At 73.0% G+C, this 115343-nt stretch carries 101 protein-coding genes, 1 tRNA gene and 1 pseudogene (2 of these 103 running past the window's edge); 67 read left to right on the plus strand and 36 right to left on the minus strand.

Annotation, left to right across the window (positions count from 1 at the left end; genetic code table 11):
- Nucleotides 1-1938 carry the 5' portion of a S8 family serine peptidase gene (locus AB0B20_RS11845; RefSeq protein WP_357470129.1) on the minus strand. It extends 1353 nt beyond the left edge of the window, so the window shows 1938 of its 3291 coding nt (coding positions 1-1938); its start codon is at nt 1936-1938; its stop codon lies off the left edge, out of view.
- Nucleotides 1939-2086: 148 nt separating this feature from the next.
- On the minus strand, nt 2087-3265 hold the full coding sequence (locus tag AB0B20_RS11850; protein ID WP_357470134.1) for a DNA recombination protein RmuC: 1179 nt from the start codon (nt 3263-3265) through the stop codon (nt 2087-2089).
- Between the two features lie 54 nt (nt 3266-3319).
- Between AB0B20_RS11850 and AB0B20_RS11855 the strand changes: the two genes are divergently transcribed.
- The gene (locus tag AB0B20_RS11855; protein WP_357470137.1) at nt 3320-4117 is read left to right on the plus strand and encodes a hypothetical protein; all 798 of its coding nucleotides are present in this window, start codon (nt 3320-3322) and stop codon (nt 4115-4117) included.
- Between the two features lie 128 nt (nt 4118-4245).
- Here the strand turns inward: AB0B20_RS11855 and ppc are convergent, their stop codons facing one another.
- The gene (ppc, locus tag AB0B20_RS11860; protein ID WP_357381643.1) at nt 4246-7032 is read right to left on the minus strand and encodes a phosphoenolpyruvate carboxylase; all 2787 of its coding nucleotides are present in this window, start codon (nt 7030-7032) and stop codon (nt 4246-4248) included.
- A 123-nt stretch (nt 7033-7155) separates the two neighbouring features.
- Nucleotides 7156-8184, minus strand: coding sequence for a hypothetical protein (locus tag AB0B20_RS11865; protein WP_357470140.1), 1029 nt, complete (start codon nt 8182-8184; stop codon nt 7156-7158).
- Nucleotides 8185-8268: 84 nt separating this feature from the next.
- Between AB0B20_RS11865 and AB0B20_RS11870 the strand changes: the two genes are divergently transcribed.
- Nucleotides 8269-9309 carry a S66 peptidase family protein gene (locus AB0B20_RS11870; protein WP_357381647.1) on the plus strand — a complete coding sequence of 347 codons (1041 nt, stop codon included), beginning with the start codon at nt 8269-8271 and terminating at the stop codon, nt 9307-9309.
- An 82-nt stretch (nt 9310-9391) separates the two neighbouring features.
- On the opposite strand, the gene AB0B20_RS11875 is transcribed toward AB0B20_RS11870, so the two are convergent.
- Nucleotides 9392-10300 (minus strand): cyclase family protein, encoded by a 909-nt coding sequence (locus AB0B20_RS11875; RefSeq protein WP_357470143.1) that lies wholly within the window; start codon nt 10298-10300, stop codon nt 9392-9394.
- A 156-nt stretch (nt 10301-10456) separates the two neighbouring features.
- On the opposite strand from AB0B20_RS11875, the gene mfd reads away from it, so the two are divergent.
- From mfd to AB0B20_RS11895, 4 genes are all read left to right on the plus strand, one after another.
- A complete protein-coding gene (gene mfd, locus AB0B20_RS11880) occupies nt 10457-14113 on the plus strand; it encodes a transcription-repair coupling factor (protein ID WP_357470146.1) in 3657 nt (1218 codons plus the stop codon).
- Between the two features lie 164 nt (nt 14114-14277).
- A complete protein-coding gene (locus AB0B20_RS11885) occupies nt 14278-15048 on the plus strand; it encodes a hypothetical protein (protein WP_357381654.1) in 771 nt (256 codons plus the stop codon).
- Nucleotides 15045-16034, plus strand: coding sequence for a nucleoside triphosphate pyrophosphohydrolase (locus AB0B20_RS11890; RefSeq protein ID WP_357470150.1), 990 nt, complete (start codon nt 15045-15047; stop codon nt 16032-16034). The genes AB0B20_RS11885 and AB0B20_RS11890 overlap by 4 nt, the downstream gene beginning before the upstream one ends.
- A 451-nt stretch (nt 16035-16485) precedes the next feature.
- Nucleotides 16486-18105 carry a DUF885 domain-containing protein gene (locus tag AB0B20_RS11895; protein WP_357470153.1) on the plus strand — a complete coding sequence of 540 codons (1620 nt, stop codon included), beginning with the start codon at nt 16486-16488 and terminating at the stop codon, nt 18103-18105.
- A gap of 4 nt (nt 18106-18109) precedes the next feature.
- Here AB0B20_RS11895 and AB0B20_RS11900 read toward each other — a convergent pair whose 3' ends face one another.
- Nucleotides 18110-18994 carry an NUDIX domain-containing protein gene (locus AB0B20_RS11900; protein WP_357470156.1) on the minus strand — a complete coding sequence of 295 codons (885 nt, stop codon included), beginning with the start codon at nt 18992-18994 and terminating at the stop codon, nt 18110-18112.
- Nucleotides 18991-19683 (minus strand): hypothetical protein, encoded by a 693-nt coding sequence (locus tag AB0B20_RS11905; protein ID WP_357381663.1) that lies wholly within the window; start codon nt 19681-19683, stop codon nt 18991-18993. The genes AB0B20_RS11900 and AB0B20_RS11905 overlap by 4 nt, the downstream gene beginning before the upstream one ends.
- Before the next feature lie 212 nt (nt 19684-19895).
- Here AB0B20_RS11905 and eno point away from each other — a divergent pair, with 212 nt between their 5' ends.
- The 17 genes from eno (at nt 19896) to AB0B20_RS11990 (ending at nt 33332) form a co-directional block, all read left to right on the plus strand.
- Nucleotides 19896-21179, plus strand: a complete 1284-nt coding sequence (gene eno / locus AB0B20_RS11910) for a phosphopyruvate hydratase (RefSeq protein ID WP_357470159.1) — start codon at nt 19896-19898, stop codon at nt 21177-21179.
- 28 nt (nt 21180-21207) lie between these two features.
- Nucleotides 21208-21843, plus strand: a complete 636-nt coding sequence (locus AB0B20_RS11915) for a septum formation initiator family protein (RefSeq protein WP_174534683.1) — start codon at nt 21208-21210, stop codon at nt 21841-21843.
- 22 nt (nt 21844-21865) lie between these two features.
- Complete coding sequence (locus AB0B20_RS11920) at nt 21866-22423, plus strand: DUF501 domain-containing protein (RefSeq protein WP_357470162.1); 558 nt, start codon at nt 21866-21868, stop codon at nt 22421-22423.
- Between the two features lies 1 nt (nt 22424).
- Nucleotides 22425-22934, plus strand: a complete 510-nt coding sequence (locus AB0B20_RS11925) for an amino-acid N-acetyltransferase (protein WP_357470166.1) — start codon at nt 22425-22427, stop codon at nt 22932-22934.
- Nucleotides 22935-22976: 42 nt separating this feature from the next.
- Nucleotides 22977-23918, plus strand: coding sequence for a Ppx/GppA phosphatase family protein (locus AB0B20_RS11930; protein WP_357470352.1), 942 nt, complete (start codon nt 22977-22979; stop codon nt 23916-23918).
- 35 nt (nt 23919-23953) lie between these two features.
- Entirely contained in the window at nt 23954-24157 is a 204-nt protein-coding gene (locus tag AB0B20_RS11935) for an Arc family DNA-binding protein (RefSeq protein WP_357470169.1), read from the plus strand.
- Nucleotides 24154-24531, plus strand: coding sequence for a Fic family protein (locus AB0B20_RS11940; protein WP_116504050.1), 378 nt, complete (start codon nt 24154-24156; stop codon nt 24529-24531). Before AB0B20_RS11935 ends, AB0B20_RS11940 begins: the two co-directional genes overlap by 4 nt.
- Before the next feature lie 143 nt (nt 24532-24674).
- Complete coding sequence (locus AB0B20_RS11945; RefSeq protein ID WP_030271259.1) at nt 24675-25007, plus strand: PadR family transcriptional regulator; 333 nt, start codon at nt 24675-24677, stop codon at nt 25005-25007.
- On the plus strand, nt 25004-25951 hold the full coding sequence (locus AB0B20_RS11950) for a hypothetical protein (RefSeq protein WP_357470172.1): 948 nt from the start codon (nt 25004-25006) through the stop codon (nt 25949-25951). Before AB0B20_RS11945 ends, AB0B20_RS11950 begins: the two co-directional genes overlap by 4 nt.
- A gap of 236 nt (nt 25952-26187) precedes the next feature.
- Nucleotides 26188-26892, plus strand: coding sequence for a dienelactone hydrolase family protein (locus AB0B20_RS11955; RefSeq protein WP_357381679.1), 705 nt, complete (start codon nt 26188-26190; stop codon nt 26890-26892).
- A 19-nt stretch (nt 26893-26911) separates the two neighbouring features.
- Entirely contained in the window at nt 26912-27625 is a 714-nt protein-coding gene (locus tag AB0B20_RS11960) for a uracil-DNA glycosylase (protein ID WP_357381811.1), read from the plus strand.
- Nucleotides 27626-27645: 20 nt separating this feature from the next.
- Nucleotides 27646-28380 (plus strand): DUF4129 domain-containing protein, encoded by a 735-nt coding sequence (locus AB0B20_RS11965; RefSeq protein ID WP_357381681.1) that lies wholly within the window; start codon nt 27646-27648, stop codon nt 28378-28380.
- Nucleotides 28377-28961 carry a hypothetical protein gene (locus AB0B20_RS11970; protein ID WP_357381683.1) on the plus strand — a complete coding sequence of 195 codons (585 nt, stop codon included), beginning with the start codon at nt 28377-28379 and terminating at the stop codon, nt 28959-28961. The genes AB0B20_RS11965 and AB0B20_RS11970 overlap by 4 nt, the downstream gene beginning before the upstream one ends.
- The gene (locus tag AB0B20_RS11975; protein WP_357381685.1) at nt 28961-29959 is read left to right on the plus strand and encodes a MoxR family ATPase; all 999 of its coding nucleotides are present in this window, start codon (nt 28961-28963) and stop codon (nt 29957-29959) included. Before AB0B20_RS11970 ends, AB0B20_RS11975 begins: the two co-directional genes overlap by 1 nt.
- Entirely contained in the window at nt 29959-31320 is a 1362-nt protein-coding gene (locus AB0B20_RS11980; RefSeq protein ID WP_357381687.1) for a DUF58 domain-containing protein, read from the plus strand. Before AB0B20_RS11975 ends, AB0B20_RS11980 begins: the two co-directional genes overlap by 1 nt.
- A gap of 16 nt (nt 31321-31336) precedes the next feature.
- A complete protein-coding gene (locus AB0B20_RS11985) occupies nt 31337-31897 on the plus strand; it encodes a hypothetical protein (protein WP_357381689.1) in 561 nt (186 codons plus the stop codon).
- A 103-nt stretch (nt 31898-32000) separates the two neighbouring features.
- Nucleotides 32001-33332, plus strand: coding sequence for an NAD(P)/FAD-dependent oxidoreductase (locus tag AB0B20_RS11990; RefSeq protein WP_357470175.1), 1332 nt, complete (start codon nt 32001-32003; stop codon nt 33330-33332).
- Between the two features lie 57 nt (nt 33333-33389).
- On the opposite strand, the gene AB0B20_RS11995 is transcribed toward AB0B20_RS11990, so the two are convergent.
- Entirely contained in the window at nt 33390-35216 is a 1827-nt protein-coding gene (locus AB0B20_RS11995) for a hypothetical protein (protein WP_357470178.1), read from the minus strand.
- A gap of 90 nt (nt 35217-35306) precedes the next feature.
- Between AB0B20_RS11995 and AB0B20_RS12000 the strand changes: the two genes are divergently transcribed.
- The 4 genes from AB0B20_RS12000 to AB0B20_RS12015 all read left to right on the plus strand — a co-directional run bounded on the left by AB0B20_RS12000 (nt 35307) and on the right by AB0B20_RS12015 (nt 37596).
- Nucleotides 35307-35387 (plus strand) — tRNA-Leu (locus AB0B20_RS12000).
- Between the two features lie 111 nt (nt 35388-35498).
- Nucleotides 35499-36374, plus strand: coding sequence for a Bax inhibitor-1/YccA family protein (locus AB0B20_RS12005; RefSeq protein ID WP_357381695.1), 876 nt, complete (start codon nt 35499-35501; stop codon nt 36372-36374).
- Between the two features lie 125 nt (nt 36375-36499).
- On the plus strand, nt 36500-37258 hold the full coding sequence (locus AB0B20_RS12010) for a Bax inhibitor-1/YccA family protein (protein WP_357381697.1): 759 nt from the start codon (nt 36500-36502) through the stop codon (nt 37256-37258).
- Between the two features lie 17 nt (nt 37259-37275).
- Nucleotides 37276-37596: a hypothetical protein gene (locus AB0B20_RS12015; protein WP_357381699.1), complete on the plus strand. Its 321-nt coding sequence runs from the start codon at nt 37276-37278 to the stop codon at nt 37594-37596.
- On the opposite strand, the gene AB0B20_RS12020 is transcribed toward AB0B20_RS12015, so the two are convergent.
- From AB0B20_RS12020 to AB0B20_RS12035, 4 genes are all read right to left on the minus strand, one after another.
- A complete protein-coding gene (locus AB0B20_RS12020) occupies nt 37593-39080 on the minus strand; it encodes a CYTH and CHAD domain-containing protein (protein ID WP_357470181.1) in 1488 nt (495 codons plus the stop codon). The two genes, AB0B20_RS12015 and AB0B20_RS12020, sit on opposite strands and share 4 nt — an antisense overlap.
- 40 nt (nt 39081-39120) lie before the next feature.
- Entirely contained in the window at nt 39121-40383 is a 1263-nt protein-coding gene (locus AB0B20_RS12025) for an acetyl-CoA C-acetyltransferase (RefSeq protein WP_357381703.1), read from the minus strand.
- Between the two features lie 58 nt (nt 40384-40441).
- Nucleotides 40442-41254, minus strand: a complete 813-nt coding sequence (locus tag AB0B20_RS12030; protein WP_357470184.1) for an SGNH/GDSL hydrolase family protein — start codon at nt 41252-41254, stop codon at nt 40442-40444.
- 147 nt (nt 41255-41401) lie between these two features.
- Nucleotides 41402-42448 carry an SGNH/GDSL hydrolase family protein gene (locus AB0B20_RS12035; RefSeq protein WP_357381707.1) on the minus strand — a complete coding sequence of 349 codons (1047 nt, stop codon included), beginning with the start codon at nt 42446-42448 and terminating at the stop codon, nt 41402-41404.
- 140 nt (nt 42449-42588) lie between these two features.
- On the opposite strand from AB0B20_RS12035, the gene AB0B20_RS12040 reads away from it, so the two are divergent.
- Nucleotides 42589-42945: a YkvA family protein gene (locus AB0B20_RS12040; RefSeq protein WP_357381709.1), complete on the plus strand. Its 357-nt coding sequence runs from the start codon at nt 42589-42591 to the stop codon at nt 42943-42945.
- Nucleotides 42946-43021: 76 nt separating this feature from the next.
- Nucleotides 43022-44392: a cystathionine beta-synthase gene (locus tag AB0B20_RS12045; protein ID WP_357381711.1), complete on the plus strand. Its 1371-nt coding sequence runs from the start codon at nt 43022-43024 to the stop codon at nt 44390-44392.
- A gap of 91 nt (nt 44393-44483) precedes the next feature.
- Here the strand turns inward: AB0B20_RS12045 and AB0B20_RS12050 are convergent, their stop codons facing one another.
- The 7 genes from AB0B20_RS12050 to AB0B20_RS12080 all read right to left on the minus strand — a co-directional run bounded on the left by AB0B20_RS12050 (nt 44484) and on the right by AB0B20_RS12080 (nt 52588).
- Complete coding sequence (locus tag AB0B20_RS12050; RefSeq protein WP_357381713.1) at nt 44484-44993, minus strand: GNAT family N-acetyltransferase; 510 nt, start codon at nt 44991-44993, stop codon at nt 44484-44486.
- A complete protein-coding gene (locus AB0B20_RS12055) occupies nt 44990-45919 on the minus strand; it encodes a ribonuclease Z (protein ID WP_357381715.1) in 930 nt (309 codons plus the stop codon). The genes AB0B20_RS12050 and AB0B20_RS12055 overlap by 4 nt, the downstream gene beginning before the upstream one ends.
- A 309-nt stretch (nt 45920-46228) precedes the next feature.
- Nucleotides 46229-47413: an osmoprotectant NAGGN system M42 family peptidase gene (locus tag AB0B20_RS12060; protein WP_357381717.1), complete on the minus strand. Its 1185-nt coding sequence runs from the start codon at nt 47411-47413 to the stop codon at nt 46229-46231.
- Complete coding sequence (gene ngg / locus AB0B20_RS12065) at nt 47410-49248, minus strand: N-acetylglutaminylglutamine synthetase (protein WP_357381719.1); 1839 nt, start codon at nt 49246-49248, stop codon at nt 47410-47412. Before ngg ends, AB0B20_RS12060 begins: the two co-directional genes overlap by 4 nt.
- 2 nt (nt 49249-49250) lie before the next feature.
- Nucleotides 49251-51041 carry an N-acetylglutaminylglutamine amidotransferase gene (locus AB0B20_RS12070; protein ID WP_357381721.1) on the minus strand — a complete coding sequence of 597 codons (1791 nt, stop codon included), beginning with the start codon at nt 51039-51041 and terminating at the stop codon, nt 49251-49253.
- Between the two features lie 394 nt (nt 51042-51435).
- Nucleotides 51436-52098, minus strand: coding sequence for a peptide-methionine (S)-S-oxide reductase MsrA (gene msrA / locus AB0B20_RS12075; RefSeq protein ID WP_357381723.1), 663 nt, complete (start codon nt 52096-52098; stop codon nt 51436-51438).
- Between the two features lie 76 nt (nt 52099-52174).
- Nucleotides 52175-52588 (minus strand): HIT family protein, encoded by a 414-nt coding sequence (locus tag AB0B20_RS12080; RefSeq protein WP_357470188.1) that lies wholly within the window; start codon nt 52586-52588, stop codon nt 52175-52177.
- A gap of 256 nt (nt 52589-52844) precedes the next feature.
- On the opposite strand from AB0B20_RS12080, the gene AB0B20_RS12085 reads away from it, so the two are divergent.
- The 5 genes from AB0B20_RS12085 (at nt 52845) to ilvA (ending at nt 58739) form a co-directional block, all read left to right on the plus strand.
- The gene (locus tag AB0B20_RS12085; protein WP_357381728.1) at nt 52845-53891 is read left to right on the plus strand and encodes a hypothetical protein; all 1047 of its coding nucleotides are present in this window, start codon (nt 52845-52847) and stop codon (nt 53889-53891) included.
- Nucleotides 53892-53989: 98 nt separating this feature from the next.
- Nucleotides 53990-55132 carry a cystathionine gamma-synthase gene (locus AB0B20_RS12090; RefSeq protein ID WP_357470190.1) on the plus strand — a complete coding sequence of 381 codons (1143 nt, stop codon included), beginning with the start codon at nt 53990-53992 and terminating at the stop codon, nt 55130-55132.
- 16 nt (nt 55133-55148) lie between these two features.
- Nucleotides 55149-56561 carry an amidase gene (locus AB0B20_RS12095; protein WP_357381732.1) on the plus strand — a complete coding sequence of 471 codons (1413 nt, stop codon included), beginning with the start codon at nt 55149-55151 and terminating at the stop codon, nt 56559-56561.
- 52 nt (nt 56562-56613) lie between these two features.
- Nucleotides 56614-57522 (plus strand): DUF4328 domain-containing protein, encoded by a 909-nt coding sequence (locus tag AB0B20_RS12100; protein ID WP_357381735.1) that lies wholly within the window; start codon nt 56614-56616, stop codon nt 57520-57522.
- Entirely contained in the window at nt 57519-58739 is a 1221-nt protein-coding gene (ilvA, locus tag AB0B20_RS12105) for a threonine ammonia-lyase (protein WP_357381737.1), read from the plus strand. Before AB0B20_RS12100 ends, ilvA begins: the two co-directional genes overlap by 4 nt.
- A 134-nt stretch (nt 58740-58873) precedes the next feature.
- Here the strand turns inward: ilvA and greA are convergent, their stop codons facing one another.
- Complete coding sequence (gene greA / locus AB0B20_RS12110; protein ID WP_357381739.1) at nt 58874-59374, minus strand: transcription elongation factor GreA; 501 nt, start codon at nt 59372-59374, stop codon at nt 58874-58876.
- A 144-nt stretch (nt 59375-59518) separates the two neighbouring features.
- Nucleotides 59519-59953: a DUF4307 domain-containing protein gene (locus AB0B20_RS12115; protein WP_357381741.1), complete on the minus strand. Its 435-nt coding sequence runs from the start codon at nt 59951-59953 to the stop codon at nt 59519-59521.
- A 242-nt stretch (nt 59954-60195) separates the two neighbouring features.
- Between AB0B20_RS12115 and mca the strand changes: the two genes are divergently transcribed.
- The 9 genes from mca to purE all read left to right on the plus strand — a co-directional run bounded on the left by mca (nt 60196) and on the right by purE (nt 71137).
- The gene (gene mca, locus AB0B20_RS12120; RefSeq protein WP_357381743.1) at nt 60196-61077 is read left to right on the plus strand and encodes a mycothiol conjugate amidase Mca; all 882 of its coding nucleotides are present in this window, start codon (nt 60196-60198) and stop codon (nt 61075-61077) included.
- A 48-nt stretch (nt 61078-61125) separates the two neighbouring features.
- Nucleotides 61126-61410 (plus strand): hypothetical protein, encoded by a 285-nt coding sequence (locus AB0B20_RS12125; RefSeq protein WP_357381745.1) that lies wholly within the window; start codon nt 61126-61128, stop codon nt 61408-61410.
- A 217-nt stretch (nt 61411-61627) separates the two neighbouring features.
- Complete coding sequence (locus AB0B20_RS12130; RefSeq protein WP_357381813.1) at nt 61628-64123, plus strand: bifunctional diguanylate cyclase/phosphodiesterase; 2496 nt, start codon at nt 61628-61630, stop codon at nt 64121-64123.
- A gap of 214 nt (nt 64124-64337) precedes the next feature.
- Nucleotides 64338-65024, plus strand: a complete 687-nt coding sequence (locus tag AB0B20_RS12135) for a hypothetical protein (RefSeq protein ID WP_357381747.1) — start codon at nt 64338-64340, stop codon at nt 65022-65024.
- A gap of 8 nt (nt 65025-65032) precedes the next feature.
- Nucleotides 65033-66688 (plus strand): N-6 DNA methylase, encoded by a 1656-nt coding sequence (locus tag AB0B20_RS12140; protein ID WP_357381749.1) that lies wholly within the window; start codon nt 65033-65035, stop codon nt 66686-66688.
- A complete protein-coding gene (locus tag AB0B20_RS12145) occupies nt 66685-67308 on the plus strand; it encodes a restriction endonuclease subunit S (RefSeq protein WP_357381752.1) in 624 nt (207 codons plus the stop codon). Before AB0B20_RS12140 ends, AB0B20_RS12145 begins: the two co-directional genes overlap by 4 nt.
- Nucleotides 67309-67387: 79 nt before the next feature.
- Nucleotides 67388-69424 carry a thioredoxin domain-containing protein gene (locus tag AB0B20_RS12150; RefSeq protein WP_357381754.1) on the plus strand — a complete coding sequence of 679 codons (2037 nt, stop codon included), beginning with the start codon at nt 67388-67390 and terminating at the stop codon, nt 69422-69424.
- Between the two features lie 64 nt (nt 69425-69488).
- The gene (locus AB0B20_RS12155; RefSeq protein ID WP_357381756.1) at nt 69489-70646 is read left to right on the plus strand and encodes a 5-(carboxyamino)imidazole ribonucleotide synthase; all 1158 of its coding nucleotides are present in this window, start codon (nt 69489-69491) and stop codon (nt 70644-70646) included.
- Entirely contained in the window at nt 70646-71137 is a 492-nt protein-coding gene (purE, locus tag AB0B20_RS12160; RefSeq protein ID WP_357381758.1) for a 5-(carboxyamino)imidazole ribonucleotide mutase, read from the plus strand. Before AB0B20_RS12155 ends, purE begins: the two co-directional genes overlap by 1 nt.
- Nucleotides 71138-71497: 360 nt before the next feature.
- On the opposite strand, the gene AB0B20_RS12165 is transcribed toward purE, so the two are convergent.
- Both AB0B20_RS12165 and AB0B20_RS12170 read right to left on the minus strand, forming a co-directional pair.
- On the minus strand, nt 71498-76402 hold the full coding sequence (locus AB0B20_RS12165) for a permease (protein WP_357470193.1): 4905 nt from the start codon (nt 76400-76402) through the stop codon (nt 71498-71500).
- 163 nt (nt 76403-76565) lie between these two features.
- On the minus strand, nt 76566-77993 hold the full coding sequence (locus tag AB0B20_RS12170) for a UDP-glucose/GDP-mannose dehydrogenase family protein (protein ID WP_354865003.1): 1428 nt from the start codon (nt 77991-77993) through the stop codon (nt 76566-76568).
- Between the two features lie 247 nt (nt 77994-78240).
- Here AB0B20_RS12170 and AB0B20_RS12175 point away from each other — a divergent pair, with 247 nt between their 5' ends.
- Complete coding sequence (locus AB0B20_RS12175) at nt 78241-79404, plus strand: acyl-CoA dehydrogenase family protein (protein ID WP_357381763.1); 1164 nt, start codon at nt 78241-78243, stop codon at nt 79402-79404.
- A 49-nt stretch (nt 79405-79453) separates the two neighbouring features.
- Here the strand turns inward: AB0B20_RS12175 and AB0B20_RS12180 are convergent, their stop codons facing one another.
- Entirely contained in the window at nt 79454-80110 is a 657-nt protein-coding gene (locus AB0B20_RS12180; RefSeq protein WP_357381765.1) for a hypothetical protein, read from the minus strand.
- Nucleotides 80111-80133: 23 nt separating this feature from the next.
- Between AB0B20_RS12180 and AB0B20_RS12185 the strand changes: the two genes are divergently transcribed.
- The gene (locus AB0B20_RS12185) at nt 80134-80649 is read left to right on the plus strand and encodes a hotdog domain-containing protein (protein ID WP_357381767.1); all 516 of its coding nucleotides are present in this window, start codon (nt 80134-80136) and stop codon (nt 80647-80649) included.
- Nucleotides 80650-80966: 317 nt separating this feature from the next.
- A complete protein-coding gene (locus AB0B20_RS12190) occupies nt 80967-82958 on the plus strand; it encodes an acetoacetate--CoA ligase (protein ID WP_357470196.1) in 1992 nt (663 codons plus the stop codon).
- 112 nt (nt 82959-83070) lie between these two features.
- Here the strand turns inward: AB0B20_RS12190 and AB0B20_RS12195 are convergent, their stop codons facing one another.
- Complete coding sequence (locus AB0B20_RS12195; protein WP_357470199.1) at nt 83071-83760, minus strand: TIGR03089 family protein; 690 nt, start codon at nt 83758-83760, stop codon at nt 83071-83073.
- Nucleotides 83761-83910: 150 nt separating this feature from the next.
- Between AB0B20_RS12195 and AB0B20_RS12200 the strand changes: the two genes are divergently transcribed.
- Together AB0B20_RS12200 and AB0B20_RS12205 are read left to right on the plus strand one after the other, a co-directional pair.
- Nucleotides 83911-85056: a glycosyltransferase family 1 protein gene (locus AB0B20_RS12200; protein ID WP_357470202.1), complete on the plus strand. Its 1146-nt coding sequence runs from the start codon at nt 83911-83913 to the stop codon at nt 85054-85056.
- A gap of 51 nt (nt 85057-85107) precedes the next feature.
- Entirely contained in the window at nt 85108-86199 is a 1092-nt protein-coding gene (locus AB0B20_RS12205; protein ID WP_357470205.1) for a sugar phosphate nucleotidyltransferase, read from the plus strand.
- 63 nt (nt 86200-86262) lie between these two features.
- On the opposite strand, the gene AB0B20_RS12210 is transcribed toward AB0B20_RS12205, so the two are convergent.
- Nucleotides 86263-86832, minus strand: a complete 570-nt coding sequence (locus AB0B20_RS12210) for an NUDIX domain-containing protein (protein ID WP_357470208.1) — start codon at nt 86830-86832, stop codon at nt 86263-86265.
- A gap of 39 nt (nt 86833-86871) precedes the next feature.
- Between AB0B20_RS12210 and AB0B20_RS12215 the strand changes: the two genes are divergently transcribed.
- A complete protein-coding gene (locus AB0B20_RS12215) occupies nt 86872-87915 on the plus strand; it encodes a hypothetical protein (protein ID WP_357470212.1) in 1044 nt (347 codons plus the stop codon).
- A gap of 241 nt (nt 87916-88156) precedes the next feature.
- Nucleotides 88157-89146: a winged helix-turn-helix domain-containing protein gene (locus AB0B20_RS12220; protein WP_357381782.1), complete on the plus strand. Its 990-nt coding sequence runs from the start codon at nt 88157-88159 to the stop codon at nt 89144-89146.
- A gap of 15 nt (nt 89147-89161) precedes the next feature.
- Here the strand turns inward: AB0B20_RS12220 and AB0B20_RS12225 are convergent, their stop codons facing one another.
- On the minus strand, nt 89162-90247 hold the full coding sequence (locus tag AB0B20_RS12225) for a coenzyme F420-0:L-glutamate ligase (protein ID WP_357470215.1): 1086 nt from the start codon (nt 90245-90247) through the stop codon (nt 89162-89164).
- The gene (gene cofD / locus AB0B20_RS12230; RefSeq protein WP_357470218.1) at nt 90244-91191 is read right to left on the minus strand and encodes a 2-phospho-L-lactate transferase; all 948 of its coding nucleotides are present in this window, start codon (nt 91189-91191) and stop codon (nt 90244-90246) included. The genes AB0B20_RS12225 and cofD overlap by 4 nt, the downstream gene beginning before the upstream one ends.
- A gap of 99 nt (nt 91192-91290) precedes the next feature.
- On the opposite strand from cofD, the gene AB0B20_RS12235 reads away from it, so the two are divergent.
- The 6 genes from AB0B20_RS12235 (at nt 91291) to AB0B20_RS12260 (ending at nt 97906) form a co-directional block, all read left to right on the plus strand.
- The gene (locus tag AB0B20_RS12235) at nt 91291-92217 is read left to right on the plus strand and encodes a hypothetical protein (protein ID WP_357470221.1); all 927 of its coding nucleotides are present in this window, start codon (nt 91291-91293) and stop codon (nt 92215-92217) included.
- A 178-nt stretch (nt 92218-92395) separates the two neighbouring features.
- Entirely contained in the window at nt 92396-94921 is a 2526-nt protein-coding gene (locus tag AB0B20_RS12240; protein WP_357470224.1) for a bifunctional FO biosynthesis protein CofGH, read from the plus strand.
- A 150-nt stretch (nt 94922-95071) separates the two neighbouring features.
- A complete protein-coding gene (locus AB0B20_RS12245) occupies nt 95072-95365 on the plus strand; it encodes a hypothetical protein (RefSeq protein WP_357387980.1) in 294 nt (97 codons plus the stop codon).
- A 71-nt stretch (nt 95366-95436) separates the two neighbouring features.
- Nucleotides 95437-96834 (plus strand): DUF4331 domain-containing protein, encoded by a 1398-nt coding sequence (locus tag AB0B20_RS12250; protein WP_357470227.1) that lies wholly within the window; start codon nt 95437-95439, stop codon nt 96832-96834.
- A 13-nt stretch (nt 96835-96847) separates the two neighbouring features.
- Nucleotides 96848-97186: a phospholipase gene (locus AB0B20_RS12255; RefSeq protein WP_357470230.1), complete on the plus strand. Its 339-nt coding sequence runs from the start codon at nt 96848-96850 to the stop codon at nt 97184-97186.
- Nucleotides 97187-97645: 459 nt separating this feature from the next.
- Nucleotides 97646-97906 carry a WhiB family transcriptional regulator gene (locus AB0B20_RS12260; protein WP_013284161.1) on the plus strand — a complete coding sequence of 87 codons (261 nt, stop codon included), beginning with the start codon at nt 97646-97648 and terminating at the stop codon, nt 97904-97906.
- Nucleotides 97907-98007: 101 nt separating this feature from the next.
- Here AB0B20_RS12260 and AB0B20_RS12265 read toward each other — a convergent pair whose 3' ends face one another.
- Nucleotides 98008-98457, minus strand: coding sequence for a metallopeptidase family protein (locus tag AB0B20_RS12265; protein WP_357387974.1), 450 nt, complete (start codon nt 98455-98457; stop codon nt 98008-98010).
- Nucleotides 98458-98610: 153 nt separating this feature from the next.
- On the opposite strand from AB0B20_RS12265, the gene AB0B20_RS12270 reads away from it, so the two are divergent.
- Complete coding sequence (locus AB0B20_RS12270; protein ID WP_174528629.1) at nt 98611-98979, plus strand: DUF3499 domain-containing protein; 369 nt, start codon at nt 98611-98613, stop codon at nt 98977-98979.
- Nucleotides 98980-99105: 126 nt separating this feature from the next.
- Here the strand turns inward: AB0B20_RS12270 and AB0B20_RS12275 are convergent, their stop codons facing one another.
- The 3 genes from AB0B20_RS12275 to AB0B20_RS12285 all read right to left on the minus strand — a co-directional run bounded on the left by AB0B20_RS12275 (nt 99106) and on the right by AB0B20_RS12285 (nt 102498).
- Complete coding sequence (locus AB0B20_RS12275; protein WP_357470355.1) at nt 99106-100485, minus strand: FAD-dependent oxidoreductase; 1380 nt, start codon at nt 100483-100485, stop codon at nt 99106-99108.
- A 5-nt stretch (nt 100486-100490) separates the two neighbouring features.
- Complete coding sequence (locus AB0B20_RS12280; protein WP_116504134.1) at nt 100491-101837, minus strand: aspartate aminotransferase family protein; 1347 nt, start codon at nt 101835-101837, stop codon at nt 100491-100493.
- A gap of 148 nt (nt 101838-101985) precedes the next feature.
- On the minus strand, nt 101986-102498 hold the full coding sequence (locus AB0B20_RS12285) for an Lrp/AsnC family transcriptional regulator (protein WP_357387970.1): 513 nt from the start codon (nt 102496-102498) through the stop codon (nt 101986-101988).
- A gap of 207 nt (nt 102499-102705) precedes the next feature.
- Here AB0B20_RS12285 and AB0B20_RS12290 point away from each other — a divergent pair, with 207 nt between their 5' ends.
- The 9 genes and pseudogenes from AB0B20_RS12290 to AB0B20_RS12330 all read left to right on the plus strand — a co-directional run bounded on the left by AB0B20_RS12290 (nt 102706) and on the right by AB0B20_RS12330 (nt 111233).
- Nucleotides 102706-103890, plus strand: coding sequence for a spermidine/putrescine ABC transporter substrate-binding protein (locus tag AB0B20_RS12290; RefSeq protein WP_357470234.1), 1185 nt, complete (start codon nt 102706-102708; stop codon nt 103888-103890).
- Complete coding sequence (locus tag AB0B20_RS12295; RefSeq protein WP_357470237.1) at nt 103887-105044, plus strand: ABC transporter ATP-binding protein; 1158 nt, start codon at nt 103887-103889, stop codon at nt 105042-105044. Before AB0B20_RS12290 ends, AB0B20_RS12295 begins: the two co-directional genes overlap by 4 nt.
- Before the next feature lie 22 nt (nt 105045-105066).
- Nucleotides 105067-105975, plus strand: a complete 909-nt coding sequence (locus AB0B20_RS12300) for an ABC transporter permease (protein ID WP_357387966.1) — start codon at nt 105067-105069, stop codon at nt 105973-105975.
- 58 nt (nt 105976-106033) lie between these two features.
- The gene (locus tag AB0B20_RS12305; protein ID WP_357387964.1) at nt 106034-106864 is read left to right on the plus strand and encodes an ABC transporter permease; all 831 of its coding nucleotides are present in this window, start codon (nt 106034-106036) and stop codon (nt 106862-106864) included.
- The gene (locus tag AB0B20_RS12310) at nt 106861-108282 is read left to right on the plus strand and encodes an FAD-dependent oxidoreductase (protein ID WP_357470240.1); all 1422 of its coding nucleotides are present in this window, start codon (nt 106861-106863) and stop codon (nt 108280-108282) included. The genes AB0B20_RS12305 and AB0B20_RS12310 overlap by 4 nt, the downstream gene beginning before the upstream one ends.
- A complete protein-coding gene (locus AB0B20_RS12315; RefSeq protein ID WP_357387960.1) occupies nt 108282-109484 on the plus strand; it encodes a saccharopine dehydrogenase C-terminal domain-containing protein in 1203 nt (400 codons plus the stop codon). Before AB0B20_RS12310 ends, AB0B20_RS12315 begins: the two co-directional genes overlap by 1 nt.
- Nucleotides 109481-110494 (plus strand): agmatinase, encoded by a 1014-nt coding sequence (gene speB / locus AB0B20_RS12320; protein ID WP_357387958.1) that lies wholly within the window; start codon nt 109481-109483, stop codon nt 110492-110494. Before AB0B20_RS12315 ends, speB begins: the two co-directional genes overlap by 4 nt.
- 40 nt (nt 110495-110534) lie before the next feature.
- A pseudogene (locus AB0B20_RS12325) lies at nt 110535-110893 on the plus strand (type II toxin-antitoxin system RelE/ParE family toxin); the annotation flags it as partial.
- A 28-nt stretch (nt 110894-110921) separates the two neighbouring features.
- Nucleotides 110922-111233, plus strand: a complete 312-nt coding sequence (locus tag AB0B20_RS12330) for a helix-turn-helix domain-containing protein (RefSeq protein WP_216932161.1) — start codon at nt 110922-110924, stop codon at nt 111231-111233.
- 18 nt (nt 111234-111251) lie between these two features.
- Here the strand turns inward: AB0B20_RS12330 and AB0B20_RS12335 are convergent, their stop codons facing one another.
- From AB0B20_RS12335 to AB0B20_RS12350, 4 genes are all read right to left on the minus strand, one after another.
- Nucleotides 111252-111701 carry a hypothetical protein gene (locus AB0B20_RS12335; protein WP_357387956.1) on the minus strand — a complete coding sequence of 150 codons (450 nt, stop codon included), beginning with the start codon at nt 111699-111701 and terminating at the stop codon, nt 111252-111254.
- 101 nt (nt 111702-111802) lie between these two features.
- Nucleotides 111803-112150, minus strand: a complete 348-nt coding sequence (locus tag AB0B20_RS12340) for a DUF779 domain-containing protein (RefSeq protein ID WP_357470245.1) — start codon at nt 112148-112150, stop codon at nt 111803-111805.
- A complete protein-coding gene (adh, locus tag AB0B20_RS12345) occupies nt 112150-113655 on the minus strand; it encodes an aldehyde dehydrogenase (RefSeq protein ID WP_357470248.1) in 1506 nt (501 codons plus the stop codon). The genes AB0B20_RS12340 and adh overlap by 1 nt, the downstream gene beginning before the upstream one ends.
- A 40-nt stretch (nt 113656-113695) precedes the next feature.
- Nucleotides 113696-114979 carry a transcriptional regulator gene (locus tag AB0B20_RS12350; protein ID WP_357470251.1) on the minus strand — a complete coding sequence of 428 codons (1284 nt, stop codon included), beginning with the start codon at nt 114977-114979 and terminating at the stop codon, nt 113696-113698.
- A 187-nt stretch (nt 114980-115166) separates the two neighbouring features.
- Between AB0B20_RS12350 and AB0B20_RS12355 the strand changes: the two genes are divergently transcribed.
- Nucleotides 115167-115343, plus strand: the 5' portion of a protein-coding gene (locus tag AB0B20_RS12355; RefSeq protein ID WP_357470254.1) for a hypothetical protein. Its footprint extends 483 nt past the window's final position; the window shows 177 of its 660 coding nt (coding positions 1-177); it begins with the start codon at nt 115167-115169; its stop codon lies beyond the right edge, outside the window.

A 115343-nucleotide genomic window follows, 5' to 3' on the forward strand; every position in this document is an offset into this window, starting at 1 on the left:
GACCGGCGCCTCGGAGGTGTAGGTGCGGGTCGGCACGCCCTTGGCGAGCAGGCTCCACGCGCCCGGCACGTCGAACATGCCGTAGCCCTGCGCGTACGTCGGGACATCCGCGATCGGCTGGGCCGAGGTGTAGACGGCCCGGCGCAGCGCGGCCGGGGTGACGCCCTTGCCGGTCGCCTTGGCGGCCGACAGCAGCAGCGCGGCGGCGCCGGTGGCCTGCGGGGCGGCCATCGAGGTGCCGTTGAGCATCTGGTAGCCCGGGGGCAGCGGGTAGCCCGCCTCCGGCACCGGGTTGCCCGGCTGCCAGGTCGGCGCGGTGGAGATGGCCGAGCCCGGAGCGGCGACGTTTGGCTTGAAGCCGCCGTCCTCACGCGGGCCGCGCGAGGAGAAGTTGAACAGCGCGTTGTCCTTGCGGACCACCGAGCCGTAGTTGGCCAGCCAGGTGTCCTTGCTGATGCTCGCCGCGACGCTGACCACGTCGGTGGCGACCGACGGGTCGCCGACGGTGTTCAGACCCGGGCCGGAGTTGCCGGCCGAGATGAACAGCTGCACGCCGTAGGTGTTGATCAGGTCGTTGTAGAGGACCGCGCGGGCGTTCGAGCCGTCGTTGAGCGCGGGCAGGCCGCCGATCGACATGTTCACCACGTCGACCTTGCGGTTGATCACCAGGTCGGCCATGCCGGTGGTGAGCGCCGCCGCGGTGCAGCCGCCACCCCAGGAGCAGGCGCGGGCGGAGACCAGCTTGGCACCCGGGGCGGCGCCGTCGAAGGCGCTGTTGCCGAGCATGTCGTTGGCGGCGGTGATGCCGGCGACGTGGGTGCCGTGGGTGCTCTCGACGATGCCGATGTTGACGTAGTCGACCAGGCCGGGGCCGCCGACCGGGGCGGTGTTCACGTTGCGCCGGTACTCGACCACGAACGGGATCTGCTCCCGTACGGCGGTGGCCGGGTTGTCCGTGCCGAAGTGGCCGACCTGGAACTTCTCCTTGTACGGCCGCATCACCTCGTCGTCGGTGAAGTCGTTGTTCTGGTTCGCGTCGACGCGGACGTCACCGGTGGTGGGGCTGTAGAGCACGCCCCAGAAGTCGGTGGTGTCCCCGTCGCGGTTGAGGTCACCCCGCGCGTCGCTGTTCGCGGTGATGTTCTCGCGGAACACGTTGAACCGGTAGTTGCCGGCCGGCGCCGTCCAGGTGCCGAGCGAGGTGGTGAACGTCGGGCCGCTGACCTCGGTCAGCATCGGCCGCCAGGACGCGTCCTCCAGCGGGTCGGTGGCGGTCACCCAGTCGACGATCTTGCGCTCGCCGGTGGTGGTCTGCTGCAGCGCCGGGTGGTCGAGGTCCACACCGGAGTCCATGATGCCGATGGTGACGCCGCGGCCGTCCCACTGCGGGTTCGCGGCCTTGAAGGACTCCGCGCCGGTCTCGTTCGTCGGCATGTACGGGTTCACCGCACCGGTGTCGCCGCCCGGCCCGGCCAGCGTCTGGGCCTGCGCGGCGGTCTTGGCGCCCTTCGGGGCCGCCTCCGGGGCCGGGTCGGGGAGCTTGATGGTCTCGTCCAGGTCGACGGCGGCGACACCGGGCAGCGTGGCGGCCTTGAGCGCCTTCGCGGTCGGTACCTGGGCCAGCACGTAGCCGATCTGGTCGTACCGCTGGCTGACGGTGGCGCCCAGGGCGGTCAGGCCGTCGACGACCTTCTTGGTCGAGCCCTTCCTGGCCGCGACGATCATCGTGACGGTCGGCGCGTTCTTCGCCTCGGCCTCGTCGAGCAGCTTGGCGTCGTGTGCGCCCAGTGCCTTCGCGGCGGTCGGCTGCGAGGGTTGGGGGGCCGGGGCGGCGCTCGCGGTACCGGCGCCACCTCCGACGGTCAGAGCGCCGGCCGCGAGGACCGAGGCCAGGAGCGCGGCGGACGGTCGCCGGCTGCGCGTGCGGGGTCTACTCAACGTTCTCTTCCTCCAGAGAACAGGGCCCTCGAGGGGCAGGGCACGTGTGACGGTGATCCTGCGTGTCACGACGGCAGGTGTCACTACTCGGCCTGGGTTTGTGATCAGTCCGTGATACGGATCGGCCTACGTCATCGCGCGTGCCGTGCTAGATGTCGACGCCTGCCGACCTCTCGGACGATGTGGACGGCGTCCCCAGCAGCTCTGGTGCCTGCGGCTGCCTCGGCGCCAGCTCGACCTGCGCCGGGGTGGCCAGCTCGTCGTCGGAGACACCCAGCTCGGCCAGCTTGCGGGCGCTGACCAGCACTCGCGCCTCCAGCGACCCCACCGCCCTGTTGTACGCCGTCACCGCCCCGCTCAGCGAACTGCCGAGCTTGCCGACGTGGTCACCCAGTGTGGACAGCCGTGCGTACAGCTCGCGGGCCAGCGAGTGGACGGTGGCCGCGTTGCGCGCCAGCGCCTCCTGCCGCCACGAGTAGGCGACCGTGCGCAGCAGCGCCACCAGAGTGGCCGGGGTGGCGAGCACCACGTTGCGGGCGAACGCGTGCTCCAACAGGGACGGGTCGCGTTGCAGCGCCACGTCGAGGAACGGGTCCGCCGGCACGAACAACACCACGAACTCGGGTGTCTGGTCGAACGCCGACCAGTAGGACTTGGCGGCCAGGGCGTCCACGTGCGCGCGCAGGTGCCGGGCGTGCGCGTCCAGGTGGGTGTCGCGCCCGCGCTCGTCGCGCGCCTCCATCGCGGTCAGGTACGCGTCGAACGGCGCCTTGGCGTCCACCACCACCGTCCGGCCGCCGTGCAGGCGTACCACCAGGTCGGGGCGTACCCCCTGGTGGTCGGTCGCGGCGGTGACCTGCTCGCTGAAGTCGCAGTGCTCCAGCATGCCGGCGGCCTCGACGATCCGGCGGAGCTGGTGCTCGCCCCAGCGGCCCCGCACCTGCGGCGCGCGCAGCGCGGCGACCAGTTGCTTGGTCTCGGTGCGCAGCTCGCCGGAGACCGTGCTCATGGCGCGCACCTGCTCGCGCAGCTCGGCGTACGCGTCGACGCGGTCCCGCTCCAGCTCGGCCACCCGCTGCTCGTAGCGGCGCAGCGTCTCGTGCAGCGGCGCGACCGCGCGGGCAACCGCCTCCTGGGACTGCGCCGTCGCCTCGTAGCTGAGCGCCCGCATGGACTGCTCCAGCCGCCCCTCGCCGGCCTTGGTGGCGGCGAGCGTCGCCTCCAGGCGGGCGATGTCCGCCGCCGCGCGCGCCCGCGCGGCCAGCCAGCCCACCGCGCCGCCCGCGGCGAGGCAGAGCAGCACCACGGCCAGCGTCGCAAAGCTCATGGCCAAGAGCTTGCCAAACGGGTACGACGAGCGCCCGGTGGGTACGTTTGAGTCATGGAGTTCGCGTTGTGGCTGGTCCTGATCCTGCTGCTCGGAGGTGCGTTCGTGTTCTGGCGAAGGGGGAGCAGGTCGCGGCGGTCGAACGAGCTGGCCGACGCCCGCGCCGAGGCGCAGCGCTGGTACGAGCGGCTCGGCGGCCAGCTCATGAACCTGCACGGCGACGCCCCGGCGGTCCGGCAGGCGCTCGCCGACGCCGGTGAGCGCTACAACGCGGCCGGTTCGCAGCTGGAGCAGGCGAGCACGCCGCGCCAGTTCGGGCTGGCCCGGGAGACCGCGCTGGAAGGGCTGGCGTACATCCGGGCGGCGCGGACCGCGATGGGCATCGACCCGGGCCCGGAGCTGCCGCCGCTCGCCTCCGCCCAGGGCGCCGGCGCGCTCACCAAGGAACGCCAGGTCGACGTGCAGGGGCAGACGTTCCGGGCCGGCCCGCAGCCGGGGAACGCGACGCCCTACTACTACCCCGGTGGGCGGTTCCAGGGGCGGCCGGTGCCGGCCGGCTGGTACTCCACGCCGTGGTGGAAGACCGCGCTCGGGGCGGGCGTCGGTGTGGTCGGCGGCATGCTGATCGCGGACGCGCTGTTCTCGCCCGCGTTCGCCGACCCCGGGTACGGCTACGACGCCGGCTACCAGGAGGGCTTCGGCGACGGCCAGGACTTCGGCGACCAGGGCGGCGACATGGGCGGCGGCGACGCCGGTGGCGACTTCGGTGGTGGTGGTGGCTTCGGCGGCGGCGACTTCGGTGGCTTCGGCGGCGGCGACTTCGGCGGGGACTTCGGCGGCGGCGACTTCTAGCCGGCGCCGCGCGTCCGAGACCGCGCGTCCGAGCGCGCCACTCGCGCCACTCGGGCGCGCTCGGCGCATGCGTTAAAAAGGGCCCCCTCTTATGCACGAGGCGTTAAGAGGGGGCCCTTCCTTACACCTCAGCCGGTGTTGCGCATGCCGGCGGCGATGCCGTTGACGGTGGTCAGCAGCGCCCGCTCCAGGGCCGTGCCGTCGTTCGGGGCGCGTCGCCCACCCGGCGCGGTCGCCACCGCCCGCCCGGCCGCGCCGGACTCGCGGTACTGCCGCAGCAACGCCACCTGGAGGTGGTGCAGCGGCTCCAGGTAGGTGTCCCGCACGGCGAGCGTGCGCTGGAGCACCGGGGAGTTGTCCAGCAGCGCCGGTGAGGCGGTGACCGCCAGCACCTCCTGCTTGGTCAGCTCGTACTCCTGCTCGATCTTGTCGAAGATCGGGTGCAGCTTCTTCGGCACCAGCGTCTCCACGTACCGCCGGGCGATGGTCAGGTCGGTCTTGGTCAGCATCATCTCGACGTTCGACAGGAACGTGCGGAAGAAGTGCCAGTTCCGGTTCATCTCGGCGAGCACGTCGGCCAGCCCGGCCGCCCGCGCGGCGGCCAGCCCGGAGCCCACGCCGAACCAGCCCGGCACGATCTGCCGGGTCTGCGTCCAGCCGAACACCCACGGGATGGCCCGCAGGCCGGACAGTCCGGCACCGGTGTTCGGGCGCTTCGCCGGCCGGGAGCCGATGTTCAGCGCGCCGAGCAGCTCGGTCGGGGTGGAGGCCCAGAAGTACGCGGGCAGGTCCGGGTCCTCGACCAGCGACCGGTAGGACCGGAACGCCGACTCCGAGACGACGTCCATGGCCGCGTCCCAGCGCTCCAGCATCTCGGCCGGCTGCCGGGGCGCGGTGTGCAGCAGTGTGGCCTGGAGCACCGCCGCGACCGTCAGTTCCAGGTTCTCCCGGGCCAGCGCCGGCAACGTGTACTTGTCGGAGATGACCTCACCCTGCTCGGTCACCTTGATCGCGCCGTCGAGCGTGCCGTACGGCTGGGCCAGGATCGCGTCGTGCGTGGGGCCGCCACCCCGGCCGACGGTGCCGCCCCGGCCGTGGAACAACCGCAGGTGCACACCGTGCCGCGCGGCCACGTCCCGCAGCGCGCGCTGCGCCCGGTGGATGGACCACTGGCTGGTGGTGATGCCCGCCTCCTTGTTGGAGTCGGAGTAGCCGAGCATCACCTCCTGCACGTCGCCCCGCGCCGCGACCAGCGCCCGGTACGCGGGCAGCGACAGCAGCTCGTCCAGCAGTTCGCCACCGGCGTTCAGCTCGGCCGGGGTCTCCAGCAGCGGCACGATGCCGATGCGGGCCCGCCCGGAGTGCACGTCCACCAGGCCGGCCTCGCGGGCCAGCACCACCGCGGCGAGAACGTCGTCCACGCCGAGCGTCATCGAGATGATGTACGACTCGATGACCTCGGGGCCGAACCGGTCCTGCGCCTCGCGGATCGCCGCGAACACGTCGAACGTCTTGCGGGCCGACTCGGTGAGCGGGCTGTCCTGGGTGGAGAGCGGACGGCGGCCGGTCAGCTCGTCGGCGAGCAGCTTGGTGCGCTCCAGCCGGGACAGGGCCGGGTAGTCGGACACCTCGCCGACCGCCTCGTAGAGCTGAGCCAGCACCTCGTGGTGCTTCTCCGCGTGCTCCCGGATGTCCATGGTGGCCAGGTGCAGGCCGAACGCGGACACCGTACGGATGGTCGAGGCGAGCCGCCCCACGGCGGTGAGCTGACCGGAGTTGCGGGCCAGCGAGGCGCGCAGCAGCTCCAGGTCGGCGATCAGCTCGGCCGAGCCCCGGTAGTCGCGCCCCGGCACGTGCGGGGTGTCGGCGCGCAGCCGTTCCCGGGTGTTGGCGAGCTTCGCCTTCACGCACCGCGCCTTGAGCCGGTACGGCTCCTCCGCGTTCACCCGGCGGAACCGGGGTGCCACCTCCGGTAGCGCGTCGAGGTCCTTGGCCAGGCTGGCGGACAGGTCGAGCGACACCGCGCGCAGCCGCCGGGAGACGCTGACCTCGGTGATCAGCTCGTCCATCGCCTTCTCGGTGGCGGCGATGCCGTGCTCGTGCTGGATGCGCAGCACCTCGCGGGTGACCACCGGCGTGACGAACGGGTTGCCGTCGCGGTCGCCGCCGATCCAGGTGCCGAAGCTCAGCGGGCGGGACGTCGGTGACGTCTCCACGCCGAGCGTGCGCAGCGTGTCGGCGAGGTCGTCGAGGACCTGCGGCGCGGCCTCGGCGTACAGGTCCCGCAGGTAGTAGATGGCGTTGCGCGCCTCGTCGGTCGGGTCCGGCCGGTCCAGCCGCAGCTCGTCGGTCTGCCACATGAGATCGAGTAGTTCGGCCAGGCGGCGGTTTGCCGGGCCCTCGTCGCTGGCGCCGTAGAGGATCGCGTTCGCGGTCTCGGTGTCCAGCTCGTCGGCGACCGCGCGCAGCTTGGACAGGATGGACCGGCGGGCCGCCTCGGTCGGGTGGGCGGTGAAGACCGGGCGTACGGCAAGCCGCCGGGCCGCCGCGGCGATCTCCTCGGCCGGTACGCCCCGCTCGGCGATCATCTTGGCCGCCTGGTCCAGCCAGCCGCCGTGCGTGGCGCGGCGACGGCGCAGGTCCCGCGCGCGGTGCACCTGCTCGGTGATGTTCGCCAGGTGGAAGTAGGTGGAGAAGGCGCGGGCCAGCTTCGTGCCGGTGGTGACGTCGAGCCCGGCGAGGCGCTGGGCGGCGGCCGGCACGTCGGAGCGGACCTGGGCGCGGATCTCCTCGACCAGGTCGAGCAGCGGACGGCCCTCCTGGCGGGCGAGGGTCTGCCCGAGCAGCGTGCCGAGGCGGCGGATGTCGGCCCGGAGAGCGGCGTCGGGGCCGTCGTGGTCGTGCTGGTCGGTCACGGTTGCGCTCCTTACGCGAGGACGAAGGACAGCGCTGTCCGACTCCTCTGGATGGTATCCGCGTGCCCCCGGTGGGCAGGAGGGGGACGGCGTGATGATCTGCACTCTGGGACGGCCCGCCGGTCAGCCCCGGTCGGCGGCGTGCCGACCCGGCGGCGGCCGCCGCCGGGCGCGGAACATGGTCGCGGTGAGCAGACCGGCCAGGCCGGCGAGCACCCAGAGCAGCAACCCGGTCAGCGCCCACCCGCCGCCGCGCCAGTCGAAGTAGATGGCCGACTTGAACAGGTCGGTGGCGAGGCCTGGCACGTTCCAGCGGTGCATGCCGCGCAGGAACGGCGGCAGGAACTCGGGCGCGTAGATGCCGCCGGAGCCGGGGTTGCCGAGCACCACGAGCAGCAGGATCACGATGCCGGTGCCGAGCAGCCCGAGCCAGCCCTGCACGGCGGCGGCGACCATCCCGGCCGCGAACGCGGCGAGCGCGCCGACCACCGCCACCGTCGCCACGTGCCCGGCGAACACACCGAGCACCGGCCCGACCAGGATCGCCCCGATGACGCCGAGCAGGATCGCGTGCACCGCGAGCGTGGCGATCCGCAGCCCGGCCCGGCGCAGGCTGCGCGGGCTGGTGCCGAGCGAGATGCCGAGGGCGGTGGACGCCAGGTAGCCGCCGAGCACCACGCCGACGGCCAGGTAGAACGGCACCAGGCCGCGCGGGTCGTCGGCGGAGACCGGCACGTCGTCGGTGACCTGAAGTGGCACCCCGGCCTGCCGGGCCGCCTCGGTGAACACCCCGGTGACGAGTTCGCTGGCGGCGGGCGCTCCGGCGCTGGCGGTGGCGAGGGTCAGGCCGCCGTCCGGGGCGGAGCTGAGCACCGCGTACACCGACCTGTCGTTGAGGCCGTCGGAGGCGGCGTCGAGGCTGTCGTACCCGACGGGTTTGATCGTGTCTGTGCGGGCGCGGACGCCGGACATCACGGCCTGGGCCTGCTGGTCGTTCGTGACCACGGCGACCGGCACGTCGCGCGGGTCCGGCTTGTGCAGCGCGCCGACGTAGGCGGCAATGAACGCGCTGGCCAGCGCCAGGGTGCCGAGGATCAGCGCCGCCGTGCGCGGCAGCCAGTCCCGGGTACGCAGCTCCGGCTCGTCGTCCACGGCCACAGCCTATTGCCGGCATATGTCCGGCTCGTGGGGTTTCGTCGAGCGAAAACCGCTGGCCCGGGCCGATAGCGTCGGGCCATGAACGTGCCTGTCTACCCCGCCAAACCGCAGCCGGGCGACCGGGTCGCGGTGGTGTCGCCCTCCGCCGGCCTGCCGGGTCTCTTCCCCCACGTGTACGAGCTGGGGCTGCGCCGGCTCCGCGACGAGCTGGGGCTGGAACCGGTGGAGTATCCGACGACCCGGGTCATGGGCGCCGACCCGCGCGACCGGGCACGTGACCTGACCGCCGCGTTCGCCGACCCGACGATCACCGCCGTCCTGGCGACGGTCGGCGGGGACGACCTGATCACCGTCACCCCGTACCTGGACGACGACGTGCTGCGGGCGAACCCGAAGCCGTACTTCGGCTACTCGGACAACACCAACGTGCTCAACCACCTCTACCGGCTGGGCGTCGTCGGCTACCACGGCGGCTCGGTGCTGGTGCACCTCGGGCGCTCCGGCAAGCCGCACCCGCTCACGCTCGACTCGCTGCGCGCCGCGCTGTTCACCTCCGGCTGGTACGAGCTGACCGCCGCGCCCGAGTGGGGCGACGAGCCGTGCGACTGGCGCGACCCGGCCGCGCTGGCCGGGGAGCCGCCGATGTACCCGTCCGAGGGCTGGCGCTGGCACGGCCCGGCCGAGGTGGTGCGGGGCCGCACCTGGGGCGGCAACCTGGAGATCCTGCACTGGCTGATGGCGGCCGACCGCGTTCCGCGCGCGGCCGACCTGGCCGGCTCGGTGCTGGTGCTGGAGACGTCGGAGGAGATGCCGCCCGCGCAGGAGGTCTTCCGGATCGTGCGCAACATGGGCGAGCGGGGTCTGCTCGCCGCCGTACCGGCGATCGTGGTGGGCCGCCCCAAGGCGTGGGACTTCGACCGGCCGCATACCGTGGCGCAGCGGCTGGCCTGGAGTGAGGACCAGCGGGAGGCGATCCTGTCGGCGCTCGCCCCGTACGCCGGCGACCCGGTGGTGGTCTTCGACGTCGACCTGGGCCACACCGACCCGCAGCTGATCATCCCGTACGGCGGCGAGATCCGGGTGGACGCGGTCGAGCGCCGGATCGCCGTGCGCTACTGACGACGCCGGCCATGGGTGTCTCCGCGCTGTTTCGACACCCATGGCGTTCCACCCGGCGCTGTCCGGCCGGCGCCGGCGTGGGTCAGGCGTCGACGACGGCGAAGGCGCGGACCGGGAACGTGCCCATGCCGGCCACCCGTGGCGGGGCGGCGGTGAACCGGAAACCGGTAGGCGGCAGCGCGTCCAGACCGGTCAGGTGTTCCACGATCGGGATGCCGGCGGCCAGCAGGCCGGTGTGCGCCGGGCGCTGACCGGCTGCCGCCGGAGTCATGTCGTCGATGTTGATCGAGTCGATGCCGACGAGCGCCGCGCCCGCCTCGGCCAGCCACTGCGCGCCGTCACCGGTCAGGTAGGGCGCCTCCGGAGCGGCGTACGCGTCGGTGCCGAAGTGCGCGTCCCAGCCGGTGTGCAGCAGCACCGCGCACCCGGCCACGTCGTACGGGGCGAGCAGCAGCCGGTCCACCGCGCGCGTACCGGCCGGCACGCGTACCACCAGGCCGGGCAGGTCGGCGAGGCGGTCCAGCGGCATCCCGGTCAGGTCCGGGCCGTCGGCGAAGCGGTGCGACGGCGTGTCCACGTACGTGCCGGTGTTGGCGATCATGTTGATCCGCGCGACGTGGAACTCGACACCCGGCGCGTACCGCTCCCGGGACTCCTCCCGGGTCAGCCAGTCGGTGATCGACGGTCCGGGCCAGCCGGGCAGCGTGACCATGCCCTCGGTGATCACGTGACTCAGCTCGACGAGCTTCCGCCCACCGGAGGCCGGGACGTCGAGGCCCCGCCCGCCCTTGTGCGGCTCCTCGACGACGGTCCGGTTGGTGATCCGTACCTCGCCGACCATGAGCAGCCCGAGGTGCCGGACCAGCAGCGCGGCCACCTCGTCGTCGGTGACGTCCGGGTGCGGCACGTCCAGCCGGAACCCGTCGGTGCGCAGCCCGCCACCGTTGGAGAAAACCACCTCGGCGTCGAAGACCGTCCGATACTCGATCATCCGCCCACCGCACCACGCCCGGCCGCGGCCGGTCAAGATCCAGATTCGGGCGGCCCCGGAACGTCGGTGCGGGGGGATAGGCTCGAACGGTGCACCCCCCGTCCGGCTGGACGCGGGGTCGTCGTCGTGTGTCGAAGCCGCTGGAAGTGATCACTGATGCTCACCGGACTCTTCTCCGCCGCCCTGGCCGACCCGGGGCTGGCCCGGGCGCGTGACCTGGCGCGCTCCGGTGCCGCGCAGGTCGACGGGCTCGACCTGACCGCCCCCGCCGCGCTGCGCCCGTTCGCTGTCGCAGCCGTCGCCGCCGACGAGCCGGCCGGCGGCGCGGGCCGCCCGGTCCTCGCGGTCACCGCCACCACCCGCGAGGCCGACGACCTGGCCTCCGCGCTGGGCAGCCTGCTGCCGCCGGAGCAGGTGGCGGTCTTCCCGTCCTGGGAGACGCTGCCGCACGAGCGGCTGTCGCCCCGCTCCGACACGGTCGGGCGCCGCCTGGCCGTGCTGCGCCGCCTCGCCCACCCGGACGCCGCTGACGCGCACGGCCGTACCGGGCCGCTGCGGGTGGTCGTCGCGCCGGTCCGCTCGCTGCTCCAGCCGCAGCTCAAGGGCCTCGGCGACCTGGAGCCCGTCCAGCTCGCCGCCGGTGACGAGGCCGACCTGGAAGAGGTGGCCCGCCGGCTCACCGACATGGCGTACGCCCGGGTCGACCTGGTCACCAAGCGCGGCGAGTTCGCCGTGCGCGGCGGCATCCTGGACGTCTTCCCGCCCACCGACGAGCACCCGTCCCGGGTCGAGTTCTGGGGCGACGAGGTGGAGGAGATCCGCACCTTCGCGGTCGCCGACCAGCGCACCATCGAGGGCGTCGCGCAGCTCTGGGCGCCGCCGTGCCGGGAACTGCTGCTGACCCCGGCGGTGCGGGAGCGGGCCGCCGCGCTCGCCGCCGAGCACCCCGAGCTGGCCGAGATCCTGGACAAGCTGGCCGAGGGCATCCCGGTCGAGGGCATGGAGTCGCTGGCCCCGGCGCTGATCGGAGCCGACGCGCTCGAACTCCTCGTGGACTGCATGCCGGCCGGCACCCACGTCCTCCTCTGCGACCCGGAGCGCATCCGCACCCGCGCGCACGACCTGGTCCGTACCTCGGAGGAGTTCCTCCAGGCCAGCTGGGCCGCGGCCGCCGTCGGCGGCCAGGCCCCTGTCGACCTCGGCGCCGCCGCCTTCAAGACCCTGGCCGAGGTACGCACGGCGGCCCGCGCCCTGCGCCAGCCCTGGTGGACGCTCGCGCCGTTCGGCCTGGTCGAGGCCGACGCCGCCCCGGCCCGGCAGCCCTGGGAGGACGAGCCGGCCGCTGTCGACGTCACCCCCGACGACGCCATCGCGGTGAGTCTGGCCGCCCAGCCGGCCCCGCTCTACCACGGCGAGACCGCACGGGTGGTCGACGACCTGAAGCGGTGGGCCGGCGAGGGCTGGTCGATCGCGCTGGTGTTCGAGGGGCACGGTCCCGCCCAGCGGGCCGTCGAGGTGCTGCGCGACGCCGGTCTCGGCGCCCGCCTCACCGAGGAGGTGCCCGCCGCGCCCGCGCCCGGCGAGCTGCTCGTGTCGTGCGGCTGCCTGACCGCCGGCTTCGTCGACGAGGCGTCGAAGTTCGTGCTCCTCACCGGCAACGACGTCACCGGCGGCCGGGGCACGTCCACCCGCGACATGCGCAAGATGCCCAGCCGGCGGCGCAACACCATCGACCCGCTGGAGCTGAAGGCCGGCGACTTCGTGGTGCACGAGCAGCACGGCATCGGCCGGTACGTCGAGCTGGTGCAGCGCACGGTGAACGGCGCGAGCCGCGAATACCTGGTCATCGAGTACGCGCCGAGCAAGCGCGGCCAGCCCGGTGACCGCCTCTTCGTCCCCACCGACCAGCTCGACCAGCTCTCCCGCTACGTCGGCGGCGAGCAGCCCACGCTGCACAAGATGGGCGGCTCGGACTGGCAGAAGTCCAAGGCCCGGGCCCGCAAGGCGGTCCGTGAGATCGCCGCGCAGCTCATCCAGCTCTACGCCGCGCGCAAGGCGTCCAAGGGGCACAACTTCGCCCCCGACACCCCGTGGCAGCGGGAGCTGGAGGACGCGTTCCCCTGGCAGGAGACACCCGACCAGCTGGCCGCCATCGAGGAGGTCAAGCGGGACATGGAACAGACCGTCCCGATGGACCGGCTGATCTGCGGCGACGTCGGCTACGGCAAGACCGAGATCGCGGTACGCGCGGCGTTCAAGGCGGTGCAGGACGGCAAGCAGGTGGCCGTGCTGGTGCCGACCACGCTGCTGGTGCAGCAGCACTACAACACGTTCGCCGAGCGGATGAGCCAGTTCCCGGTGTCGATCCGGCAGCTGTCCCGGTTCCAGACGCCGAAGGAGACCGAGCAGACGCTGGAGATGGCCGCTGCCGGCACCGTCGACATCGTCATCGGCACCCACCGGCTGCTCCAGGCGTCCACCCGGTTCAAGTCTCTGGGGCTGGTCATCATCGACGAGGAGCAGCGGTTCGGCGTCGAGCACAAGGAGCACCTGAAGACGCTGCGCGCCTCGGTCGACGTGCTCGCCATGTCGGCCACCCCGATCCCGCGCACGCTGGAGATGGCGATCACCGGCATTCGGGAGATGTCCACCATCGCCACCCCGCCGGAGGAGCGGCACCCGGTGCTCACGTTCGTCGGCGCGTACGACGACCGGCAGGTGGCCGCCTCCATCCACCGTGAGCTGCTGCGCGACGGTCAGGTCTTCTACCTGCACAACCGGGTCGAGTCGATCGAGAAGACGGCGCGCAAGCTCCGGGAACTGGTGCCGGAGGCGCGGGTCGCGGTGGCGCACGGCCAGATGGGCGAGGAGGCGCTGGAGAAGGTGATGGTCGGCTTCTGGGAGAAGGAGTTCGACGTCCTGGTCTGCACCACCATCGTCGAGTCCGGCATCGACATCCCCAACGCCAACACCCTCATCGTCGAGCGGGCCGACCTGCTCGGCCTGGCCCAGCTGCACCAGATCCGCGGCCGGGTCGGCCGCGGCCGCGAACGGGCGTACGCCTACTTCCTCTACCCGCCGGAGAAGCCGCTGACCGAGAACGCGCACGAGCGGCTCGCCACCATCGCCCAGCACACCGAACTCGGCGCCGGCATGTACGTGGCGATGAAGGACCTGGAGATCCGCGGCGCCGGAAACCTGCTCGGCGGCGAGCAGTCCGGCCACATCGAGGGCGTCGGCTTCGACCTCTACGTGCGGATGGTCGGCGAGGCCGTGTCCGCCTTCAAGGGCGAGAGCACCGAGGAGGAGACCGAGGTCAAGGTCGACCTGCCGATCGACGCGCACCTGCCGCACGACTACGTCGCCGTGGAGCGGCTGCGCCTGGAGATGTACCGCAAGCTCGCCGAGGCCCGCGATGAGGAGCGCCTGCGTGAGGTGGTCGCCGAGATGACCGACCGGTACGGCGAGCCGCCCGCGCCGGTGCAGAACCTGGTCGCGGTGGCCCGGTTCCGGCTGCTGGCCCGCCGCTACGGGCTGACCGACGTGTCGATGCAGGGCAAGCACATCCGGTTCGGCCCGCTGCCGCTGCCCGACTCCAAGCAGATGCGGCTCAAGCGCTACCACCCGGACTCGGTCTACAAGCAGGCGCTCGACCAGGTCAGCGTGCCCCGGCCCAGCACCCGGCGGATCGGCGGCGAACCGCTGCGCGACCAGGCGCTGCTGGAGTGGTGCGGGCAGCTCCTGGCCGATGTGCTGGGCAAGCCCGAGGAGCTGGCCGGTTCTGCCAGCCCCGCAGTGGCGAGCGGAAGGTGACGGGGCAAGCCCCAGGAGCTGGCCGGTTCTGCCAGCCCCGCAGTGGCGAGCGGAAGGTGACGGGGCAAGCCCGAGGAGCTGGCCGGTTCTGCCGGTTCCGTGGCCGGTGCCCGATGAGGTGGGTGGAGTCACAGGCCGGTACGGGGCGTGAGAGAGTGACCCTCATGCGTGCTCGCCGTTCCCTCGTCGCCGTCAGCGTCGCGGCCCTCGCCGCGCTCTCTCTCGCCGCCTGTGGCCGCTCCGCCCCGGACGTCGCCGCATACGTCGGCGACACCCGGTACTCGGTCGACCGGGTCGACGCGATCTACGAGGACGCGCAACGGCAGTACGCGGACGCCGTCCGTAGCCAGGCGCCGCAGACGCCCTCGCCGGCGGAGCTGCGGTCCTCGGTGACCCGGCAGGACGTGCTGAACCTGCTGGTCGCGATCGACCTGGGCAAGCGCGTGGCGGCCGAGAAGGGTCTCCAGGTCGCCGACCAGATCTCCCCGGAGCAGCTCCAGCAGGAGCTGCGCATGCCGGCGACCACCGAGTACACGAAGCTGTGGGGCGAGTGGGTCGACCTCTCCGGCACGCTCCAGCAGAGCCTGCCCCCGGCCGACCTCAGCGACGAGTCCCTGATGGCCGTCTACCGGGCCATCGAGAAGACCGGGGCGATCCAGCCGGGCATGAGCGTCGACCAGGTCCGGCAGGCGTTCGGCGAGGCCGGGTTCGTGCGTACCGCCACCGCCCTCAGCAACGCGCTCCAGCAGCAGGCCGAGAAGACGGACGTCCGCGTCAACCCCCGGTTCGGCGTGACCGGCGTGCCGTCGCTCGTGAACACCGGCCAGTCGTTCGTCTTCTACTCCCTGCCGTACGTCAACGAGGAGGGCCCGGTCACCGACATCTCGACGCCCGAGGCGCCGGCCTCCGGTTCGCCGGCTCCCGGAGCCGCATGACCGCGCGCATCGTCCTGCTCGTCACCTCGCCCCGGCTGCCCGCCGGATTGCTGACCTCGGCCGCCTGGGACGCCGTACGCTCCGCTCCGGTCCTCGCCGGTGCGGAGAGCGAGCTGACCCGGGCGGTGCGGACGGCCGGCGCCGAGGTGAACGTGGTGACCGAGGGTGCGACCCCGGCGCTGCTCGACGCCGCGGCGGCGCACGGTGGGGCGGTGTGGCTGGCCGGCCCGACCGGCGACGAGGCGCTGGCCCGCGAACTCGGCCTGCGGCTGGCCCGCGAGCCCGCCCTGGCCGAACTGGAGCTGATGTACGGCTCGTGGGACCCGCCCGGCGCCCGGCTGCTCGACGCGGTCGAGGTGATGGACCGGCTGGCCTCGCCGGGCGGCGACCCGTGGAAGCGGGCACAGACCCACCGCACCCTGGCCCGGTTCCTGCTGGAGGAGTGCTACGAGGCGTACGACGCGATCAGCGCCGACGACACCGACGCGCTCCGCGAGGAACTGGGCGACGTCCTGCTCCAGGTGCTGCTGCACGCCCGGCTGGCGGAGAACCTGCCGGAGGGCAAGAGCTGGACCGTCGACGACGTGGCGGGGACCCTGGTCGACAAGATGGTGCGGCGTAACCCGCACGTCTTCTCCGGCGAGCCGGCCGGCTCGATCGAGGAGATCGAGGCGAACTGGGAGCGGATCAAGCGGGCCGAGAAGACCCGCGAATCGGTGCTCGACGGCATCGCGCTGAGCCAGCCCGCGCTCTCGCTGGCCGCGAAGATCCTGGACCGTGCCGGCCGGGTCGGCCTGGCCGTACCGCCCCCGCTTGCCGAGTCGCAGGTGGACCCGGAGGCCCGGCTGGGAGCGAGCCTGCTCGCAACTGTCGCCGCCGCACGGCAGGCCGGCATCGACCCGGAGGCCGCCCTACGGCGGGCCACCCTGGCGTACGCCGAAGCCGTCCGAGCCGCCGAACGCCCCACCCCCACCAGCCCCGCCTAGCCCCTCCGCGCCCCACCCCCCTTGCCCTTCCCTGCCCTCCCTTGGCGATCTTGCACTTTCGGCCCGAGCGGTGCCCGCAAATGCCCGATCTGCCCGGGCGCAAAGTGCAAGATCGCCGAGCCGACCGCCCCCGCCCAGCCGCGCCTCCCGGAAGGCGAGACTCGCCGTTCGTATCGCGGGATCAGCGGAGATCTTGGTACGAAAGTGCCCCTATAGGGGCCGTTTCCGTCCAAGATCTACGTCGGCCTTGGGCGCGCTCGCGCCCACCAGCCAGCGCGTCGAGGGCCGGCGGCAGCGCCGGCACGGGCCGTCCAGCTGACTCGCCGTGGTGATCAAGGAGTTTGTGTCGTCGGGGGGCGCTGAGCGGGACGCAAACTCCTTGATCAACGCGGAGGGGCGGGGGAGGGCGCGGGGAGGGCGCGGAGGGAGTGGAGGTCGGTAGGGTCGGGGGATGGAGTCGTTCGTGCCGCTGGCGGAGCGGATCGTGGAGGCGTTGCTGGAGAGCCGGCCCGGGCTGGCCACCTTCGCCGGGGACCACCGTTACGACGACCGCCTGCCCGACCTCTCCGCCGATGCCCTCGCGGCCGACCAGGCGATGCTCAAGGACGCCGCCGACGCGCTCGCGGAAATCGACCCGGACGCGCTCGACCCGGCGGAGAGCGTCGACCACGCGCTGCTCACCAGCCTCGTCGACAGGGGTCTGTTCGAGGTCGGCGAGATCCGCGGCCACGAGTGGGATCCGCTGCGCCACAACCCGGGACCGCTGCTGCACGCCCTGCTGGCCCGTCCCTTTGCCCCGGCCGAGGAGCGCCTGACCAGCCTGGTCGGGCGCCTGTCGGCCGTACCCGACGCGCTGTCGACAGCGCGCGCGACGCTGCGGGACATGCCGCGGGTCCACGCGGAGACGGCGGTCGGGCAGTTCACCGGTACGGCGGCGCTGATCCGCGACGAGGTGCCCGGGTTGCTGGCCGAGGCGCCGGCGCTGCGTGAGCGGGTCGGCGCGGCGGCCACCGACGCGATCGCCGCGCTGGAGGAGTTCGTGGCCTGGCTGCGGCAGGGCCTGGCCGCCGACGCCGGCCCGGGGCGTGACCCGCGGCTGGGCCGGCGGCGGTGGGAGGCGCGGCTGTGGCACACGCTCGACACCGAGCTGAGCGCCGCCGAGGTGCAGCGCCGCGCCTGGGCCAACCTCGACCGGGTCACCGAGGAGATCCGCGCGGCGTCGGTCGAGCTGGTCGGTGGTCCGGCCGACGACGAGACGGTACGCCGGGCGCTGGACCTGCTCGCCGCCGAGCACCCGGACGACGCCACGATCGTCGATCTCGCCTCGGTGACGCTGGACGAGGCGAGTGACTTCGTCCGCCACCACGACCTGGTCAGCATGGTCGGCGACCCGTGCGTCATCCAGGAGATGCCGGAGTTCGCGCGGGGCGTGGCGGTGGCCTACTGCGACTCGCCGGGCCCGCTGGAGACGGCCGACGTACCGACGTTCTACTGCATCTCGCCCACCCCGTCGGACTGGCCGGCGCAGCGGGTCGAGTCGTTCTACCGCGAGTACAACGACCACATGATCCGCAACCTGACCGTGCACGAGGCGATGCCCGGGCACTTCCTCCAGCTCGCGCACGCCCGCCGCTACGACGGTCCGACCCGGGTACGCGCGCTCACCGAGTCGGGCGTGTTCGTCGAGGGCTGGGCGGTCTACGCCGAGGAGCTGATGGCCGGGCTCGGCTTCGGCGGTCTGCCGGTGCGGTTGCAGCAGCTCAAGATGCAGCTCCGGATGACCATCAACGCGCTGCTCGACCAGCTCGTGCACTGCGACGACCTGCCCGAGTCCGAGGCGATGGCGTTGATGACCGGGCGTGGCTTCCAGGAGGAGGGCGAGGCGGCCGGCAAGTGGCGGCGGGCGCTGCTCACCTCGACGCAGCTGTCCACGTACTTCGTCGGCTACAGCGAGATGGCCGACATCGCCGCCGCGCGGCCGGACGGCGTGCCGCTGCGCGACTGGCACGACGCCATGCTGGCGCACGACTGCCCGCCGCCGCGCCACCTGCGGACGCTGCTGGGGGTGTGAGGGCTCACCGGCGGCCGGCGGCCGCGTCGATCAGCCAGCGCGACAGCGAGTACGCGGGCGGCAGCTCGGCGGGCAGCGCGTCGACCGGGAACCAGCGCGCCTCGGTCAGCTCGGTGCCGTCGGGGGCCGGTTCGGCGGCCGGGTCGGTCACCTCGGCGGTGAACCCGGCGAGCAGCGTGCCCGGCCCGGACAGCGCCCACGGCTGGCTGTCCACGTAGGCCGGTCGCCGCAGGGTCAGGCCGACCTCCTCGGCGACCTCGCGGTGCACCGCCGCCTCCAGCGACTCGCCCGCCTCGACGAACCCGGCAACGAGCGCCCACAGCTGCGTCGGTCCGTGCGCGTGGCGGACCAGCAGCAGCTCGTCGGCCCCACCGGCCGGGCCGGGCCGGGTGATCGCGGTCAGCACCGCGACGGACAGGGGGAGGAACGAGGTGAGTTCGCACTCCGGGCAACGCCGCGCGGTCTCGCCCGGCACGTCGGCCAGTTCGGCCCGGCACGCGCCGCACCACCTGTGCGTACGCCGCCAGTTGACCACGGCGAGCGCCCGCCCGGCCAGGTCGGCGCGGGGTGCCGGTAGTTCGGCGGCGAGGCCGCGCCAGCTGCGCCACCGGCCGGGCAGCGACTCCGGATCGGTCACCTCGGCGGCCCACGCCGGTATGCCGTCGAGCGTGCCGACCGGCGTCCAGGCGAGGTCGCCGGGCAGCGCGCCGATCCGCAGCGGCTGCTCGTCCGGGCCGGTCAGCAGCTTCCGTCCGGAGACCGGCAGCGCCAGGTCGTCGCGCCGCGGCGGCCGCCCGTGATCGGCAGCGGGCAGGAATCCGGCGCGCGCCGGGCGAGCGCCGGTGGCCCCGGCCTCGGCCTCGGACGGGGGACCGTCGGGCGGGGTCACGACGTGGTGGGGCGGCGGTCCACCACACCGGCGCCGGCCGGCACGGCGAACGCGGCGGCCTCGACGCTCTCGGTGTAGCGACTCAGCGTCACCTCGGCGGGCTTGCCGTCGAGCGTGCCGGAGAAGCTCCCCAGCACGCCTTCGGTCGTCACGCAGGCGCTGAAGCGTTCCCCGCTGTGGGTGACGTCGACGCAGGTGGCGTGGCGGCCGGCGAGCGTGGTGTCGCTCTGCTCGATGACCGCTTCCGGATCGAGCGCCGCCGCGGTGAGCAGCCGGATCACCGCGGGCGGCGTGACGAGGCCCTCCTTGCGCGCCTCGTCGTAGACGACCACCGACGGCTTGCCGGCGGTGAGCACGGGCGGCGAGACGGTGCAGGAGGTGCGGGCGGCGGTGCTCGCGCACCGGGTCACCGACTCCTGCGTCACCGTGATCTTGCCGCCCGGCCAGGTGTACGTGGAGCGCAGCGGCTTCTTCGTCTGCGCGATCGAGGCGGTCCGGCCGCCGTCGATCTGGTAGTCGGCGGCCCAGGTCTGCTCCAGCGCCCGGTCCATCCGCGCGGCGAGGTCGTTGACCAGGTCGGAGCGGCCGAGCGCGACGTTCGCGTCGTCCAGGGCCTGGCAGCCGGTGACCGAGAGCGACGCGATGACCGAGGCGGCGAGCACGCGGAGAGTCGTCGTGGCGGCAGGCATGATGCCCAGCCTTGTCGATCGGCGCAACGTCTCGCAAACCGGTTGCCGGTTGACGACCGGTAATCCGGGAATGTCCGTCTCAGCAGGCGCGTCGAGGCCTGCCCCGAGCGGCGTGCGGCGGGGCGGGGACCGATACGCTGCGTTCAACACCTGCCTCAGCCGCACCGTCGCGGCCCATATGGACCGGAACCACACAAACGAGGAGCGACTCAGTGGCAACCATCGAGGGAATCGTCGCCCGGGAGATCCTGGACTCGCGGGGCAACCCGACGGTCGAGGTCGAGGTCGGGCTCGACGACGGCACGATCGCCCGTGCCGCGGTGCCGTCCGGCGCCTCCACCGGCGCCTTCGAGGCGGTCGAGCTACGCGACGGTGACTCCGACCGCTACCTGGGCAAGGGTGTCGAGAAGGCGGTCGCCAACATCGAGGACCGGATCGTCGACCAGCTCATCGGCTACGAGGCCAGCGAGCAGCGGCTGATCGACCAGAAGATGATCGACATCGACGGCTCGGACAACAAGGGCGAGCTGGGCGCGAACGCCATCCTCGGCGTCTCCCTGGCCGTGGCGAAGGCCGCCGCCGGCAGCGCCGAGCTGAGCCTGTTCCGCTACCTGGGCGGCCCGAACGCGCACCTGCTCCCGGTGCCGATGATGAACATCCTCAACGGTGGCGCGCACGCCGACTCGAACGTCGACATCCAGGAGTTCATGATCGCGCCGATCGGCGTGCCGACGTTCCGGGACGCGCTGCGCTCGGGCGCCGAGGTCTACCACGCGCTGAAGTCGGTGCTGAAGAAGAAGGACCTGTCGACGGGCCTGGGTGACGAGGGCGGCTTCGCCCCGAACCTGCCCACGAACGCCGCCGCGCTGGACCTGATCGCCGAGGCGGTGGAGAAGGCCGGCTACCGGCTCGGCACCGACATCGTCTTCGCGCTCGACGTGGCCGCCACCGAGTTCTTCGACAACGGCACCTACACGTTCGAGGGCAGCGCCAAGAGCGCCGAGGAGATGAGCAACTACTACACCAAGCTGGCGGGCGACTACCCGATCGTGTCGATCGAGGACCCGCTGGCCGAGGACGACTGGAGCGGCTGGGCCACCCTCACCGCCGCGCTCGGCGACCGGATCCAGATCGTCGGCGACGACCTGTTCGTCACCAACCCGCAGCGCATCGCCCGGGGCATCGCGGAGCAGGCCGCCAACGCGGTGCTGGTCAAGGTCAACCAGATCGGCTCGCTCACCGAGACGCTGGACGCCGTCGACCTGGCCCACCGGGCCGGCTTCAAGTGCATGATGAGCCACCGCTCCGGCGAGACCGAGGACACCACGATCGCCGACCTGGCCGTCGCCACCGGCTGCGGGCAGATCAAGACCGGCGCGCCGGCCCGCTCGGACCGGGTGGCCAAGTACAACCAGCTCCTGCGGATCGAGGAGGAACTGGCCGACGCGGCGCGGTACGCCGGCGCCGGCGCGTTCCCGCGTTACCGTTCGGCCTGAGCGAGCGCTCCGGGGGAGGGGTGTGACGATGCAGCAGCGCCGCACACCGGGTGGCCAGCGGCCCGCCCGTCGGCCGGGTCAGCCCGGCCGGACGGGCGGCGCCCGGGTCCGGTCCACGGCTCGCGACAACGGCGTCCGCGCTGACACGCGCGCCGCCGGCCGGTCACCCGGCGCGTCCCGGGCCAGCGACGGCGTACGCTCCGCGAGCCGCCCCGCCGCGGCCCGGCGTACCGCCGCCGGTGCTCCGGTCAAGCGGCTCACCGCACCCCAACCCCGGCGCATCACCGGGCGCGCCACAGTGCTGTTCGCGGTACTGATCGCGCTCGCCCTGGCGTACACCTACCCGGTTCGGGTCTACCTGGACCAGCAGGCCGACATCGAGCGGATGGAGGCCGCGCAGGCCGCCCAGCGCGACGAGATCGAGCGGCTCACCGCCGAGGCGGCCAAGTGGAAGGACCCGGAGTACGTCAAGACGCAGGCCCGGGAGCGCTTCTTCATGGGCAAGCCGGGCGAGACGCTGCTGGTGGTGCTCTCCGACCCGGAGGGCGCGGCCAAGGACGCCGGCAAGGACGCGAAGCCGGGGGCGCCGACCGCGCCGGAGCCCTGGTACGACACCCTGTGGTCGAGCGTGCGGGCGGCGAACGCCGAGCGCGGGGACAAGTGAGCACCACACGAAAGGCACCATCTTGAGCGTCGTACCACCGTCGGAGCCGGCGGCGGACTCCGTACCCCTGCCGGAACGCCAGCCGGCCACCGAGGCCGACCTGGCCGCGGTGGCCGCGCAGCTCGGACGCCCGCCGCGCGGCACCCGCGCGGTGGCCCACAGGTGCCCGTGCGGCCTGCCCGACGTGGTGGAGACGACGCCGCGGCTGGCCGACGGCACGCCGTTCCCGACGCTGTTCTACCTGACCTGCCCGCGTGCCACGGCGGCGTGCAGCCGGCTGGAGTCGGCCGGGCTGATGAAGGAGATGGCCGAGCGGCTGGCGGAGGATCCGGAGCTGGCCGCGCGGTACCGGGCGGCCCACGAGGACTACCTGACCCGCCGGGAGGCGATCGGCGAGGTGCCGGAGATCGCCGGCATCTCGGCCGGCGGCATGCCGGGGCGGGTGAAGTGCCTGCACGTGCACCTCGGGCACGCGCTCGCCGCCGGGCCGGGGGTCAACCCGTTCGGCGACGAGACGCTGGCGCTGGTGGAGAAGTGGTGGGCGGCCGGCCCCTGCGTGGACGTGCCGCCGGCGGAGTGAGATGAGCGCCGACGAGATCACTGTCCGCCGGGCCCGCACCACTGACGTGCGCGGGATCCGGCGGCTGGTGGACACCTACACCGACGATCGTCGGCTGCTCAGCAAGGCCACCGTGACGTTGTACGAGGACGTGCAGGAGTTCCGGGTCGCGGTGACGTCGAGCGGTGCCGTGGTCGGCTGCGGCGCGCTGCACGTCATGTGGGAGGACCTGGCCGAGATCCGGACGGTGGCAGTGGACCCGTCCTGCCGGGGCCACCGGATCGGGCACCGGATCGTGGGCGAGCTGATCGACTCGGCGCGTGAGCTGGGCATCGGCCGGATCTTCGTGCTCACGTTCGAGACCGGTTTCTTCGGCTCGTTCGGCTTCCGCGAGATCGACGGCGCCCCCGTCCCGCAGCCGGTGTACGAGCAGCTCCTGCGCTCCTACGACGAGGGTGTCGCGGAGTTCCTGGACCTGGAACGGGTCAAGCCCAACACCCTGGGCAACACCCGCATGCTGCTGCGCCTCTGACCGTGCGCGGGCTGCCGTAGGGTGGGCGCCGTGAGTGCGCGTGTGGCCGCCATCGACTGCGGGACCAACTCGATCCGACTGCTGATCGCCGACCTGCCCGACCCGTCCGCCGGGGAGACGGCGCCGCTGCGCGACGTCAGCCGGCGGATGGAGATCGTCCGGCTGGGGCAGGGCGTCGACCAGACCGGCATGCTCGCCCCGGAGGCCGTCGAGCGGACCCGGGTGGCGCTCGCCGACTACGCGGCCGAGATCGAGAAGTCCGGCGCCGAGCGGGTACGCATGTGCGCCACCTCGGCCTCCCGCGACGCCTCGAACGCCGCCGACTTCCGTGCCATGGTCGAGCGCACGCTCGGCGTACCGCCCGAGGTGGTGACCGGCGACGAGGAGGCACGGCTGTCGTTCACCGGCGCGGTGCGCGGCCTGCCCGCCGACGCCGAGCCGCCGTACCTGGTGGTCGACATCGGCGGCGGCTCGACCGAGTTCGTGGTCGGCACCCGCGCCGACGGGGTGCGCGGCGCGATCTCGGTGGACATCGGCTGCGTCCGGATGACCGAACGGCACCTGCACGGCGACCCGCCCGGCGCTGCCGAGATCGCCGCCGCCGAGGCCGACATCGCCGCCGCCGTCGACCGCGCGCTCGCCGTCGTGCCCGGCCGCGAGGCCGCCACGCTGGTCGGGCTCGCCGGTTCGGTCACCACAGTGGTCGCCCTGGCGCAGGGGCTCCAGGAGTACGACCCGAGCCGCATCCACCACGCCCGCATCTCGTACGAGCAGGTGGCCGAGGTGACCGCCGACCTGCTCGGCAAGAGCAGTGAGCAGCGGCTGGCGTACCCGGTGATGCACCCCGGGCGGGCCGACGTGATCGGCGCGGGCGCGCTGGTGCTGCGGATCATCATGGAGCGGGCCGGGATGCCGTCGGTGGTCGCCTCCGAGCACGACATCCTCGACGGCATCGCCTGGAGCCTCGCGGCGACCTCGGGATAGGTGGTTCCCCTGCGTGTGGCCGGTATGATTTCCATATGGTCACCACTGTCAATCTTCCTGAGGGACTGCACGAACGGCTCAAGCAGCTTGCCGAGCAGGAGCACCGGTCGATGAACGCCACCATCGTCGTGGCCGTCGAGGAGTACGTCTCGACGCGCAGTCATCGTGCCCGCGTGCGGGATCTTGCGCGGGAGGTTGCCGAGCGTGACGCCGAGCTGCTGCGGCGGTTGGCGGAGTGATCCACTATCTCGAGGTCGACGACCTCGTGGAGATCGCCTCGATCGTGCTGGGTGGGACGCCGCAGGTCCGTGATTTCGGTCTGCTCTCATCGGCGGTGGTCCGCCCGGCCACCGTGGCGTTCGGCCAGGAGGCTTATCCCGATCTCTGGACCAAGGCCGCCGCGCTGCTGCACTCGGTCTGCATGAACCACGCGCTGATTGACGGGAACAAGCGTCTCGCCTGGGCGGCGGGGCGGGTGTTTCTGGCCCTCAACGAGGTGCCGATCCAGGATGTCGACGTTGATCAGGCCGAGGCTCTCGTGATGTCGGTGGCAAGCGGCACCCTGACCGAGGTCTCGGACATCGCCCGCGAGCTCCGCAAGCTCTACGTCTGAGCCATCGGCGGAGATGCTGTCGCAGTTGCCGGACGGCACCGCCTGGAGTCTCGCCTAGCCGGCCACCTGCCGCCCACCCTCCTCCTGCTGAAGGGGTGCTGTGTTGTTGACGGTAGTGCGGATTGCGCACTAGTGTGCGGGGTGTGGATACCACGCAGCTCCTCAAGGGCGTGCTCGACCTGGCGGTGCTCGCCGTGCTCAAGGACGAGGACGGGTACGGCTACGACATCCTGCGGCGGCTACGCGAGGCCGGTCTCACCGAGGTCGGCGACGCCTCGGTCTACGGCACGCTGCGCCGGCTGTTCGCGGCCGGTCTGCTCACCACGTACGTGGTGCCGAGCGAGTCCGGGCCGCACCGCAAGTACTACTCGCTCAACGCCGCCGGGCGTGACCAGCTCACCCGCTCCGGCAAGACCTGGCGCTCGTTCGCCACCACCATGGACGCGCTGCTCGACGATCGGGGGATGGCGGCATGACCGTCATGGGGCAGGAGATCACGGACTACGTCGACCGGGTGCGGGCGGCGCTCGCAGACCTGCCGCCGGAGGTCCGCGACGAGTTGACCGAGGAACTGCCGGAACACCTCGCGGAGGTCGCCGCCGAGGGCGAGGGCACGCTGGTCGACCGGCTGGGTACCCCCGAGGCGTACGCCGCCGAGCTGCGCGCCGTCGCCGGTGCCCAGCCGAGCCGGCGGCCGACGCGTTTCCACCGCCTCGCCGAGGCCCGGCGGGAGGCGGCCACCCAGCTGCGTCTGCTCGACCGCCAGCTCGGCCCGGTGCTCGGGCACGAGACGGTGAGCGACTTCCTGCGTCCGCTGCGCCCGGCCTGGTGGCTGGTGCGCGGCTGGCTGGCCGCGCTGATCGTGGCGTGGATGGTGGACGGCCGGTCCGGCCTGGTGCCCCGGCTGGACGGCAACAGCTCGATGGGGCTGTTGCTGCTCATCGGCGCGGTAGTCGCGTCCATGTGGTGGGGTCGCCGCTCGGCCGGGATCGCCGGGTGGCGGCGGCAACTGCACCAGATCACCACCGCCGCGCTGCTGTTGTTCTCCTTCGCCGTGCTGGCCCAGGTGGACGAGCGGGCCGACACCGACGTCTACCGCGATTACGAGCAGACGTCGGTGGACCACCGGTACGACCGGATCGAGGACGTCTTCGTCTACGACCAGCAGGGGCGGCTGATCCGCGACGCGCGGCTCTTCGACCAGAACGGCGTGCCGATCACGCTCGGCTGGCCGAGCTGCATGGCCGACACGGGCGCGGTGCCGGAGATGCGTAACACCTACCCGTACTGCCCGGAACTGGCCCCGTTCGGCCCGCCGGTCTCACCGTCGATCGCCCCGCCCGCACCCGCGCCCACGGACAGCGCCACCCCGACCGTGCCCACCACCAGCGCTTCCCCGGAACCCACGTCAACTCCCTGAGAGCGCTCGATCCCGCGAGATCTTGGAAGGAAACGGCCCTCATAAGGGCCGCAAGCTTCCAAGATCTCGCCGGGCTGGGGCGGCTGACGTCCACTACTCGGCTGTGAGTTCTACAGGAGGTGAATGCCACTGTTGTTCCGTCTTCCCCGGGCCGCTCACCGCGTGGCACGCTACCGGCACGTAACAGCCAACTGTGCGACCAGCCAACGTTGACTGACCGCAAGGAGGACGGGCCCATGGGCGAGATGGTGAGCTTCACCGGCAACGGGGGGACGAGCGAGGGGTATCTCGCGATACCCTCCGGCGGTGCGGCCAGCCCGGCGGTCATCGTCATCCAGGACTGGTGGGGTCTCGTGCCCCACGTCCGGGCCGTGGTCGACCGCTTCGCCGAGGCCGGTTTCGTCGCCCTCGCGCCCGACTTCCGGCACGGCGGGCCGGCCGTGAAGCCGACCGAGCCGCAGCTGATGCTCAACAGCTCTCAGATGGACGAGGCGGCGACCGACATCGCCGCCGCCGCCGAATACCTGGCGAGCCGGCCGGAGGTCGCCGGCAAGGTGGGCTGCGCCGGGTTCTGCGCGGGCGCCAGCCTGGCCCTGTGGTCCGCCACGCTCTCCGAGCGCATCGTGGCCACCGCCGGGTTCTATCCGCGCCTGCCCTGGGAGGGCATGGCCGTCGGGGCGGCCGACGAGGGCGGCTGGGCCGGCTACGCCGGCAAGGCGGCGCTCATCCACTGCTCCGAGGCGGACGGCCTGTCCGCCGCCGACGGGGTGCAGAGCGTACGCCGGTCCATCGAGTCGGCCGGCGGCACCTGCCAGACGTTCGACTACCCGGGCACCGCGCACGCGTTCTTCAACGAGGACCGGCCGGAGCACTACGACCAGCGGGCCGCGGCCACCGCCTGGGCCCGCACGCTGGAACTGTTCCGGGCGAAGCTTGGCTGAGTCGCGTACCCCGCAGGACGTGGTCGCCCGCGCCGCGCGGGCGACCGACCTGGCCGACCTCGACGGCGCGGTCAGCGACTGCTTCGCCTGCCCGCGCCTGGTGGCGTGGCGCGAGGAGGTCGCGCTGGTCAAGCGGGCGGCGTTCCGCGACCAGGACTACTGGGGACGGCCGGTGCCCGGCCTCGGCCCGCCGGACGCGCGGATCGCCATCCTCGGCCTGGCGCCCGCCGCGCACGGCGGCAACCGCACCGGCCGGATCTTCACCGGGGACCGGTCCGGCGACGTGTTGTTCGCCGCGCTGCACCGCGCCGGGCTGGCCAACCAGCCGACGAGCGTGTCCGCCGACGACGGCCTGACGCTGCGCGACACCCGCGTCTTCGCCGCCGTGCGGTGCGCGCCGCCGGACAACAAACCCACCCCGGCCGAGCGGGACACCTGCGCGCCGTGGCTGCACCGCGAGGTCGAACTGGTCCGTCCCACGCTGCGCGTCGTGGTCGCGCTCGGCGCGTTCGCGTGGGCCGCGTGGTGGCCGGTGCTACGCCAGGTGTACGGGCAGCGACCGCCCACACCGCGACCGGCGTTCGGTCATGGGGCACACTGGTCCGGCGAGTCGGTGCCGGCGTTGCTGGGCTGCTATCACGTCAGCCAGCAGAACACATTCACCGGACGGCTCACACCGGCGATGCTGGACGACGTGTTCACCCGGGCGAAGCACCTGGCCGGGGTGGACTGAGGAACACCTGAGGCGGTGGGATGGATTTCGGCGTACTGCGCAGGTGGTGGCCGGTCGCCGCGGTGACGGTGCTGCTCGCGTTCGCCGCGTTCGCCGCCGGTCACTCCGCCATCGGGGCCAGCCGGATCCCGCCCGCCGCCGACACCATCCCGTACGTGCCGGACTACCCGTCGCCGGAGGCCGTGCCGTCGATCCCCGTGGAGCCGCGCGACGTCGGCGAGCCCACCTCGGGCGGCGTGCCCGACTGGCTGGCCACCGCCGCCGTGGCGTTGCTGTTCGCGGCGGTGCTGGCCGCCATCGGGTACGTGTTGTGGAACGTGCTCCGGGGCGCGCTGCGGCGGACCACCCGCGCGGTGCCGGTGCGGCGCACCCGGCGTACCGCCGAGGGGACCGCCCGCGAGGTGGTGGCCGCGCTCGACGCCGGACTCGTCGAACTGGACGACCGCTCCACCGACCCGCGAACCGCTGTCATCGCCTGCTGGGTACGCCTGGAGGAGGCCGCCGAGGACGCGGGCGTGCCCCGGCACACCGGCGACACCCCGACCGACCTGGTGGCGCGGCTGCTGCGCGGCGACCCGGCGGCCGGCATCCCGGCGATCGCCAGCGCCGACGTGCTCGACGGTTTCGCGAACGTCTACCGGGAGGCCCGGTACGCCACGCACCCGGTCGACGAGCACACCCGGGACCAGGCCCGTGCCGCGCTGCGCCGGTTGCGCGGCGAGCTGACCAGCCTGGCGGCGGGGGAGGCGTCGTGAGCAGCAGCATCGACGACCTGCTCTCGTTCGGCGAGGAGCCCGCCGGGGAGGAGACCCGGCCCTCCGGCGGCGGCCGGGCCCGGCTGCTGCTGCGGACCGCCGCTGTCACCGCCGCGATCGTGGTCGTGGTGGTGGTCGGGCTGCGCGCTGTCGGCCTGAAGATGCCGGTCTGGATCATCGCGGCCGGGGTGCTCGCGGTGCTCGCCGTACGCCGGGTCACCACCACGCTCTCACCTCCGCCGCCGCCCCGCGCGGGGGCCCGCGCGCCCGCCGGCGAGGAGCCCGGCACCTGGAACTGGTCGGCGCGGGACGCGCTGCGTGCCGCGATCAACGGCTGGGAACGCCCGCTGGACTGGTGTGCCGACAACCGGGACCGGTTCAACGAGCGCATCCTGCCCCGCCTCGGCGAGCTGGCCGACGAACGGCTGCGCCAGCGCCACGGCGTCACCCGGGAGTCCGACCCGGACCGCGCCCGGTCGGTGCTGGGCGAACCACTGTGGACGTTCCTCGCCACCCCCGTCCGCCGCCCTCCGTCGCCGCGCGACCTCGCGGCGATCGTCGCCGAACTGGAGAAGATCTGATGAACGACGTGGACCGGAGCATGGCCCCCGCCGAGGTGGGCCGGCTCGCCCGGGCCGTCCTGGAGGCGGTCGGCACCGTCGTGGTCGGCAAGCGCGACGCGCTGGAGCTGGTGCTGGCCGGCATCCTCGCCGGTGGTCACGTGCTGCTGGAGGATCTGCCCGGCCTGGGCAAGACGCTCACCGCGCGGTGCTTCGCGCAGGCGCTCGGGCTGGACTTCCGGCGACTCCAGTTCACCCCGGACCTGCTGCCCGCCGACGTGACCGGCTCGTTCCTCTACGACCAGAGCAGCGGCGACTTCGCGTTCCGGGCCGGGCCGGTCTTCACCAACCTGCTGCTCGCCGACGAGATCAACCGGACGCCGCCGAAGACGCAGTCGGCGCTGCTGGAGGCGATGCAGGAGAAGCAGGTCTCGGTCGAGGGCGTGACCTACCGGCTGGACGAGCCGTTCCACGTGCTCGCCACCGCCAACCCGATCGAGTACGAGGGCACGTACCCGCTGCCGGAGGCGCAGCTCGACCGGTTCCTGCTGCGCGTGTCGTTCGGCTACCCCAGCCACGACGAGGAATGGGACGTGCTGCGCCGCCGGCTCGCCCGCCGCCGCGAGGAGGCCGAGATCAAGCCGGTGGTGGACGCCGCCACGCTGCGCGCCATGCAGGCCGCCCTGGAGGACGTGGTGGTCGAGGACTCGATCGGCCGCTACATCGTGGCGCTGACCGCCGCCACCCGGGAGCACCCGTCGGTGCTCGTCGGCGCGTCCCCGCGCGGCTCGCTGGCGCTGCTCCTGCTGTCCCGGGTACGGGCGGTGCTCGCCAACCGGGACTACGTGGTGCCGGAGGACGTCAAGGCGGTGGCGGCGCCCGCGCTGGCGCACCGGATCACGCTGCGGCCGGAGATGTGGCTGCGCCGGGTCGACCCGTCCTTCGTGGTCGGCGAGGTGCTGGAGTCCACGCCCGCCCCGGCCAGCGGCGCGCTGCCCAGCTACGCCGCCGGACGCTGATGGACCGGGCCGACGCGGCGAACGGCTGGGCGCCCACCTGGGCGCTCGGCCGGGCCGTGCTGCTCACCGGCGTGCTGCTCGTCGTCGCCGTCCTGCTCGGCCGCATCGACCTGGTGGTGCTCGCCACGCCGTTCGCGCTCGGGACCGCGTACGCCCTGCGCCGCCGTCCCGCCGGGCTGCCCGAGCTGGAACTGGGCGTCGCGGACACCCACCTGGTCGAGGGCGCGCCGATGGCCGCGACGGTCGCGGTGGCCAACCCCGACCTGATCGGGTACGACCTGGCGGTGGTCCGCACCCGGATGTCGCGCTGGCTGCGGGTGAAGCAGGTGGGCTTCGGCGGCACCGGGCTGGACGTGAGCCGCTCCGGCGGCGCGGACCGGCCGTTCGTCACCTCCGTACCCCGGGGCAGCGCCGTCGACCTGGAACTGACCGGCACCGCGCTGCGGTGGGGCCGGCACCCGATCGGCCCGGCCGGGGTGCGGGTCGCCGCCGCCGACGGGCTGCTGGTCTCCCGCGCGGTGATCACCGAGCCGATCCGGGCCCGGGTCTATCCGCGTACCGAGCCGTTCGACGCGGTCGAGGCGATGCCCCGGGCCGCCGGGCTGGTCGGCGCGCACCGCTCGCGGCGGCCGGGCGAGGGCGGCGAACTGGCCGGGGTGCGCGTGTTCGCGCCCGGCGACCGGCTGCGCCGGATCGACTGGCGGGTGTCGCTGCGGGCCCGGCAGCTGCACGTCGCGTCGACGCTCTCGGACCGGGACGCCGAGGTGGTGGTGCTGCTGGACGTGCTGGCCGAGGCGGGCCGTTCCGGCGGCGTCAACGGGACCGCGTCGGTGCTGGACACCACGGTCCGGGCCGCCGCCGCGATCGCCGAGCACTACCTGCACCGCGGCGACCGGGTGTCGATGCTGGAGTACGGCCCGTCCGCCCGCCGGCTGCGCCCGGCCACCGGGCGGCGGCAGTACCTGACAGTGCTGGAGTGGCTGCTCGACGTGCAGGCCGACTCGTCCCCGCACGAGCCGTACGACCAGGTCTTCGGCCCGCAGGTGCTCTCCTCGGACGCCCTGGTGGTAGTGCTCACCCCGCTGCTCGACGAGCGGTCCGCGCAGATGCTGGCCCGGCTGGCCCGGGGCGGGCGGTTCGTGGTGGCGGTGGACACGCTGCCGGCCGAGCTTCCGGTGCCGAAGGAGCGGGGCTGGGCCGAGGTGGCGTACCGGCTGTGGCGGCTGGACCGGGACACGATGATCGGCCAGCTCCGGGAGCACGGGGTGCCGGTGGTGCGCTGGGCGGGCTCCGGCAGCCTGGACGAGGTGCTGCGCGACGTGGCCCGGCTGGCGACCGCCCCGAAGGCGGGGTTGCGGTGAACGAGAGGCGGGCCCGGTGAACGCGGTCGTCGAGCGGGTGCGGGCCCTGCGGTACGCCGCCGCCCGGGTCAGCCCGCTGCCGCTGCTGGTACGCGGCGGCATCTTCCTCACCGTGCTGGCCGGCTTCCTGCTCGCGTACCCGGTGCAGGCCTTCACCTCCCGCTCGCTGCTGGCCCTGACGGTGGCCGCGGTGCTGCCGGCGGCCGGGCCGCGCCGGATCTGGCCGACGTTCACCGCGCTGGTCACGGTCGGCGGCTGGCTCCTGGCCACGCTCGGCTTCGACCGGCCGCCGGCGCTATGGCGGCTGCTCGCCGTGGCGACGCTGCTCTACCTGGCGCACTCGCTCTGCGCGCTCGCCGCGCTGCTGCCCTACGACGGCCTGATCGACCCGGACGTGGTGCTGCGGTGGCTGGGCCGGGCGGGCGGCGTGGTGCTCGCCAGCGCCGTGCTGGGCGTGGTGCTCGCGTGGCTCGGGGGAGTGGGCGGGACGGACGGCTCGCAGGCGGTGACAGCGGTGGGGCTGCTGGTGGCGGTGGGTCTGAGCGCGCTGCTGGGGTGGCTGCTGCGACGCCGGTGACGCTGCGTTCCGGTGACGTTGCGCAGGTCACACGGGTTGTGCTCCGTCACAGAAGGGGGTCTCGCGCGGGATTACCCGGGGACCCCGGGGAAAGATAGATGACGTGAACCCGAAGCGGATCCTTGTCGTGGGTGCCGGTCACGTGGGCCTGTACGCCGCTCTGCGCCTGTCCAAGAAGCTGAACAGGCGTGAGGCCGAGGTCATCGTCGTCGACCCGCAGCCGCACATGACGTACCAGCCGTTCCTCCCGGAGGCATCGGCGGGCAACATCTCCCCTCGGCACGCTGTGGTGCCGCTGCGGCGGGAGTTGCGCAAGTGCACCGTGGTGGCGGGCACCGTCACCCGGATCGACCACGACCGCAAGACCGCCGTGGTGCAGCCGATCAGCGGCCCGGCCCGGGAGATCCAGTACGACCACGTGGTCGTCGCCCCCGGCTCGGTCTCCCGCACCCTGCCGATCCCCGGCCTGCACGAGAACGGCATCGGGTTCAAGACCATCGGCGAGGCCATCTTCCTGCGCAACCACGTGCTGGACCGGCTCGACGTGGCGGCCTCCACCACCGACCCGGCAGTACGCAGCCGCGCGCTGACGTTCGTCTTCGTGGGCGGCGGCTACGCCGGCATCGAGGCGCTGGCCGAGATGGAGGACATGGCCCGGGACGCGCTGCGCTACTACCCGGAGCTGAAGCCCGAGGACATGCGCTGGGTGCTCGTCGAGGCAACCCAGCGGGTGCTGCCCGAGGTCGACCGGGACATGGGCGCCTACACGGTGCAGCAGCTGATGAAGCGCGACATGGACATCCGCCTGGACACCCGGCTGGAGTCCTGCGTCGACGGTGTGGTGAAGCTCTCCGACGGCGACAGCTTCCCGTCCGACACCATCGTCTGGACCGCCGGTGTGAAGCCGTCGCCGATGCTCGACGCGACCGACTTCCCGCGCGACGAGCGCCGCCGGGTCACCTGCCGGCCGACGCTGCAGATCGTGAACGGCGACCGGGTGGTCGAGGGCGCGTGGAGCGCCGGTGACTGCGCCGCCGTACCGGACCTGACCAAGGAGCCTGGCAACTTCTGCTCCCCGAGCGCCCAGCACGCGGTGCGGCAGGCCGCGCGGATGGCCGACAACATCGCCAACGTCATCCGCGGGCGCGAGCCGGTCGACTACAAGCACAAGCATGCCGGCAGCGTGGCCAGCCTCGGCCTGCACAAGGGCGTGGCTCAGGTCTACGGCATCAAGATGACCGGCTGGCCGGCCTGGTTCATGCACCGGACGTACCACATGTCGCGGATCCCCTCGTTCAACCGCAAGGTGCGTGTGGTGGTCGACTGGACGCTCGCGTTCTTCCTCAAGCGTGAGGTGGTCGCGCTCGGCCAGCTGCACGACCCGCGCGAGGAGTTCGCCGAGGCGTCCGCGCCGCAGGTCCCGGCGCGCGTCTGACGCGTCTCGCGTAAGGGCCCTTCCCTTATGGGAGGGGCCCTTCGCCGTCACCGGGGGTCAGAACCGCCAGGTCCAGGCGTCGGCGAGCCGGACGCCGGGGCCGTAGAGCTGCTCCAGGGTGCGGCGCAGCATCTCCGCGTGCGGGGCGTCGTCGGTCACCGCCACGCACGAGGCCTGCCAGAACTCCACGTCCCGGGCGGCCTGGCGGCGTTGCCGGTCACCGACAGCGGGCGCCACGCCCCGGCGGGCCACCTCGGCGAGCAGGGCCGAGGTGGGCCGCTGCCAGGTGCCCATGGTGGCCGAGCCGTCCCGGCCGTACGGGCCGATGAAGAAGCCTTCCGGCATGGCGAACGCGACGCCGGTGGCGGTGGCCCAGCGCATCGGCCAGGGGTCCTGCGGGGTGGCGGTGGGCACCGGCACCAGCACGCCGCCGGGGCGTACGCACTGCCGCCAGTGGCCGCCGGTGACGAACTCGGGCAGCGGCGGCCGGTCCATGGTGGGCAGCGGCGCGGGGAGGACGGTGAGCAGCGCCGCGCCGACCGCGACCGGGACGACCCGGCGGGCCCGCCCGGACTCGCCGAGCGCCCGGTGCACGGCGAGGGTGAGCACTGTGCCGGTGAGCGGCAGCACCGCGAGCGCGAACCGGGTGGGCAGCGCGCCGTCCACCAGCGGCAGCCCGGCCAGGAGTGCGTACGGGCCGGGGATCCCGGTCCGCTCCCCGCCGGCCACCACCTCGGGGCCGAGCGCGAGCGCGGCCATCGTCAGCGCGCCGGCCACGAGCGCCACCACCGGTGCGCGCCGGCCCAGCCAGACCGCGCAGCCGACGGCGACCAGCAGCAGCGGCCAGCCCAGGAACGAGGTGAACTCGGCCGGGCCGGTGGTGAGCCGTACCGCCTCCGGGCTGCCGAACACCGACAGCGCGGAGAGGCGGGTCCAGGCGATCAGGTCGGCGGAGAAGTAGGCGGGTGGGAACATGCCGTCCGCGACGCCCTGGGGGCCGGCGAACTGCACCCACAGCGGGTACGCCAGCACCGGCAGCGCCAGCCCGGCGGCGGCGAGCAGCCCACCGGCGAAGCCGCGACCGGCCCGGCGCACCAGGTCCCGGTCGGCCAGCCCGTACGCGACGGTGACCACCGCCAGGGTGAGCGCGGCGAGGAACAGCACCTCCTCGCCGACGAAGACCTGCACGATGACGACGGCGGCGAGCCCGGCCGTCGAGGAGGCCATGCGGCGGCGGTCCGGACCGTCCGGACGACCGGCCGGGTCGGCGGCGCGCAGCAGCCGGACCACGAGCCAGACCAGCACCGGGACCAGCCACTGCGCGGTCATGTGCAGATGGCCGTTGCTCTGCGAGACCATGCCCGGCCCGAAGCCGCACAGCGCCGCACCGGGTGCGGCCGCGAGCCGGCGGGCCCACAGGACACGCGTGAACAGCAGGTACCAGGCGAGCGCCGTACCCGCCATGTTCACGGCCACGAGCAGCGCGAACGTCACAGGTGCCCCGAACGCCAGGGTGACCGGGGCGAAGAGCACGCCCAGCGCCACGACCGAGGTGTTCGCCATCAGGTTGACGCCGTCCGGCGCGTTCAGCCGGTCGGTGACCAGGCTCAGCTCGCCGCGCAGGGCGCGCGCGTCCAGCGCCAGGAACCACTCGTACAGCGTCTGGTCGGCCGGGTTGAGCGCGAGCACACGCGTGCCCGGCGCCGGCCAGAGGCCGTGGGTGAGCCAGCCGGCGAGCGCGACGAACGCCAACCCCGCGAGCAGGTCCGCGCGATGCCGCCGGAGGGCCGCCGTCACCCGCCCCGTGCCCGCCGCCGGGCGGGCCGCCCGGCGGCGGCCGGGCCGGAGTGCCGGGCGGGCGGGGCTGGTCACGGCCTCGACCATAACGGCCGCACCCGTCGGGGTACGCCGCGTCGCGGCCGAGCCGCTACGGTGAGATCTGTACCGCCGCGTGTCGACGCGCCGGTGTCACCCGCCCGGGTGGTGGAACGGCAGACACGGCCGCCTTAAAAGCGGCTGCCGCAAGGCGTGCGGGTTCGACCCCCGCCCCGGGCACCCGAACTCTCAGGTTTCCCACAGCTAGGCGTAGCACGCGCGATTGCGGCCACGTTTACCCTGGAGTAGCGCGTCTTTCGTGCGATCGACCCCCTGAGGGAGGCCTGAGAAGTGAAGTCCTCGAACCCGGTGCTCGCCCGGCTCGGCCAGGCGGCAGAGCGTGAGCGGGCGGCCGGGTACGCCCAGCCCGGGCCGTACGGTCAGCCCGGATACCCCCAGCAGCAGTACCCGCAGCAGCAGTACGCCCCGCAGCAGTACCCCCAGCAGCCCTACGCCCAGCCCTACCCGGGCGGCTACGGCCAGCCGGTGGCCCCGCCCACCGTGACCCCGATGACCCTCGACGACGTGGTCGTCAAGACGGTCCTCATGCTCGCCATCCTCGGCGCCTCGGCCGCTGCGGCCTGGGTGCTCGTGCCGGACTCGCTCGTCGGCGTGGCCTGGATCGGCGCCGCGGTGGTCGGCCTGGTGCTCGGCCTGATCATCTCGTTCTCCCGGATGGCCAACCCGGCGCTCGTCGTGGCGTACTCGGTCATCGAGGGCGTCTTCGTCGGCATGGTCAGCAAGGCGTTCGAGTCGCTCTACGACGGCATCGTGCTCCAGGCGGTCGTGGCCACGTTCGGCGTGTTCTTCCTGATGGCGATGATCTACAAGGCGCGGATCATCCGGGCCACCCCGAAGTTCACCCGGATCATGGTGGCCATCATGGCCGGCCTGTTCGGCGTGATGCTCGTCAACCTGGTGCTGGCGCTGTTCGGCGTGAACACCGGTTTGCGTGACGGCAGCCCGCTCGCGATCGGCTTCAGCCTGGTCTGCATCGTGGTGGCGTCGCTGAGCTTCGTGCTCAACTTCGCCGACATCGAGGAGGGGGTCCGGATGGGCCTCCCGCAGCGCTACTCGTGGACCGCCGCATTCGGCATCGTGGTGGGCCTGGTCTGGCTCTACATCGAGATCCTGCGGCTGCTCAGCTACTTCCAGGGCGACGACTGACATCACGCCCTCCCCGACGACGCCCGCCTGCCGCATCCGCGGCGGCGGGCGTCGCCGTTTCCCCGTCCCCGCCGGGCCGCCCGGGGCAGAGTGGGATCCGGGTACGTGGGCGGGAGGTGGTCACGGTGCGCAGCGCCAACCCGGTGCTGGACCGGCTGGACGACGTCGGCCGCGCCGAGCGGCAGGTGCTCGGGGTCGGGACCGCCGGCACGATGACGGTGGCCGACGTGGTCAGCCGGACCGTGGGCCTGCTGCTGGTCACCGGCGTCACGGCGGCGGTGTCCTGGGTGGTGGTGCCGCAGGCCGCGTGGATCACCGCCGCGCTCGCCGGGAGCGCGCTGGCCAGCCTCGCCCTGGTGCTCGTCATCTCACTGAAGCAGATCACCAGCCCTCCGGTCATCGTCGGGTACGCCGTTCTGCAAGGGCTACTGCTCGGGGTGGCCAGCCGCGCCTTCGAGCTGGTCTATCCGGGCATCGTGGCGCAGGCGGTGGTCGGCACGTTCGGCGTCTTCCTCGGCATGGCGGTGCTCTACCGGGCCCGGCTGATCCGCGCCACCCCGCGCCTGGCCCGGCTGGTCATCGGCACGCTCGTCGGGATCGTGGCGATCGGCCTGGTCAACCTGGTCGCGTACCTGTTCACCGGGCGGCAGGGGGCGGTCGTGTACAGCCTCAGCGACCGGGTGGGCTGGTTGCCGTACCTGTTCTCGGTGGTGGCGATCATCGCGGGCGCGCTCAGCTTCATCCTCGACTTCGACCTGGTCGAGCGGTCCGCCGCGAACCGGTTGCCCCGCCGCTACGCCTGGTACTGCGCCTTCGGGCTGCTGGTCGGGCTGATCTTCCTGTACTGGCAGATCCTCCGCCTGCTCAGCTACGTACGCCGCTGACCGTAGACTCGGCGGCGATGAGCGCAGCGGAACTGGACCGGGCGGTGGCCCTGCTGGTCCGACAGGTCGGGCACTGGCAGCAACCGCGCTGGTCGGCCAAGGCCGAAGGCGGCAACGTGTCCCGGGCCGACCTGGTGCACAAGCTGGTCCAGGAGATCGCCGACCTGGCCGCCGACGCGGCCGGTGAGCCGCGCCGCGACGTGCCCCGCCTCCCCGCCGATCTGGCGCTGCCCGACCAGCTCCGAGTGGTCACCGCCGACCTCACGCGCGCCGCGCCCCCGGAGCCCGTCCTGGTCACCGCCACCGACGCGGTGACCCGAACCCGCACCGCCCTCTAGCCCCGCTTCAGCCAGCGGCGTACCTTGCGGTGCCGGGCCCGATCGCGTGCCCGCAGGACCGCGGGGCGGTCGTGGCCGGCGGCCTCGGCCTGCCGCGCGTGCAGCAGGCCGTAGGTGAACGTGTTCTCGCCGTCGGCGTACGCCTGGAGCGCCTGCCGCCGGAGCGCCTCGCGGGTCACCACCGAATCCTGGTGGGTGCCGAGCAGATTCTGGAGCGCCTTGAACCGCTTCACCAGACGGGCGGCAGGCTTGCCGGCGGCCGGCTCGCGCACCTCCACCGCGTACCGGGCGGCCTTGATCTTCTTGCGTGCCTCGTGCGACGCGGCGTCACCGGCCGGCCCGGTGGTGGCGAGCGCCCGGTCCAGCCGCCGGTCGGCGCGGCGTACCGCGCGGCGGACCCTGCGCTCCACCCAGCGCCGGCCCACGTCGGCGGGCGGCCCGTCGGCCAGCCGGTCCAGGCGGGTCAGCAGGGCGGGGTAGCTGTCGGCGTCCAGCGCCGACCGCAGCGCCGCGGTCGCCTCGGCCAGGTCGGCGGCGAACCGCTCGCGGATCCGCGCGGCCACCGGGCCGAGCACCAGTTCGTCGGGCAACTCGTGCACCGCGTCGGTGAGCCGGACGGCCATCACCTGGGTGTCGCGGACCCGGCCCAGCTCGCCGCCGAGCCCGCGCAGTTCGGCCCGTAGCGTCTCGCTCTCCCGGCGGTCCCACAGGCCCCGGAACGTACGCAGCGTCGCCCGCAACCGGCGGGTCGCGACGCGCATGTCGTGGACCGCGTCCTCGTCCCCCTGGTACGCGGCCGCGTGGTTGCCGACGATCGCGTCCCGCTGCGCCCGGACGTACGCGAGGACCTGCCCTGCCGGACCGTCCGGCTCCTGGTCGTCGAAGCGCTCGATCCGGGCGGCGACGGCCCGGTGCGACTTGCTGACCGCCACGTCCCGGGCGCCGGCCGCGTGCAGCCGCTCGCCGACGACGTCGAGCAGACCCTCGTCGCCCTCGACCAGCTCGATCTCGATCTCGTGCCAGGCCCGCTCGGTGCCGTCCACGAGGTCTTCGGACCGGACGTCGTCCTCGGCCACCTCGGCCAGCACCCGGCCGTCCGCGTCCAGCAGCCCGCGTTCCCGGCGGCGGTTGACGACCCGGGCCGCCGGGGCCACCGGGCGACCGCGCGACGCGGCCCGGATCAGCGCGACCAGCTCGGGCGGCGGGCCGTCGTCGGACGCCCCGGCGGGGAACCGGTGCTCGACCCGGGCACCGCCGACCGCGCCCACCTTGAGATGCCAGCCCGCGTCGTGCCCGCCGGTACGCCGGCGCAGCGCGTGCCCGCTGCGCAGCAGGAGCAGATCGTCGGTGTCCCAGTAGACGGCGTCCAGATCCGAGACGGTGGCGTCGGACATGGTCACGACGCCACCGCACCCGGTCAGGTCGGGCAGCCGGAAACCCTCGTCGCCGGAGTACTTGCGCTCACGTTCCACGACGGTCGCCATGCGGCCTCCCGTACCCGGCCCGTGCCCCGGCGAACCGGTCTCAGTTCAGTCGTTCGAGCACCATCGCCATGCCCTGGCCGCCGCCGACGCACATGGTCTCCAGACCGATGGTCTTGTCGTGCCACTCCAGCGCGTTGAGCAGCGTGCCGGTGATTCGCGCGCCGGTCATGCCGAACGGGTGGCCGACGGCGATCGCGCCACCGGCGACGTTCAGCTTCTCCTCCGGGATGCCGAGCTGCCGGTACGAGGGGATCACCTGGGCGGCGAACGCCTCGTTGATCTCGACCAGGTCGACGTCGTCGATGGTCATGCCGGCCCGCTTGAGGGCCTGCTTCGACGCCTCGACCGGGCCCAGACCCATGATCTCGGGGGAGAGCCCCGTGACACCGGTGGAGACGATCCGGGCCAGCGGGGTGAGCCCCAGCTCGGACGCGCGCTGCGCGCTCATGATCACCACGGCGGCGGCGCCGTCGTTGAGCGGGCAGCAGTTGCCGGCGGTGATCCGGCCGTCCGGGCGGAACACCGGCTTCAGGCCGGCCACCGCCTCCAGTGTCACCCCGGCACGCGGACCGTCGTCGGTGCTGACCACAGTGCCGTCCGGCGTGGTGACCGGGGTGATCTCGCGGGCCCAGAAGCCGTCCGCGATCGCCTTCTCGGCGAGGTTCTGGCTGCGGACGCCGAACGCGTCCATGTCCTCGCGGGTCACGTCGTAGACCTGGGCCAGGTTCTCGGCGGTCTGACCCATGGCGAGGTAGATGTCGGGGAGCTGACCGGCCTCGCGCGGATCGGTCCACACCTCGGCTCCGCCCTTCGCGCGGGCCGCGGAACGCTCCCGCGCCTCGGCGAAGCGGGGGTTCTCCCAGCCGCCCCCGACCAGCGCCTGCGCCTCCGGCGGGAGCGTGTCCGAGTTGCCCCGGGCGTACCGGGAGACCATCTCCACACCGGCGGAGACGAACACGTCGCCCTCACCGGCCCGGATCGCGTGCATCGCCATCCGGGTCGTCTGGAGCGAGGACGCGCAGTAGCGGGTCAGCGTGGCGCCGGGCAGGCCGTCCAGCCCCATCAGGGTGGCGACCACCCGGGCCATGTTGAAGCCCTGCTCGCCACCGGGCAGACCGCACCCGAGGTAGAGGTCGTCGATGGTGGTGGGATCGAGGGCCGGGACCTTGTCGAGGGCGGCCTGGACGATCGTGGCGGCGAGGTCGTCCGGGCGGACCTCGCGGAGGGAACCCTTGAACGCGCGGCCGATGGGGGACCGGGCGGTGGCGACGATGACGGCGTCGCGGGGCGACTCAATCGGCATGAGCCAACGTTAACGCGCTAGTAACATGCGCGGGAAGCCGCGAGGCGGGCGGGAAATGTCACCCCGTGGGCGGTCGCCTGTGGTGCCGGAACGCGACAGCGGTGGCGGCCTCGACGGCCGGCAGCAGGGCGTGCGCCCAGACCCGGTAGCCGTCGGCGGACGGGTGGAAGCCGTCGTGGCACAGCGTGCCCGCGTCCGCGCGGAACACCGGACCGGTCTCGGTGCCCAGGTCGACGACGGTGCCGCCGGCGTCCAGCACGGCCGCCGTCTGGGCCCGCGCCATCCGCCGTCCCGACCAGCCGAGCACCTGGCGCAGCGGGGCGGCGACCGCGCGGACCGCGCCGAGATCCGGGCACGTGCCCACGACCACCTCGACGTGGGCCTCCCGCAGCCGGCGTACCGCCGAGCCGAGATAGGCCGCCGCGTCACCGGGCCGGGCCATGGCGGTCGCGTCGTTCGCCCCGATCAGCACCACCGCCACGTCGGGCCGCTCGCCGAGCAGTGCCCGCGCCACCTGGGTGGCCAGGTCGGTCGCGCGCGAGCCGGAGACACCGACGCTCGACAACTGCACCCGCCGGCCGGCCGGCCCCTCCGCGAGCAGGTTGGCGAGCTGGCCGCCGATGGTGTCCTCGAACCGGTCGACGCCCACGCCGAGCGCCGACGAGTCGCCCAGCAGCACCAGCCGCAGCGGCGGGGCGTCGGCGCGTCCGACCGTCGCGCGCAGCATCAGGCCCAGCTCGGGCTGGGCGTACTCCCGGCTGCGGGCGGCGATGGCCTGGCCGGCGAGGACCGCCGCGCCGCCCACCGTGCCGGCCAGCAGCGACAGGGCCGCCGCCCGGCCCCACCGGGCCACCTCACCGCGCTGGCTCATGCCGTCACTCCGCTTCGCTCCGTGCCGCCATGAGGCACCTTCGCGCTGAGCCGGCCGATTCGCTCGCTGCGCTCGCTCATGCCGTCACTCCGCTTCGCTCCGTGCCGCCATGAGGCATTTTCGCGCTGAGCCGGCCGATTCGCTCGCTCATGCCGTTCCCTCCAGCGTTGCCGAGTCGGCGGCGCTGCCGGTCGGTGGCACCGCGCCGACGCCGAAGAAGGCCCGCCGGCGAAGCTGCGCCCACCGCCCGCCCGGCCCGCGGTCGCGACCCCGCAGCTGGGTGCCGCTGACCTCCGTGCCGGCGTGCCGGGCCGCCTGGTGAGCGGCCTCCGGGAGCGACCGTACGCCTTCCACGCCGGGCAGGACAGGTCTGCGTTCCGGGACCGCGCCCAGCGCGGACAGCACGGTGGGCAGCAACGCCGCCGCGGCTATCGCATACCCCTCGGCGGAGGGGTGGAATCGGTCCCAGGCGAACATCCGCCCGGGGTCGGCGGCGAACCGCGGCCCGAGCATGTCACCGAGCGAGACGGCACGGCCGCCGGCCTCGACCACACCCACCGTCTGCGCGGCGGCGAGCTGGCGGCTCCAGCGCCGGGCCAGCCAGCGCAGCGGCGGCTGGATCGGCCGGATGGTGCCCAGGTCGGGACAGGTGCCGACGACCACCTCGCAGCCGGCTGCCCGCAGCGTGCGGACCGCGTCGACCAGGTAGCGCACGGCCACCGGGAACGGTGTGCGGTTGGTGACGTCGTTGCCGCCGACCAGGATCACCGCCACGTCCGGCTCGACCTCCAGGGCGGACTCGACCTGCGGCTTCAGACCGGACGACAGCGCGCCGACCACGGCGAACCGGTGCAGCCGGACCGGCCGGTGCAGCCGGCGGGACAGCCCGGTGGCGAGCAGCGAACCCGGCGTCTCCCGGCGCCTGTGCACGCCGTAGCCGGCCGCGGAGGAGTCGCCCAGGACGACCATGGTGATCGGCGGGCCGGGCAGCCTCGCCCCGTAGACGCCGTCGCAGCGAGGCGGCGGGGCCTGGGCCATCGGGATGGTGCGGCGGGCCTGCCGGGCCTGGCCGAGCAGCACCCCGCCGGTGGCGAGCGTGGCCGCGACCGTGGCGCCCGTGCCGACCGCCGCGAGGCGGACGATCTGCCGGGCGCGCTGCCGGCGGACCGGCGCGACGGAACCAGCGTCCCCCATGAGCCGACAGTATCGCGCCGGTACGACCACTGCTGTCCGTGATCGGATGGCTGGGCGACGCCCGGAATGGGTACCGGTGGGGTAGCGGGCGCGGACTTGCCACCGGGCCGCACCATGGTCGAGCGGAGAGGGGCGACATCATGGGGAAGACGTTGAAGCGCAGCGCCGCGTTCGCCGCGCTGGCCCGGGCGCTGGCGGCGGGCACGCGGGGCGGGCCGTCGCTCGGGGCCCGGCTGGCGGCGCTGCCGCGGATGATCCGCGCGACCACCCGGGGCGAGTACGACGGTGGCCTGCGCCTGGCGCTGATGGCCGGGGCGACGGCGTACATCGTCTCGCCGATCGATCTGCTGCCGGAGATCCCACTGGCCATCTTCGGGCTGGCCGACGACGCGGTCATGGTCACCTGGCTGGCCGGCAGCGTGCTCGCCGAGACCGAGCGGTTCCTGGAGTGGGAGACGCGTCGCAGCTCCGTCATCCCGGGGCATGTGGTGCCCTGAGGGCACGTACGCTGGTCGGCGAACTGACGGCTGACCGACCGCCCCACGACGGCGGCGCGACGAAGGGCACAACGAGGTGCAGTACTACGACAACGTCGTCGAGCTGATCGGCAACACCCCGCTGGTCCGCCTGCGCAACGTCACCGAGGGCATCCAGGCCACCGTGCTGGCGAAGGTGGAGTACGTCAACCCGGGCGGCTCGGTCAAGGACCGGATCGCCCTGCGCATGGTGGAGGACGCCGAGAAGGCGGGCATCCTCGGGCCGGGCGGCACGATCGTGGAGCCGACCAGCGGCAACACGGGTGTCGGGCTGGCCCTGGTGGCCCAGCTGCGGGGCTACCGCTGCGTCTTCGTCTGCCCCGACAAGGTCAGCCAGGACAAGCAGGACGTGCTGCGCGCGTACGGCGCCGAGGTGGTGGTCTGCCCGACCGCCGTGGCGCCGGAGGACCCGCGCTCCTACTACAACGTCTCCGACCGGCTGGCCCGGGAGATCCCCGGCGCGTGGAAGCCCAACCAGTACAGCAACCCGGCCAACCCGCGTTCGCACTACGAGACCACCGGCCCGGAGCTGTGGCGGCAGACCGAGGGGAAGATCACCCACTTCGTCGCGGGCGTCGGCACCGGCGGCACCATCTCCGGCATCGGCCGCTACCTCAAGGAGGCGTCCGAGGGCCGGGTCAGGGTGATCGGCGCGGACCCGGAGGGCTCGGTCTACTCGGGTGGCACCGGCCGTCCGTACCTGGTCGAGGGCGTCGGCGAGGACTTCTGGCCGGAGACGTACGACCGGCAGATCGCCGACGAGATCGTCGAGGTGTCGGACAAGGAGTCCTTCGAGATGACCCGCCGGCTGGCCCGCGAGGAGGGCCTGTTGGTGGGCGGCTCCTGCGGCATGGCGGTGGTGGGTGCGCTGGAGGTGGCCCGCAAGGCCGGCCCGGACGACGTGATCGTGGTGCTGCTGCCGGACGGCGGCCGTGGCTACCTGTCGAAGATCTTCAACGACAAGTGGATGGCCCGGTACGGCTTCCTCGACGAATCGGGCACCGAGCCGACCGTCGCCGACGCGCTCGCCGACAAGCCCGGTGGCCTGCCCGAGCTGGTGCACGTGCACCCGACCGAGACGGTCCGCGACGCGATCGACTACATGCGCGAGTACGGCGTCTCCCAGCTGCCGGTGCTGAAGGCCGAGCCGCCGGTGGTGACCGGTGAGGTGGCCGGCTCGATCGCCGAGAAGGACCTGCTCGACGCCCTGTTCACCGGCCAGGCGCACCTGCACGACACGATCGAGCGGCACATGGGCGAGCCGCTGCCGATGATCGGCGGCGGCCAGCCGGTGAGCGAGGCGGTCGGGCTGCTGGAGAAGGCGGACGCGGCGCTGGTGCTTGTCGACGGCAAGCCCAAGGGCGTGCTGACCCGCCAGGACCTGCTGGCCCACCTGGGCGCCCGCTGACCCTCCGCGTTGTAAGGAAGGGCCCCCTATTAACACCCGGTGTTAACAAGGGGCCCTTCCTCTACCGGAGGCGTTAATAGGGGGCCCTTCCTTACACCAGGCGGGCGTAGCGGAGCTGGGGGACGAGCGCCGCGCCGATGTGCTCGTCCCGCTGCTCACCGGTGGCGGCCCAGCCGCCACGCTCGTAGAAGCGGCGCGCGGCGGCGTTGTCCCGCAGCACCCACAGCGCCGCCCGGGTCCACCCCCGTGCCCGCATCGCGTCGAGCGCGTCCACCATCAGCGCCCGGCCGGTGCCCCGGCCCCGCTCGGACGGCTCCAGGTGGATCGCGTTGAGCAGCCCGGTCGCCGGATCGCCCTCGTCGTCCGGCCCGAGGTAGCTGAACCCCACCAGCCGCCCGTCCCGCTCGGCCACCGTCATCCGGTGGTCAGCGCCTTCCCAGGTCAGCCGCTCCACCCAGTAGCGGCCCATCGCCGCGGGCGTCGGGTCGGTCAGCGCCTCGGGCGGCAGGAACGACGAGTACGCCGCCACCCGGGAGCGCTGGTGCAGGGCGCCGACCGCCATCAGGTCGGCCTCGGTCGCGGAACGTAGGGAGATCGTCACCGGGGCGACGGTACCCGCCGGGGCGGCACCTGCACCGTCTGGAGATCCTCGGCGATCACCAGCTCGCCGGCGAAGTGCTCCCGGGCCTCGTCGTGGAAGCGGCGCGGGTCGGCGTACCGCTGGGAGAAGTGGGTCAGCACGAGCGTGCGTACCCCCGACTCGGTCGCCACCCGCGCGGCCTGGCCGGCGGTGAGGTGCCCGACCTCGGCGGCGAGCGCCGCCTCCGATTCCAGGAACGTCGACTCGATCACCAGCAGGTCGGCGTGCTCGGCCAGCGCGTACACGCCGTCGCAGAGCCCGGTGTCCATCACGAAGGCGAACCGCTGCCCCGGCCGGGTCACGCTCACCTCGTCCCGGCTGACGCGACGCCCGTCGAGGTCCAGGTGGCCGTCGCGCAGCAGCCGCCCCACATCCGGACCGGCGATGCCGTACGCGGCCAGCTTCTCCGGCAGCATCCGGCAGCCGTCCGGCTCGACCAGGCGGTACCCGTACGTCTCGATCGGGTGCCGCAGCCGGCGGGCCTCCAGCGTGCCGACGCCGAGGGCGAACCGCTGCCCGTCGGTGTCGACCGGCTCGACCGCGAGATCGGCGGTCTCGTAAAAACTCGAGGCGTGCCGCAGCCGGGTGAAGTACTCGGCGCCCCCGGCCGGGAAGTGCACAGCCACCGGGCGGGGTACGCGGTCCAGCGAGAGCCGCTGGATCATGCCGGGCAGCCCGAGGCAGTGGTCGCCGTGGAAGTGGGTGACGCAGATCCGGGTCAGGTCGGTGGCGGTGATCCCGGTGTGCAGCATCTGCCGCTGGCTGCCCTCGCCCGGGTCGAAGAGGATCACCTCGTCGTCCCAGCGCAGCAGGTAGCCGTTGTGGTTGCGCTGCCGGGTCGGGGCCTGGCTGGCCGTACCGAGCACCACCAGCTCACGCATGGACACGGCATCCTCCGGAAGGCAAAAAGCGACCCCCGGGGCTTCCGCGCTCGCGCGCGGGCCGGCTGGACTGGGCCGGCACCCCGGGGGTCGGGTGGCTGTCGTGGTTTCGCCGCACCGCTGCCACACGGTCTCGACGATCCTGCGGGTGCCCGCCTCGCGGCGGGCGAGTTTTCACTGTCGAGGACAGCGGCTAGCGGACAGCCACCTCACGAGTCCGATTGCTATACAAGTCTGGACCACCTCCTTTCCCGTGTACCGCCACGCTATCCACTTCCCGGCGGCCGCGGCAACGGATTTCGATCACAGGCCCGGTCAGTCCAGGCCGATCGGGCCCTCGCGGGGGCCTTCCTCGTTCGCCGGCTGCACCGCCAGCGACGGGAAGTCGGCTAGGTCGCCCTCCGGCTCGGCGTCCCACTCCGGGAAGACCAGCGGGCTCTGCAGATAGAGGCAGAGCAGCTGGGTGAGCTGGTGCAGCCCGTCGAGGTGGGTGCGCTCGTGGCCGTGGGTGGCGTCCACGCCGAAGCCGAGCAGCGCCACCCGGGCGTGCGCCCCGGCCTCGACCGCCGCCGCCACGTCCGAGCGGTAGTAGTCGAAGACGTCCCGCACCAGGTCGACGCCGTGCTCCTTGGCGATCGAGGCGAGGTTGCGGGTCAGGTGGTAGTCGAACGGGCCGACGCCGTCGCCCATCGCCAGCGTGGCAGCGGTCTCCCGGGACTGCTGGCCCGGCGCGACCACCGCCGCGTCCACCGAGACGATCTCCGCGACGTCCGGGTCCAGTCCGTGGCTCGCGCCGTGGCCGATCTCCTCGGTGACGGTGACCAGCAGGTGCGCGGTGACCGCCGGGGTGACCCCGGCGTCGACCATCGCCTTGAACGCGGTCAGCACCGCCGCCACGCCCGCCTTGTCGTCCAGGTGCCGGGACTTGACGTACCCGTTCGGGGTGATGGTCGGGTTGGGCAGGAACGCCACGAAGTCCCCGGCGTCGATGCCGAGCGCCCGCAGCCCGGCCTCGTCGTGTACCGGCTCGTCCACCCGCACCTCGACCAGCTCCCAGCCGACGCCCTGGAGGTCGACCGCCTCGTTGTAGCGGTGGCCGCTCGCCTTCAGCGGCAGCACCTGGCCGGTGATCACCCGCTCCAGGTCGTCGGTGAAGATCCGCACGTGGGCGCCCTCGGCGAAGCGGGCGCTGTGCGTACCGATCGGGTTGACCTCCAGCCGGCCGTTCTCCTTGAGCCGCTTCACCATGCCGCCGATGGTGTCGGTGTGCACCACCACGGCCCGGTCGGCGCCCGTCGACCGGGGGCCGGGCAGGCAGGCGCTCAGCGCTCCGCGCCGGGTCAGCGTGGAGCTGATCCCGATCGCGGAGAGCCGCTCGCCCACGTACTGCTGGATGTGGTCGGTGCGTCCCGACGGGCTGGGGATCTCCAGCAGCTCCACCAGCACCTGGCGGAGGTAGTCGAGGTCGAGCTTGAGCGGCTGTGGTTTGCGTGCGGTCATGCCCCAGAGCCTGCCGCACCGGCCGGCGACCAGAGTCGCTGCGGTGCCCGGGTACCCGGGAAGAGCAGGTCGACGAAGCGCTCGGCGGTGGGCTGCGGCTCGTGGTTGGCCAGTCCGGGGCGCTCGTTCGCCTCGATGAACACGTGTTCCGGCTGGTCCGGGGCGGGAACCAGCAGGTCCAGCCCGGTGACCGGGATGTCCAGCGCCCGGCTCGCGGTGACGCACGCCTCGGCGATGGCCGGGTGCAGCTCGGCGGTCACGTCGTGGATCGTGCCACCGGTGTGCAGGTTGGCCGTCCGACGGACCGCCAGCACCTCGCCCTCCGGGAGCACGTCGTGCATCCGGTACCCGGCCTCCGCCACCACCTCGCGGGTCATGTCGTCGACCGGGATGCGGGACTCGCCGCCGGTGGCGGCCGACCGGCGGCGGCTCTGCCGCTCGATCAGCTCGGTGATGTCGTGCACCCCGTCGCCGGTGATCTGCGCCGGCCGGCGCACCGCCGCGGCGACCACCTCGTGGTCGATCACCACGACCCGCAGGTCCTCGCCCTCGCGCAGCTCCTCGATGAGCACGTCCGGGCAGAACCGGCGGGCCAGCTCGACGGCGGCGGTCAGCGCCTCCGGCGTACGCACGCCGACGGTGATGCCGTTGCCCTGCTCGCCCCGCGCCGGCTTGACCACCACCGGGCCCACGTCGTTGAGGAACGCGACGTCGTCGGGCTCGCCGGTGGCGGTGCGTCCGCGCGGCACCGACAGCCCCGCCTCGGTGAGGATGCGCCGGGTCACCCGCTTGTCGTCGCAGCGGCTCATCGCCACCGCCGAGGTCAGCTCCGACAGCGACTCGCGGGTGTGGATGGTCCGGCCGCCGCTGGTCAGCTTCAGCTCACCCCAGTGCGGGTCGGTCACCTCCACCCGGATGCCGCGCCGCATCGCCTCGTCCGCGACGATCTTCGCGTACGGGTTCAGCTCGTCGTACCCCTCGGGCATGGCGGGCAGGAACAGGCGCTCGTTGATCGGGTTCTTCCGCTTGACGCAGAGCGTGCCGGTGCGGTGGAAGCCGAGGCGTTCGTACAGCCGGATCGCGCCCGAGTTCTCGGCCAGCACGGACAGGTCCACGAACGCCCGGCCGCGCTCGTCGAGCCGGTCGGCGAGCGCGGTGAGCAGCGCCTGGCCGGTGCCGGGCGGGGCGGTGTTGAAGTCGACGGTCAGGCACCACAGGCTGGCGCCTTTCTCCGGGTCCCCGAAGACCGCGACGTGGTCCACGCCGGTGATGGTGCCGACCACCTCGCCCGTGGCGTCCTCGGCGACGAGGTGCAGGAACCGGTCCGTGCCCGCGTTGTCCACGAGCACCTCGACCGGGGCGGTGACCATGCCGTTGCGGGCGTAGATCCGGTTCACCGCCTCCGCGTCGGCGGCGTCGCGCAACCGCCGGACGGTCAGCCCGGGCACCTCGCCGCCCTCGGTGGCGGCGGGCCGCTTCTCGCCCAGCGGCAGCCGGTACGTCAGCGACGGGTCGATGAACAGCTCGTCCGGCAGCCGGGACACCAGCACGTGCGGATCGCGCAGGTAGATGCAGATGTCCCGGGCGCCGACCGCCTCGGACCGCAGCACGTCGGCCACGTGCACCTGGTCGTCGAACGTCTGCCCGAACACCAGCCGGCCCCAGCCGCAGTCCAGCACGACGCCCGAGGCGTCGGTGTCAGCGGTCTGCGGCTGCCGTGGCTCCGGCGTACCCGGTGCGATCGGGTCGCCGCCGGGGCCGGTGCGTTCCCGGCGTCGCCCGAGCACCCGTTCCCGGTCGGTACGCGCCGTTCCGGTGGCGAGGGTGTCGGTCACTGTCAGTCGATTCCGTGGCTCTGGAGCCACATTTCCAGGAGTCCCAGTTGCCACAGCTTGTTTCCGTTCAACGGGGTCAGTTCGGCATTCGGGTCGGCGAGCAGCGCGTTGACGTAGTCGGCGCGGAACAGGTCACGACGGCGCGCCTCCGGTGCGGTGAGGGCGTCGCGTACCCGGTCGAGGAGCTTGCCCTCCAGGTGGGTGAGGCCGGGCACCGGGAAGTAGCCCTTGGGCCGGTCGATGACCTCGTGTGGCAGGACCCGCCGGCCGATCTCCTTGAGCACGCCCTTGCCGCCCTGGGCCAGCTTCAGCTCCGGCGGGCAGCTCGCGGCGAGCTCGACGAACTCGTGGTCGAGGAACGGCACGCGGGCCTCCAGCCCGTGTGCCATGGTCATGTTGTCGACCCGCTTCACCGGGTCGTCGGTCAGCATGACCTGGGTGTCGATCCGCAGGCCGGCGTCCACGGCGGTCTGCGCGCCCGGGCGGCCCAGGTGCGCGGCCACGAACTCCCGCGCCGGGTCGCCGTCGGCCAGCCACGCCGGGTTGAGCACCCGGGCCAGTCCGGCCGCGTCGCGGTCGAAGAACGCCTTCGCGTACGTCTCGAGCGCCTGCTCCCGGTCCACCCCCGCCAGCGGCGGGTACCAGTGGTAGCCGCCAAGGATCTCGTCCGCGCCCTGGCCCGACTGCACCACCTTGACGTGCCGCGCGACCTCCTGGCTGAGCAGCCAGAACGCGACGCAGTCGTGGCTGACCATGGGCTCGCTCATGGCCGAGACGGCGGCCTCCAGCGGCGGCAGCAGGTCGCCGGTGGGCACCCGGATCTGGTGGTGGTCGGTGCCGAACGTCTTCGCCACCAGGTCGGAGTAGACGAACTCGTCGCCCTCCCGGCCGCCGACGGCGTCGAAGCCGATGGAGAACGTGGCCAGGCCGGAGCGGGCCTGCCCCTCGCCGGCGAGCAGCGCGACGACCAGGCTGGAGTCGAGGCCGCCGGAGAGCAGCACGCCCACCGGCACGTCGGCCACCATGCGGCGGCGTACGGCGGTGGTCAGCGAGTCGAGCAGCGCGTCCTGCCAGTCCCGCTCGGACCAGCCGGCCCGCTCGGCGGCACGGCCGAACGTCGGGTCCCAGTAGACCCGCTCGTGGGTGGAGCCGTCCGCCTCGTACACCCGGACCGTGGCCGGCGGCAGCTTGGTGACGCCGGCCAGGATGGTGCGCGGCGGCGGCACGATGCTGTGGAAGCTCAGGTAGTGGGCGAGCGCCACCCGGTCGATGGTGGTGTCGATGCCGCCACCGGCGAGCAGCGCCGGCAGGGTCGAGGCGAACCGGACCACGCCGGGGCTCTCGGCCAGGTAGAGCGGCTTGATGCCGAGGCGGTCCCGGGCCAGCACCAGGCGGCCGGTGTCGCGTTCGCTGATCGCCACCGCGAACATGCCGATCAGGTGGTCGACGAAGTCGAGCCCCCACTCGGCGTACGCCTTGATCACGACCTCGCTGTCACCGGACGAGAAGAACCGGTGGCCCTTGGCCTGAAGCTCGGCACGCAGCTCCCGGTAGTTGTAGATGCAGCCGTTGAAGACACCGGTGAGTCCGGCGGCGGCGTCAACGATGGGTTGGCCGCTCGCCGCGGACAGGTCGATGATCTTCAGGCGCCGGTGTCCCAGCGCGGTCGGGCCCTGCGACCAGACGCCGCTGTCGTCGGGCCCTCGGTCACTCATCGTGGCCGCCATCCGCTCCACGGCCGAGACGTCGGCGCGTGAACCGTCACGACGGAACTCTCCCGCAAGTCCGCACATACGAGCCAATGCTGCCAGAGCTTGTTGCGGTTCGCCTGTTGAGACGATGACGAACGTGTGACAGCTTGCTACCATGCGCCCCCACGAAGGGGGGTCGCCTCCTGTGGTGTTCTTCCGTGCCTGTCGGCGGCTGATGTCCGACCTCGTCCCACCGGGAGACGTGAGGTAAATCCCAACCGCTCATCGAAGCGACCCCGCATCCGGCCCGGCTGTGCCGGGTCGTACCTGCTGTTGCACGACCACTTCAGGTGCTGCGGCAGGTCCACGGCCCCTCGGTGGGCGCGCGAAGAATCTCCGGGCGATCGGGGCACGATGACCGGCTTGGCATACCCGGTCGGGCATGCGCCGTCCATCGTGCCCTCCTCGTCGTCGGATCCAGACTGACGACCCAGGCCTAGCCCGCGGTACGGGCCACGCCGACCGGGCAGGACATCCCGTTCGGCCCGTGGTTGCAGTAGCCGTTCGGGTTCTTCGTCGGCGCCAGGTATTGCTGGTGGTAGTCCTCGGCGAAGTAGTAGTCGCCGAGCGGGGCGATCTCGGTGGTGATCTCACCCTTGCCGGCCCGGGCCACGATCGGCGCGAACGCGTCCCGCGACGCCTTGGCGGCGGCCAGCTGCTCGTCGGTGGTGGTGTAGATCGCCGAGCGGTACTGGGTGCCCACGTCGTTGCCCTGGCGCATGCCCTGGGTCGGGTCGTGGTTCTCCCAGAAGACCTTCAGCAGGTCCTCGTAGGCGATCTTCGACGGATCGTAGACCACCTGGACCACCTCGGCGTGCCCGGTCATGCCCGAGCAGACCTCCTCGTACGTCGGGTTGGTGGTGTAGCCGCCCGCGTAACCGGCGGACGTGGTGACCACGCCGGGGAGGGTCCAGAACAGCCGCTCGGCGCCCCAGAAGCAGCCCATGCCGAAGACGGCGACCTGCGCGCCCTCGGGGAACGGGCCCTTGAGCGAGGCGGGCAGCACCTCGTGCCGGTCGGCGATCGGCATCGCGATCGGGCGGCCCGGCAGGGCCTGGTCAGGAGAGATCATCTCGGCCTTCATGCGGCGGAGGAACACGGTGGGACTCCTCTCTTGGCTTTCCCAGCGTGTGCAACAGCGCCGGCCCCCGGTTCCTTACCCGCCCACGCCGCCGTCAGGCCAGCGCCGCCGAGATCCGGCCGGCGAACGTCGTCGCCTCGGCGTCGTCGGCGTACCGGGTACGCGGCCAGAAGAAGCCGCGCAGACCGTCGCCCCTGGTTCGGGGCACCACGTGGGTGTGCAGGTGCGGTACGGACTGCGACACCCGGTTGTTCATCGCCACGAACGTCCCACCGGCGCCCAGACCGGCCTCCACCGCCACGGCGATCCGCTGCACCAGCCGGAAGTAGCCGGGCAGCGCGTCGACCGGCAGATCCGACAGGGTGACCAGGTGGGGCCGGGGCACCACGAGCACGTGGCCCTTGAACACCGGCCGGGTGTCGAGGAACGCGACGCCGTCCGGCCCGTCGGTCACCCGGAAGGCGGGCACCTCGCCCGCCACGATTCCGCAGAACACGCACCCGCTCATCCGGGCAGGGTATGCCGTCCGGGCCCCGCGCGCGCCGTCCGCGGCCCTGCCGCGCTGACGGGTCGCCCCCACGGCGGCGAGCGATTGTGGTAACTATTCATGAGTCTGGATCAGCACGTTCGGGGGCGATGGTGCTGACGCGCGACGGGACCGGTCCGGTCCCCGTCCGGGTGTGCTCGCCGACCGCCTCCGAGGACGGTCCGGCAGCCATCCGGCCGTGGCCACCGCCGCGGCCGACCTCGTGAAGGGAACACCCTTGCGCCTCGACAGACGCCTCGCGCCGGCCCTGGCCGCGCTCACCGGCATGCTGCTCGCCGCCGTACCCGGCGTGTCCGCCTCCGCCGCGGCCGCGCCCCGGGCCGTACCCCTGCCGATCGCCGACGCCGCCGACGTGGTCGCGGCCGGCGACCGGATCTTCGTCAGCGGCGGCCGGAACTCCACCGACGTGGTGGTGACCGCCGCGAACGGCGACCTGGTCAGCACCCTGTCCGGCCTGCCCGGCCCGACCGACCTCCAGCTCAGCGCGGACCGGCAGACGCTCTACGTGGCGTTGCCGTCGGCGAACGCGATCGCGGCGGTGAACACCGGCACCCTCACCGAGTTCGCCCGGTTCGACACCGGCGCGGCCGCCTGTCCCTCCTCGCTCGCGCTGACCGGCCGCTTCCTGTGGTTCGGTTACGGCTGCGGCGGGTGGGACGGCAACATCGGGCGGCTCGACCTGGGCCGCCAGCCGGCCGTCCTGACCACCGGCCTGGCCCGGGAGACCTACTACGGCGCGCCGCTGATGACCGCCCCCCAGCAGAACCGCACCGTGCTGCTTGTCGGCCAGCCGGGGGTCAGCCCGGCGTCGGTAGACGCCTACGCCATCGGCACCGGCGGCGCGCTCAGCTTCCTGCGGACGAACGACTTCATGGCAGTCGGCAGCAACCTGCGGGACATCGCCCTGAACCCGGCCGGCGACACGATCTACACCGCCTCCGGCGCCCCGTACGAGGTGCAGGCGTTCCCGCTCGCCGCCATCACCACCCCGACGGCGACGTTCCGGACCGGCGCCTACCCCAACGCGGTCGAGCTGACCCGGGACGGCACCCGGGTGGCCGGCGGCGCCGACGCCTCCTACGACCCGGACGTGTTCGTGTTCGGGCTGGACGGCACCGAGCAGGCCCGGTTCGAGCTGGGCGCGGACCTCGTACCCGGAGGGCTGGCCTGGTCTCCCAACGGCGCCCGGCTCTACGCGATCACCTCGGACTGGACCGGCGCCCGGCCGGCCACCCTGCACGTGCTGCCGGTACCTGCGGCCTGATCGTCCCGCGCCGCTCCCGCCACCGGGTGGGAGCGGCGCGGCACCCGCGACGGGGACATCGCGTACCGGGGGCGGACGCAGGGACTAGCCTTCCGGGCATGAGCCACGGCTTCGAGACACTCGCCATCCACGCCGGTCAGGACCCGGAGGCCCGCACCGGCGCGGTGATCCCGCCGATCTACCAGACCAGCACGTACGCCCAGGACGCCGTCGGCGCGCCCCGCGAGGGCTACGAATACAGCCGCTCCGGCAACCCCACCCGGGACGCGCTCCAGGAGTGCCTGGCCGCGCTGGAGGGTGGCCCGGTGGCGCTCGCCTTCGCCAGCGGCCTCGCCGCCGAGGACACGCTGCTGCGGACCGTGTGCAAGCCGGGCGACCACGTGGTGATCCCGGACGACGCGTACGGCGGCACCTACCGGCTGTTCGCCAAGGTGGCCGAGCGCTGGGGCCTGGCGTACACCCCGGCGAAGGTCTCCGACCCGGACGCCGTGCGGGCCGCGATCCGCCCGGGCGCCACCCGGATCGTGTGGGTGGAGACGCCGACGAACCCGCTGCTCGGCATCGCCGACATCGCCGCGCTCGCCGCGGTGGCGCACGACGCGGGCGCGCTGCTGGTGGTCGACAACACGTTCGCCTCGCCGTACCTGCAGCAGCCGATCGCGTTCGGCGCGGACGTGGTGGTGCACTCCACCACCAAGTACGTCGGCGGGCACTCCGACGTGGTCGGCGGCGCGCTCGTCGCGGCGGACCGCGCGCTCGGCGAGGAGCTGCGCTACCACCAGAACGCGATGGGCGCGGTGAACGGCCCGTTCGACGCCTGGCTCACGCTGCGCGGCATCAAGACCCTCGGGGTACGGATGGACCGGCACTGCGACAACGCCGAGCGGATCGCGGCCTACCTGGACGGGCACGCCAAGGTCGCCCAGGTCATCTACCCGGGCCTGCCGTCGCACCCGGGCCACGAGGTGGCCGCCAAGCAGATGCGCCGCTTCGGCGGCATGATCTCGTTCCGCGCGGCGGGCGGCGAGGAGCACGCCGTCGAGATCTGCAACCGGGCCCGGCTGTTCGTGCTCGCCGAGTCGCTCGGCGGCGTCGAGTCCCTGATCGAGCACCCGGGCCGGATGACACACGCGAGTGCTGCGGGCTCGCCGCTTGAAGTTCCCGGCGATCTCGTGCGACTGTCTGTCGGCATCGAGACGGTCGACGACCTGCTCACCGATCTGGAGCAGGCCCTGGGCTGACCGCTGGCTGGGGAGGGTGGCAGTGCCGGAGATCTTGCCGACGACCTGGGTCGGGACGACCGCGAAACAGATCGCCCGGGCGGTCCGCCGTGGCGACGTCTCCGCCACCCAGGTCGTCGCCGACCACCTGGACCACGTCGACCGCGTCGACGGTGAGCTGGGCGCGTTCCGCACGGTACGCGGCGGCGAGGCGATCACCGAGGCGGAGAAGGTCGACGAGCAGGAGGAACTGGCGAACCTGCCGCTGGCCGGGGTGCCGGTGGCGGTCAAGGAGAACACGCCGGTGGCCGGCCTGCCCACCTGGAACGGGTCGGCCGCGATGCGTACCGAGGTGGCGGAGGCCGACCACGAGGTGGTCCGGCGGCTGCGCGGCGCGGGCGCGGTGATCCTCGGCGTGACCCGGATGCCGGAGCTGGGCCTGTGGGCTCTCACCGACGACGACACCGGAGTGACCCGCAACCCGTGGGACAAGGCGCGCACCCCCGGCGGCTCGTCCGGTGGCGCGGCAGCCGCGGTGGCCGCCGGGCTGGTGCCGATGGCCCACGGCAACGACGGCCTCGGTTCGATCCGCATCCCGGCGGCCTGCTGCGGCCTGGTCGGGCTCAAGCCCGGCCGGGGCGTGGTGCCCTGCCAGCTCGGCGCGGACGACTGGTTCGGCCTGACCGAGCACGGCATGCTCACCAGCACGGTCGCCGACGCGGTGGTCGGCTTCTCGGTGCTGGCCGGGCGCCGGCCGGACAAGCTGGTCCCGCCGGCCCGGCTGCGGGTGGGCGTCTCGCTGCGCTCGCCGGTACGCGGCATCTCGCCGGACGCGCCGAACCGGGACGCGGTCGCCGCCGCCGGCCGGCTGCTGGCCGCCGCCGGTCACGACACGGTGCCCGCCGACCCGGTCTACCCGACCCGGCTCGGTCTCCAGGGCATCGCCACCTGGTTCGCGGCCGCCGCCGCCGACGTGCGCGCCGCCGGGGTGGCGCCGCGCCAGCTCCAGCGGCGCAGCCGCCGGCACGTCACGCTCGGCGAGTGGGCGCAACGCCGGGGGTACGTGCGGGAGGCCGACCGGGCCGCCTGGCGCGAACGGTCGGTGAACTTCTTCGCGGACAACTCGATCGACCTGCTGCTCACCCCGGCGCTGGCCGGGCCGCCGCCGGAGGCCGCCGGGTGGTCCGGCCGCTCCTGGCTGGCGAACATGTCGACGAACATCAGGTACGCCCCGTACGCGGCGCCGTGGAACATCGCCGGGCTGCCCGCGATCGTGGTGCCGGTCGGCCGCCGCCCGGACGGCCTGCCGGTGGGCGTGCAGTTCGTCGGCCCGCCCGGCTCCGAACTGCTGCTGCTCGGCGTGGCCGGTCAGTTCGAGATGCAGGCGCCGTGGGCCCGGCACGCGCCCGGCTATCCCCGCGCCGGAACGGGGTCGCCGGCCACCGCGTGATCGTCTAACGTGTGCGCACCTCTGTCGCACACTCCACCTCGGACGGTCCCCGATGCACTGCCAGACCTGCGGGGACGCCACGTCCCCGGCCTATGAGGAGTGCCGGCGCTGCGGCACCCGCGTCGGTCAGCCCGCCGTCACCCCCGGCACGCCCACGTACGGCGTACGCGGTCTGGCCGTGGCCAGCGCGTTCGCGGTCGGCGCGGCCGCCCTGTTCTACCTGCTGGCGGCCCTGTCCCCGCTGGTGGGTGTGCGGATGGCCCGTTCGGCCGCCGAGCAGCTCGACCGGGACATGCTGCTCGGCGCGGTGCTGGCCGACGTGCTGTTCACCCTGCCCTACCTGCTCGCACTCCTGACCGCCGGCACGCTCGTGGTGATCTGGACCTGGCGGGCGCGCAAGAACCTGGACGCCTTCCCGGGCACCGCGCCGAATCTCAGCCCGGCGTGGGCGATCGCCGGCTGGCTGGTCCCGTTGGCAAACCTCGTCGTGCCGGCCCGGGTGCTCGCCGACCTGCTCCGCAACAGCGTCTGGCGGGGCCGCCAGTCGTGGCTGGTCGGGGTGTGGTGGGCGAGCTGGCTGGTGTTCCTGATCGGTGACCGGTTCGTCGCCCGGGCCCAGCAGCAGCGCTACGACCGGCTGACCGAGCTGCCCCGCAACGACGCGGAGTTCGGCATGTACGTGCGCTTCTACGAGGAGGCGCTCGTGCCCCGGCTGGTGCCGGCGGCGGCGTGCCTGGTCGCCGGCATCGCGTTCGTCGTGCTGATCCGCCGGATCTCGTCCGCCCAGCAGGACCGCCTCGCCCGGGCCGTGCCCGCGTGGCCGGGTCAGCCGGCGTGGCCCGGTCAGCCGGGCGGGCCGGGGCACCCCGACCGGGCCTCTTCCGTCGCGCCGGTGCCGCCCGCGCCGTCGGCCACGTCGGCGCAAATCCCACCGGGGCCGGGTGGCACGATCGGGGCATGACGGAACTGGTCGGCCTCGCCGACGTGCAGGCCGCGCGGGAACTGCTCGCCGGTGTCACCCGTACCACCCCGCTGGAGCCGTCCCGGCCGCTCAGCGCCGCGCTGGGCGGGCCGGTCTGGCTCAAGTGCGAGAACCTCCAGCGCGCCGGGTCGTACAAGGTGCGCGGCGCGTACGTGCGGATCTCCCGGCTCTCCGACCGGGAGCGGGCCCGCGGCGTGGTCGCGGCGAGCGCCGGCAACCACGCCCAGGGGGTGGCGCTCGCCGCCGGGCTGGTCGGCGCGCACGCCACCGTCTTCATGCCGGTCAACGCGCCGCTGCCGAAGGTGGCCGCCACGAAGGGGTACGGCGCGCAGGTCGAGCTGGTCGGCAACACGGTGGACGAGTCGCTGGTGGCGGCGCAGACGTTCGCCGAGCGGACCGGCGCGGTGTTCATCCACCCGTTCGACCACGCCGACGTGATCGCCGGGCAGGGCACCGTCGCGCTGGAGATCCTCGAACAGTGCCCGGACGTACGCACCATCGTGACCGGGGTGGGCGGCGGCGGGCTGGTCTCGGGCATGGCGGTGGCGGCGAAGGCGCTGCGTCCCGACGTACGCGTGATCGGGGTCCAGGCGGCGAGCGCCGCCGCCTTCCCGCCCTCGCTGCGGGCCGGTGAGCCGCTGCGGCTGCCCTCGTTCGCGACGATCGCCGACGGGATCGCCGTCGGCCGTCCGGGCGAGCTGACCTTCACCCACGTCCGCAAGCTCGTCGACGACGTGGTGACGGTCTCCGAGGAGGACATCTCCCGGGCGCTGCTGATGCTGCTGGAACGCGGCAAGCAGGTGGTGGAGCCGGCCGGCGCGGTGGGCGTGGCGGCGCTGCTGGCGGGCGCGGTGGAGGTGAGCGCCCCGGTCGTCGCTGTGCTCTCCGGCGGCAACATCGACCCGTTGCTCATGCTCCGGGTGATCGAGCACGGCCTGGCCGCGGCCGGCCGGTTCCTGCGGATCACCGTGCGTTGCACGGACCGGCCCGGCCAGCTCGCCTCCCTGCTCGGCGAGATCGCCGAGCACCGGGCCAACGTGGTGGACGTGGTGCACCAGCGCGCCAACCCGCACCTGCGCCTCGGTGAGGTGGAGGTGGCCCTGTCCGTGGAGACCCGCGGGGTGGAGCACTCTGACACGCTGATCAGCGCGCTGCGGGCCAGCGGCTACCAGGTGGTCTTCACCGGCGAGGGCTGAGCCACTCGGCGGAACGCGAACGCCCCGGCCGGATGATCCGGTCGGGGCGTTCGGGTGTGCGGCTCGGGTCCGAGGAGGGCCTGTCAGCCTCGGTCGGGTTCGGGACCCGAGCCATCCGGCGCGGGTCCGGAAGGTCAGCCGCTGTACGGCTCGAAGGAGACGATGGTCACCTTGATATCGGCGCCGCTGGGCGCGGTGTAGGTGCAGGTCTGCCCCGCCTTGCCGCCGAGGATGGCCTTGCCGAGCGCGGACTCGGGGCTGTAGACCGTGAGGTCGGTGGTGGAGGCGATCTCCCTGGAGCCGAGCAGGAAGGTCTCGCTGTCGTCGGCGTCGTCGTCGAAGTAGATCTTCACGACCATGCCCGGGGACACCGCGTCGGTGTCCGGAGCCTCACCGACCTTTGCGGTGCGCAGCAGCTCCTTGAGGTAGAGGATGCGGCCCTCGGCCTTGCCCTGCTCCTCGCGGGCGGCGTGGTAGCCACCGTTCTCCCGCAGGTCGCCCTCCTCGCGCCGGGCGTTGATCTCGGCGGCGATGACCGGCCGGTTGGCGATCAGCTCGTCGAGCTCGGCCTGCAGACGGTCGTAGGCGTCCTGGGACAGCCAGGTGGCGGGCGCCTTGTTTCCATTTGTGGACACAGGCGATCTCCTCGATTGGTGCGGACTGGCTGACAGGTGAACTTGCAAGGCTACCAGTGCGGTACGCGTCGAGGTGTGATCAATCACCCCGGGTGGCGGTGACGGGCCGGGGTGTGGCTGCCGGCGACTCGCCGGCGGTCCGGGTCAGCCGGCCGGCCGGCAGCGCAGGACCTCGCCGATGAACGGCCGGGCGCTCGTGGGCACCTCCTGCCGGGTCCGGATGTGGCGCTGGCCGGGGTCGGCGGTCACGGTGACCTCCGCGCTGCCCACCTGGGCCCCGTCGTGGGAGCGGGCCCGCAGCAGGCAGGTGGCCGAACCGCCCGGCGGTACGGTGACCCGGAAGTCGACAGCCACCCGGGAGTCGGTGATGTCGGAGTAGCTGATCATCTCGCCCTGGTACTCCGGGTCGCCGTACTGGTAGTAGAGCTTCGCCGCGCCCAGCCCGAGGACTGCCAGCAGGACCGTGACGGTCAGGGCGAGCAGGAGCGGACGGCGGCGTCCCGGCTCCCGGCGGCGGCCGTAGCGGCCCGGCGGGAAGGCCGGGGCCTCCGCGGCGACTGTGGCGTGCGTCTCGCTCACCGGCGGCTGTCTCCTGGCGTTGTTGTCGGCGGCATCGGCAAGAATGGCTAGGTCCATCTTCCCAGCCCGGCGCTGAGTCAAGGATGGCAGGTCGGCCTGGACCGGCGGGCGTGGCCCTGGCCACTCCGGTGGCGGCCCCCGACCGGCCGTCACGGGGGCTTTCGCGGGCGCGGGGGGAGATTCCGGCAGGTCAGCCGCCCGGCCCCGGGTCGGTCGGCGGGCACAGACGAGGAGCGCCGAAGGTGGCAGAGAAGCTGCGTCTCATGGCGGTGCACGCCCATCCCGACGACGAGTCGAGCAAGGGTGCGGCCACCATGGCGAAATACGTCGCCGAGGGGGTGGACGTCCTGGTCGTCACCGCCACCGGTGGCGAGCGGGGCAGTGTGCTCAACCCCAAGATGGACCGCCCCGACGTGTGGGCGAACATCGGCGACATCCGGCGGGCCGAGATGGACGCGGCGCGGGCCATCCTCGGCGTCGAGCAGGCGTGGCTCGGCTTCGTCGACTCCGGGCTGCCCGAGGGCGACCCGCTGCCGCCGCTGCCGGAGGGCTGCTTCGCGCTCCAGGACGTGGACGTCGCCGCCGCGCCGCTGGTGCGACTGATGCGGCAGTTCCGCCCGCACGTCGTCACCACGTACGACGAGGAGGGCGGTTACCCCCACCCGGACCACATCATGACCCACAAGGTCACCGTGGCGGCGTTCGACGCGGCCGGTGACCCGGACCGCCACCCCGAGCTGGGCGAGCCGTGGCAGCCGCTGAAGCTCTACTACGACGTGGGCTTCTCCCGCGCCAAGATCATGAGCCTGCACGAGGCGGTGCTCGCCGCCGGCCTCGAATCGCCGTACGGCGACTGGATGAAGCGCTGGGACGAGCGCCCCGACAAGGGCGCCCGGATCACCACCCGGGTCGAGTGCGCCGACTACTTCCCGGTCCGGGACGACGCGCTGCGCGCGCACGCCACCCAGATCGACCCGGACGGCTTCTGGTTCCAGGTGCCGATGGAGCTGCAGAAGCGCGCCTGGCCGACGGAGGACTTCCAACTCGCCAGGTCACTGGTCGACAGCCCGCTGCCCGAGTCCGACCTGTTCGCGGGCGTACGGGAGGCGTGCCGTGCCCACTGACCTGGCCGGGGTCTACCCTGGTGCTCAGCCGCACATCGGAGGAACACCATGCTGACCACCGTCGAGGTGCTCGCGCAGAACAACTTCGGTGACACCCGCACGGGTGGTCTGGCCGGTCCGATGGGCCTCTTCCTCATCGTCGCGCTGGCCACCGTCACCGTCCTGCTGATCCGCAACATGAACGCCCGGCTGCGCCGGCTGCCCGACCGCTTCCCGCAGCAGGGCGGCCCGGGCCGGGCCGATTCCGCAGTCGCCGATCCGACAGACGGGCTCGTCGAGCAGGATTCACCGACGAACGCGTCAAACGGCTCTCAGCAGCGCCGCAACAGCTGAACACCGCATGAATCACGTCGAAGCCGGTCGTCGCCCCCTGTTGCGACCACCGGCTTTGGCTTAGCCTTCCGCCGGGGGGACCGTCAGGCCACCGGACCCTGCGCGGAAGGGGCACGCCGATGTCGATGGCAACACCGGCCCCCGGCCATGCCCCGGCCCGACCCGTCGACGGGGCGGCCCCGTGACCACCGAGCCGGCCGACCGTTCCCCCGACCGGATCGGCCTGCGCGGGACACCGACGGGCGTGGTCCTGCTCACCGTCGCGGTCGCGCTGACCGGTCTGCTCGCCGCAGTGCTCGGCCTCACCGTCCCGGCGCACCTGCCGGCCGGCCACCCACTGCCGGGTCCGGCGCGGTTCGGCATCGCCGTCGCCGCGTTCGCGGTGGCCCAGCTCGCCCGGCTGCGCTTCCGTACCGCTTCGGGCATGGTGAGCATCACCTGGGGTGAGGCCGCACTGGTGGTCTGCCTCTGGCTGGTGCCGGCCGGCTGGCTCCCGGCCGCGGCCCTGCTCGGCGTGGGTGCCGCCTGGACCGTGATGTCGGTGCTCTCCGACCGCCGTCCCGCCCTGGAACTGGTGGGGATCGCCGGTTCGCTGACCGCCGCCACCGCGCTCGCCGCGGCGGTGGCCACCGCGCTCGGGGCGCCGCTGCTCGCCGCGCCCACCCCGGAGCTGGCGCTCACGCTCAGCGCCGCCGCGGTGACCTACCTGCTGACCACCGCCTTCCTGGGCGCCGTCGCGCTCGCCCTGCGGCACGGCATCGCGATCGGCCCGCCGCTGCTCGCCGCGCTGCGCGGCAAGCTGCTCATGTTCGTCGGCAACGTGGCGGTCGGCCTGGTGGTCGTCGCGCTGCTCGAACTCGACGCGCGCTGGCTGCTGCTCCTGCCGCCGCCGCTCTGGCTGCTCCAGCAGACCTACCGCCACCGGCTCCGGGCCGACCAGGAGCGGCGGACCTGGCGGGCGTTCGCCGAGGCCACCGCCGCACTCAACCAGCTCGACGAGCGTGGCGTGGCGACCGCCGCGGTGACCGGCGCGCTCACCCTGTTCGGCGCGGAACTGGTCGAGGTGGACGTGGCCCGGGGCGAGGGACGCTGGCGCCGCTACCGGGCCGACCGCGGCGGCCAGGTACGCGACCGGGAGGTGGAACCGTCGGCCGGCCTCGGCGTGGGGGAGCACGAACTGGTGCGGCGCCTCGCGGTGGGTTCGGCCGAGGTCGGCCGCCTGCGGGTGCGGTTCGCCCGGTCCGCCCCGCCGAGTGCCCGGGAACGCGACGGCGTGGCGGCATTCGGGGACGCCCTGGCCGCCGCGCTGCACGACGCCGCCACGCACCGCGAGCTGCGGCTGGTCACCGCCCGCTCGTCGTACGACGCGGTGCACGACCAGCTCACCGGCCTGCTCAACCGGTCGGCGTTGCTCGCGAAGGGCGACCAGGCGCTGCGGCAGCGCGCACACGACCACCCGGTGGCCCTGCTGCTGCTCGACGTGAACCAGTTCAAGGAGGTCAACGACACGCTGGGGCACTCGGCGGGCGACCAGTTGCTGCGGCTGACCTCCAACCGGCTCGCCGCGCTGACCCGGCCGGGTGACCTGCTCGGCCGCCTCGGCGGCGACGAGTTCGCCCTCCTGCTGACCTCGGTTCCGCTGGTCGAGGACCGGACGGCCCCGCTGGCGTACGCGCTGCGTCAGGCCCGGGAGGTCGCCGAGCGCCTCGCCGCACCGACCGAGGTGGCCGGGGTACGGATGTCCGTCGAGGTGGCGGTGGGTGTGGTGGTGGCCGACGCGGGCACCGCCGACCTGACCGAGCTGCTGCGGCGTGCCGACATCGCCATGTACCAGGCGAAGGAGGGCGGCGGCAGCGTCGCCGCGTACGACAGCTCGCGCGACGCGGCGAGCACCGACCACCTGGCCTTGCTGGCGGAGATGCGGGAGGCGCTGGCCGCCGACGACCAGCTGGTGCTGGCGTTGCAACCGGCGGTGGACCTGGCGACCGGCGCGCCGACCGGGGTGGAGGCGCTGATCCGGTGGCGGCATCCGCGCCGGGGCTGGCTCGGCCCGGCCGACTTCATCCGGCCGGTGGAGAACAGCGAGCAGCTCGGCAGCTTCACCCGGTACGTGCTGGACAAGGCGCTGGCGGTCGCCTCCGGGTGGGCGCGGGACGGGCTGGACGTGCCGATCTCGGTGAACCTGTCCGCGCGCAGCCTGCTCGACCCGCGGCTGCCCGTCGAGATCGAGGAGGCGCTGCTCCGCCACCAGGTGCCGCCGCACCGGCTGGTCCTGGAGATCACCGAGACGGTGGTGATGAGTGAGCTGGAGGTCATCGACGAGGTGCTGGCGACGCTGCGCGCCATGGGCGTGCAGCTCGCCGTGGACGACTTCGGCACCGGCTTCTCGTCGCTGACGTTCCTCACCCGGATCGCCGTGGACGAGTTGAAGGTGGACCGCTCGTTCGTGCTCCGGATGGCCGACTCACCGGAGGCGGCGGCGATCGTCCGGACCACCGTGGGCCTGGCCCACGAGCTGGGGCTGCGGGTGGTGGCCGAGGGCGTGGAGACCGCCGAGCAGCGCACCGCGCTGGCCGAGCTGGGCTGCACCGCCGCCCAGGGCTACCACTTCTTCAAGCCGATGCCGGCCGACAAGATCGGCGCGGTGCTCGGGTCGCTGCGGGACTCCGCCCGGGGCAACGTCTTCCCGCTGCGCGCCGACGGCGTCTCCTGACCCTGAGAGGGGTTAACAGCATGCGTACGCGAATACGCTTGCTGAATCGGACTTGGAGGCGGTAAGTTCTTACCTGTCCGGGGGCCGGTCGCTGGCAGCTTCCCCAGAAAGAGCCGTGCCCCGGGCGGCATGCAGAGCAGAGGCGGACCCGGGGCTTACCGGCCCAAGGTATCACACCGCCCTGCCCACACACCTCTCGGATGGAGCCGCAGTGATGCCTGCCGACCTGCCGGACTGGATCAGGCGCTCGTTCTCGGTAGCTCGGATGCGGCCGTATGTGGAGGCCGTGGCGGGAGACCACGATCAGGCAGTGGCTCTCTACTGGTGGAACATCGAGATTTCGGCGGCCTTCTACGGCCCCTTGCATTGCCTCGAGATCGCGCTGCGCAACGCGCTGCACCGACGCCTCGCCAGTCACTACGACAGGCCGGACTGGTGGGCCGTTGCGCCGCTGACCGAACACGGGTCGCGTCTTGTGCGTGAAGCGGCGGACAAGTGCCGGCGCCGATTCGGCCGTCGCGGCGTGCTGGCGCCGGGGGCAGACGACGTGGTCGCGGAGTTGAGCTTCGGATTCTGGGTGTCGCTACTCAGTAATCGGCCGGGGTCCCGGTACGACCGATTGCTCTGGGTGCCTGCCCTGAACCAAGCATTTCCCGGCTATTCCGGTTCCCGTGGACGCCTCCACGAATCTTTCGAGACCATGCGCCTACTGCGGAACCGCATAATGCACCACGAGCCGATCCACCATCGGGATCTCGCAGCTGACCATCGAAGGCTGTACCAGTTGTTGGCGGCAGTCGATGGATCCGTCGTCGAAGTGGTGCGGGCCATGGACCGGGTCCCGTCAGTCCTGTTGAGGCGCGATGACGTCCGGTCGTGCCGGACGCAGCCACGGTTCTGAGGACGCGCATGGGTCCGGCGCAGGCGCACTTGGTATCGCGATCCGAGATCGCGCGGCTCGCCGGTGTGGAGCGGCCTGCCGTGACGAACTGGCAGCGACGTCACCAGGACTTCCCGAAACCTCTCACCACCGCGGACGGGGAGATGTTCCGCAGGGACGAGGTGGTCGCCTGGCTAGCGTCAAGGCAGATTCCTACCAAGGGACTTCGAGCGGGCGAGACACCCGGAACGACATACGGTGACCGGTTGGTGGCGACGGCGGCGGGAAACGATTCCCGGCGAGCCTCGCCTGCTGTCGTCGGGTCAGACGGCCGGCGAGCGCTGAACGACGTCGTCTGGCGGCTCCACGACTTGTCCAGAACGACGGCTAGGGACGGCGACTATTGGCAGGTTCTGTTGGCGCTGATGTTCGTCCAGCGTTTTCGACCGGATGTTTGGCAGGTGTTCGCGGCTGAGTCCGATGTCGCGGACACGCCGGCGCGTCTCTCGTCGTCCTTCGAGATGTCCGGGCTGCCTGATGCCGCCCGAGCGGTGCGACACCTCACCACCGTGACGCCGACGGCCCAGCAGACCCTGGCAGGAGTGATTGGCATCCTCACAGAGTTCGCCGGTTCAGCGGCACCCTCCCGGGCCCTGCAGGACGACCATGTCGCGACGCTTTTCGACTACGCCTTCGACCGGTTGGCGGAGGAGGTCCGCTATGCCTTCGTCACGCCCAGGTCACTTGCTCGTCTGATCGGTGACCTAGTTGGTCCGGTCGCGGGCGGAGAACGATGCGTCGATCCGTTTTGTCGCGGCGGGGAGCTCTTGGTGGAACTGGCCCGGTCGGCGGGGAAGCCGCCTGTGGCACCGATCCAGATCGCCGGTACGCATCCCGATCCGCGGATGGTGGAACTCGCGCGGATGAACGTCGCCATGCACCGATTCGACGGGTCACCTTTGGAGCTGATCGAGCAGGGAGAGCCACGCGTGCGCGGCAGTGCCGACGTGGTGGTGACAAACCCTCCCTTCGGGGCTCTACCCAACGAAGCCGCCGCCAACGGCCCTTTCGGCTCGGCCCGGCGGAAGGAGACGGCCCTGCTCCAATCGGCCATCTCGTCGCTCACCGAGGACGGCCGAGGAGCCGTCGTCATGCCTCAACTGGCCGCCTTCGGCAAGGGCACAGCCGATCGAGAGATGCGACGGGCCTTGGTGGAAGCGGGGGCGGTGGCCGCAGTGGTGGCGCTACCGGCCGGCCTGTTCGCCGAGACCACCATCGGAGTGACGCTCTGGCTCATCCGGAGGCCGAGGGGAAGCGCCACCGATGTGCTGTTCATAGATGCTCGTACGGCCGGTGAGGCGGCATCCCGCGGCCGCAGGACACTTCGGCCCGAAGACATCAAGTCGATTGTCGATGAGTACCGGCGCTGGCGGTCTACCTCCCCGACGGGTGTTCCGTTCGAGCCTTCAGCCGGTATGAGCGCCGTGGTTTCCCCGGCATTGATCTCCACCCGGGACTACTCGCTACTGCCGTCGACCTACGTCGCGGCCGAGTCCTCTCAGACAGTCGGAGTCTCGTGGCACGACCTGACTGTCGTACGCGCGGAGTTGGCCCAGCTGGTCGATCGGGCGAAAGCCGTGGACTCCGAGGCGCACGAGATGCTGGAGGGGCTCGGTGGCGGATGAGTGAACACAGAGCCGTGCCGACGGGATGGCCTGAGGTGCGATTGGGTGACGTGGTCGATATCCGATCCGGGCCGTCGGGTGCGACGGTGGGGTCGGGAGACCGTCAAACCGAGGGGCACCCGATGATCATGCCCAAGGACCTCGTCGACGGCCGCGTACGCTCGGAAGGCTTAGCTCGCGTTCGGCACGACGTGGCGGCTCGCCTAACTCGTTACAGCGTTTTGCGCGGCGATGTCCTGGTCACGCGCACCGGTACCGTAGGTCGGATCGCCTGGGTGCCTGAGGAGTCCGAGGGCTGGTTGTTCTCGACGGGGCTCCTCCGGCTACGCCCACACCGGATCAACTCCCGATACCTCGTCTACTACCTGACTCTGCCCGAGATTCAGGACTGGTTCGAGCACAACCGCGCGGGTACCGCAATTCCTGCCCTCAATGCGTCCACCCTGGGCAGCATGCCCGTTCTCGTGCCGTCCACGGAACGTCAGGAGACGATCGTGCGCCACCTCGATCTGCTGAACGAGCAGGCGGAGGTGCACGCCCGAATCAGCCGAACCGCCGAGCGGGCGCGCGACGTCCTCGCGCAGCTTTTGATTCGGGGAGTCGAACCTCCTCCTGAGTAGGCGTGCGCGGTGGTGGCTGGCACATTGCCGGGGTGGCGTCGCACCGACGGTGGACTCGCTTGACGGTTAGGGTCGGGTGGTGAACCGACTCGCCCAGGCCACCTCGCCCTATCTGCTCCAGCACGCCGACAACCCGGTCGACTGGTGGCCGTGGTGCGACGAGGCGTTCGCCGAGGCGAAGCGGCGCGACGTGCCGGTGCTCATCTCGGTCGGCTACGCGGCCTGCCACTGGTGTCACGTCATGGCTCACGAGTCGTTCGAGAACGAGGCAGTGGCCCGGCTGATGAACGACGACTTCGTCTGCGTCAAGGTCGACCGCGAGGAGCGTCCCGACGTCGACGCGGTCTACATGACCGCCACGCAGGCGATGACCGGGCAGGGCGGCTGGCCGATGACGGTCTTCGCCACGCCGGACGGCACGCCGTTCTTCTGCGGCACGTACTTCCCCCGGGCGAACTTCATCCGCCTGCTCGGCTCGGTCGCCACCGCCTGGCGCGACCAGCGGGAGGCGGTGCTGCGGCAGGGCGCCGCCGTGGTCGAGGCGATCGGCGGCGCGCAGGCCGTCGGCGGCGTGACCGCCCCGCTCACCGCCGACCTGCTCGACGCCGCCGCGAGCCAGCTCGCCCGGGAGTACGACGAGACGAACGGCGGTTTCGGCGGGGCGCCGAAGTTCCCGCCGCACATGAACCTGCTCTTCCTGCTCCGGCATTACCAGCGCACCGGCTCGGCGCGCAGCCTGGAGATCGTCCGGCACACCTGTGAGGCGATGGCTCGCGGCGGCCTCAACGACCAGCTCGCCGGCGGCTTCGCCCGCTACTCGGTGGACGGCCACTGGACGGTGCCGCACTTCGAGAAGATGCTCTACGACAACGCGCTGCTGCTGCGCGTCTACACCCAGCTCTGGCGGCTCACCGGCGACCGGCTGGCCCGCCGGGTGGCCCGCGACACCGCCCGGTTCCTCGCCGACGAGCTGCATCGCGCGGGTGAGGGCTTCGCCTCCGCGCTGGACGCGGACACCGAGGGCGTCGAGGGGCTCACCTACGTCTGGACGCCCGACCAGCTCGCCGAGGTGCTGGGGGAGGCGGACGGCCGGTTCGCCGCCGACCTGTTCGAGGTCACTGCCGACGGCACGTTCGAGCACGGCACCAGCGTGCTGCGGCTGGCCCGGGACGTCGACGACGCCGACCCGGCGGTGCGGGCCCGCTGGCAGGACGTGGTGGGCCGGCTGCTGGCCGCCCGCGACACCCGCCCCCAGCCGGCCCGCGACGACAAGGTGGTGGCCGCCTGGAACGGGCTCGCGATCACCGCGATCGCGGAGTTCCAGCAGGTCGCCGCGCTTCTCGTGTCGCCCGACGACGAGGACGCGAACCTGATGGACGGCGTGCTGATCGTCTCCGACGGCGCGATGCGGGACGCCGCCGAGCACCTGGCCGCCGTGCACCTGGTGGACGGCCGGCTGCGCCGGGTCTCCCGGGACAGGGCCGTGGGTCAGCCCGCCGGGGTGCTGGAGGACTACGGCTGCGTCGCCGAGGCGTTCTGCGCGATGCACCAGCTGACCGGCGAGGGGCGGTGGCTGACGCTGGCCGGTGAGCTGCTCGACGTGGCGCTGGCCCGGTTCGCCGGCCCGGAGGGCGCCTTCTACGACACCGCAGACGACGCCGAGCGCCTGGTCACCCGGCCCGCCGACCCGACCGACAACGCGACCCCGTCGGGCCGCTCGGCGATCGTCGCGGCGCTCGTGGCGTACGCGGCGCTGGCCGGGGAGCCCCGCTACCGGGAGGCGGCCGAGAAGACGCTGACGACTGTCGCGCCGATCGTCGACCGGCACGCCCGGTTCACCGGGTACGCGGCCACCGTCGGCGAGGCGCTGCTGTCCGGGCCGTACGAGATCGCGGTGGCGACCGGCGACCCGGAGGGCGACCCGCTGGTGGCCGCCGCCCGGCGCCACGCCCCGCCCGGCGCGGTGGTGGTGGCCGGTGCCCCGGACCAGCCCGGGGTGCCGCTGCTGGCCGGGCGGCCGTTCGTCGGCGGGCAGCCCGCCGCGTACGTCTGCCGGGGTTTCGTCTGCCAGCGTCCGGTGACCAGCGTCGACGAGCTGATCGCGCAGCTCGGCTGAGCCGAGTGGGCCGGGCCGCCCTCGCGGTCCGGCCGGGCACCGGCCCTTATAGGCTGGCGGCGCTATGGACTCCCGTACCGGTCTCCCCGTCGTGGGCATGGTGGGTGGCGGCCAGCTCGCCCGGATGACCCACCAGGCCGCCATCGCTCTCGGCCAGTCGCTTCGCGTGCTGGCGCTCGCCCCGGACGACGGCGCCGCGCTGGTCGCCGCCGACGTCCAGTACGGCGACCACACCGACCTGGCCGCGCTGCGTACCTTCGCCAAGGGCTGCGACGTGGTCACCTTCGACCACGAGCACGTCCCCAACGAGCACATCCGCGCGCTGACCGACGAGGGTGTGAAGCTGTTCCCGCCGGCCGAGGCGCTGGTGCACGCGCAGGACAAGCGGGTGATGCGGGAGCGGCTCGGCGAGCTGGGCGCGCCGAACCCCTCCTGGCGCCCGGTGGAGTCCCCGGCCGACCTGGTCGCCTTCGGCGAGGAGGCCGGCTGGCCGGTGGTGCTCAAGGCCGCCCGGGGCGGCTACGACGGCCGCGGCGTCTGGATGGTCGACGACGCCGACCGGGCCGGCGAGCTGGCCGCCACGCTGCTCGCCGGAGGTACGCCGCTGCTGGTGGAGGAGCGGGTGGCGCTGCGCCGGGAGCTGGCCGTGCAGGTCGCGCGGTCGCCGTTCGGGCAGGTCGCCGCGTACCCGGTGGTGGAGACGGTGCAGCGTGACGGCATCTGCGTCGAGGTGCTGGCACCCGCGCCCGACCTGCCGGAGGAGCAGGCCGTTGCCGCGCAGCAGCTCGCCATCGACCTCGCGACCGCGCTCGGCGTGGTCGGCCTGCTCGCTGTGGAGCTGTTCGACACGCCGTCCGGGCTTGTCGTCAACGAGCTGGCGATGCGGCCGCACAACTCCGGGCACTGGACCATCGAGGGGGCCAGGACCTCGCAGTTCGAGCAGCACCTGCGGGCGGTGCTCGACTACCCGATGGGGGACACCTCGCTGACCGCGCCGGTCGTGGTGATGGCGAACGTGCTCGGCGGCGAGCCGGGCGGCATCTCCATCGACGAGCGGCTGCACCACCTGTTCGCCGCCGAGCCCGGGGCCAAGGTCCACCTCTACGGCAAGCAGGTCCGCCCGGGCCGCAAGATCGGGCACGTCACTGTGCTCGGCAACGACCTGGCCGAGGTACGGGCCCGGGCCGCGCGTGCCGCCCGCTGGCTCCAGGAGGGGCACTGATGAGCACCGTCGGGCTGATCATGGGCAGCGACTCGGACTGGCCGGTCATGCGGGCCGCCGCCGAGGCGCTCGACGAGTTCGGCGTGCCGTACGAGGTGGGTGTGGTCTCGGCGCACCGCACGCCGGTCAAGATGATCGAGTACGGCCGGTCCGCCGCCGATCGTGGGGTCCAGGTGATCATCGCGGGCGCGGGCGGAGCGGCCCACCTGCCCGGCATGGTCGCCTCGGTCACCCCGTTGCCGGTGATCGGCGTCCCGGTGCCGCTGAAGTACCTGGACGGCATGGACTCGCTGCTGTCCATCGTGCAGATGCCGGCCGGCGTGCCGGTCGCCACCGTGTCGATCGGCAACGCCCGCAACGCCGGCCTGCTCGCGGTACGCATCCTGGGTGCCTCCGATCCGGTGCTGCGCGAGAAGATGGCCGCCTACCAGGCGGGCCTGGAGGACCTGGTCGCCGAGAAGGAAGCCGCGCTGCGCGCCTCCCTGGCCTGACCGCTCGTCACTCAGCGTACTCAATCCGGATGGTCGCTCAGCGTGACCGGCCCAGCGGGCCGGAGTGGATGCCCTCCGCCTACTTTGCTCTGCAGCCATCGGCGCAGCGTGGCTCTGACCTGCGGCGCGGCGTTTCGCTGCAAATCGCTCGGCGGCCGCTCATGTCACTGCGAGTGGCCGCTGCTTCCGTGGGTGCAGAGCAAAGTCGGCGCAGGGTGCCATGCCGGCCGCAGCTAGCCGACACGGACTGTGATGGGCAGGCGCGTGGGTCGGGCGTGCTGCCGCGTGCCTGAGGGCCCGGCCGTCACGGCTGGGCTCAGCCGGTCATGGCTAGCCCGCGACCGGCTGAGTCCGGCCGGCTCACCGCATGCCGCGTAGTGCGGTCTGGAGACGCTCCTGAGCGCGGCGTCGGCGCTCGTTGCTCGCGCCGAGCACCAGCAGCACGATGCCGACCGGGATCAGCACCAGCCACGGGCCGAGGCTGAACAGCGCGTGCACGGCCGCGATCGCGGTCACCGTCGCGCCCACGATCACCGGGGCCTGCTGCCGGCTGGTCGAGCCGAAGATCAGCACTGCGACGGCACCGAGCAGCAGCAGCACCTGACGCAGCATGCCGGAGTCGCTGGCGATCACGATCGCCAGCGTGGGCAGGAACGCGGTGACCAGCGCCGGGCCGTACGCCACCCAGCTCGACAGGTCGGGCCGGTGCCGCAGTTGCAGCACGCCGACCAGGAGGGCGAGCGCGGCGAACGGCAGCGTGTAGGCCTCCGGCAGCGCCACGTCGGCCACCCGCATCAGAATCCACCAGGCGCTGATCTCACAGGCCACGACCGCCCAGAACAGCAGGTTGCGTTCCATCGGCCGCCGCCCCGGACGGCTGGCCGCCACCCCGAGGACCGCGCCCCAGGCGGCCAGCAGCGCGGCGATGTGCCGGGGCGAGTCGTACGCCAGCGCCAGCGCGATGAGCGCCGCCCCGTAGCCGCTCCACTCGACTGTGGCCGCCTCCCGGTACGCCTCGGGACGGCGCAGCCGTGGCAGCGTGGCGGCGAACACCTGCAACGCCGCGCCGACCGCGAGCACCCCGAACGCGGACCAGACCGCCGCCAGCCCGGACTTCAGGCCGACCGTGAGCACGAACAGTTGCGCCATCACCGAGCCGAACAGCCAGCCCAGGATGCGGGCCCGCTGGGTGGTGCCGAACAGCGCGGCGACAGTGCCCACACCGACCGCCCCGCCCAGCGTGAACACCGTCAGGTCGCTCGTGGCCAGGCTGCCCGCGAGCCCGGCGCCACCGGCGGCGAGGCCGAGCGCGAAGACCAGCACCCGGGCCACCCGGATCGACCGGCCCGGCTCGGCCAGCGCCGGCGGCGGGGTCAGCGCCAGCCCGAGCATCGAGATGGTGAACACCGCCAGCGCGGCCAGCGCGGTCACCGGCCAGCCACGGCCGAGCGCCACCGGCGTGATCAGCAGCGTGATCGCCGCCCCGGGCAGGATCACCGGCACCGCCCGGGACCGCCGGCCGCCACTGAACCCGGTGGCGGCGAGCGCCGCGGTCACGGTCAACAGCAGCGCGGTGAGCACGTGCGTGGGGTTCACCGCGTTCGGCGGCGGCGTCAGCAACTCCGGCGGCGGCCCCTGCCACACCCGCTTCAGCACCGCGAACGGCGAGAACAACGCCACCACGAGCGACGGGGCCAGGGTGGCCAGCGCCAGGGCGACGGGTAGCGCCGCGGCGGCCAGCGCTCCGGCGGCCGGGCTGACCCGCCAGCGCAGCTCCGGATCGTCCGGGGCACGCCGTAGCGCCCCGTTGAGCAGCACGGTCCAGCGGCGTACCGGCCGGCCCGAACCGGCGGGCGGGACGGTGGCGGCCCGTACCAGTTCGGCGAGCACACCGAGCAGCGCGGCGGCGGCGGCGAACACGCCGGCCGGCAGCCCGACCGCGAGCGCGGCGGCGGCGGTGACGGTGGCCGCGCCGACCACCGCGACACTGGCGTACGGAAGGTATTGCGGCACCTGCCGGCGTACCGCCGCGATCGCGGCCAGACCGATGCTGGCGGCGGCGAGCGCGGCGGTGAGCACCACCTGGGGTGGGCGGCCGTACTCGACTGCCAGCGCGGCCACCGCGCCGGGCGCCGCGAGCAGCGCGGCTCCGGCACCCGCGCCGCCGACCTGCACCAGGTGTGGCGGCATGCCCTCGGTGCGTACGTCGTCGACGAGCGACGGCGCGAGCGTCCGCGCCACGGCGGCCACCGTCGCGCCGATCAGGGCGATGCTGCCCAGCGCCAGCGCGGTGGTCCACGGGCGCACCAGCCCGGCCCCGGCGGCGTGCAGCGCCACCACCCCGGCCACTGTCGCCCGGGACAGCGCGGCCCGGGGGTCGACAGAGGCCGCGGCCGCCATGCCGTAGACGGTGGCCACCATGCAGCCGACCAGCACCGGGGACCACCAGGGCAGGTCGAACGCGGCCGGGGCGCCCACAGCGGCGAGCACGGCGGCCAGGCCGGAGACGTCGTACTTCCAGGGTGGCGGCAGCAGGATGGCCGCGGTGACCGCCAGCAGCGCCAGCGCGACCGGGGCCTGCCAGGTCGAACCGCCGGTCGGCGCGGCCGGCCAGCCGGTCAGGTCACCGGCCCAGATCGGGCCGGGGGTGGCGAGCACGCCGAGCCCGCCGCGCAGGGCGCTCCAGGCGGCGATCAGGCCGATCAGGGTGCCACCGGCGGCGATGCCGAGGATCGGTCCGCGCCGCCACTCCTCGGGCAGCGCACGCGCGGCCACCGCCACCAGCAGCACCAGCGCGGAGGCCACCACGAGCTGACCACCGGGGGCGAGCACCGCGGCGATCCGGGCCAGTGTGGCGACCAGCGCCACAGTGGTGGCGGCAAGGGCCAGGTCGGACCCGTCGAGGGACATGTCGGCGCGACGCCCGGCGTCGATGCGCGGGGAGAGCGCCAGCAACGCGGCGGCGACCAGGAGCAGCCCGCCCACCCAGGCGTCGGCCGAGGTCGTGCCCGGCGCGCCGAACGCGGCGGCGGCGACTGCCACCGTGCCCAGCACCGTGCCGAGCGCGTGCGGCATGCTCAGGTGCCGCTGCGCCACCTGCACCAGGGCGGCGTAGCCGAGCGTGACGCAGACGGCGAGGAAGCTCGCCGCGAGGATCGGCACGGTGATCTCGCGCAGGTTCGCCGGTGTGGCGACCGGCGGCGTCGGCACCGTGGCGGCGACGAACGCGGCGACGGCGCCGGGCAGGGCGAACGCCGCGCCGCCCGCCGCCCAGGCGCAGACGGTCTCGGTCGCGGCGGCGGCGAGCCGGACCCGGGGGGCGAGGGACACCAGCGCCCCGGCCAGGAACAGCACCGTCAGCGCGGCGGCGGTGAGGGCCGGGCGGCCGAGCGCCGCACCCGCGCCGACCAGGCCGAGCCCGGCCGCTGTCACCGCGTGCGCCACAGCGGCCCGTTCCGTGCGGGCGGTCAGCCCGAGCACGCCGATCGCGACCGCGGTCAGCAGCATCGGCCAGCAGGCCGCCGCCCAGCCCAGACCGAGCGAGGCGGGTACGGCGAGCGCGGTGAGCGCCGCCCCGACCACAGCGAACTCGCGCCGGATCTCGGCCGGCAGGGCGATCACGGCGGCGACGGTGAGCAGCAACGCGCTGGCCGCCAGCTGCCAGCCGGTCGGCCCGACCGCCCGGGCCAGCTCGGCGTGCCATCCGCTCAGGTCCGCCGACCAGGCGGGCAACGCGGCCCGGGCCGGGGCCAGCCCGGCGCGCAGCGCGCCACCGGCGACCACCAGGCCGCTGACCGTGAGCGCCACCGCCGACGCGATCTGCGGACCACGCCGGGCCGACTCCGGTACGGCCCGGACGGCGAGCCCGGTCAACGCGATGACGGCGGAGATGAGCAGCAGGGACCGGCCGGGCAGGGCCACCGAGGCGACCCGCCCGAGCGCGCCGATGACCGCCAGTGTGAGGACGGCGGCGCCGACATCCGGCAGCGGCGGCCGGCGCAGCACGAGCGTCCCGGCCAGCGCGACCAGGGCGGCGAGGAGCAGCACCGTGCCCGCTGCGGCGGCCGGCGGCACCGTGGTGGCGCGCAGCAGGCCGGTGACCGCGTACGCCAGCGCGACCGCGACCGCCACGCCGTGCAGCAGCCAGGTCAGCTCGGGCAGCCAGGGCACCGGCCGGGCGGTGGCGGCCGGACCCGGCGGCGTCTCACCGCCCAGCACCTCGGCGGACTCCTCCGGGGCCGACTCGGGCCGGTCGTCGTCGGCGCGCTGCCGGGGCGGGCCGGGCGGTACCGGCCCGGTGGCGGGCAGGTCACGCCGGACGGGCCGTTCACGTACCACCGCCGAGCGCGCCAGCGCCAGGTCGAGCACCGCCACCACGGTCAGCACCAGCGCCCAGCCGACCGGCCCGGTGATCCGCTCGTACGCCAGCAGGGGCAGCACCGGCTGGGCGGCCAGCACCGTGGCGAAGCGTGGTGCGCGCAGACCGGTGCCGTACGCGTATCCGAGTGCGACGAGCGTGGTGACCAGGAAGATCGTGCCGGCGAAGGCGGCGCCCGTCCCGTCGCCGCCGATCCGGTCGACGGCCCAGAGCGCGTACCCGGCCAGCGGCACCAGCAGCAACCCGACCGCGGCGATGGTCTCGGCGGTGGAGGTCAGCCCGCGCCGGGCCAGCACCGGCGGGGCGAGCAGCATCAGTGCCGTCGCCACCAGCAGCACGCCGAGCCGGGCCAGCGCGTCCATCGAGCTGGTGGCGACCGCGGCGAAGACCACCGCGGCGACGCCGAGCAGGAGCGCGCCCAGCCCGAGCGGGATGTTCTGCACCTCCCGCGAGGACGCCTCGGGCGGGTGCTCCGGATCGTCCGCGTCGAGCCAGCGCGGGCGACCGCGCGGCGGCGACGGGGGCAGGTCCTCCGGGCCGGGCGGCGGGGTGCCCTGGCGGGGCACCCGGGGCGGCGCGCCGGTGGCGGCGGTGGGCGGGCGGCGGCCGGCCCGCCGGCGCAGCACCCGGCGCGGCCGGGTGGCCTGCCGGATCCGTTCCTCACCGGCGTGCGCGAGGATGTCCCGCTGGAAGAGGGCAGCCTGCATCTTGGCGGCGATCTGCCGCTGTTCCCGGGCGATCTCGGCGTCGCGGGCCTTCATCTCGGCGATCGAGCGCTCGATGTCGGCCAGGTGCTCGGACCACTGCGGCTGGGGCGCGCCGCAGTGCGGGCAGACGACGGCGGGCTTGATGTCCTGCCCGCACGAAGCGCACCTGAAGCTCTCCACGACAGTCTCCCGTCCGCCCGTGCCTCCGCACTGTGGACCTCCCAGAGGCAGCATGCCTTGAGTGGGCCGGGATTTCGACAGTTGCCGCCGCGTTCCGGACAACAAAAAGGACCGGCCCGGTCGGGGAGGTGTCCCCGGCGGGCCGGTCCAGCTGGTCAGCGGGTCAGGGGCGGCCCATGCCGCGGTACTCCCAGCCGGCCTGTGTCCACAGTGTGGAGTCGAGGCAGTTGCGCCCGTCGACCACCTTGCGGCCGTTCGCCAGCTCGCCCAGGGCCACCGGGTCGGCGTTGCGGAACTCGGCCCACTCGGTGAGCACGCAGACCAGGTCGGCACCACGGACCGCGTCGTTCATGCTCTCCTCGTACGCCAGCTCGGGCACCGCCCGGCGCGCGTTCTCGATCCCCTGCGGGTCGAACACGTGCACGTCGGCGCCGGCCTTGCCGAGCAGCGAGGCGACCGCGAGCGCCGGCGCGTCGCGTACGTCATCGGTGTTGGGTTTGAACGTGGCGCCGAGCACCGCGACCCGGGTGCCGGACAGGTCCGGGCCGGCCGGGCCGGAACGGCGGCCGAGCAGTTCGGCGGCGAGCTGCACCACGCGGCTGCGGCGGCGCTGGTTGATCAGGTCGACCTCGTGCAGGAAGCGCAACGCCTCACCGGCGCCCAGTTCCTGGGCGCGGGCCTGGAAGGCGCGGATGTCCTTGGGCAGGCAGGCGCCGCCGAAGCCGAGCCCGGCCTGGAGGAAGCGGTTGCCGATGCGCGGGTCGTAGCCGATCGAGCGGGCGAGCTGGGTCACGTCGCCGCCGGCCGCCTCGCAGACCTCGGCCATCGCGTTGATGAAGGAGATCTTGGTGGCGAGGAACGCGTTCGCGGCGACCTTTACCAACTCGGCGGTGGCGAAGTCGGTGACCACCAGCGGCACCTCGCGGTCCTCGGTGGCGGCGAGGTCGAAGACGCCCTTGTGGGCGGCGAAGAGCATGCCGTTTGCCCACTCGCTCTTGACGCCGACCACGATCCGGTTCGGACGCAGCACGTCGTCGACGGCGAAGCCCTCCTGGAGGAACTCGGGGCTCCACGCCACCTCGACGCCGAGGTCGGCCGGGGTGTGCTTGCCGACGAGCTGCTCCACCCACTCGGCGGTGCCCACCGGCACGGTGGACTTGCCGACGATCAGCGCCTTACGGGTCAGGTGCTGGGCGAGGCTCGTCACGGACGCCTCGACGTACGACAGGTCGGCGCCCATGCCGTCGGCCCGCTGCGGGGTGCCGACGCAGATGAAGTGGACGTCGCCGAAGTCGGCGGTCTCCTGGATGTCGGTGCTGAACCGCAGCCGGCCGGCGGCCAGGTTGCGGCGCAGCAGCTCGTCGAGGCCCGGCTCGTGGATCGGCACCTCGCCCGCGTTCAGCTTGGCGATCTTGTCCGCGTCGACGTCGAAGCCGAGCACCTCGTAGCCCAGTTCCGCGTAGCAGATGGCGTAGGTCGCACCGAGGTAGCCGGTGCCGAGGAAGGTCACCCGCGGGCGGGCGGCGCCGGACGGCGGGGTCACCGCGGCGATGGCGGGCATCGGCTGGGTGTTCGGGTACGGAATCGTCACGCCTGTCTTCTCCGCTCGCACTGGCGGCGCTTCCACGCGTCGCATTCTGCTGGGGCGCCGAGGCCGGGCACCGAGGGAACTGGATGTCTGCTGTGAGGGTAATCGGGTCGGGCGGGCGAGGCTCGGGCGCGAGCCTACCCGCCGGTAAGGTCCGGCCGGGACCGGTGGCTATCCTTCAGTTTGCGGCAGTCGTCGGCCCTCGGGCGGCACAGACTGCGCATGATAGCGGTGGAAGGGGAGGGCCGACATGGCCGCAGAGCAGTCGTTCGACGTCTATCGGTTGCCGGAGGAGCACGAGGCGATCCGGGAGGCGGTCCGTGAGGTCTGTGCGGCCAAGGTGGCTCCGCGCGCCGCCGAGGCGGACGAGACAGGTGAGTTCCCGAAGGCGTCGTACGAGGCCCTGCGCGCGGCCGACTTCCACGCCCCGCACATCCCTGTCGAGTACGGCGGCGCCGGCGCGGATGCGCTGGCCACGGCCATCGTGATCGAGGAGGTGGCGCGGGCCTGCGCGTCGTCCTCGCTGATCCCGGCGGTGAACAAGCTGGGCACCATGCCACTGCTGCTGGCCGGCTCCGAGGAGCTGAAGCGCAAGTACCTCACCCCGGTCGCGGCCGGGGACGGCATGTTCTCCTACTGCCTCTCCGAGCCGGAGGCGGGCAGCGACGCCGCCTCGATGACGACCAAGGCGGTACGTGACGGAGACCACTGGGTGCTCAACGGCGTGAAGCGGTGGATCACCAACGCGGGCGTGTCCGAGTACTACACGGTGTTCGCCGTGACCGATCCCACAGCCCGGTCGAGGGGCATCTCCGCGTTCGTGGTGGAGAAGTCCGACCCGGGCGTCAGCTTCGGCGCCCCGGAGAAGAAGCTCGGCATCAAGGGCTCGCCCACCCGGGAGGTCTACTTCGACAACGTGCGTATCCCGGCCGACCGCATGATCGGCGCCGAGGGCACCGGCTTCGCCACCGCCATGAAGACGCTGGATCACACCCGGGTCACCATCGCCGCCCAGGCGGTCGGCATCGCGCAGGGCGCGTTGGACTACGCCAAGGGCTACGTCCAGGAGCGCAAGCAGTTCGGCAAGCCGGTCGCCGAGTTCCAGGGCATCCAGTTCATGCTCGCCGACATGGGCATGAAGCTGGAGGCGGCGCGGCAGCTCACGTACACCGCCGCCGGCAAGTCCGAGCGCGGCGACGCGGACCTGACCTACTTCGGCGCGGCCGCCAAGTGCTTCGCCTCGGACGCCGCCATGGAGATCACCACGGACGCGGTCCAGTTGCTCGGCGGCTACGGCTACACCCGTGACTACCCGGTCGAGCGGATGATGCGCGACGCAAAGATCACCCAGATCTACGAGGGCACGAACCAGGTCCAGCGGATCGTGATGGCCCGTCAGCTGCTGAAGGGCTGACCACCGGCGTTCGGGCGGGCGGGCCGGCGTACCGGCCCGCCCGCGCTCGTCAACGGGTCTCGGTGCCCTCCGGCCGCCCGGCGCCGCGCGGGGGCGCGGACCAGGGCGACTCGCCGCCGGTACGGCGGGGCAGGGGTTCGGTGGGGGTCTCGGGATAGGCCAGCGTGAGCGGCGCGGTGTCCGGGTCCTTCGGCGCGTCGGCCGGGGGCCAGTCGGTGAGCGTCGGCTTGTGCTCCACCGGCGCGACGGCCGGGGTCAGCTCCGCCCCGGCCGCCGGGGGTGTGGCGGGACGCCGCCACCGGCTCGTGCTGAACACGGCCATCAGCAGCAGCACGCCGATGAGGAACAGGGTGCCGTTGTCCAGCGGCTCGCGCAGCGGCAGCGGGTCACCGAGCAGCTTCAGGTCGTCCGGCACCCGGTCCCGCACGCTGAACGGCGCGACGAACAGCCCGACGTACGGGGCGGCGAGCAGCAGGCCGGCCACCAGCGGGCCGAACGGCGAGAAACGCAACGTGCCGAGCAGACCGAGCAGGATGCCGGCGACGCCCAGATAGACGGCCGGCTCGATCAGGTTCGGTGTGCTGTACGTCCCGATCTCCACCCAGCGGTCGACGGTCCGCTCAGATCCGTCCTGACCGAGCGTGACGAGCACCCAGGTGACAGGCGCCACCGCCAACCCGGCGAGGAAGCTCCAGAGATGTCGCATCCGCGCACCGTACCGTTTTCGGCATGACAGATCATCCCGCGGTCCCGCCGGGTAAGCCCACGTCGTACTCCCGCGTCACGCTCAGTCGCATCATGACCGCGGTCGATGTCAATCTGTACGGGACCGTGCACGGTGGGGTACTGATGAAATTCGTGGACGACGTTGCCGGCGCGGCGGCGGCGCGGCACAGCGGCGGCACCGCGGTGACCGCGTCCATCGACGAGATCGTCTTCTCCGAGCCGGTCCGGGTGGGCGATCTCGTGCACGCCCACGCACAGGTCAACTGGACCGGCCAGACCTCGATGGAGGTCGGGGTGAGGGTGGTCGGCGAGCGCTGGGACTCGGCCGAGGAGGAGCCGGTGCGGGTCGCCACCGCGTACCTGGTCTTCGTGGGCGTCGACGTGGGCGGTGCGCCACGGCCGGTCCGCCCGGTGCTGCCCGAGACGCCGGAGGACGAACGCCGCTTCCGGGAGGCCGAGATCCGGCGCGCGCACCGGCTCGCCCGGCGCCGCGCGATCCAGGCCCACCGCGCCGGCTGAGGTGTAAGGAAGGGCCCCCTCTTAACGCCTGCGGTAGAGGAAGGGCCCCCTATTAACACCCGGGCACGCACGCTGCCCCCGCCGTCCGGCGGCGGACCCCCGCGGGAGTGAGGTGTTAACAGGGGGCCCTTCCTCTGCACGAGGCGTTAAGAGGGGGCCCTTCCTTCCATGTGGGCCACATGGGGTGGGGGTACGGGGTGTGGGCGGGGCACGCCCCGTACGGCGCACCCGGCGCGGACAATGGCGGCACGAGGTAGGGCAAGATGGCGCCACGGCTCCGGCACACCGTCGTGGCGGGCCCAGGGGAGGGTGGAACAGTGGCTGACGTGCTGTGGACGCCGCCGGCGGACGTGCGGGAGCGGTCCCGGATCGGTGACTACCTGCGCTGGCTGGCCGAGCACCGCGGGCTGGAGTTCGCCGACTACGACGCGCTGTGGCAGTGGTCGGTGACCGACCTGGACGCGTTCTGGCGCTCGATCTGGGACTACTTCGACGTGGTCGCGCACACCCCGCCGACCGCCACGCTCACCGACCGGGCCATGCCGGGCACCCGCTGGTTCCCCGGCGCGACGCTGAACTACGCCGAGAACGTGCTGCGCATGCCGGGGCTGGACGACGACGACCCGGCGGTGATCGCGCACGGGCAGACCCGCGCGCCGGAGACGCTCACCGCGGCCGAGCTGCGTGAGCGGGTCCGCCGGGTGGCCGCCGGGCTGCGCCGCCTCGGCGTGGGACCGGGCGACCGGGTGGCCGCGTACGCGCCGAACATCCCGGAGACGTACGTCCTGCTGCTCGCCGCCGCCAGCCTGGGCGCGATCTTCTCCTCCTGCGCGCCCGAGTTCGGCACCCGCAGCGTCACCGACCGCTGGCAGCAGATCGAGCCGACGGTGCTGGTCGCCGTCGACGGCTACCGGTACGGCGACAAGCCGGTCGACAGGCGCGCCGAGGTGGCCGCGATCCGGGCCGCGCTGCCGTCGCTGCGGCACACCGTCGCCGTCGCGTACCTCGATCCGGACGGCCCGGCCCCCGACGGCGCGCTGCCGTGGGCGGAGCTTGCGGCGCCCACCGACGAGCCGCTGACGTTCACCCCGGTCGCCTTCGACCACCCGCTCTACGTGCTCTACTCCTCCGGCACCACCGGCCTGCCCAAGCCGATCGTGCACGGCCACGGCGGCATCCTGCTGGAACACCTCAAGATGCTGGCGCTGCACCATGACCTGGGTCCGGCCGACCGGTTCCTCTGGTTCACCACCACCGGCTGGATGATGTGGAACTTCCTGGTCTCCGGCCCGGCGGTGGGCGCGGCGATCGTGCTGTTCGACGGCAACCCGGGCCACCCCGACCTGGGCGCGCTGTGGCGGCTGGCCGCCGACACCGGCACCACGTACTTCGGCACGTCCGCGCCGTTCCTGCTGGCCTGCCGCAAGGCCGGCCTGGTGCCGCGCGAGGTCGCGGACCTGTCCGCGGTGCGCGGCCTCGGCTCGACCGGCGCGCCGCTGCCGGCCGAGGGCTTCACCTGGGTGTACGAGAACGTGAGCGACCGCCTCCAGCTCCAGTCGCTGTCCGGCGGCACGGACGTGTGCACCGGCTTCGTCGGCGGCGTGCCGCTGCTGCCGGTGTACGCGGGGGAGATCGCCTGCCGGGCGCTCGGCGCGAAGGTGGAGGCCCGTTCCGCCGACGGCAGCGCGGTGATCGGGCAGCTCGGCGAGCTGGTGATCACCGAGCCGATGCCGAGCATGCCGGTCGGGTTCTGGAACGACCCGGACGGCGCCCGCTACCGGGAGGCGTACTTCGAGGTCTATCCCGGCGTGTGGCGGCACGGCGACTGGATCACGGTGAACGAGCGCGGCGGATGCGTGATCACCGGGCGGTCCGACGCCACGCTCAACCGGGGTGGGGTACGGCTGGGCACCGCGGAGTTCTACTCGGTGGTCGAAGGGCTGGACGAGGTGGTCGACTCGGTGGTCGTGCACCTGGAGGACGACGAGGGCGGCGCGGGCGAGCTGCTGCTGTTCGTGGTGCTCGCCGAGGGCCTGGAACTCGACGACGACATGCGGAAGAAGATCTGCCGGGAGCTGCGTACCGCGCTGTCGCCCCGGCACGTGCCGGACGAGATCCATCAGGTCCGGGCCGTGCCCCGCACGCTGAGCGCGAAGAAGCTGGAGGTGCCGGTGAAGAAGATCCTGACGGGCACCCCCGTCGACCGCGCGGCGGCCAAGGGCGCCCTGGCCAACCCCGAGTCCCTGACGGCGTTCGCCGCCCTCGCCCAGCGCCGTTCCACCACCGACAGCCCCGTCGCCCCTGGCTGATCAGCCCTGTCGCCCTCGCTGATCTTGCACTTTCCGCCCCGGCGAAAGGGGTGAATCCCCCGTACCGAGGGCCGAAAGTGCAAGATCAACGGGGAGAGGGGCGGGGGCGGGCTCAGGCCAGGGTGTGCGTGGTCTTCTCGGTTGTGGAGCGCGCCTCAAGGCGAGCCGGGTCGGGGTGGGCGCACGCGACCACGCTGGCTCCCGCCGTGAGCGGGGTGAGCAGCCAGTCGACCGGGTCGGGGTGAGTGGTCACGTCGACCAGGAGGCGGTCGCCCGGAGTCAGGCCCAGCTCGGTGGCGCGGACCGCCGCCCGGGCCAGCAGCGCCGCGTCCGCCTCCCCGCCGGACGGGTCCGGCGTGAAGTGGTCGCCGTGTCCGCGTACCGCGGTGACGAAGTCCGCGCAGCCCGCCGGCACCTGCCGCATCGGCAGCGCGAACGGGTCGAGCGCCAGCGCGTACCGCTCGCCGGCCGGCCAACCGGCTGCCTGGTCCGCCCGGTCGACGGCCACGAACAGCGCCTCCACCGGCCCCGGCGTGCCGACCACGGTCAGCTTCGCCGACCAGCAGCCGAGCAGCACGGCGGCGGTCTGCCAGTGCGGCGGCAGCAGCACCCCGGCCGCGTCGCCGGGCGCGGCACCCACCTCGTCGGTGAGCAGGTTGGCGGTCTTCGCCACCCAGTTCGCGAGCGTCGCCCCGGAGAGTTCGGTGCGTTCGCCGGTGGCGTCGTCGTACCAGGTCAGCAGCGGTCGGGTGGGGTCGGGCGCGATCGCGTCGGCGAACACCCGGGCAATGTTGTCGGCCATCGGCGCGAACGATACGCGCCCCGCGTGCGTACTCGATGACAGCGACAAGTCGGCGTACCGTCGGGTCGCGGTCAGCGCCTGGCGCCCGGCCCGGCGTAGGCTTGCCGAAAGTGTTCTTTCCCACAACCGCGCCATCTGAGGAGTCGCCCCGTGACCGCCGGTCGCCCGCCCCGCGTTCTCATCGACGCCACGAGTGTCCCCGCCGACCGTGGCGGCGTCGGTAGATACGTCGACGGACTGCTCGGCGCGCTGGGCCGGGTCTGCGGCACCAGCATCGACCTGGCCGTGGTCAGCCTCCGCACCGACCTGGAGCGCTACTCCCGGATGCTGCCCGGCGCGGAGGTGATCCCCGCCCCGGCAGCGGTGGCGCACCGGCCGGCGCGGCTGGCCTGGGAGCAGACCGGCCTGCCGCTGCTGGCCCAGCAGGTCGGCGCCGAGGTGCTGCACTCGCCGTTCTACACCTGCCCGCTGCGGGCCGGCTGCCCGGTGACTGTCACCGTGCACGACGCGACGTTCTTCACCGAGCCGGAGCACTACGACAAGTCGCGCCGGACGTTCTTCCGCAGCGCGATCAAGACCTCGCTGCGCCGCGCCGGCCGGGTGATCGTGCCGAGCAAGGCGACCCGCGACGAGCTGATCCGCCTGCTGGACGCCGACCCGACCCGGATCGACGTCGCCTACCACGGCGTCGACCAGGACGCGTTCCACGCGCCGGGCGACGAGGAGAAGGCACGCGTCCGGGCCCGCCTGGGGCTGGGCGACAGCAGCTACATCGCGTTCCTCGGGGCCAAGGAGCCGCGCAAGAACGTACCCAACCTGATCCGCGGCTGGGCCCGGGCGGTGGCCGACCGGCCGAACCCGCCCGCGCTGGTGGTGGCCGGCGGTCAGGGCCACGACGACGACATCGACCGCGCGGTGGCCGAGGTGCCGTCGCACCTGCGGCTGCTGCGTCCCGGCTACCTGCGCTACGCCGACCTGCCCGGCTTCCTCGGCGGCGCGCTGGTGGCGGCCTACCCCTCGTACGGCGAGGGCTTCGGCCTGCCGATCCTGGAGGCGATGGCGTGCGCCGCCCCGGTGCTCACCACGCCGCGCCTGTCCCTGCCCGAGGTGGGCGGCGACGCGGTCGCCTACACCAGCGAGGACCCGGACCAGATCGCCACCGACCTGGGCGCCCTGCTGGACGACGAGCAGCGGCGGCTGTCCCTGGCCAAGGCCGGCTTCGACCGGGCCAAGGAGTTCACCTGGGAGTCCAGCGCCGAGGTGCACATCGCGGCGTGGCGTCGGGCCCGCTCCTGAGTCCCGGGCGACCGACCGTGACGGCTCGCCCGCTTCGGGCATGATGTGCTGATGTTCTACGCCGTCATCCCGGCGGGCGGCAGCGGCACAAGGTTGTGGCCGTTGTCCCGTGCCGGCCACCCCAAATTCCTCCACCCGCTGACCGGCACCCCCGCCTCGCTGTTGCAGGCCACTGTCGACCGGTTGTCGCCGTTGACCACGCCGGAGCGCACGCTCGTGGTCACCGGGGCCGCGCACGCCGCGGCGGTGGCTCGGCAACTGGCGGGTCTGCCGGAGGAGAACCTCCTGGTCGAGCCCTCTCCGCGCGACTCCTGCGCGGCGATCGCGCTGGCCGCCGCGGTGATCGCCACCCGGACGCCGGACGCGGTGATGGGCTCGTTCGCCGCCGATCACCTGATCGGTGACCCGGCCCGGCTGGCCGAGGTGGTGCGGCAGGCCATCCGGGGCGCGGAGCAGGGGCTGCTGATGACAGTGGGCATCACCCCGACGCGCCCGGAGACCGGCTACGGCTACCTGGAGACCGGCGAGCCGGTCGGGGACGGCCCGCTGCGCCCGGTACGCGAGTTCAAGGAGAAGCCGGCCGCCGAGGTGGCGGAAGTCTACGTCCGCTCCGGCCGGCACCTCTGGAACGCCAGCATGTTCGTCTGGCGGGTGGACGTCTTCCTGGCCGAGCTGGCCCGCCAGCAGCCGGAGCTGCACGCCGGGATCACCGCCATCGCGGCGGCCTGGGGCACGCCGGAGCAGGACGACGTGCTGGGCCGGGTCTGGCCGACGCTGCCCCGGATCTCGGTCGACTACGCGGTGATGGAGGGCGCGGCGACGGCCGGGCGGGTCGGCACCGTGCCCGGCGACTTCGGCTGGAACGACGTCGGCGACTTCCACACGCTCGGCGAGGTGCTGCCCGCCGACGGCGCCGGCAACGTGGTGCTGGGCGGGGACGCGAAGCCGGGCGTGCTGCTGCACGACACCACAGGCACCGTCGTGGTGCCGCACTCCGGCCGGCTGGTGGCCACCGTGGGGGTGCACGATCTGATCGTGGTGGACACCCCGGACGCGCTGCTGGTCTGCCCGCGTGACCGCGCGCAGGACGTGAAGAGGATCGTGGACGAGCTGAAGGAACGCGGCGAGGAGGGCCTGGTCTGATCCGCCGCGCGACGCGCCGCTGGAGTGTGGAACGCGCCCGGCGGCGCGTCGGGGCGCCGCCGCTCAGCGGCCGGCGTGGCGGGCCAGCACCGCGAGGGCCGGCCGCACGAGCTGCGCGGTGGCGTGGGCGAGCGGCTCGGGTAGCCGGTCCGGCGGGAACCAGCCGAGCGCCTCGGACTCCGCGCTGACCCGCTCGACCGCTCCCGCCGGGGCCAGCGCGGCGTACCGGACGTCGTAGTGGAACGACCCGCCCTGGCAGGCGACCTGGTGGATGTCCACGTCGATCGGTTGCGGCTCGACGGTCAGGCCGGTGATGCCGGACTCCTCGGTGGCCTCGCGCAGCGCGGCGCCCACAAGCGTCCGGTCGCCGGGCTCGCAGTGCCCGCCGAGCTGCATCCACCTGCGGATCTTGCCGTGCAGGCAGAGCAGCACCCGGCCGTCCGGGCCGAGCACCAGCGCGCTCGCGGTGACGTGCCCGGCCCGGTGCGCGCGGCTCATCGCCACCGGCCCGTCGGCCAGCAGCGCCAGGGTCCGGGTCCGGGCCGCGTCGGCGGCGGGGCTGGTCGCCGTCCAGCGGCTCAGCGTCGCGACGGCGTCGGCGTGCAGCTCGGTGTACGGGGTGAGATCAGGCACCCGGACACTCTACGAGCGCCGGCTTCGTACCCTGACGCGGTGACCCTGCGACTCGTCGAGTTCCTGGTGGCCGGCAACGAGGCGAGCGACCTCCTGCCGGTGCGGTCGGCCGCGCTGCTGCGGGCGCACGGCGCGCGCCGCGGCTTCTGGACCGTGCTGGACGAGGGGCCTGTCGAACAGTGCCTGGCGCTGCTGCTGGAACTCGACGACGGCCACTGGGAGGCGCACCACGTGGCCGCCGACGCCGGGCGGGAGAACGGCCGCACCGAGGACGGCGAGGCACTGGCCCACCACGACGGCTGGGTGTACGTCTTCGGCTCGCACTTCGGCTCCAAGGGCGGCCCGCTGCGGCCCCGGCGCGCGTTCGTGGCCCGGTTCCGGGAGGACGACGCCGTGGCCGGGCCGCTGCCGGTGCACGTGGTGCGCAACCGTTTCCGGCTGCACCGGGCGGTCAACGACGCGCTCGCCGCCGCCCCGCTGACGCTACTGCCACCGGGCGACCGGGTCCGGCAGCGGTTCATCGTGGAGACACTGGCCCGGGGCACCGCCCGCGCCAAGAGCTGGGTGACCCGGCTCGCCGACGGCGACCTGCCGATCAACGTCGAGGCGGCGGCTTTCACGCCGGCCGGTACGGCGCTGCTCGGCCTGCGTTTCCCGGTGACCGCCGAGGGGGAGCCGGTCTACGTCGAGATGGCCGGCGTACCGGAGATGTTCGACGACCCGGAGCACTCGGGTGACCCGCGGGCGCTCGGGGCGTACGCGCTGACCGGTGTGACGCCGCCCGGTGCGCTCGCCGGCTTCCGCGCGATCACGCCGACCGGCGACGGCGGCTACGCGGCGGTGACCGGGTCGATCGACGCGCTGGGCAAGGGTTCGGTGCTGCTGGACGACCACCCGCACGGCGGCGAGGTGACCTCCCGGCACGTGCGGTTCCGGCACGACGCGGGCGGGGACGCGCTGGTGGCGGGGGAGGTGGTCGCGGAGCTGGCGCCGTTCCATCACGTGGAGGGGCTGGCCGAGCTGGCCGGGCGCTGCTATTACGTCACCGACGAGGACCATCGGGTGGCGCTCTGGATCGGATGAGCGAGGGCCGGGCGGCACCCCTGCGACTGATGCCGCAGACCCTCGTGGTGCCGCCCGGCCACGCCCGTCAGCCGGCGACCGGATCGATGTTGCTCCCCGGCGTCGGCAGGCAACAGAGAGTTTGCCGAACCGGCCCGCCCAGCGTCGAGGTTTTTCATCTCACGCTTAAAGATGGAGATTAGTACCGGCGGGTACAGTCGGAGTGTGGCTGGCACCCCCGCCGTCCGCACGGGAGCAATCCATGTTGAAGATCATTTTCTCCGGCGAGGACGTCCTGCGGACCCGGGTCGCCCCGGCCGCGGACCCCCTGTGGGAGTTGGTCCTCAGCCTGCACCTGCTCCAGGGGCGCGGTCGTGACCCGATGATGACCACCTGGCGGCGCACAGTGGCGCACGGACTGCGCACCGACACCGACGCCGAGCAGTACCGCCTTCTGCTGGCGCTCAATCCGCCACGCGGCTACTTCCCCGACTTCCTCACCCCGTTCGCCAGCCGGGACGGCTTCCAGGCCGGCCTGGAGGCGATCCGGGGCACCCCCGTCGACATGCTGCGCCGCGACCTGACGCTGCTGGCCGGGGAGAACGCCCTGCCGTCCTCGGCCACCGCGCTCGCCCGTGGCGAGCCGGAGACGCTGCACCACCTGACCGGCGCCATGGCGCGGTACCAGTCGCTGGCCGTCACGCCGTACTGGTCCCGGGTGCAGGCGGCGGTCGAGGCGGACCGGGCCCGGCGTGCCCGCGCCATGCTCGACGGCGGCGCCGAAGGGCTGCTGGCCAGCCTGCGGCCGAACATGCGCTGGGATTCGGGCGTGCTGGAGGTGCTCGACTACCCGGACACCCGGGAACTGCACCTGGACGGCCGGGGGCTGCTGCTCGTGCCGTCGTTCTTCTGCTCGCGTACCCCGGTGGCGCTCGTCGACCCGACCCTGCCCCCGGTGCTGGTCTACCCGGTCGACCGGCTCGCGGGCCTGACGTCCGGCTCGGTCGCCGGGGAACCACAGCAGGGCGAGGCGCTCGCCGCCCTGCTCGGCCGCACCCGCTCCCGGGTGCTCCAGGCCGCCGACGGCGGCTGCACCACCGGCGAGATGGCCCGCAAGCTGCGCATCTCGGCCGCCGCGGCCAGCCAGCACACCACGGTGCTGCGCAACGCGGGGCTGCTGGTCAGCCGACGCGACCGCAACACCGTCCTGCACACGCTGACCCCGCTGGGCCGAGCCGTCCTGGACGCCTGAGCGCGCCCGCCGGAGTCAGAGCGCCAGCGTGGCGCTCGCGGTGCTGCCGGACGGGGGCGGAAGCAACGTCGAGTCGACGCCCTCGGCGGCCAGCGCGGCGCGCAGGCGTTGCAGGTCCGCGCCGAACCGGACCAGGTCCGCCCGGCCGACAGGGGTGGGCGCCGCGCCGAGCAGCAGGCCGGTGGCCGAGGGGGGCCAGCCGGGCACCGTGGCGGCGAGCCCGTCGCGTACCTCGTCGTCGGTGACGTGGGTGAACACAGTGCCCGGCGCGACCACGTCGGCCACCGCGTCGATCGCCCGCCGCACCGCGTCCGCGCCCGCGGGTTCGGCGCCGACCCGGTCGGCGAGTGTCGCCGCCGCCCGCAGACCGGCGGCGCGCGCCTCGGCGGTGCCGAGGGAGAACAGGTCCATCGAGGCGTCGCGGACGAGCGTGCGGGAGCCCTCGTCGTCGTCCCGCGTCGCGGTGAGGTAGCCCCGCACCACAGCGACCGGCACCTGATCGCACTTGCCCTTGATCAGCTCGCCGGCGCCGGCCAGTTCGTCGACCACGGCCATCTGGGTGACGAACAGCTCGTTGCCGTACGGGTCGACCTCGCCCCGGTGGTCGCGGATCGCCGGCATGCCGGCCACGCCGAGCGCCACGTCGGTGAGCCCGTTGCGCCACGGCCGGCCCATGGTGTCGCTGACGATCACGGCGACGTCGAGGCCGTGCCTGTCCCGCAGCGCGTCGCGCAGCGCCCGGGCGGACGCGTCCGGGTCGACAGGCAGCAGCACCAGCCGGGTCTTGTCCACGTTCGAGGCGTCGATGCCGGCCGAGGCCATCACGAACCCGTGGTGGGTCTGCACGATCCGGGTCGCGCCCCGGGTCGCCACCACCCGGGCGGTCTCGGCGGCCAGGATGCGGTCCCGCTCGGCGAGCCGTTCCGGGCCGTCGGCCGGCACGTCGACCAGCCGGCCCTCCGCCTTCGACACGATCTTGCTGGTGACCACCAGCACGTCGTGGTCGCGCAGCCAGGGCGCCGCGCCGGTGATCAGCGCCGCCAGGTCGTCGCCCTCGGTCACGTCACCGATGCCCGGCACCGGCAGGATCTCCAGCCTCACATCAGCTCCAGCGCGGCGCGCACCATCGCGGCGGTCGCCGCCTCGTCGGTCATCCACAGTGGCGCCGCGCGGACCGTCACGCCCGGCACCACGGTGCCCTCGTCCTCCGGGGCGACCAGCCAGCCGTCGAGCAGCCCGCCCGCCGACCGGGCGCCGTAGAGGCCGCCCACGCCGGCCGCGCCGCACTCCACGCCGAGCACGGCGAGGCAGCGGTCGGCCATGCCGCGTACCGGCGCGCCGCCGATGATCGGCGACACCCCGATCACCGGGGCCGGGCCGCCGGCCACCGCGTCGCGCAGGCCGGGCACCGCCAGCACGGGGGCGATGCTCACCACCGGGTTGCTGGGCGCGATCAGCACCACGTCCGCGGCGGCGATCGCCTCGACCACGCCGGGCGCGGGCTTCGCCGCGTCGGCGCCGACGAAGACGAACCGGTCGGTGGGTACGTCGGCCCGGTACCGCACCCACCACTCCTGGAAGTGGATCGCCCGCCGGCCCTGCTCGTCGGAGACGACGGCGTGGGTCTCCAGGCGGTCGTCGGTGGCCGGCAGCAGCCGTACGCCCGGTTGCCAGCGGGCCGCCAGCGCCTCGGTCACCTGGGACAGCGGGTAGCCGGCGTTGAGCATCGTGGTGCGCACGAGGTGGGTGGCGATGTCCTTGTCGCCGAGACCGAACCAGCTCGGCTCCGCGCCGTACGCGGCCAGCTCGTCCTTCACCGTCCAGGTCTCGCCCGCCCGGCCCCAGCCCCGCTCCGGGTCGGCGCCGCCGCCGAGCGTGTAGAGCACGCTGTCCAGGTCGGGGCAGACCTTCAGCCCGTGCAGCAGCAGATCGTCGCCGACGTTCACCACGGCGGTCACCTCGGCGCCCACCTCGCGGGCGTACGCCCGAACGCCGAGCAGGAAGCGGGCGCCCCCGATGCCGCCGGTCAGTACCACGATGCGCATGGCGTCCATCCTTCCGCACGCGCCGCCGTCGATCGTCCGGTGGCCGGAGAGACTACGCTCACTTCGGCAACTGTCCGCTTTCGTCCCCTGGGGGAGTCCGTGACCAGCCCCGCCGAGCCCGCGTCCGGCGACGCCGCGCAGGCCAGCCAGTTGATCAAACCGTTGCGCGAACTGGCCGCGCTCGTCCTTCTCGGCGCCAACGCCGTGCTTCTCTTCGTCGGCCTGCTGCGCCTGCTCGTGCCGGTCGACGACTACAGCACGTTCAGCGGCCGGGCCGGGAGCACGTACTTCACCTTCATCGGCCTGGAGTCGACGGTCCTGCCGGTGCTCGCCGTCCTGATCTCCACAGTCGTCCTCCCGGTCGTGCCGAAGGCCAGGATGATCACGCAGGTGGCGCTGGTCGAGTACGCCGTGTCCGCCGTGTTCGGCGCGCTGACGTTCCTGATCTGGCTGGTCGGCCGGCTCGCCGACGGTGAGGTGCTCGACGCGTTCCTCGGCCTGCTGACCCGCGCGGCCTGGCTGGCGATCTTCGCGGTCGCCGCGTTCGTGGTGTTCAAGATCTGGCGCACGCTCTACTACGTGCCGAAGCCGAAGGCGCAGCCCGGCGTGTACGGCCAGGCCCAGCCCGGCTGGCCGCAGCAGCCGGGTCAGCCCGGTGGCTACCCCGGCCCGGGCGGCTACCCGCAGCAGCCCGGCCCGGGCTACCCGCAGGCCGGCTCGCCCCAGCCCGGCTGGCCGCAGCAGCCCGGCCCGTACGGCCAGCCGCAGACGGCGCCGCCGTTCAACACCGCGCCGCCGCACGCGCCGCAGTCCGGTCCGCCGGCCGCCGACCCGCAGTCAGGTGTCCCGTACGCCGGTCCGCAGTACGGCTCGCCGCAGTCCGCGCCGCCGTTCGGGCAGCCGCCGTCGGCCGACCCGACGCAGGCGATCCCGCGCCAGTCCGCCGAGCCGGGCGCGCCGTCGCCGGGCGCCGACGACGAGCGCACCCAGCGGTTCGACCGCGAGGACCCGAACCAGCACCGCTGAACCCCGTCGCGGCGGGCGACGGACGACCGTCGCCCGCCGCCGGCGGTTCCGCCGCGCGGCCGCCCCGGTCGTACGCGTCCGGGCCGTCGCCGTGCGGCGGGTCACCGCCGGCGTCCCGCTGCCCGGACCGGAACCGGGCGCGGGCGGCGAGGCGTCCGGCAGCGCATAGGCTGGGCGGATGGTTGATCGCAGCGACCCCGAACCGACCGAGGCGAGCATCCGGCGGGCGCTGGGGCGGGCCGCCACCGGCCGGGCGCTCGACGCCGCCGAGGCGGGCGCGCTGCTGGCCGCGCGCGGGCCGATGCTCGACGAGCTGCTCCGGATCGCCTCCGACATCCGGGACGCCGGGCTGCGCGAGGCCGGGCGGCCGGGCGTGGTCACGTACTCGAAGAAGGTCTTCATCCCGCTGACCCGGCTCTGCCGGGACCGCTGCCACTACTGCACGTTCGCCACAGTGCCGCACCGGCTGCCCGCCGCCTACCTGGAACGCGACGAGGTGCTGGCGATCGCCCGCGAGGGCGCCGCGCAGGGCTGCAAGGAGGCGCTGTTCACGCTCGGCGACCGGCCGGAGGAGCGGTGGCCGGCGGCCCGCCGGTGGCTGGACGAGCGGGGGTACGACTCGACGCTGGACTACCTGCGCGCCTGCGCGGTGGCGGTGCTGGAGGAGACCGGCCTGCTGCCGCACCTGAACCCGGGCGTGCTCACCTGGTCGGAGTTGCAGCGGCTCAAGCCGGTCGCGCCGAGCATGGGCATGATGCTGGAGACCACGGCCACCCGGCTCTGGTCGGAACCGGGCGGCCCGCACTACGGCTCGCCGGACAAGGAGCCCGCGGTACGCCTGCGGGTGCTCGACGACGCCGGCCGGGTCGGGGTGCCGTTCACCACCGGAATCCTGATCGGCATCGGCGAGGACCGGGCGGAGCGGGTCGACGCGATCTTCGCGATCCGCCGGGCGATGCGGGAGTACGGCCACCTCCAGGAGGTGATCGTGCAGAACTTCCGCGCCAAGCCGGACACCGCGATGCGCGGCATGCCCGACGCGGAGCTGCACGACCTGGCCGCCACAGTGGCGGTGGCCCGGGTGCTGCTCGGCCCGAAGGCCCGCATCCAGGCCCCGCCGAACCTCATCGCGGGCGAGTACGACCTGCTGCTGAGCGCCGGCATCGATGACTGGGGCGGCGTCTCCCCGGTCACGCCCGACCACGTCAACCCGGAGCGGCCCTGGCCGCACCTGGAGGAGCTGGCCGCGCGTACCGCGAGTGCCGGGTTCACGCTGCGCGAGCGGCTGACCGTCTACCCGGAGTACGTCCGCGCGGGCGAGCCGTGGCTTGATCCGCGTCTGCTGCCGCACGTCACAGCGCTCGCCGACCCGGCCACCGGGCTCGCGGTCGAGACGGCCCGCCCGGTGGGTCGGCCGTGGCAGGAGCCGGAGGAGGTCTACGGCGGCCGGACGGACCTGCACGCCACCATCGACGTCACCGGCCGCACCGAGGACCGGCGGGGCGACTTCGACAGCGTCTACGGCGACTGGGCCGAGGTGGCCGGCAAGGTGGCGCCGGAGGCGCGCGTGAGCGTACCCCCGGGTGCGGGCGCGGACGCCGACCTGCGCGCGGGCCTGCGGCTGGCCGCCGACGACCCGGCCGCGCTGCTCACGCCGGCGCACGAGGCCAAGGCGCTGGCGCTGTTCGGCGCGGACGGCCCGGCGCTGGAAGAACTGTGCCGGCTCGCCGACGACGCGCGCCGGGACGCGGTCGGCGACGACGTCACCTACGTGGTCAACCGCAACATCAACTTCACGAACGTCTGCTACGTGGGCTGCCGTTTCTGCGCGTTCGCCCAGCGGGAGAGCGACGCCGACGCGTTCCGGCTCTCCCTGGAGCAGGTCGCCGACCGCGCCGAGGAGGCCTGGGTGGCGGGCGCGACCGAGGTCTGCCTCCAGGGCGGCATCGACCCGAAGATGCCGGTGACCGGTTACGCCGACATCGTCCGCGCGATCAAGGCGCGGGTGCCGGGCATGCACGTGCACGCGTTCTCCCCGATGGAGATCGTCACCGCCGCCGCGAAGGCCGGCGTGCCGGTGCGGGAGTGGCTGCTGCGGCTCCGCGAGGCCGGGCTGGACACCATCCCGGGCACCGCCGCCGAGATCCTCGACGACGACGTGCGCTGGGTGCTCACCAAGGGCAAGCTCCCGGCCGCCGCCTGGGTCGAGGTGGTGAGCACGGCGCACGAGCTGGGCATCCGGTCCAGCTCCACGATGATGTACGGCCATGTGGACCACCCGGGCCAGTGGCTGGCCCACTTCCGGGTGCTGGCCGGCGTGCAGGACCGCACCGGCGGGTTCACCGAGTTCGTGGCGCTGCCGTTCGTGCACACGAACGCGCCGATCTACCTGGCCGGCATCGCCCGCCCGGGCCCGACCTGGCGGGAGAACCGGGTGGTGCACGCGATGGCACGGCTGCTGCTGCACGGCCGGATCGACAACATCCAGTGCTCCTGGGTGAAGCTCGGCGACGAGGGCACCGTGGCGATGCTGCGCGGCGGCTGCAACGACCTGGGCGGCACGCTGATGGAGGAGACCATCTCCCGGATGGCCGGCTCGGGCAACGGTTCGGCCCGTACCGAGGAGCAGTTGCGCGCGATCGCCACCGCCGCGGGGCGGCCGTTCCGCAAGCGGACGACCGCGTACGGTCACGCCCGCGCCTGAGGTCGAACCTTTCCCCGCCGCGCGCCGTACCTGTGGATGCCGGCGGCGGTTTCGGCGAGGACCGCCGCCGGTGACCCCGAACCGGGGCCCGGCGGCGTCCGGGTGCCCGGCCCGCTGCGGCGCTGCGGCGCCGGTCCGGAAAGGTTGCCGATGAGCACTGACGAGACCACCGACGCGCCGAAACGGCGGACCTGGCCGCGGTTGACCCGCAGGCAGACGCTCACCGCCGCGGCGAGCGCGACACTTGGCGCCGCCGCCCTCACCGTGCCGGGCCTGTCCGCCGCCCAGAACGCCCCCACGGCTAGCCGGCGCGACGAGCCGATCGTGGTCCACCTGCGCGACGCCGCCGCCGGCGTCATGGACGTCTTCGTCGGTACCAACCGGGTCGAGGTGCGCGACCGCGGCCTGGCCGACCGCCTGGTGCGCGCCGCCGGCCGGCGCTGATCCACGCTCCGCCGGCGCGGTTTCCCGGCGCCGGTTCCGCTTTCCGTTCCCCCGACGAAGGTGCGTCCGCCATGTCCTCTCACCGCGAGGCCCCGGAGATCGCCAAGGATCCGGTCGCCGACAGTTCCGACCTGTACGCGTTCGTCACGCCGAGCCAGCCGGACACCGTCACGTTGATCGCCAACTACGTGCCGGTGCAGCTCCCCTCCGGCGGCCCGAACTTCTTCGAGTTCGGAGACGACGTCCGGTACGAGATTCACATCGACAACGATGGAGACGGTTATCCGGACGTCACCTATCGTTTCGAATTCACTACCGAGATCACGAACCCGAACAGTTTTCTCTACAACACCGGGCCGATCGAGTCGCTGGAGAGCAAGAACTGGAACCGGCGGCAGTTCTACCGGCTGACCCGGATCGCCGACGGCCGTGCCCGGGTGCTGGCGCACAAGCTGCCCTGTCCGCCGTGCAACGTCGGCCCGCTCTCCACGCCGAACTACCAGAACCTGGTCCGGCAGGCGACGTTCAAGCTGTCCACCGGCGAGAAGGTCTTCGCCGGCCAGCGGGCCGACGGTTTCTTCGTCGACCTGGGCGCGGTGTTCGACCTGGGTACGCTGCGGCCGTTCCAGCAGTTGCACGTCGCCGGCAAGAAGCTGTTCCGGAACGAGGGGGAGCCGGTCAACGCGCTGGACCGGCTCAACGTGCACTCCCTCGCCGTGCAGGTGCCGCTGAACCAGGTACGCCGCAAGGCCGCCCGCTACGGCTACGCCGACCGTGCCTCGACGATCGGGGTCTGGACCAGCGCGTCCCGCCAGCAGGTGCGGGTGCTCGGTGACCGGGTGTCCGCCGACACCGCAGCCGGGCCCTTCACGCAGGTGTCGCGGCTCGGTAACCCGTTGTTCAACGAGGTCGTCGTGCCGATGTCCAGGAAGGACCTGTGGAACACGCTGCCACCGTCGGAGGACAAGCGGTTCGCCGGGTTCGTCGAGCGGCCCGAGCTGGCCGCGCTGCTGCCGGCGCTCTACCCGGGCGTGTTCGGAAACCTGGACGCGCTGAACAAGTCCAAGAAGCCGCGCGCCGACCTGGTGGCGATCCTGCTCACCGGCATCCCGGCCGGACTGATCGACGGCTTCGCCAACACCACCGGCGACACGCAGGCGGACATGCTGCGGTTGAACACGGCGATCCGGCCCACCGGCAAGCCGGACCGGTTCGGCGTGCTCGGCGGCGATCTGGCCGGGTTCCCCAACGGCCGCCGGGTCGCCGACGACGTGGTGACGATCGCGCTGCGTGCCATCGCCGGGCTGACCGTGCCGCTCGTCGACAAGACGTTCCGGCCGGACGCCGCCGCGGCGGCCGTGACACCGGGCCTGAGCGCGGCCGACGTCACCGCGCCGTTCCTGGCCGACTTCCCGTTCCTCGGTACGCCGTACGACGGGTTCGGCAACCCGCAGGCGAAGAAGTCCTGACGGGAGCCGGCGAATGTCACACCGTCACGATCTCGGCCCGTCTGAGGTCGGCAGCGTCGTGCTCGACCTCGGCGGCGACCGGGGCGCACTGATCATCCACACCGGCCGGGACCTGCACGGCCGGGAGATCGAGATCAGCCGCGTGGACCTCGGCGGTTCGCGGACCCACTCCGCCGTACGCGAGCGGCACGTCCGGGACGGGGTTTTCCACAGTGCCGTCTACCCGGATCTGGAGGCGGGTGTTTATACCGTCTGGTGGGACGAGAAGACGTCGGCCGGCGCGATCTCGGTCACCGGCGGGTCGATCGCCGAATTCGTCTGGCCCACCAGCTCACCAGCTCGCCTGGACTGATCCGTCAGTCGCGCCGGAACCCGCGCCTCGTCCACATGGTGGACGGGGCGCGGTCGGCGTTGGCCGGCTCGACGGGCGGTACCGCGGGAGGCGCGTTACCCTTTGCCCCACCATTCTGATCTTGGTACGAGCGGCCGGCGGGGGCGTCCGGCCGGCCTGTCGGCGATACGCCACGGCAGAAAACTTCCGGCAACTCGCCGGGGAGGGCGTTACTCGTCCGGGGTCTGAATCGATAGGGCAGGTTGCGAGGCTACGGGCGACCGCGGCGGTCGTCCCGGACGTGTCGGGAGGGCGACTCCATTATCAAGTTTGGCTTGACGGCGCACGCATTACACGCGTGTAATTTGAATGGGGTTGTTCGCACGGAACGCAACAAATGGTGACCGTACGGACAGGCACGCCTTTCGCGTGGGGGGTTGCAGCGGCGAATGACGCCGGTGCGCGACAAGGAGGCAATCGATGGACGGCCAGCTCGAGGTGGCCGACCTGCTCGGGAACGCGCCGGAGTGGCAGGAGCGAGCGCTCTGCTCGCAGACCGACCCGGAGGCGTTCTTTCCCGAGAAGGGCGGCTCGACCCGCGAGGCGAAGCGCATCTGCTCGCGGTGCGAAGTGAAGACGGAATGCCTGGAGTACGCGCTCGGCCACGACGAGCGGTTCGGAATCTGGGGTGGCCTCTCCGAGCGGGAGCGGCGCAAGCTCAAGCGGCGGGTCGCCGCCTGATCCGCGTACGGGTCCGTGGGCGGTGGGGGCCGCCCGGACCCGGGTCGCCGTCCGGCCGGCGCGTCCGGCCGGGTGGCGGCGCCCAGCCGGGCCGGCCGAGGTCAGGCCAGTTCGTCGGGGTCGACCCCGAGCAGGTTCGCCACCTGCTCGATGATCACGTCGTGCACCAGGTCGGCGAGGTCCTCGCGGTCCATCGCGCGGAACTCCAGCGGCCGCCGGTAGAGCACGATCCGCGGCGGCACCTCCTGGCGGCCGGGACGCCCGGGCAGCAGCCGGGCGAGCGGCACCTCGCCGTCCTCCAGCACGTCCGAGTCGTAGACGTTCAGATCCGGCGGTACGTCCTCGACCGCGAACTCCACCCCGGCCAGCTCCTTGGCGAACCGGCGTTCGAGCGACTCCACCGTGTCGAGCACCAGATCGTCGAAGACCTCGGCCTTCGTCCGGGCCAGCGGCACGGTGGCCGGCACCAGCCGCCCGCGCAGCCCGCGACCGTGCCGGTCACGATGGGTGCGCCGGCCGGAGCCGGGACGGCGGTTCTGGGGGCTCGTCATGTCGGACAGGGTAGCCCGGGTCAGCGGTCCACCCGCCGTCGCGCGGCCGTCCGGCGTGCCGGTGCGGCGATCGGTGGAATTGTGATCACCAAGACGGGCGTGTCGTAACGCGAAGCGGTGCGCCGGACCCGGTAATGGGGATACCCTGCCGCGGTGAGGTCACCACGGCGCTGCTCCCGTAACGGCTGCCCCCGGCAAGCGGTCGCCACGCTGACCTATGTCTACAACGAGTCGACAGCTGTGGTGGGCCCGCTCGCCGCGTTCGCCGAGCCGCACACGTACGACCTGTGCGAGCCGCACGCCCGCAACCTGACCGCCCCGCGCGGCTGGGACGTGGTGCGGCACGAGGGCGAGTTCGAGCCGCCGCCGCCCACCACCGACGACCTGGTGGCGCTGGCCGAGGCGGTACGCGAGGCCGCCCGCCCCGCCCCGCCGCGTCCCCCGGAGGACGAGCCCACCAAGCCCCAGACCCCTCAGCAGGGCCGCCGGGGCCACCTCCGGGTCATCCCACCCCACCACTGACCCACTCCACCGGCCTTCCGCCCCCGACCCTCTCTCGGTCGATCATGAAGTTGACGGCGTTCTCGATCTCCCTGAGTGCCGCCAACTTCATGATCAACGGGGTGGGGGACGGGTGAGTGGGTGCGGTCAGTGGCCCAGGAAGCGGGTGAAGGCCTCGGCTCGGCGGGACGGGCGACGGGTCCGGTGCTCGCTCTGGTCGGCTGAGGACATGATCTTCAGGCCGGCGTTCATGGCGAGCCAGCGCAGCGGCTCCGGTTCCCAGTGGGGGGAGCGGTGCCCGACCCAGGGCAGCGCGGTCAGGTCGCTGTCCACGCCCCGGATCAGGTCGGCGAGGGTACGCCCGGCGAGGTTGCTGGTGCCGACGCCGTCACCGACGTAGCCCCCGGCCCAGGCCAGCCCGGTGCGGCGGTCCAGCCCCACCGACGCGGCCCAGTCCCGGGCCACGCCGAGCGGCCCGCCCCAGGCGTGCGTCACCGGCGCGTCCGGCCCGAGCACCGGGAACAGCTCCCCGAGCGCCCGGCGCAGCGCCGCGAACACCCGGGGCTCCCGGTCGAATCCCTGCCGCACCCGGGAGGCGTAGTGGTAGGGCGCGCCCCGCCCGCCGAACGCGAGCCGGCCGTCGGCGGTGCGCTGGCCGTACACGATGACGTGCCGGTAGTCGGAGAACGTCTCCCGCTCCGCCAGCCCGATCCGCGCCCAGGTCTCCTCGGGCAGCGGCGGGGTGGCCACCATCAGCGAGTAGACAGGCGCCACCGTCCGCCGCTGGCCGGGCAGCCCCGGCGTGTAGCCCTCGGTCGCGCGGACCACCACCGGCGTCCGGACCACGCCCGCCGGGGTCACCGCCGCGCCCGGCCGCAACGCGGTCACCGGGGTGCGCTCGTGGATGCGTACGCCCCGGCGTTCCACCGCCCGGGCCAGGCCCCGGACCAGCTTCGCCGGGTGCACGGCGGCGCAGTGCGGCGTGTACGTGCCGCCGCGTACCCCGTCGGCGGCGCAGCGCGCGGCGGCCTCGCCGGCGTCGAGCAGCGTCAGGTCGTCGTCGGTCAGCCCGTGCGCGTGGGCCTGGGCGACCTCGGCCCGGGCCCGCTGGAGCTGCGCCTCGTTGCGGGCCAGTGTCACCGTGCCGCCGGCCCGCCAGTCGCAGTCGATGCCCTCGGCGGCGGCGACCCGCCCCACCTCGGCGACCGTGTCGTGCATGGCCCGCTGCATGGCCAGTGCCCGGTCCCGGCCGTGCCGCCGGGCCAGCGCCGGCAGCGAGGTGGGGAACAGCGCCGAGCACCAGCCGCCGTTGCGCCCTGACGCGCCGTACCCGGCGATCTCCCGCTCCAGCACGACGACGCGCAACGTGGGGTCGGCCTCGGCCAGGTAGTAGGCCGTCCACAACCCGGTGTACCCGGCGCCCACGATCGCCACGTCGGCGTCCGTGTCGCCGGGCAACCCGGGTCGCGGTGTCAGCGGTTCGTCCAGGCCGGACAGCCAGTACGACAGGTGCCGGTAGTCGGTCATCGGGGTCAGAGCCGCGACCACGCCTCGGTCAGCACCGCGCGCAGGATCTGCTCGATCTCGTCGAAGTGCTGCTGGTCGGCGATCAGCGGCGGGGCGAGCTGCACGACCGGGTCACCCCGGTCGTCGGCCCGGCAGTAGAGCCCGGCGTCGAACAGCGCGGTGGACAGGAAGCCGCGCAGCAGCCGCTCGGACTCGGCCTCGTCGAACGTCTCCCGGGTCGTCTTGTCCTTGACCAGCTCGATGCCGTAGAAGTAGCCGTCGCCCCGGACGTCGCCGACGATCGGCAGGTCGTACAGCTTCTCCAGGGTGGACCGGAACGCGCCCTCGTTGGCGCGGACGTGCCCGATCAGGTCCTCGCGGGCGAACACCTCCAGGTTGGCCAGCGCCACGGCGCAGGAGACCGGGTGCCCGCCGAACGTCACGCCGTGCGCGAACATGCCGGTCTCGGTGAGGAACGGCTCCATCAGCCGCTCGCTGGCGATCATCGCGCCGAGCGGGGCGTAGCCGGAGGTGATGCCCTTGGCGGTGGTGATGATGTCCGGCTGGTAGCCGTAGCGGACGGCGCCGAAGTACTCGCCGAGCCGGCCCCAGGAGCAGATCACCTCGTCGCTGACCAGCAGCACGTCGTAGGCGTCGCAGATCTCGCGGACCCGCTCGAAGTAGCCGGGCGGCGGCGGGAAGCAGCCGCCGGAGTTCTGCACCGGCTCCAGGAAGACGGCGGCGACCGTCTCCGGTCCCTCCCGCTCGATCGCCCGGCCGATCTCCTCGGCGGCCCAGCGGCCGAACGCCTCGGGGTCGTCGCCGTGCTCGGGGGCCCGGTAGAAGTTGGTGTTCGGCACCTTGATGCCGCCCGGGACCAGCGGCTCGAAGTCGGTCTTGATGCCGGGCAGCCCGGTGATCGACAGCGCGCCCATCGACGTGCCGTGATAGGCGATGTAGCGGCTGACCACCTTGTGCTTGGTGGGCTTGCCGGTGCGCTTGAAGTAGGCCCGGGCCAGCTTCCACGCCGCCTCGACGGCCTCGGAGCCGCCGGTGGTGAAGAAGACCCGGTTCAGGTCGCCGGGCGTGAGCGTGGCGATCTTCTCGGCCAGCTCGACGGCCTTCGGGTGGGCGTACGACCAGAGCGGGAAGTAGGCGAGCTCGCCGGCCTGCTTCGCGGCGGCCTCGGCCAGTTCGGCGCGGCCGTGGCCGGCGTTGACGACGAACAGCCCGGCCAGCCCGTCCAGGTAGCGGCGGCCCTGCGCGTCCCAGACGTACGCGCCCTCGCCCCGGACGATTGTCGGAACCTCGCCGGCGGGGTAGCTCGCCATGCGGGTGAAGTGCATCCACAGGTGGTCGGTGGCGTTGGCCATGTCAGCCCCATCGGGTCTCGGGCCGGTCAGGGGTGACACCGGCCGCTCTGCCCACGGTTATCCCACAGGCGGTGCCGATAAGGCAAGTGAACAAGCCTCAGGGCGACGAATTCAGCGTCTCCTGAGCGTCACGCCAACGGAATCCGCATCAGGCGGTGCCCCAGCTGTAGGTCTGCTTGCGCAGCTTCAGGTAGACGAACGCCTCGGTGGAGAGCACGCCGGGAACCCCGCGCAGCCTCTGCAGGATCTCCAGCAGGTGCGCGTCGTTGCGGCAGACCACCTCGGCCAGCAGGTCGAACGAGCCGGCGGTGATCACCACGTAGTCGATCTCCTCGAACTCGGCCAGCCGGTCGGCGACCGACTCCAGGTCGCCGTCGGTGCGCAGCCCGATCATGGCCTGGCGGGGAAAGCCGAGCTGGAGCGGATCGGTGACCGCGACGATCTGCATGACGCCCGCGTCGAGCAGCCGCTGCACCCGCTGGCGTACGGCCGCCTCGGAGAGTCCGACCGCCTTGCCGATGCTCGCGTACGGGCGGCGCCCGTCCTCCTGGAGCTGCTCGATGATCTGCTTGGCCACGTCATCGAGCAGAGCGTGGTTGGCACCATCACGCACAGTGACGCGACGGCCGCCGTTTCCGTTCTCCTGATGCCGGTTGACCATCGAGCGCTCCTTGTGTCCGATTCTCGGTGTCGAGCGTAATGCCCCGACGCAGTCTGGCGTAATTCGTGGTGACTAGCTATTCCGGCAACGGAATCCCTTGTGAGTGATGGTTTCTCATGTCAGGATCAGTCGTCCATCGCCACTGACCCTCCCGCCGGCGCGCCCCTCCGTCCCGCCCGCCGACGATGCCCCCCAAGGAGTCGTCACATGCGTCGTCCCCTCCGGCCCCTCACCCGGCGTGGTCTGCTCACCGGGACCGTCGGCTCGGCCGCACTGCTCGCCACCGCGGGCACCCTGGCCGGCTGCGGGACCAAGGGCGCCCAGCAGACCGAAGCCGGGTGCAAGAGCGAGGACCTGTCCGCCACCGAGAAGAAGGTCGCCTTCTCGAACTGGCCGCAGTACATGGACACCGACGAGAAGGACGAGTCGAAGCGCCCGACGCTCGACGCCTTCGTCGCCGCCTCCGGCATCCGGGTGACGTACACCGAGGACGTCAACGACAACAACGAGTTCTTCGGCAAGGTACGCAACCAGCTCGCCGGATGTCAGAGCACCGGCCGGGACATCATGGTGCTCACCGACTGGATGGCCGCCCGGGTGATCCGCCTGGGCTGGGTGCAGAAGCTTGACAAGTCGAAGATGCCGAACGTCGAGGCGAACCTGCTGCAGTCGCTGCGCGGTCGCTCCTTCGACGCCGAGACCCAGCTCGCCGTCCCGTGGCAGTCCGGCCTGGCCGGGCTCGCGTACAACGCCAACGTCACAAAGGAGATCCGCACTGTCGACGAGCTGCTCACCCGCCCCGATCTCAAGGGCAAGGTGACTGTGCTGTCGGAGATGCGCGACACCATCGGCCTGTTGCTCCAGTCGCTCGGCCACGACCCGGCCAAGTTCACGTCGGCCCAGTTCGACGACGCGCTGAACAAGCTCAAGAAGGCCGTGGACAGCAAGCAGATCCGGCGCTTCACCGGCAACGACTACGCGCCCGACCTGGCCAAGGGTGACATCGCCGCGTGCATCGGCTGGTCCGGCGACGTGGTGCAGCTCGGCTTCGACGACGAGAAGATCAAGTTCGTGGTGCCCGAGTCCGGCGTGATGCTCTGGTCGGACAACATGCTGGTGCCGAACAAGGCCACCCACAAGGCCAACGCCGAGGCGTTGATGAACCACTACTACGACCCGGCGGTGGCGGCGAAGCTGGCCGCGTACGTCAACTACATCTGCCCCGTGCAGGGCGCGCAGGCCGAGATGGAGAAGATCGACCCGGATCTGGCGAAGAACCCGCTGATCTTCCCGGACGACGCGATGCTGTCCAAGGCCAAGGTCTTCATGGCGCTCGACGAGGCGCAGGAGAAGGAGTACGAGACCAAGTTCCAGCAGGTGATCGGCGCGTGAAGGGGCAGCAGACCCCGGCCGGTGACCTGCGACTGGTCGACCTGACCAAGCGCTTCGGCGTCTTCACCGCCGTCGACGACCTCACCCTCACCATCCCGCAGGGCTCGTTCTTCGCCCTGCTCGGCGCGTCCGGCTGCGGCAAGACCACCACGCTGCGGATGATCGCCGGGCTGGAGCAGCCCACCAGCGGAAAGGTGCTGCTCGGCGAGCAGGACATCGCCGGGCTGCGGCCGTACAAGCGGCCGGTGAACACCGTGTTCCAGAGCTACGCCCTCTTCCCGCACCTGGACATCCACGAGAACGTGGCGTTCGGGCTGCGCCGCCGCGGCATCCGCAAGGTCGGTGACCAGGTCGAGCGGATGCTCGCGCTGGTCCAGCTCGAAGGCTACGGCCGCCGCCGTCCGGCCCAGCTCTCCGGCGGCCAGCAGCAGCGCGTCGCGTTGGCCCGGGCGCTCATCAACCACCCGCAGGTGCTGCTGCTCGACGAGCCGCTCGGTGCGCTCGACCTCAAGCTGCGCCGGCAGATGCAGATCGAGCTGAAGCGGATCCAGACCGAGGTCGGCATCACGTTCGTGCACGTCACCCACGACCAGGAGGAGGCCATGACGATGGCCGACACGGTCGCGGTGATGAACGCCGGCCGGATCGAGCAACTCGGTGCGCCCGCCGACATCTACGAGTACCCGGCCACCGCGTTCGTGGCGAACTTCCTCGGCCAGTCCAACCTGCTCGCCGCCGAAGCCGGCGGTCGCGCCGCAGACGACGTGCTGGTCACGGCGCACGGCGCGCGCTTCTCGGTGCCCGCCGGCCGGGCCCGGCTCACCGACGGTCCGGCCTTCCTCGGCGTACGTCCGGAGAAGCTGCACCTGGCCGACGGCCCGGACCGGGTGCCGGCCGGGCACCAGCACGTCGGCGGCGTCGTCACCGATGCCTCCTACGTCGGGGTGAGCACCCAGTACCTGGTGCGCACCGCGTGGGGGAGCGAGCTGACCGCGTTCGCCGCTAACAGCGGGCTGGGCGGTCAGTTGGCGGTCGGCACGGCGGTGACCGCGCACTGGGATCCGCGGCACGCGTTCCTGCTGCCCCGGGCCGCCGGTGAGGACGACCAGACCGCGCCGCTGCTCGACGAGCCGCCGGTGGGTGCGCTGCCATGAGCGAGCGAAGCGGAGTGGCGGCATGAGCGCGCTGGCCCACGTACCGACCTCCGCCGGGAAACCGGCGCCGCCGCCGGTGCGGCGCGGGCGCAGCCGCCTCCTGCCGTACCTGTTGCTGCTGCCCGGCGCGGTCTGGCTGCTCGTCTTCTTCGCGCTCCCGCTGGTGCAGCTCGCCTCGGCCAGCCTCTACGACCCGGCCGGGTCGCTCTCCACCGGGTACGCCATGACCTGGGCGTTCAGCAACTACCCGGAGGCGTTGCAGGCGTACTGGCCGCAGTTCTCCCGGTCCTTCCTCTACTCGGCCATCGCGCTGGTGCTCGCGCTGCTGATGGGCTACCCACTGGCGTACGCGATCGCGCAGAAGGCCGGCCGGTGGAAGAACCTGCTTCTGGTGGCGGTGGTCGCGCCGATGTTCACCAGCTTCCTGGTGCGCACGCTGGCCTGGAAGACCATCCTGTCGGACAACGGCGCGCTGGTCGGGCTGCTGCGCGACGTGCACCTGCTCGGCCCGGACGGCCGGCTGCTGGCCACGCCGATCGCCGTGGTGCTCGGCCTGACGTACAACTTCCTGCCGTTCCTGGTGCTGCCGCTGTACGCGAGCCTGGAGCGGCTCGATCCCCGGCTGCTCGAGGCGGCGAGCGACCTGTACGCGAGCCCGGCGCGCGCGTTCGCCAGGGTGACGCTGCCGCTGTCGATGCCCGGCCTGATCGCCGGCACGCTGCTGTTCTTCATCCCGGCCACCGGTGACTACATCAACGCCGAACTGCTCGGTACCCCGAACGAGTACATGATCGGCAACGTCATCGACTCGGCGTTCCTGGTCCGGCTGGACTATCCGCAGGGCGCGGCGCTGTCGTTCCTGCTGATGGCCGCGATCCTGGCGATCGTCTTCGTCTACCTGCGGAAGGCCGGCACGGAGGAGGTGCTCTGATGAGCGCGAGGAGCGCAGCGAAGCGGAGCCCCGCAGTCGCGAATGGAGGCAGGCTCTGATGAGACTCAGGCGCTGGCTAGCCGACCGGTGGGTGATGGGCGTGGCACTGCTCGTCCTCGGCTACCTGACGCTGCCGATCATGGTGGTCGCCGGGCTCTCCTTCAACCGGCCCTCCAGCCGGCTCTCCTACGACTTCAACGAGTTCACGCTCGACAACTGGAAGCAGCCCTGCGCCACCTCGGACATGTGCGATGCCGTGGTGCGCAGCATGCAGATCGGCCTGATCGCCACGGTCGTCTCCACACTCCTCGGCACGCTGATGGCGTTCGCGCTGGTCCGGCACACCTTCCGGGGCCGGTCCGGGCTCAACGGGCTGATCTTCCTGCCGATGGCCACCCCGGAACTGGTGATGGGCACCTCGCTGCTCGCCCTGTTCGTGGCCGCCGGGGTGCCGCAGGGCTTCTGGACCATCGTCATCGCGCACGTCATGTTCTGCCTGTCGTTCGTGGTGGTCACCGTGAAGGCCCGGCTCGCCGGCATGGACCGGCGGCTGGAGGAAGCCGCGATGGACCTGTACGCCAGCGAGTGGCAGACGTTCCGCCGGATCACGCTGCCGCTCGTGCTGCCCGGCATCATGGCCGCGTCGCTGCTGGCGTTCTCGCTCAGCTTCGACGACTTCATCATCACGAACTTCAACGCCGGCACCACAGTCACGTTCCCCATGTACGTCTGGGGCGCCTCCCAGCGGGGCATCCCGCCGCAGGTGAACGTGATCGGCACGGCCATGTTCGTGATCGCGTTGCTGCTGGTCGGGGTCACCTCGCTGCGCGGGCGGCGGGCCCGACGCGCCGCCCTCGCGGTGGTCGCCACACCCGCGGGGAAGCCATGACACTGCCGCATACCGGCCGGGCGCTGGCCGACGCCGCGCCCGTGCCGTACTGGCTGGACCGCCCGGTTCGGCCCGACCCGCTGCCGCCGCTGTCCGGGTCGCACGCCGCCGACCTGCTCGTGGTCGGCGGCGGGTACGCCGGGCTGTGGACCGCGCTGCTGGCGAAGGAGGCCGACCCGGACCGCGACGTGCTGCTCGTCGACGCGGGCACGTGCGGCTGGGCGGCGTCCGGGCGCAACGGCGGGTTCTGCGCCGCGTCGCTCACCCACGGGCTCGCCAACGGCGTCGAACGGTTCCCCGGCGAGATCGCCGAGCTGGAGCGGCTGGGCCGGGAGAACCTGGACGCCATCGCCGCCACCGTGGCGAAGTACGACATCGACTGCGACTTCGAACGCACCGGTGAGCTGGCGGTGGCGGTCGAGCCGTACCAGCTGGACGGGCTCGCCGCCGACGCCGAGCTGGCCCGCCGGTACGGCCACGACGTGCGGCTGCTCGACCGCGACGAGGTACGCGCCGAGGTGGCGTCGCCGACGTACCTGGGCGGGATGTGGGACGCCGACCGGGTGGCCCTGCTCGACCCCGCGAAGCTCGCCTGGGGACTGCGCCGGGCCGCGCTCGACCTGGGCGTACGCGTGCACGAGCACACCCGTGTCACCGGCCTGGCCGACGACGGCGCCGGGCTGCGCGCCACCACGGCGGGCGGCGCTGACGCGGTGCCCGGCGCGGTACGGGCGCGGCAGGTCGTGCTCGCCACGAACGCGTTCCCGCCGCTGCTGCGCCGGCTGCGTTCCTGGGTCGTGCCGGTCTACGACTACGCGCTGATGACCGAGCCGCTGACCGGGGCGCAGCGCGACGCGATCGGCTGGCGGCACCGGCAGGGGCTCGCCGACACCGGCAACCAGTTCCACTACTACCGGCTCACCGCCGACAACCGCATCCTGTTCGGCGGCTACGACGCGATCTACCACTACGGCAACCGGGTGGCGCCCGCGCTGGAGCAGCGTGAGGCCACCTTCGACACGCTGGCGGCGCACTTCTTCACCACGTTCCCGCAACTGGACGGGCTGCGGTTCAGTCACCGCTGGGGCGGCGTCATCGACACCTGCACCCGGTTCTGCGCGTTCTTCGGCACCGCCTACTCCGGGCGCCTGGCGTACGCGGCCGGGTTCACCGGGCTCGGCGTCGGCGCGACCCGGTTCGGCGCCCGCGTGACGCTCGACCTGCTCTCCGGCACCGACACCCCGCTGACCCGGCTCGACCTGGTGCGCCGCAAGCCGCTGCCGTTCCCGCCGGAACCGGTCCGGTCCGTCGGCATCAACCTCACCCGCTGGTCGCTCGCCCGCGCCGACGCGCACGACGGCCGGCGCAACCTCTGGCTCCGTACTCTCGACCGTCTTGGACTGGGGTTCGACTCCTGATGCGTATCCTCCTCGTCGGCGCCGGTGGCGTCGGCTCCGCCGCCGTATCCATCGCCGCCCGCCGTTCCTTCTTCGAGACCATGGTGGTCGCCGACCACGACCCGGCGCGCGCCGAGCGGGCCGTCGCCGGGCACGGCGACCGGTTCGTCGCCGCCACGGTCGACGCCTCCTGCGCCGACGCGGTGGCCGCGCTGTGCCGGGAACACCGGATCACCCACGTCCTCAACGCGGTCGACCCCCGCTTCGTCATGCCGATCTTCGACGGCGCGTTCGCCGCCGGGGCCGACTACCTCGACATGGCGATGTCGCTGTCCCGGCCGCACCCCGAGCGTCCCTACGCCGAGACCGGGGTCAAGCTCGGCGACGAGCAGTTCGCCGTCGCACAGCGGTGGGCCGACGCCGGCCGGCTGGCGCTGTGCGGCATCGGCGTCGAACCGGGCCTGTCCGACGTCTTCGCCCGCTACGCCGCCGACGAACTCTTCGCCGAGATCGACGAGATCGGGGTACGCGACGGCGCGAACCTGACGGTCGCCGGCTACGAGTTCGCGCCCTCGTTCTCCATCTGGACCACCATCGAGGAGTGCCTCAACCCGCCGGTGATCTGGGAGGCCGGGCGTGGCTGGTTCACCACCGAACCGTTCAGCGAGCCGGAGGTGTTCGACTTCCCGGCCGGGATCGGCCCGGTCGAGTGTGTCAACGTCGAGCACGAGGAGGTGCTGCTCATCCCGCGCTGGGTCGAGGCGAAGCGGGTCACCTTCAAGTACGGCCTCGGCGCCGAGTTCATCGAGGTCCTGCGCACGCTGCACAAGCTCGGCCTCGACTCGACCGAACCGGTGCGGGTACGCGGCGTCGAGGTGTCCCCGCGTGACCTGGTGGCCGCCGCGCTGCCCGACCCGGCCACGCTCGGCGACCGGATGAGCGGCAAGACCTGCGCCGGCACGTACGTCACCGGCACCGGCCCGGACGGGCGGCCACGTCGCGTCTACCTGTACCACGTGGTCGACAACGAGTGGTCGATGGCCGAGTACGGCCACCAGGCTGTGGTCTGGCAGACCGCCGTCAACCCGGTCGTCGCGCTGGAACTGCTCGCCACCGGTGCGTGGACGGGCACGGGCGTGCTCGGGCCGGAGGCGTTCCCGCCGGTCCCCTTCCTGGACCTGCTCACCGGCTACGGTTCGCCGTGGGGGATGGAGGAACGATGACCCGGTACGGCCCGATGTTCGGCCCCGACATCACGTTCCTCGGCGTGCCGCCGTGCACCGTCGAGGAGCCGGTCACGTACGCCGACGCGGACGTCGTGATCATCGGCGCGCCGTTCGACGGCGGCACCTCGCACCGGCCGGGCACCCGGTTCGGGCCGTCAGCCATCCGGCAGGCCTGCTACCTGCCGCACGACGGCTCCCGCCCGTCGCTGGCGCTGCGCGTGGACGGGCTGAAGGACCTGTGCGTCTACGACGCCGGCGACGTGGAGATGTTCAGCGGCGACATCGAACGTTCGCTCGCCGCACTGGAGACCGCCGTGCACGCGGTCGCCGCCGCCGGGGCGATCCCGGTGGTCCTCGGCGGCGACCACTCCATCGCGCTGCCGGACGCGACGGGCGTGGCCCGGCACCACGGGCTCGGCCGGGTGTCACTCGTGCACTTCGACGCGCACGCCGACACCGGCGACGTCGAGTTCGGCTCACTGCACGGGCACGGCCAGCCGATGCGCCGGCTGATCGAGTCCGGCGCGGTACGCGGCGACCGCTTCCTCCAGATCGGGCTGCGCGGCTACTGGCCCGGCCCGGACACGCTGGCGTGGATGGCGGAGCAGCGGATGCGCTCGTACGAGATGACCGAGATCGTGGCGCGCGGGCTGGACACCTGCCTGACCGAGGCGTTCGGCATCGCGACCGACGAGTGCGAGGGCGTCTTCCTCTCCGTCGACGTGGACGTGGTCGACCCCGGCATGGCACCCGGCACCGGCACGCCCGAGCCGGGCGGGTTCACCTCCCGGCAACTGCTCGACGCGGTCCGCCGGGTCTGTTACGAGCTGCCTGTGGTCGGGCTGGACGTGGTCGAGGTCGCCCCGCCGTACGACCACGCCGACATCACCGCGTACCTGGGTAACCGGGTGGTGCTGGAGGCCCTGTCCGCGATAGCCCGCCGCCGCCGCGACGCCGCCGGCGGAACCCAGTGGAACCCCACCCAGCCCTTGTTGGACGGCCGCTGACCGCTACCCCGGCATGTTTAGCTCAAGCTATAGTCGGACCATGGGTGCGGACGGGAAGCGCTGGTCGGTCCGGGTGACCGGAGAGGTCCGGCACTGGCTGCGCGACCTGTGGGACCACGACCCGGCGTCGTACGAGAGCGTCCGGGTGGCGGTGGACAAGCTGGCCGAGGTCGGACCGGGGCTGGGCGCCCACTCGTGGACACGCTGCGCGGAAGCAGTCTCCGTAATCTGAAGGAACTGCGGCCTCGCTCCGGTCGGGAGGTGGCGATCCGGGTGCTGTTCATCTTCGATCCCTGGTCGCAGGCGGTCCTCCTGGTCGCCGGCAACAAGGCGGGCAACTGGACCCGCTGGTACCGGCAGCACATCCCGGCAGCGGAGGTTGCCTACAAGGCTTGGCTCGACAGCGAGCGCGAGCGAAGGGGGAGTCGTGACCGACTTCTATCACTGGGACGAGGTCCGCGCCGAACTCGGCGGCGACGACGAGGCGTACGAGGCGGAGCGCGCCCGGACCGACGCGTGGGTGAGCGCGTTCCACCTGGCCGAGGAGCGCAAGCGGCTGGGGCTCACCCAGCGGCAGGTCGCCGAGATCATGGGGGTCACGCCCGGCCGGGTGAGCCAGATCGAGAACGGCGACCTCGACGTCAACGAGGTGGCCACGCTGAGCCGGTACGCCAACGCCCTCGGCGCCCGGCTACGGATCATCTTCGACTACGGCGACGACCTCCGGCAGATCGCCTGACCGGAGGCCGTCGACCGGTCAGGGGCGGGCGCAGCGGGGGCGCAGGCGCACGGGTTCGGTGGTTTCGGTGAGGGAGTTGGGCTCCACCACCAGGCGGGCTGTCGTGGTGGCCGGGCCGGGGCGGAACCTGCCCTGGTCGGCGGGGATGGTCGCGGTCCAGGTGCCGGCGGTGCGGTCGTCGGTGCAGGCTCCGATCACGCCGAAGCCGAAGCCGGTGACCGACCCGCGCCGTACCCGCTGGTCGAGGTGCACCTCGATGTACGCGAGGCCGCGTTCGGCCCCGCAGTCGAACCGGCCGCCCACGGTGGCGGTGTGCGCCCGCGCGTCGGCCGAGCCGAACCAGTTGACGGAGATGGTGGGGGAGGCCGCCGGGGCGGCCACGGCGGCGCCGGGCGCGAGCCCGAGCGTGGCGGCGGTGGCCAGGGCGGTGAGGCCGGAGGCGAGCAACGACTGTCGGACCGGGTTCATGCGCGGTCTCCTGTCGGGCGGTGGTGGGACGCGGATTCCGAAGTGGACGGCGTCAGCATCCCACCGCCGCGATGCCCGCGAGCTGCAAGATCTCGGACAGATCAGCGGTTCAGGTGGGAGCGGATGAGGAAGCGGACGCCCTCCGGGGCCTCCAGGGAGAAGCCGCTGCCCCGTCCGGGCACCACGTCGACGGTGAGCCGGGTGTGCCGCCACAGCTCCCACTGGGCCTTGGACATCCAGAACTCCACCGGCTCGGGCACCCCGTCGACAGCCAGCGAGGCGAGCAGCACATCCGAGCCGCCGGTACGGAACTCACCGGCCGGATAGCACATCGGGGCGCTGCCGTCGCAGCAGCCGCCGGACTGGTGGAACATCAGCGGGCCGTGCTGCCCCCGCAGCGACCGGATCAGGTCGGCCGCCGCGGGGGTCACTGTCACCGGGTCACCCATCAGAAGAAGCCCAGCTTCTTCGGCGAGTAGCTGACCAGCAGGTTCTTGGTCTGCTGGTAGTGCTCCAGCATCATCTTGTGGTTCTCCCGGCCGATGCCGGACTGCTTGTAGCCGCCGAACGCCGCGTGTGCCGGGTAGGCGTGGTAGCAGTTCGTCCACACCCGCCCGGCCTGGATGGCCCGCCCGGCCCGGTACGCGGTGTTGAGGTCCCGGGTCCACACGCCGGCGCCGAGCCCGTACAGCGTGTCGTTGGCGATCTTCACGGCGTCGTCCAGGTCGGCGAACGAGGTCACCGACACCACCGGGCCGAAGATCTCCTCCTGGAAGATCCGCATCGAGTTGTCGCCCTCGAAGATGGTCGGCTGGACGTAGTAGCCGCCGGACAGCTCGCCGCCCAGGTCCGCCCGCTCGCCGCCGGTGAGGACGCGGGCGCCCTCCTGCCGCCCGATGTCCAGGTAGGACAGGATCTTCTCCAGCTGGTCGTTCGACGCCTGCGCGCCGACCATCGTGTCGGTGTCCAGCGGGTGCCCCTGCTTGATCTGACCGCTCCGGTCCACGGCGGCGGCCAGGAAGTCGGAGTAGTGGCCCTGCTGGATGAGCGCCCGGGACGGGCAGGTGCACACCTCGCCCTGGTTGAGCGCGAACATGGTGAAGCCTTCGAGGGCCTTGTCCCGGAAGTCGTCGGACGCGGCGCTGACGTCGTCGAAGAAGATGTTCGGGCTCTTGCCGCCCAGTTCGAGGGTGACCGGCCTGATGTTCTCGCTGGCGTACTGCATGATCAGCCGCCCGGTGGTGGTCTCGCCGGTGAACGCCACCTTCGCCACCCGCGGCGAGGACGCGAGCGGCTTGCCCGCCTCGACGCCGAAGCCGTTCACCACGTTGAGCACGCCCGGCGGCAGCAGGTCGCCGATCAGGGAGAGCAGGTAGTGGATCGAGGCGGGCGTCTGCTCGGCCGGCTTGAGCACCACCGCGTTGCCGGCGGCGAGCGCCGGGGCGAGCTTCCACACCGCCATGAGGATCGGGAAGTTCCACGGGATGATCTGCCCGACCACGCCGAGCGGCTCGTGGAAGTGGTACGCCACTGTGTCGTCGTCGAGTTCGCCGAGCGAGCCCTCCTGCGCCCGGATCGCCCCGGCGAAGTAGCGGAAGTGGTCGATGGCGAGCGGGATGTCCGCGGCGAGCGTCTCGCGTACCGGCTTGCCGTTCTCCCACGTCTCGGCGATCGCCAGGGACTCCAGGTTGTCCTGCATGCGGTCGGCGATCCGGTTGAGGATCAGTGAGCGCTCGGCGACCGACGTGCGGCCCCACGCGTCGGCAGCGCCGTGCGCCGCGTCCAGCGCCTTCTCCACGTCCTCGGCGGTGCCCCGGGCCACCTCGCAGAAGGTCTGCCCGGTCACCGGGGTCGGGTTCTCGAAGTACTTGCCACCGTGCGGCTTCACGTACTCGCCGCCGATGTAGTGGTCGTAGCGGGACTGCCAGTGGGTCGGGGCGTCGTAGCGCGTCATGGGTACCTCCGCCGTCCGTCTGGGGTGGATGGCGGGCAGGCTAGTTTCCGGGACGTTGCAGGAACGTTGCGCGCGGCAGCGCGTACTCCTCGGCGAGCTGGCGGGCCCGCGCGAGCGCGAGCGGCCGGCGTGGCGCGCCCGGCGGCAGCGCCCGCGCCAGGGCCTGCCAGACGGCCAGGTCGTCGGACCCGGCCGCCGTCGCGGTCCAGGCCGCGAGCAGCCCCGGGTCGCCGCCGGCCAGCACGGCGGCGCGCAACTGGCCGTCGACAAGGCGGCGCAGTCGCGCGACTCCCGGCGCGTCCGACAGGGGAAGCAGGGGCCCGGGGTACGCGCGCAGCGCCGCCGCCGGGTCGCCACCTTCCAGCAGTTCGGTGACGGTACGGAAGTCGGCGCGCACGGCCGGGCGCAGCCGGTACGGGCGGGAGTCGAGCAGCTCCTCGCCGAGCACGCGGCGCAGGCGGGACAGCTCGGCGCGCAGCGTGACCGGGTGCCGCCGGTCGTCGCCGTAGAGGTCGAGGCCGAGTTGTTCCCCGGTGCGCCCCTCCGGATGGTCGACGAGCAGCACCAGCAGTTCGCTGTGCCGGCGGCCGAGCCGTATGCGCCGGCCGCCGACGCGCAGCTCCGCCACGTCGCGGCCGAGCGCCGACACGTACGCCACGTCCGGCGCGGCGGGCGCGGCGCCGGCCAGGAACGCCTCGGCGGCCCGGGCGGTGGCCCGGACCAGCGCCAGGCTCTGCGGGGCGGCCAGGTGGTCCCCGCCGGTGATGTCGACGGCGCCGAGCAGCGCTCCGCTGACCGGGTCGTGGATCGGCGCGGCGGCGCAGGTCCAGCGCTGCACCGGCCGGACGAAGTGCTCGGTGGCGAAGATCTGCACGCCGTGGTCGACGGCGAGGGCGGTGCCGGGCGCGTTGGTGCCGGCGTGCGCCTCGTCCCAGCGCGCGCCCGGTACGAAGTTCATCCGCTCGGCGTGCCGCAGCACCCCGGGGTGGCCCTCCACCCAGAGCAGCCGGCCGGCGGCGTCGCAGACCGCCATCAGGTGCGCGCCGTCCTGCGCGATGCCGCCGAGCAGGTCACGGAACAGCGGCATCACCCGGGCCAGCGGGTGCGCGGCCCGGTACGTCTCCAGCGCGTCGTCGACGAGGTCGACAGGCGGCGTGGCTTCCGGGTCCAGCAGCGCGGACCGCCTCCAGGAGCGGGCGACCACCTCCCGGACCCCGCCGGTGGTGGTGCCGGCGGCGAGGAACGCCTCGTGGGCGGCACCGACCTGCGCGATCCGTTCCGCCGGATCCGCGCCGAACTCCAGGGCGAGCCACGGGTCAGCCACCAGCGCCTCCTTCCACCCATCGTGACCCACCTCACCCCCGAGCGCCAAGGCGTGGCGGCAGGTACCGGCACGGACGGCCGGAGCGTCACCGGGCCCTCACCTTCCGTTGTGGACCGCCGGCCGGATCGAACGGTCCGGCCCTCCCGTCCGTACCACGCGTCGAACAGCAGCGACGACGGGAGAGAACGTGAGGGTGCAGCGCAAGCACGTGCTGGCGGCGACGGTGGCGGTGACCGCCACGGTGGCGGTCTCGGTGGGCACCGGACTCGGTTTCGCGGACACCGCGCCGGCCGCGCGATCGGTCTGCGCCGGGTCGGTGACCTTCTCGGCCGAGGGCGGACCGCCGGCCGCGACGAGCGACCGG

The organism is Micromonospora sp. NPDC049151 (assembly GCF_040648395.1).
GTDB lineage: Bacteria > Actinomycetota > Actinomycetes > Mycobacteriales > Micromonosporaceae > Micromonospora.

What these genes read in the sequence shown, in the direction of transcription:
- AB0B20_RS11850 (WP_357470134.1), bottom strand. Translation starts at nt 3,265, where the DNA reads ATGAGCTTTGCGACGCTGGCCGTGGTGCTGCTCTGCCTCGCCGCGGGC.
- AB0B20_RS11855 (WP_357470137.1), top strand. Translation starts at nt 3,320, where the DNA reads ATGGAGTTCGCGTTGTGGCTGGTCCTGATCCTGCTGCTCGGAGGTGCG.
- AB0B20_RS11870 (WP_357381647.1), top strand. Translation starts at nt 8,269, where the DNA reads ATGAACGTGCCTGTCTACCCCGCCAAACCGCAGCCGGGCGACCGGGTC.
- AB0B20_RS11875 (WP_357470143.1), bottom strand. Translation starts at nt 10,300, where the DNA reads ATGATCGAGTATCGGACGGTCTTCGACGCCGAGGTGGTTTTCTCCAAC.
- mfd (WP_357470146.1), top strand. Translation starts at nt 10,457, where the DNA reads ATGCTCACCGGACTCTTCTCCGCCGCCCTGGCCGACCCGGGGCTGGCC.
- AB0B20_RS11885 (WP_357381654.1), top strand. Translation starts at nt 14,278, where the DNA reads ATGCGTGCTCGCCGTTCCCTCGTCGCCGTCAGCGTCGCGGCCCTCGCC.
- AB0B20_RS11890 (WP_357470150.1), top strand. Translation starts at nt 15,045, where the DNA reads ATGACCGCGCGCATCGTCCTGCTCGTCACCTCGCCCCGGCTGCCCGCC.
- AB0B20_RS11895 (WP_357470153.1), top strand. Translation starts at nt 16,486, where the DNA reads ATGGAGTCGTTCGTGCCGCTGGCGGAGCGGATCGTGGAGGCGTTGCTG.
- AB0B20_RS11905 (WP_357381663.1), bottom strand. Translation starts at nt 19,683, where the DNA reads ATGCCTGCCGCCACGACGACTCTCCGCGTGCTCGCCGCCTCGGTCATC.
- AB0B20_RS11915 (WP_174534683.1), top strand. Translation starts at nt 21,208, where the DNA reads ATGCAGCAGCGCCGCACACCGGGTGGCCAGCGGCCCGCCCGTCGGCCG.
- AB0B20_RS11925 (WP_357470166.1), top strand. Translation starts at nt 22,425, where the DNA reads ATGAGCGCCGACGAGATCACTGTCCGCCGGGCCCGCACCACTGACGTG.
- AB0B20_RS11935 (WP_357470169.1), top strand. Translation starts at nt 23,954, where the DNA reads ATGGTCACCACTGTCAATCTTCCTGAGGGACTGCACGAACGGCTCAAG.
- AB0B20_RS11950 (WP_357470172.1), top strand. Translation starts at nt 25,004, where the DNA reads ATGACCGTCATGGGGCAGGAGATCACGGACTACGTCGACCGGGTGCGG.
- AB0B20_RS11955 (WP_357381679.1), top strand. Translation starts at nt 26,188, where the DNA reads ATGGGCGAGATGGTGAGCTTCACCGGCAACGGGGGGACGAGCGAGGGG.
- AB0B20_RS11965 (WP_357381681.1), top strand. Translation starts at nt 27,646, where the DNA reads ATGGATTTCGGCGTACTGCGCAGGTGGTGGCCGGTCGCCGCGGTGACG.
- AB0B20_RS11975 (WP_357381685.1), top strand. Translation starts at nt 28,961, where the DNA reads ATGAACGACGTGGACCGGAGCATGGCCCCCGCCGAGGTGGGCCGGCTC.
- AB0B20_RS11980 (WP_357381687.1), top strand. Translation starts at nt 29,959, where the DNA reads ATGGACCGGGCCGACGCGGCGAACGGCTGGGCGCCCACCTGGGCGCTC.
- AB0B20_RS11995 (WP_357470178.1), bottom strand. Translation starts at nt 35,216, where the DNA reads ATGGTCGAGGCCGTGACCAGCCCCGCCCGCCCGGCACTCCGGCCCGGC.
- AB0B20_RS12015 (WP_357381699.1), top strand. Translation starts at nt 37,276, where the DNA reads ATGAGCGCAGCGGAACTGGACCGGGCGGTGGCCCTGCTGGTCCGACAG.
- AB0B20_RS12020 (WP_357470181.1), bottom strand. Translation starts at nt 39,080, where the DNA reads ATGGCGACCGTCGTGGAACGTGAGCGCAAGTACTCCGGCGACGAGGGT.
- AB0B20_RS12025 (WP_357381703.1), bottom strand. Translation starts at nt 40,383, where the DNA reads ATGCCGATTGAGTCGCCCCGCGACGCCGTCATCGTCGCCACCGCCCGG.
- AB0B20_RS12030 (WP_357470184.1), bottom strand. Translation starts at nt 41,254, where the DNA reads ATGAGCCAGCGCGGTGAGGTGGCCCGGTGGGGCCGGGCGGCGGCCCTG.
- AB0B20_RS12035 (WP_357381707.1), bottom strand. Translation starts at nt 42,448, where the DNA reads ATGGGGGACGCTGGTTCCGTCGCGCCGGTCCGCCGGCAGCGCGCCCGG.
- AB0B20_RS12040 (WP_357381709.1), top strand. Translation starts at nt 42,589, where the DNA reads ATGGGGAAGACGTTGAAGCGCAGCGCCGCGTTCGCCGCGCTGGCCCGG.
- AB0B20_RS12060 (WP_357381717.1), bottom strand. Translation starts at nt 47,413, where the DNA reads ATGACCGCACGCAAACCACAGCCGCTCAAGCTCGACCTCGACTACCTC.
- AB0B20_RS12070 (WP_357381721.1), bottom strand. Translation starts at nt 51,041, where the DNA reads ATGTGCGGACTTGCGGGAGAGTTCCGTCGTGACGGTTCACGCGCCGAC.
- AB0B20_RS12080 (WP_357470188.1), bottom strand. Translation starts at nt 52,588, where the DNA reads ATGAGCGGGTGCGTGTTCTGCGGAATCGTGGCGGGCGAGGTGCCCGCC.
- AB0B20_RS12090 (WP_357470190.1), top strand. Translation starts at nt 53,990, where the DNA reads ATGAGCCACGGCTTCGAGACACTCGCCATCCACGCCGGTCAGGACCCG.
- AB0B20_RS12100 (WP_357381735.1), top strand. Translation starts at nt 56,614, where the DNA reads ATGCACTGCCAGACCTGCGGGGACGCCACGTCCCCGGCCTATGAGGAG.
- ilvA (WP_357381737.1), top strand. Translation starts at nt 57,519, where the DNA reads ATGACGGAACTGGTCGGCCTCGCCGACGTGCAGGCCGCGCGGGAACTG.
- AB0B20_RS12125 (WP_357381745.1), top strand. Translation starts at nt 61,126, where the DNA reads ATGCTGACCACCGTCGAGGTGCTCGCGCAGAACAACTTCGGTGACACC.
- AB0B20_RS12135 (WP_357381747.1), top strand. Translation starts at nt 64,338, where the DNA reads ATGCCTGCCGACCTGCCGGACTGGATCAGGCGCTCGTTCTCGGTAGCT.
- AB0B20_RS12140 (WP_357381749.1), top strand. Translation starts at nt 65,033, where the DNA reads ATGGGTCCGGCGCAGGCGCACTTGGTATCGCGATCCGAGATCGCGCGG.
- AB0B20_RS12145 (WP_357381752.1), top strand. Translation starts at nt 66,685, where the DNA reads ATGAGTGAACACAGAGCCGTGCCGACGGGATGGCCTGAGGTGCGATTG.
- AB0B20_RS12155 (WP_357381756.1), top strand. Translation starts at nt 69,489, where the DNA reads ATGGACTCCCGTACCGGTCTCCCCGTCGTGGGCATGGTGGGTGGCGGC.
- purE (WP_357381758.1), top strand. Translation starts at nt 70,646, where the DNA reads ATGAGCACCGTCGGGCTGATCATGGGCAGCGACTCGGACTGGCCGGTC.
- AB0B20_RS12175 (WP_357381763.1), top strand. Translation starts at nt 78,241, where the DNA reads ATGGCCGCAGAGCAGTCGTTCGACGTCTATCGGTTGCCGGAGGAGCAC.
- AB0B20_RS12180 (WP_357381765.1), bottom strand. Translation starts at nt 80,110, where the DNA reads ATGCGACATCTCTGGAGCTTCCTCGCCGGGTTGGCGGTGGCGCCTGTC.
- AB0B20_RS12185 (WP_357381767.1), top strand. Translation starts at nt 80,134, where the DNA reads ATGACAGATCATCCCGCGGTCCCGCCGGGTAAGCCCACGTCGTACTCC.
- AB0B20_RS12195 (WP_357470199.1), bottom strand. Translation starts at nt 83,760, where the DNA reads ATGGCCGACAACATTGCCCGGGTGTTCGCCGACGCGATCGCGCCCGAC.
- AB0B20_RS12205 (WP_357470205.1), top strand. Translation starts at nt 85,108, where the DNA reads ATGTTCTACGCCGTCATCCCGGCGGGCGGCAGCGGCACAAGGTTGTGG.
- AB0B20_RS12220 (WP_357381782.1), top strand. Translation starts at nt 88,157, where the DNA reads ATGTTGAAGATCATTTTCTCCGGCGAGGACGTCCTGCGGACCCGGGTC.
- cofD (WP_357470218.1), bottom strand. Translation starts at nt 91,191, where the DNA reads ATGCGCATCGTGGTACTGACCGGCGGCATCGGGGGCGCCCGCTTCCTG.
- AB0B20_RS12240 (WP_357470224.1), top strand. Translation starts at nt 92,396, where the DNA reads ATGGTTGATCGCAGCGACCCCGAACCGACCGAGGCGAGCATCCGGCGG.
- AB0B20_RS12245 (WP_357387980.1), top strand. Translation starts at nt 95,072, where the DNA reads ATGAGCACTGACGAGACCACCGACGCGCCGAAACGGCGGACCTGGCCG.
- AB0B20_RS12250 (WP_357470227.1), top strand. Translation starts at nt 95,437, where the DNA reads ATGTCCTCTCACCGCGAGGCCCCGGAGATCGCCAAGGATCCGGTCGCC.
- AB0B20_RS12255 (WP_357470230.1), top strand. Translation starts at nt 96,848, where the DNA reads ATGTCACACCGTCACGATCTCGGCCCGTCTGAGGTCGGCAGCGTCGTG.
- AB0B20_RS12260 (WP_013284161.1), top strand. Translation starts at nt 97,646, where the DNA reads ATGGACGGCCAGCTCGAGGTGGCCGACCTGCTCGGGAACGCGCCGGAG.
- AB0B20_RS12265 (WP_357387974.1), bottom strand. Translation starts at nt 98,457, where the DNA reads ATGACGAGCCCCCAGAACCGCCGTCCCGGCTCCGGCCGGCGCACCCAT.
- AB0B20_RS12275 (WP_357470355.1), bottom strand. Translation starts at nt 100,485, where the DNA reads ATGACCGACTACCGGCACCTGTCGTACTGGCTGTCCGGCCTGGACGAA.
- AB0B20_RS12280 (WP_116504134.1), bottom strand. Translation starts at nt 101,837, where the DNA reads ATGGCCAACGCCACCGACCACCTGTGGATGCACTTCACCCGCATGGCG.
- AB0B20_RS12285 (WP_357387970.1), bottom strand. Translation starts at nt 102,498, where the DNA reads ATGGTCAACCGGCATCAGGAGAACGGAAACGGCGGCCGTCGCGTCACT.
- AB0B20_RS12290 (WP_357470234.1), top strand. Translation starts at nt 102,706, where the DNA reads ATGCGTCGTCCCCTCCGGCCCCTCACCCGGCGTGGTCTGCTCACCGGG.
- AB0B20_RS12300 (WP_357387966.1), top strand. Translation starts at nt 105,067, where the DNA reads ATGAGCGCGCTGGCCCACGTACCGACCTCCGCCGGGAAACCGGCGCCG.
- AB0B20_RS12305 (WP_357387964.1), top strand. Translation starts at nt 106,034, where the DNA reads ATGAGACTCAGGCGCTGGCTAGCCGACCGGTGGGTGATGGGCGTGGCA.
- AB0B20_RS12310 (WP_357470240.1), top strand. Translation starts at nt 106,861, where the DNA reads ATGACACTGCCGCATACCGGCCGGGCGCTGGCCGACGCCGCGCCCGTG.
- AB0B20_RS12315 (WP_357387960.1), top strand. Translation starts at nt 108,282, where the DNA reads ATGCGTATCCTCCTCGTCGGCGCCGGTGGCGTCGGCTCCGCCGCCGTA.
- speB (WP_357387958.1), top strand. Translation starts at nt 109,481, where the DNA reads ATGACCCGGTACGGCCCGATGTTCGGCCCCGACATCACGTTCCTCGGC.
- AB0B20_RS12335 (WP_357387956.1), bottom strand. Translation starts at nt 111,701, where the DNA reads ATGAACCCGGTCCGACAGTCGTTGCTCGCCTCCGGCCTCACCGCCCTG.
- AB0B20_RS12340 (WP_357470245.1), bottom strand. Translation starts at nt 112,150, where the DNA reads ATGGGTGACCCGGTGACAGTGACCCCCGCGGCGGCCGACCTGATCCGG.
- adh (WP_357470248.1), bottom strand. Translation starts at nt 113,655, where the DNA reads ATGACGCGCTACGACGCCCCGACCCACTGGCAGTCCCGCTACGACCAC.